Annotated in this window: 119 protein-coding genes, 1 tRNA gene, 1 pseudogene and 1 other annotated feature; of the genes and pseudogenes, 104 read left to right on the top strand and 17 right to left on the bottom strand. The window is 38.3% G+C overall.

Going from position 1 to position 102,769, the window contains the following annotated elements; translation table 11 throughout:
• The 11 genes from CUS89_RS07780 to CUS89_RS07730 all read left to right on the top strand — a co-directional run.
• On the top strand, nucleotides 1-324 hold a 324-nt coding region (locus CUS89_RS07780; protein ID WP_146103410.1), incomplete at its 5' end, for an RNA-guided endonuclease InsQ/TnpB family protein.
• Between the two features lie 184 nt (nucleotides 325-508).
• On the top strand, nucleotides 509-712 hold the full coding sequence (locus tag CUS89_RS07775) for a hypothetical protein (RefSeq protein ID WP_034686920.1): 204 nt from the start codon (nucleotides 509-511) through the stop codon (nucleotides 710-712).
• A gap of 13 nt (nucleotides 713-725) precedes the next feature.
• Nucleotides 726-1,532: a hypothetical protein gene (locus CUS89_RS07770; RefSeq protein WP_104871689.1), complete on the top strand. Its 807-nt coding sequence runs from the start codon at nucleotides 726-728 to the stop codon at nucleotides 1,530-1,532.
• A gap of 48 nt (nucleotides 1,533-1,580) precedes the next feature.
• Entirely contained in the window at nucleotides 1,581-1,964 is a 384-nt protein-coding gene (locus CUS89_RS07765; RefSeq protein ID WP_104775812.1) for a PrgI family protein, read from the top strand.
• Complete coding sequence (locus CUS89_RS07760; RefSeq protein ID WP_374955050.1) at nucleotides 1,948-4,350, top strand: VirB4-like conjugal transfer ATPase, CD1110 family; 2,403 nt, start codon at nucleotides 1,948-1,950, stop codon at nucleotides 4,348-4,350. The genes CUS89_RS07765 and CUS89_RS07760 overlap by 17 nt, the downstream gene beginning before the upstream one ends.
• Nucleotides 4,347-6,269: a peptidoglycan amidohydrolase family protein gene (locus CUS89_RS07755; protein ID WP_104871687.1), complete on the top strand. Its 1,923-nt coding sequence runs from the start codon at nucleotides 4,347-4,349 to the stop codon at nucleotides 6,267-6,269. Before CUS89_RS07760 ends, CUS89_RS07755 begins: the two co-directional genes overlap by 4 nt.
• Nucleotides 6,266-6,805, top strand: coding sequence for a hypothetical protein (locus tag CUS89_RS07750; protein WP_104871686.1), 540 nt, complete (start codon nucleotides 6,266-6,268; stop codon nucleotides 6,803-6,805). The genes CUS89_RS07755 and CUS89_RS07750 overlap by 4 nt, the downstream gene beginning before the upstream one ends.
• A gap of 50 nt (nucleotides 6,806-6,855) precedes the next feature.
• Nucleotides 6,856-7,872, top strand: a complete 1,017-nt coding sequence (locus tag CUS89_RS07745; RefSeq protein WP_104871685.1) for a hypothetical protein — start codon at nucleotides 6,856-6,858, stop codon at nucleotides 7,870-7,872.
• A 256-nt stretch (nucleotides 7,873-8,128) separates the two neighbouring features.
• Complete coding sequence (locus CUS89_RS07740) at nucleotides 8,129-9,901, top strand: PTS mannitol-specific transporter subunit IIBC (RefSeq protein WP_104871684.1); 1,773 nt, start codon at nucleotides 8,129-8,131, stop codon at nucleotides 9,899-9,901.
• A gap of 12 nt (nucleotides 9,902-9,913) precedes the next feature.
• Complete coding sequence (locus tag CUS89_RS07735) at nucleotides 9,914-10,351, top strand: PTS sugar transporter subunit IIA (protein ID WP_019723779.1); 438 nt, start codon at nucleotides 9,914-9,916, stop codon at nucleotides 10,349-10,351.
• Between the two features lie 13 nt (nucleotides 10,352-10,364).
• Nucleotides 10,365-11,516 (top strand): mannitol-1-phosphate 5-dehydrogenase, encoded by a 1,152-nt coding sequence (locus CUS89_RS07730; RefSeq protein WP_104871683.1) that lies wholly within the window; start codon nucleotides 10,365-10,367, stop codon nucleotides 11,514-11,516.
• 86 nt (nucleotides 11,517-11,602) lie between these two features.
• Here CUS89_RS07730 and CUS89_RS07725 read toward each other — a convergent pair whose 3' ends face one another.
• From CUS89_RS07725 to CUS89_RS07715, 3 genes are all read right to left on the bottom strand, one after another.
• Complete coding sequence (locus tag CUS89_RS07725) at nucleotides 11,603-12,304, bottom strand: type 1 glutamine amidotransferase (RefSeq protein ID WP_104871682.1); 702 nt, start codon at nucleotides 12,302-12,304, stop codon at nucleotides 11,603-11,605.
• The gene (locus tag CUS89_RS07720; RefSeq protein ID WP_104871681.1) at nucleotides 12,297-13,649 is read right to left on the bottom strand and encodes a Mur ligase family protein; all 1,353 of its coding nucleotides are present in this window, start codon (nucleotides 13,647-13,649) and stop codon (nucleotides 12,297-12,299) included. Before CUS89_RS07720 ends, CUS89_RS07725 begins: the two co-directional genes overlap by 8 nt.
• Nucleotides 13,650-13,848: 199 nt before the next feature.
• Entirely contained in the window at nucleotides 13,849-15,249 is a 1,401-nt protein-coding gene (locus CUS89_RS07715; protein ID WP_019723470.1) for a TrkH family potassium uptake protein, read from the bottom strand.
• Between the two features lie 359 nt (nucleotides 15,250-15,608).
• Here CUS89_RS07715 and CUS89_RS07710 point away from each other — a divergent pair, with 359 nt between their 5' ends.
• The 4 genes from CUS89_RS07710 (at nucleotide 15,609) to CUS89_RS07695 (ending at nucleotide 18,833) form a co-directional block, all read left to right on the top strand.
• Nucleotides 15,609-16,082 (top strand): hypothetical protein, encoded by a 474-nt coding sequence (locus CUS89_RS07710; protein WP_019723469.1) that lies wholly within the window; start codon nucleotides 15,609-15,611, stop codon nucleotides 16,080-16,082.
• A complete protein-coding gene (locus tag CUS89_RS07705; protein ID WP_019723468.1) occupies nucleotides 16,079-16,858 on the top strand; it encodes a DUF6681 family protein in 780 nt (259 codons plus the stop codon). Before CUS89_RS07710 ends, CUS89_RS07705 begins: the two co-directional genes overlap by 4 nt.
• Nucleotides 16,859-17,062: 204 nt before the next feature.
• Entirely contained in the window at nucleotides 17,063-17,632 is a 570-nt protein-coding gene (gene lepB, locus CUS89_RS07700; RefSeq protein WP_010736630.1) for a signal peptidase I, read from the top strand.
• Nucleotides 17,633-17,867: 235 nt separating this feature from the next.
• Nucleotides 17,868-18,833, top strand: coding sequence for a peptidylprolyl isomerase (locus CUS89_RS07695; protein ID WP_104871680.1), 966 nt, complete (start codon nucleotides 17,868-17,870; stop codon nucleotides 18,831-18,833).
• A 173-nt stretch (nucleotides 18,834-19,006) separates the two neighbouring features.
• Here CUS89_RS07695 and CUS89_RS07690 read toward each other — a convergent pair whose 3' ends face one another.
• Entirely contained in the window at nucleotides 19,007-19,606 is a 600-nt protein-coding gene (locus CUS89_RS07690) for a class I SAM-dependent methyltransferase (RefSeq protein WP_104871679.1), read from the bottom strand.
• A 178-nt stretch (nucleotides 19,607-19,784) separates the two neighbouring features.
• Here CUS89_RS07690 and CUS89_RS07685 point away from each other — a divergent pair, with 178 nt between their 5' ends.
• The 7 genes from CUS89_RS07685 to upp all read left to right on the top strand — a co-directional run bounded on the left by CUS89_RS07685 (nucleotide 19,785) and on the right by upp (nucleotide 27,389).
• Nucleotides 19,785-20,369, top strand: coding sequence for a thymidine kinase (locus CUS89_RS07685; RefSeq protein ID WP_104871678.1), 585 nt, complete (start codon nucleotides 19,785-19,787; stop codon nucleotides 20,367-20,369).
• 2 nt (nucleotides 20,370-20,371) lie between these two features.
• Nucleotides 20,372-21,445 (top strand): peptide chain release factor 1, encoded by a 1,074-nt coding sequence (gene prfA, locus CUS89_RS07680; RefSeq protein ID WP_071866888.1) that lies wholly within the window; start codon nucleotides 20,372-20,374, stop codon nucleotides 21,443-21,445.
• Nucleotides 21,438-22,274 (top strand): peptide chain release factor N(5)-glutamine methyltransferase, encoded by an 837-nt coding sequence (prmC, locus tag CUS89_RS07675; RefSeq protein ID WP_104871677.1) that lies wholly within the window; start codon nucleotides 21,438-21,440, stop codon nucleotides 22,272-22,274. Before prfA ends, prmC begins: the two co-directional genes overlap by 8 nt.
• 192 nt (nucleotides 22,275-22,466) lie before the next feature.
• Nucleotides 22,467-23,492, top strand: coding sequence for an L-threonylcarbamoyladenylate synthase (locus CUS89_RS07670; RefSeq protein WP_104871676.1), 1,026 nt, complete (start codon nucleotides 22,467-22,469; stop codon nucleotides 23,490-23,492).
• A gap of 189 nt (nucleotides 23,493-23,681) precedes the next feature.
• Nucleotides 23,682-24,926: a serine hydroxymethyltransferase gene (glyA, locus tag CUS89_RS07665; protein ID WP_104775824.1), complete on the top strand. Its 1,245-nt coding sequence runs from the start codon at nucleotides 23,682-23,684 to the stop codon at nucleotides 24,924-24,926.
• A 675-nt stretch (nucleotides 24,927-25,601) separates the two neighbouring features.
• Nucleotides 25,602-26,543 (top strand): alpha/beta hydrolase, encoded by a 942-nt coding sequence (locus tag CUS89_RS07660; protein ID WP_104871675.1) that lies wholly within the window; start codon nucleotides 25,602-25,604, stop codon nucleotides 26,541-26,543.
• Nucleotides 26,544-26,759: 216 nt separating this feature from the next.
• A complete protein-coding gene (gene upp, locus CUS89_RS07655; RefSeq protein ID WP_010736621.1) occupies nucleotides 26,760-27,389 on the top strand; it encodes a uracil phosphoribosyltransferase in 630 nt (209 codons plus the stop codon).
• Between the two features lie 99 nt (nucleotides 27,390-27,488).
• Here the strand turns inward: upp and CUS89_RS07650 are convergent, their stop codons facing one another.
• Nucleotides 27,489-27,731, bottom strand: coding sequence for a hypothetical protein (locus CUS89_RS07650; RefSeq protein WP_104871674.1), 243 nt, complete (start codon nucleotides 27,729-27,731; stop codon nucleotides 27,489-27,491).
• 121 nt (nucleotides 27,732-27,852) lie between these two features.
• Between CUS89_RS07650 and CUS89_RS07645 the strand changes: the two genes are divergently transcribed.
• Nucleotides 27,853-27,925, top strand: a tRNA-Thr gene (locus CUS89_RS07645).
• 333 nt (nucleotides 27,926-28,258) lie between these two features.
• On the opposite strand, the gene CUS89_RS07640 is transcribed toward CUS89_RS07645, so the two are convergent.
• Entirely contained in the window at nucleotides 28,259-28,633 is a 375-nt protein-coding gene (locus tag CUS89_RS07640) for a VOC family protein (RefSeq protein ID WP_308726889.1), read from the bottom strand.
• Nucleotides 28,634-29,187: 554 nt separating this feature from the next.
• Between CUS89_RS07640 and CUS89_RS07635 the strand changes: the two genes are divergently transcribed.
• The 4 genes from CUS89_RS07635 to CUS89_RS07620 all read left to right on the top strand — a co-directional run bounded on the left by CUS89_RS07635 (nucleotide 29,188) and on the right by CUS89_RS07620 (nucleotide 33,720).
• Complete coding sequence (locus CUS89_RS07635; RefSeq protein ID WP_104871672.1) at nucleotides 29,188-29,898, top strand: glucosamine-6-phosphate deaminase; 711 nt, start codon at nucleotides 29,188-29,190, stop codon at nucleotides 29,896-29,898.
• A gap of 191 nt (nucleotides 29,899-30,089) precedes the next feature.
• A complete protein-coding gene (locus CUS89_RS07630; protein WP_104871671.1) occupies nucleotides 30,090-30,881 on the top strand; it encodes a MurR/RpiR family transcriptional regulator in 792 nt (263 codons plus the stop codon).
• A 90-nt stretch (nucleotides 30,882-30,971) separates the two neighbouring features.
• Nucleotides 30,972-32,540, top strand: a complete 1,569-nt coding sequence (malX, locus tag CUS89_RS07625; protein WP_104871670.1) for a maltose/glucose-specific PTS transporter subunit IIBC — start codon at nucleotides 30,972-30,974, stop codon at nucleotides 32,538-32,540.
• Between the two features lie 19 nt (nucleotides 32,541-32,559).
• Complete coding sequence (locus CUS89_RS07620; protein ID WP_104871669.1) at nucleotides 32,560-33,720, top strand: MalY/PatB family protein; 1,161 nt, start codon at nucleotides 32,560-32,562, stop codon at nucleotides 33,718-33,720.
• A gap of 564 nt (nucleotides 33,721-34,284) precedes the next feature.
• On the opposite strand, the gene CUS89_RS07615 is transcribed toward CUS89_RS07620, so the two are convergent.
• The gene (locus tag CUS89_RS07615) at nucleotides 34,285-35,193 is read right to left on the bottom strand and encodes an ArsR/SmtB family transcription factor (RefSeq protein ID WP_010734611.1); all 909 of its coding nucleotides are present in this window, start codon (nucleotides 35,191-35,193) and stop codon (nucleotides 34,285-34,287) included.
• 245 nt (nucleotides 35,194-35,438) lie between these two features.
• Between CUS89_RS07615 and CUS89_RS07610 the strand changes: the two genes are divergently transcribed.
• The 7 genes from CUS89_RS07610 (at nucleotide 35,439) to CUS89_RS07580 (ending at nucleotide 44,136) form a co-directional block, all read left to right on the top strand.
• Nucleotides 35,439-36,680 (top strand): ABC transporter substrate-binding protein, encoded by a 1,242-nt coding sequence (locus CUS89_RS07610; protein ID WP_104871668.1) that lies wholly within the window; start codon nucleotides 35,439-35,441, stop codon nucleotides 36,678-36,680.
• 158 nt (nucleotides 36,681-36,838) lie between these two features.
• Nucleotides 36,839-37,714, top strand: a complete 876-nt coding sequence (locus CUS89_RS07605) for a carbohydrate ABC transporter permease (RefSeq protein ID WP_104871667.1) — start codon at nucleotides 36,839-36,841, stop codon at nucleotides 37,712-37,714.
• Nucleotides 37,715-37,725: 11 nt separating this feature from the next.
• Entirely contained in the window at nucleotides 37,726-38,559 is an 834-nt protein-coding gene (locus CUS89_RS07600; RefSeq protein ID WP_104871666.1) for a carbohydrate ABC transporter permease, read from the top strand.
• A 20-nt stretch (nucleotides 38,560-38,579) separates the two neighbouring features.
• Nucleotides 38,580-40,373 (top strand): glycoside hydrolase family 2 protein, encoded by a 1,794-nt coding sequence (locus CUS89_RS07595; RefSeq protein WP_104871665.1) that lies wholly within the window; start codon nucleotides 38,580-38,582, stop codon nucleotides 40,371-40,373.
• A 30-nt stretch (nucleotides 40,374-40,403) separates the two neighbouring features.
• Nucleotides 40,404-41,804, top strand: a complete 1,401-nt coding sequence (locus CUS89_RS07590) for a glycoside hydrolase family 43 protein (protein ID WP_104871664.1) — start codon at nucleotides 40,404-40,406, stop codon at nucleotides 41,802-41,804.
• Between the two features lie 669 nt (nucleotides 41,805-42,473).
• Nucleotides 42,474-43,469: a hypothetical protein gene (locus tag CUS89_RS07585; RefSeq protein WP_104871663.1), complete on the top strand. Its 996-nt coding sequence runs from the start codon at nucleotides 42,474-42,476 to the stop codon at nucleotides 43,467-43,469.
• A 124-nt stretch (nucleotides 43,470-43,593) separates the two neighbouring features.
• Nucleotides 43,594-44,136 carry a hypothetical protein gene (locus CUS89_RS07580; protein WP_104871662.1) on the top strand — a complete coding sequence of 181 codons (543 nt, stop codon included), beginning with the start codon at nucleotides 43,594-43,596 and terminating at the stop codon, nucleotides 44,134-44,136.
• Nucleotides 44,137-45,059: 923 nt separating this feature from the next.
• Here CUS89_RS07580 and CUS89_RS07570 read toward each other — a convergent pair.
• Complete coding sequence (locus CUS89_RS07570; RefSeq protein ID WP_029594155.1) at nucleotides 45,060-46,013, bottom strand: glycosyltransferase family 2 protein; 954 nt, start codon at nucleotides 46,011-46,013, stop codon at nucleotides 45,060-45,062.
• A 205-nt stretch (nucleotides 46,014-46,218) separates the two neighbouring features.
• Here CUS89_RS07570 and CUS89_RS07565 point away from each other — a divergent pair, with 205 nt between their 5' ends.
• Nucleotides 46,219-46,683, top strand: coding sequence for a methylated-DNA--[protein]-cysteine S-methyltransferase (locus CUS89_RS07565; RefSeq protein WP_104871661.1), 465 nt, complete (start codon nucleotides 46,219-46,221; stop codon nucleotides 46,681-46,683).
• A gap of 86 nt (nucleotides 46,684-46,769) precedes the next feature.
• On the opposite strand, the gene CUS89_RS07560 is transcribed toward CUS89_RS07565, so the two are convergent.
• A complete protein-coding gene (locus CUS89_RS07560) occupies nucleotides 46,770-47,813 on the bottom strand; it encodes a YeiH family protein (RefSeq protein WP_104871660.1) in 1,044 nt (347 codons plus the stop codon).
• Nucleotides 47,814-47,935: 122 nt separating this feature from the next.
• A complete protein-coding gene (locus tag CUS89_RS07555; RefSeq protein ID WP_104871659.1) occupies nucleotides 47,936-48,904 on the bottom strand; it encodes a TDT family transporter in 969 nt (322 codons plus the stop codon).
• A gap of 289 nt (nucleotides 48,905-49,193) precedes the next feature.
• Between CUS89_RS07555 and CUS89_RS07545 the strand changes: the two genes are divergently transcribed.
• The 12 genes from CUS89_RS07545 to sufB all read left to right on the top strand — a co-directional run bounded on the left by CUS89_RS07545 (nucleotide 49,194) and on the right by sufB (nucleotide 60,438).
• On the top strand, nucleotides 49,194-50,015 hold the full coding sequence (locus CUS89_RS07545) for a LysR family transcriptional regulator (protein WP_019723783.1): 822 nt from the start codon (nucleotides 49,194-49,196) through the stop codon (nucleotides 50,013-50,015).
• 187 nt (nucleotides 50,016-50,202) lie between these two features.
• Nucleotides 50,203-51,390 (top strand): FtsW/RodA/SpoVE family cell cycle protein, encoded by a 1,188-nt coding sequence (locus CUS89_RS07540; RefSeq protein ID WP_010734630.1) that lies wholly within the window; start codon nucleotides 50,203-50,205, stop codon nucleotides 51,388-51,390.
• Between the two features lie 6 nt (nucleotides 51,391-51,396).
• A complete protein-coding gene (locus tag CUS89_RS07535) occupies nucleotides 51,397-51,753 on the top strand; it encodes an arsenate reductase family protein (RefSeq protein WP_010734631.1) in 357 nt (118 codons plus the stop codon).
• A 1-nt stretch (nucleotide 51,754) separates the two neighbouring features.
• The gene (locus CUS89_RS07530) at nucleotides 51,755-52,093 is read left to right on the top strand and encodes a glycine cleavage system protein H (RefSeq protein WP_010734632.1); all 339 of its coding nucleotides are present in this window, start codon (nucleotides 51,755-51,757) and stop codon (nucleotides 52,091-52,093) included.
• A 67-nt stretch (nucleotides 52,094-52,160) separates the two neighbouring features.
• Nucleotides 52,161-52,410 (top strand) — a binding site (T-box leader).
• A 67-nt stretch (nucleotides 52,411-52,477) separates the two neighbouring features.
• Entirely contained in the window at nucleotides 52,478-53,512 is a 1,035-nt protein-coding gene (locus CUS89_RS07525; RefSeq protein ID WP_019723782.1) for a methionine ABC transporter ATP-binding protein, read from the top strand.
• Complete coding sequence (locus CUS89_RS07520; RefSeq protein WP_104871658.1) at nucleotides 53,505-54,191, top strand: methionine ABC transporter permease; 687 nt, start codon at nucleotides 53,505-53,507, stop codon at nucleotides 54,189-54,191. The genes CUS89_RS07525 and CUS89_RS07520 overlap by 8 nt, the downstream gene beginning before the upstream one ends.
• 23 nt (nucleotides 54,192-54,214) lie before the next feature.
• Nucleotides 54,215-55,063 (top strand): MetQ/NlpA family ABC transporter substrate-binding protein, encoded by an 849-nt coding sequence (locus CUS89_RS07515; protein ID WP_065097060.1) that lies wholly within the window; start codon nucleotides 54,215-54,217, stop codon nucleotides 55,061-55,063.
• Nucleotides 55,064-55,275: 212 nt separating this feature from the next.
• Nucleotides 55,276-56,049 (top strand): Fe-S cluster assembly ATPase SufC, encoded by a 774-nt coding sequence (sufC, locus tag CUS89_RS07510; protein WP_019724376.1) that lies wholly within the window; start codon nucleotides 55,276-55,278, stop codon nucleotides 56,047-56,049.
• 14 nt (nucleotides 56,050-56,063) lie between these two features.
• Entirely contained in the window at nucleotides 56,064-57,353 is a 1,290-nt protein-coding gene (sufD, locus tag CUS89_RS07505; protein WP_019724375.1) for a Fe-S cluster assembly protein SufD, read from the top strand.
• Nucleotides 57,350-58,585: a cysteine desulfurase gene (locus CUS89_RS07500; RefSeq protein ID WP_104871657.1), complete on the top strand. Its 1,236-nt coding sequence runs from the start codon at nucleotides 57,350-57,352 to the stop codon at nucleotides 58,583-58,585. The genes sufD and CUS89_RS07500 overlap by 4 nt, the downstream gene beginning before the upstream one ends.
• Nucleotides 58,572-59,042, top strand: coding sequence for a Fe-S cluster assembly sulfur transfer protein SufU (sufU, locus tag CUS89_RS07495; protein ID WP_104871656.1), 471 nt, complete (start codon nucleotides 58,572-58,574; stop codon nucleotides 59,040-59,042). The genes CUS89_RS07500 and sufU overlap by 14 nt, the downstream gene beginning before the upstream one ends.
• 4 nt (nucleotides 59,043-59,046) lie before the next feature.
• Nucleotides 59,047-60,438 (top strand): Fe-S cluster assembly protein SufB, encoded by a 1,392-nt coding sequence (gene sufB, locus CUS89_RS07490; protein WP_071866913.1) that lies wholly within the window; start codon nucleotides 59,047-59,049, stop codon nucleotides 60,436-60,438.
• An 85-nt stretch (nucleotides 60,439-60,523) separates the two neighbouring features.
• On the opposite strand, the gene CUS89_RS07485 is transcribed toward sufB, so the two are convergent.
• The 3 genes from CUS89_RS07485 to CUS89_RS07475 form a co-directional block, all read right to left on the bottom strand.
• Nucleotides 60,524-61,696, bottom strand: a complete 1,173-nt coding sequence (locus CUS89_RS07485; RefSeq protein ID WP_104871655.1) for a site-specific integrase — start codon at nucleotides 61,694-61,696, stop codon at nucleotides 60,524-60,526.
• 277 nt (nucleotides 61,697-61,973) lie between these two features.
• A complete protein-coding gene (locus CUS89_RS07480; RefSeq protein ID WP_074799437.1) occupies nucleotides 61,974-62,378 on the bottom strand; it encodes an ImmA/IrrE family metallo-endopeptidase in 405 nt (134 codons plus the stop codon).
• Between the two features lie 9 nt (nucleotides 62,379-62,387).
• The gene (locus tag CUS89_RS07475; protein ID WP_074799438.1) at nucleotides 62,388-62,726 is read right to left on the bottom strand and encodes a helix-turn-helix domain-containing protein; all 339 of its coding nucleotides are present in this window, start codon (nucleotides 62,724-62,726) and stop codon (nucleotides 62,388-62,390) included.
• Between the two features lie 303 nt (nucleotides 62,727-63,029).
• Between CUS89_RS07475 and CUS89_RS07470 the strand changes: the two genes are divergently transcribed.
• From CUS89_RS07470 to CUS89_RS07450, 5 genes are all read left to right on the top strand, one after another.
• Nucleotides 63,030-63,233: a hypothetical protein gene (locus CUS89_RS07470; protein WP_104871654.1), complete on the top strand. Its 204-nt coding sequence runs from the start codon at nucleotides 63,030-63,032 to the stop codon at nucleotides 63,231-63,233.
• 3 nt (nucleotides 63,234-63,236) lie between these two features.
• Complete coding sequence (locus tag CUS89_RS07465) at nucleotides 63,237-63,545, top strand: DUF771 domain-containing protein (protein ID WP_104871653.1); 309 nt, start codon at nucleotides 63,237-63,239, stop codon at nucleotides 63,543-63,545.
• Nucleotides 63,546-63,562: 17 nt separating this feature from the next.
• On the top strand, nucleotides 63,563-64,312 hold the full coding sequence (locus CUS89_RS07460; protein WP_104871652.1) for a phage antirepressor KilAC domain-containing protein: 750 nt from the start codon (nucleotides 63,563-63,565) through the stop codon (nucleotides 64,310-64,312).
• Nucleotides 64,313-64,377: 65 nt separating this feature from the next.
• Nucleotides 64,378-64,614 (top strand): helix-turn-helix domain-containing protein, encoded by a 237-nt coding sequence (locus tag CUS89_RS07455; RefSeq protein WP_104871651.1) that lies wholly within the window; start codon nucleotides 64,378-64,380, stop codon nucleotides 64,612-64,614.
• On the top strand, nucleotides 64,611-65,018 hold the full coding sequence (locus CUS89_RS07450) for a hypothetical protein (RefSeq protein WP_104871650.1): 408 nt from the start codon (nucleotides 64,611-64,613) through the stop codon (nucleotides 65,016-65,018). The genes CUS89_RS07455 and CUS89_RS07450 overlap by 4 nt, the downstream gene beginning before the upstream one ends.
• Before the next feature lie 193 nt (nucleotides 65,019-65,211).
• Here the strand turns inward: CUS89_RS07450 and CUS89_RS07445 are convergent, their stop codons facing one another.
• Complete coding sequence (locus tag CUS89_RS07445) at nucleotides 65,212-65,910, bottom strand: hypothetical protein (protein WP_104871649.1); 699 nt, start codon at nucleotides 65,908-65,910, stop codon at nucleotides 65,212-65,214.
• Between the two features lie 51 nt (nucleotides 65,911-65,961).
• Between CUS89_RS07445 and CUS89_RS16085 the strand changes: the two genes are divergently transcribed.
• The 19 genes and pseudogenes from CUS89_RS16085 to CUS89_RS07360 all read left to right on the top strand — a co-directional run bounded on the left by CUS89_RS16085 (nucleotide 65,962) and on the right by CUS89_RS07360 (nucleotide 73,815).
• Nucleotides 65,962-66,114 (top strand): hypothetical protein, encoded by a 153-nt coding sequence (locus tag CUS89_RS16085; RefSeq protein WP_181055334.1) that lies wholly within the window; start codon nucleotides 65,962-65,964, stop codon nucleotides 66,112-66,114.
• A gap of 58 nt (nucleotides 66,115-66,172) precedes the next feature.
• On the top strand, nucleotides 66,173-66,361 hold the full coding sequence (locus tag CUS89_RS07440) for a hypothetical protein (RefSeq protein ID WP_104871648.1): 189 nt from the start codon (nucleotides 66,173-66,175) through the stop codon (nucleotides 66,359-66,361).
• 138 nt (nucleotides 66,362-66,499) lie between these two features.
• Entirely contained in the window at nucleotides 66,500-66,628 is a 129-nt protein-coding gene (locus tag CUS89_RS16375; protein ID WP_258082402.1) for a hypothetical protein, read from the top strand.
• 55 nt (nucleotides 66,629-66,683) lie between these two features.
• Nucleotides 66,684-66,884 carry a hypothetical protein gene (locus CUS89_RS07430; protein ID WP_104871646.1) on the top strand — a complete coding sequence of 67 codons (201 nt, stop codon included), beginning with the start codon at nucleotides 66,684-66,686 and terminating at the stop codon, nucleotides 66,882-66,884.
• Nucleotides 66,881-67,561 carry an ERF family protein gene (locus tag CUS89_RS07425; protein ID WP_034689479.1) on the top strand — a complete coding sequence of 227 codons (681 nt, stop codon included), beginning with the start codon at nucleotides 66,881-66,883 and terminating at the stop codon, nucleotides 67,559-67,561. Before CUS89_RS07430 ends, CUS89_RS07425 begins: the two co-directional genes overlap by 4 nt.
• Nucleotides 67,562-68,446 carry a DUF1351 domain-containing protein gene (locus tag CUS89_RS07420; RefSeq protein WP_104871645.1) on the top strand — a complete coding sequence of 295 codons (885 nt, stop codon included), beginning with the start codon at nucleotides 67,562-67,564 and terminating at the stop codon, nucleotides 68,444-68,446.
• Between the two features lie 32 nt (nucleotides 68,447-68,478).
• Nucleotides 68,479-69,165 (top strand): putative HNHc nuclease, encoded by a 687-nt coding sequence (locus CUS89_RS07415; RefSeq protein WP_104871644.1) that lies wholly within the window; start codon nucleotides 68,479-68,481, stop codon nucleotides 69,163-69,165.
• 3 nt (nucleotides 69,166-69,168) lie between these two features.
• A complete protein-coding gene (locus CUS89_RS07410) occupies nucleotides 69,169-69,891 on the top strand; it encodes a helix-turn-helix domain-containing protein (protein ID WP_104871643.1) in 723 nt (240 codons plus the stop codon).
• Nucleotides 69,892-69,903: 12 nt separating this feature from the next.
• Nucleotides 69,904-70,191 (top strand): hypothetical protein, encoded by a 288-nt coding sequence (locus CUS89_RS07405; protein ID WP_104871642.1) that lies wholly within the window; start codon nucleotides 69,904-69,906, stop codon nucleotides 70,189-70,191.
• Nucleotides 70,181-70,339 carry a hypothetical protein gene (locus CUS89_RS16080; RefSeq protein WP_181055333.1) on the top strand — a complete coding sequence of 53 codons (159 nt, stop codon included), beginning with the start codon at nucleotides 70,181-70,183 and terminating at the stop codon, nucleotides 70,337-70,339. Before CUS89_RS07405 ends, CUS89_RS16080 begins: the two co-directional genes overlap by 11 nt.
• Nucleotides 70,339-70,536, top strand: coding sequence for a hypothetical protein (locus CUS89_RS07400; RefSeq protein ID WP_104871641.1), 198 nt, complete (start codon nucleotides 70,339-70,341; stop codon nucleotides 70,534-70,536). Before CUS89_RS16080 ends, CUS89_RS07400 begins: the two co-directional genes overlap by 1 nt.
• Nucleotides 70,533-71,048, top strand: a complete 516-nt coding sequence (locus CUS89_RS16370; RefSeq protein WP_229078357.1) for a hypothetical protein — start codon at nucleotides 70,533-70,535, stop codon at nucleotides 71,046-71,048. The genes CUS89_RS07400 and CUS89_RS16370 overlap by 4 nt, the downstream gene beginning before the upstream one ends.
• 2 nt (nucleotides 71,049-71,050) lie before the next feature.
• The gene (locus CUS89_RS07390) at nucleotides 71,051-71,350 is read left to right on the top strand and encodes a MazG-like family protein (RefSeq protein WP_104871640.1); all 300 of its coding nucleotides are present in this window, start codon (nucleotides 71,051-71,053) and stop codon (nucleotides 71,348-71,350) included.
• Nucleotides 71,347-71,541: a hypothetical protein gene (locus CUS89_RS07385; protein WP_104871639.1), complete on the top strand. Its 195-nt coding sequence runs from the start codon at nucleotides 71,347-71,349 to the stop codon at nucleotides 71,539-71,541. The genes CUS89_RS07390 and CUS89_RS07385 overlap by 4 nt, the downstream gene beginning before the upstream one ends.
• The gene (locus CUS89_RS07380; RefSeq protein ID WP_104871638.1) at nucleotides 71,538-71,906 is read left to right on the top strand and encodes a hypothetical protein; all 369 of its coding nucleotides are present in this window, start codon (nucleotides 71,538-71,540) and stop codon (nucleotides 71,904-71,906) included. The genes CUS89_RS07385 and CUS89_RS07380 overlap by 4 nt, the downstream gene beginning before the upstream one ends.
• A 35-nt stretch (nucleotides 71,907-71,941) precedes the next feature.
• Nucleotides 71,942-72,073, top strand: a complete 132-nt coding sequence (locus tag CUS89_RS16365; protein ID WP_258082401.1) for a hypothetical protein — start codon at nucleotides 71,942-71,944, stop codon at nucleotides 72,071-72,073.
• A 56-nt stretch (nucleotides 72,074-72,129) separates the two neighbouring features.
• Nucleotides 72,130-72,279: pseudogene (locus tag CUS89_RS07375) on the top strand (YopX family protein); the annotation flags it as partial.
• A gap of 190 nt (nucleotides 72,280-72,469) precedes the next feature.
• Nucleotides 72,470-72,703: a DUF1642 domain-containing protein gene (locus CUS89_RS07370; RefSeq protein WP_229078359.1), complete on the top strand. Its 234-nt coding sequence runs from the start codon at nucleotides 72,470-72,472 to the stop codon at nucleotides 72,701-72,703.
• Between the two features lie 695 nt (nucleotides 72,704-73,398).
• On the top strand, nucleotides 73,399-73,815 hold the full coding sequence (locus CUS89_RS07360) for an ArpU family phage packaging/lysis transcriptional regulator (RefSeq protein WP_104871635.1): 417 nt from the start codon (nucleotides 73,399-73,401) through the stop codon (nucleotides 73,813-73,815).
• 271 nt (nucleotides 73,816-74,086) lie between these two features.
• Here CUS89_RS07360 and CUS89_RS07355 read toward each other — a convergent pair whose 3' ends face one another.
• Nucleotides 74,087-74,581, bottom strand: a complete 495-nt coding sequence (locus CUS89_RS07355; protein ID WP_104871634.1) for a hypothetical protein — start codon at nucleotides 74,579-74,581, stop codon at nucleotides 74,087-74,089.
• Nucleotides 74,582-74,804: 223 nt separating this feature from the next.
• Between CUS89_RS07355 and CUS89_RS07350 the strand changes: the two genes are divergently transcribed.
• The 33 genes from CUS89_RS07350 (at nucleotide 74,805) to CUS89_RS07185 (ending at nucleotide 100,932) form a co-directional block, all read left to right on the top strand.
• A complete protein-coding gene (locus CUS89_RS07350; protein ID WP_181055332.1) occupies nucleotides 74,805-75,233 on the top strand; it encodes a group I intron-associated PD-(D/E)XK endonuclease in 429 nt (142 codons plus the stop codon).
• Between the two features lie 203 nt (nucleotides 75,234-75,436).
• Complete coding sequence (locus CUS89_RS07345; protein WP_104871632.1) at nucleotides 75,437-75,619, top strand: hypothetical protein; 183 nt, start codon at nucleotides 75,437-75,439, stop codon at nucleotides 75,617-75,619.
• A 28-nt stretch (nucleotides 75,620-75,647) separates the two neighbouring features.
• The gene (locus CUS89_RS07340; RefSeq protein WP_104871631.1) at nucleotides 75,648-75,929 is read left to right on the top strand and encodes a hypothetical protein; all 282 of its coding nucleotides are present in this window, start codon (nucleotides 75,648-75,650) and stop codon (nucleotides 75,927-75,929) included.
• A gap of 43 nt (nucleotides 75,930-75,972) precedes the next feature.
• Complete coding sequence (locus tag CUS89_RS07335) at nucleotides 75,973-76,200, top strand: hypothetical protein (RefSeq protein WP_104871630.1); 228 nt, start codon at nucleotides 75,973-75,975, stop codon at nucleotides 76,198-76,200.
• On the top strand, nucleotides 76,197-76,508 hold the full coding sequence (locus tag CUS89_RS07330) for a hypothetical protein (RefSeq protein WP_104871629.1): 312 nt from the start codon (nucleotides 76,197-76,199) through the stop codon (nucleotides 76,506-76,508). Before CUS89_RS07335 ends, CUS89_RS07330 begins: the two co-directional genes overlap by 4 nt.
• Nucleotides 76,509-76,574: 66 nt before the next feature.
• The gene (locus CUS89_RS07325) at nucleotides 76,575-77,036 is read left to right on the top strand and encodes a transposase (protein ID WP_104871628.1); all 462 of its coding nucleotides are present in this window, start codon (nucleotides 76,575-76,577) and stop codon (nucleotides 77,034-77,036) included.
• Nucleotides 77,029-78,441 carry a phage terminase large subunit gene (gene terL, locus CUS89_RS07320; RefSeq protein WP_104871627.1) on the top strand — a complete coding sequence of 471 codons (1,413 nt, stop codon included), beginning with the start codon at nucleotides 77,029-77,031 and terminating at the stop codon, nucleotides 78,439-78,441. The genes CUS89_RS07325 and terL overlap by 8 nt, the downstream gene beginning before the upstream one ends.
• 10 nt (nucleotides 78,442-78,451) lie before the next feature.
• Complete coding sequence (locus CUS89_RS07315; protein ID WP_104871626.1) at nucleotides 78,452-80,068, top strand: phage portal protein; 1,617 nt, start codon at nucleotides 78,452-78,454, stop codon at nucleotides 80,066-80,068.
• Nucleotides 80,040-80,270: a hypothetical protein gene (locus CUS89_RS07310; RefSeq protein WP_034687930.1), complete on the top strand. Its 231-nt coding sequence runs from the start codon at nucleotides 80,040-80,042 to the stop codon at nucleotides 80,268-80,270. The genes CUS89_RS07315 and CUS89_RS07310 overlap by 29 nt, the downstream gene beginning before the upstream one ends.
• A gap of 15 nt (nucleotides 80,271-80,285) precedes the next feature.
• Nucleotides 80,286-81,239 (top strand): minor capsid protein, encoded by a 954-nt coding sequence (locus tag CUS89_RS07305; protein ID WP_104871625.1) that lies wholly within the window; start codon nucleotides 80,286-80,288, stop codon nucleotides 81,237-81,239.
• A 1-nt stretch (nucleotide 81,240) separates the two neighbouring features.
• Complete coding sequence (locus CUS89_RS07300; RefSeq protein ID WP_104871624.1) at nucleotides 81,241-81,510, top strand: hypothetical protein; 270 nt, start codon at nucleotides 81,241-81,243, stop codon at nucleotides 81,508-81,510.
• 283 nt (nucleotides 81,511-81,793) lie between these two features.
• Nucleotides 81,794-82,414, top strand: a complete 621-nt coding sequence (locus tag CUS89_RS07295) for a DUF4355 domain-containing protein (protein WP_104871623.1) — start codon at nucleotides 81,794-81,796, stop codon at nucleotides 82,412-82,414.
• Nucleotides 82,415-82,427: 13 nt separating this feature from the next.
• Entirely contained in the window at nucleotides 82,428-82,820 is a 393-nt protein-coding gene (locus CUS89_RS07290; protein WP_104871622.1) for a hypothetical protein, read from the top strand.
• Nucleotides 82,821-82,834: 14 nt separating this feature from the next.
• On the top strand, nucleotides 82,835-83,941 hold the full coding sequence (locus CUS89_RS07285) for a major capsid protein (RefSeq protein WP_104871621.1): 1,107 nt from the start codon (nucleotides 82,835-82,837) through the stop codon (nucleotides 83,939-83,941).
• Nucleotides 83,942-83,951: 10 nt separating this feature from the next.
• Nucleotides 83,952-84,221 (top strand): hypothetical protein, encoded by a 270-nt coding sequence (locus tag CUS89_RS07280; protein WP_104871620.1) that lies wholly within the window; start codon nucleotides 83,952-83,954, stop codon nucleotides 84,219-84,221.
• A 40-nt stretch (nucleotides 84,222-84,261) separates the two neighbouring features.
• Entirely contained in the window at nucleotides 84,262-84,600 is a 339-nt protein-coding gene (locus CUS89_RS07275) for a phage head-tail connector protein (RefSeq protein WP_104871619.1), read from the top strand.
• Nucleotides 84,597-84,926, top strand: a complete 330-nt coding sequence (locus tag CUS89_RS07270; RefSeq protein WP_104871618.1) for a hypothetical protein — start codon at nucleotides 84,597-84,599, stop codon at nucleotides 84,924-84,926. Before CUS89_RS07275 ends, CUS89_RS07270 begins: the two co-directional genes overlap by 4 nt.
• Nucleotides 84,919-85,260 (top strand): HK97-gp10 family putative phage morphogenesis protein, encoded by a 342-nt coding sequence (locus CUS89_RS07265; protein WP_066025442.1) that lies wholly within the window; start codon nucleotides 84,919-84,921, stop codon nucleotides 85,258-85,260. Before CUS89_RS07270 ends, CUS89_RS07265 begins: the two co-directional genes overlap by 8 nt.
• Before the next feature lie 8 nt (nucleotides 85,261-85,268).
• The gene (locus tag CUS89_RS07260) at nucleotides 85,269-85,667 is read left to right on the top strand and encodes a phage capsid protein (protein WP_104871617.1); all 399 of its coding nucleotides are present in this window, start codon (nucleotides 85,269-85,271) and stop codon (nucleotides 85,665-85,667) included.
• Nucleotides 85,668-86,174 carry a phage major tail protein, TP901-1 family gene (locus CUS89_RS07255; RefSeq protein ID WP_104871616.1) on the top strand — a complete coding sequence of 169 codons (507 nt, stop codon included), beginning with the start codon at nucleotides 85,668-85,670 and terminating at the stop codon, nucleotides 86,172-86,174. It abuts the gene before it with no gap.
• A gap of 42 nt (nucleotides 86,175-86,216) precedes the next feature.
• The gene (locus CUS89_RS07250) at nucleotides 86,217-86,564 is read left to right on the top strand and encodes a tail assembly chaperone (RefSeq protein WP_104871615.1); all 348 of its coding nucleotides are present in this window, start codon (nucleotides 86,217-86,219) and stop codon (nucleotides 86,562-86,564) included.
• 327 nt (nucleotides 86,565-86,891) lie between these two features.
• Nucleotides 86,892-89,834 (top strand): tape measure protein, encoded by a 2,943-nt coding sequence (locus tag CUS89_RS07240; RefSeq protein WP_104871613.1) that lies wholly within the window; start codon nucleotides 86,892-86,894, stop codon nucleotides 89,832-89,834.
• Between the two features lie 9 nt (nucleotides 89,835-89,843).
• Nucleotides 89,844-90,632: a distal tail protein Dit gene (locus tag CUS89_RS07235; RefSeq protein ID WP_104871612.1), complete on the top strand. Its 789-nt coding sequence runs from the start codon at nucleotides 89,844-89,846 to the stop codon at nucleotides 90,630-90,632.
• The gene (locus CUS89_RS07230; protein ID WP_104871611.1) at nucleotides 90,629-93,448 is read left to right on the top strand and encodes a phage tail spike protein; all 2,820 of its coding nucleotides are present in this window, start codon (nucleotides 90,629-90,631) and stop codon (nucleotides 93,446-93,448) included. Before CUS89_RS07235 ends, CUS89_RS07230 begins: the two co-directional genes overlap by 4 nt.
• Nucleotides 93,449-93,459: 11 nt before the next feature.
• A complete protein-coding gene (locus CUS89_RS07225) occupies nucleotides 93,460-94,503 on the top strand; it encodes a BppU family phage baseplate upper protein (protein ID WP_229078362.1) in 1,044 nt (347 codons plus the stop codon).
• A complete protein-coding gene (locus CUS89_RS07220) occupies nucleotides 94,469-95,563 on the top strand; it encodes a metallophosphoesterase (protein ID WP_104871610.1) in 1,095 nt (364 codons plus the stop codon). The genes CUS89_RS07225 and CUS89_RS07220 overlap by 35 nt, the downstream gene beginning before the upstream one ends.
• A 10-nt stretch (nucleotides 95,564-95,573) precedes the next feature.
• On the top strand, nucleotides 95,574-97,793 hold the full coding sequence (locus CUS89_RS07215; RefSeq protein ID WP_104871609.1) for a BppU family phage baseplate upper protein: 2,220 nt from the start codon (nucleotides 95,574-95,576) through the stop codon (nucleotides 97,791-97,793).
• 75 nt (nucleotides 97,794-97,868) lie between these two features.
• Nucleotides 97,869-98,288, top strand: a complete 420-nt coding sequence (locus CUS89_RS07210; RefSeq protein WP_034687909.1) for a phage holin family protein — start codon at nucleotides 97,869-97,871, stop codon at nucleotides 98,286-98,288.
• Nucleotides 98,278-98,532: a DUF5960 family protein gene (locus tag CUS89_RS07205; protein ID WP_104871608.1), complete on the top strand. Its 255-nt coding sequence runs from the start codon at nucleotides 98,278-98,280 to the stop codon at nucleotides 98,530-98,532. The genes CUS89_RS07210 and CUS89_RS07205 overlap by 11 nt, the downstream gene beginning before the upstream one ends.
• On the top strand, nucleotides 98,532-99,524 hold the full coding sequence (locus CUS89_RS07200; protein WP_104871607.1) for an N-acetylmuramoyl-L-alanine amidase: 993 nt from the start codon (nucleotides 98,532-98,534) through the stop codon (nucleotides 99,522-99,524). Before CUS89_RS07205 ends, CUS89_RS07200 begins: the two co-directional genes overlap by 1 nt.
• A gap of 150 nt (nucleotides 99,525-99,674) precedes the next feature.
• Nucleotides 99,675-100,109, top strand: coding sequence for a hypothetical protein (locus tag CUS89_RS07195; protein ID WP_146103409.1), 435 nt, complete (start codon nucleotides 99,675-99,677; stop codon nucleotides 100,107-100,109).
• A gap of 3 nt (nucleotides 100,110-100,112) precedes the next feature.
• Complete coding sequence (locus CUS89_RS07190; RefSeq protein ID WP_104871605.1) at nucleotides 100,113-100,661, top strand: hypothetical protein; 549 nt, start codon at nucleotides 100,113-100,115, stop codon at nucleotides 100,659-100,661.
• Entirely contained in the window at nucleotides 100,654-100,932 is a 279-nt protein-coding gene (locus tag CUS89_RS07185; RefSeq protein WP_104871604.1) for a hypothetical protein, read from the top strand. The genes CUS89_RS07190 and CUS89_RS07185 overlap by 8 nt, the downstream gene beginning before the upstream one ends.
• A gap of 644 nt (nucleotides 100,933-101,576) precedes the next feature.
• Here CUS89_RS07185 and CUS89_RS07180 read toward each other — a convergent pair.
• A complete protein-coding gene (locus tag CUS89_RS07180; protein ID WP_104871603.1) occupies nucleotides 101,577-101,882 on the bottom strand; it encodes a DUF5960 family protein in 306 nt (101 codons plus the stop codon).
• Nucleotides 101,883-101,978: 96 nt separating this feature from the next.
• The coding region (locus tag CUS89_RS07175) for an SHOCT domain-containing protein (protein ID WP_104871602.1) at nucleotides 101,979-102,769 on the bottom strand (791 nt) is incomplete at its 5' end.

Below are 102,769 nucleotides of genomic sequence, written 5' to 3'. Positions count from 1 at the left end.
AAACCAGCTTATATCACAATCGAAGATTTGAATGTCAAGGGGATGATGAAAAACCGGCATCTTTCAAAAGCTGTGGGAGAGCAATCTTTCTATGCTTTTCGTAAAAAATTAGCAGATAAATGTAAAGTCTATCATATTGAGTTAAGACTAGTCGATCGATTCTATCCTAGCTCGAAACGATGTCATGAATGTGGGCATAAGAAAGTGGATTTAAAGCTATCTGAGCGTACCTATCACTGTGAGAAGTGTGGATATGTAGCAGATAGAGATTATAACGCGAGCATGAATTTGAAAGATGTGAAGGAATACAAAGTGATTGCATAAGATCGGAACTTTGCATATGTACCGATGGCTTAGTCGGGAATTAACGACTGTGGAGAATGAGACAAACCGTAGTAGTGTGGAAGTGACGAGGCGGCATTCGATGAAACAGTAATTCTAACTACGTGAAGTAGTAGAGAAATCTCGATATAGATATATTTGTCTATATTTTGAGTAGCAGATGCAAATGGATTATTTCAATCAAGCAATGTCTTTATTTTCCAATGGGATCATCACCGCAGGAAGCTTACTGACCGTATGGGGCATCATCCAATTAGGTGTTGCAATCAAAGAGCATAATGGGCCAGGGATGCAACATGCCATTTTTCAAATCGTTGGCGGTGCAGTGATTTTAGCTGCTGGTGCGTGGATCACGAATATTTCAATGTGAGGAGCGAAAAAGGATGGACGGTGCGATCGAATTTCTACTACAAACGATTGCTGAACAATTAAGTTTATCGACGAATCATAAAAACAGTCTTTTGCAAAACCTCGAACATTATTTGCCGGAAATCTATCGTTATAGTGTGACGATCATGGAAAGTGTCGTCAAACCTATTGCTTATTCACTACTAGGATTTCTATTATTGATCGAATTTCAACAACTCGCACATCGACTATATGGCAAGCAGTCAGAGTTTGGTGGACTGGATTTTTTCTTGCCATTGTTTATCAAAATCGGATTGACCGTACTGCTTTTACGCCACTTGATGGTTTTCCTCAGTGCCATTATGGATGTAGGTATTTTTGTTAGTCAAGGAATCAATCAATTGGAGATTCGAGGTGTGACGGATCAGACAATGGATATCTTCAACGTGATGGAGCAGATCGATCAGTTAGGTTTTTTTGAAAAAATGGTGTTGTTGATGATCTTGCTCGTTCCCTTGATTCTATCGATCATTGTTAGCGTCCTTGCTCAAGTGCTGATCTTTTTACGCTTTTTGGAAATGTATCTTTATTTAAGTATTTCACCTTTACCGATTGTCGCTTTAGTGAATACAGAAATCGGGCATGTCGGAAAGAATTTTTTAAAACTTTTTGGTGCGGCTTCTTTACAAGGTGTATTGCTTTTTATCGTTTTGAACATTTATCCATTATTAGTGAGTACTGTTTTTTCATTTGATGAGAAACAGGGGATGATTGCAGTGATCAGTGCGATTGTCGGTAATTGCTTGGCACTATCCATGTGTTTGTTTTACACCATGAAATGATCGAAAGCGATCATCGTTGCGGCATGAGTGGGAAAAGGAGTGTGAAAAATGGCGATTGAAGTCGTGATCAGAAAAGAAATCAAAGAGTATCAAGAGAAGATCTTTTTTGGCTTCTCTTTAAGACAGGTTATCGTTATTTCATTGGCTTTAATCGTGACTTTGCCGATCGGTCTACTTAATCATTTCATTTGGGGATATTCAATTGATGATCTAGGAATTGTATTGATGTTTTTTACTAGTCCGATTTTATCGGTGGGTTGGATCAAAAAAAATCAGTTACCTTTAGAAAAATATCTCCTTATCCGTTGGCGCCATCTTATCGCAACAAAGTACTATCCATATCAAAATGCTCGTTTGGAGGAAGATCATGAGGGGATTTCAGCGAGGAAAATCAGCAAAACAGAGAAATATCGAAGTGAACAAGGGAACTAAAAAGTCTTCCTTAGCCAAACTATTACACAAGCAAAAGAAAAAAAGAGGAAAAAAAGAACGAAAATCAGCACCAGCTAAACAGGCACAAAGGAAGATTCGTTATGAAAAAATGTATGAAAGTGGAATTTGTGAACTCACTTCTGGACGATATTCTAAAAGTATCCAGTTTTCAGATGTCAATTACCAAATCGCACCTATTGAAGACCAACAAGCCATTTTTCAGGGATATTGTACCTTGTTAGATAGTTGTGACGAACGAACGCATCTAACGATTACCTTGAGAAAAAAGCAAATCGAACAAAAGGAACTTGAAAAGCAATTGTTCTATATAGAAACAGGGGAGAGACAGGACATTTACCGTCGAGAATTGAATGAAATGCTTCGGCGTACCATGACAGAAGGAGGAACGAATTTTAGCAAACAAAATTTATTGACCTTCAGCACGCAAGCCACTGATTATGACCAAGCCAAACATTCCTTGGCGCGCATCGAGCAACAACTTAGTCATAGCCTTTCGGAAATCGAATCAAGTAGTCGATCACTTTCTGGCAAAGATCGGTTGCAACTGCTCCATGAATTGATCAAACCTAATGAATGGTTTCAGTTCAATTATACAGATTTAGTTTATAGTCGATTGTCGACAAAAGCAGTTGTTACCCCATCCAGTTTCAGCTTTAAAGCAAAAGACTATATCGAAATTGGCTCAGACTATGCCCAAGTCCTTTATTTGAAAGATTACCCCACCAAACTTTCAGATAAATTGATCTTAGAATTAATGGATATTGGCGAAGAGTTGTGTTTATCGATCCACATTGAACCAGTGGATTCTGAAAAAGCAAATCAGTTGGTTCAAATTAAAAAAGCTTATATGGAAGGGGACAAAACGACTGCTGAAAGAAAAGCGACACAAAAAGGCTATGATCCTTATTCAAGTATTCCGTATGAATTGACCAATAGTATCAAGGAAGCCGAAGCTTTATTAGACGATCTAGTAAAAACCGGTCAAAAATTGTATTTTGTGACTTTCCTCGTTTATTTTCGTTCCCAGACAAAAGAAAAACTTGCTGATATTGCGGAACAAGTCCAACATGTTGGGCGTAAAAATCGTTGTCATTTCAATGCATTAGACTATCTACAAGATGAAGGATTCAATTCGGTCTTACCTTTAGGCAAAAATTGGATCGAACAACAACGGACGTTGACGACAGAAAGTACAGCGATTTTTATGCCATTTTCAGCGCAAGATCTTGATCATATAGATGGCAAATATTATGGACAAAATGAAATGACCAAAAATAGTGTAAGAATCGATCGCAAGCAACTAAACACGCCCAGTGGGATGATTTTAGGTAGCTCTGGTTCAGGTAAAGGCGTAGCCAAAAAATATGAAGAAATCACGACGTTACTTAAAAATCCAGAAGATGAGGTCATTTCGATCGATCCGGAAGATGAAGATACGATCATCGGCAATGATTTTGATGCTCAGATCATCAATATCGCCCCTAATACCAATACCTTCATCAACTTACTAGATATTTCAGAAGACTTGAGAGGAGAGGCAGATCCAGTAAAATTGAAATCTGACTTTCTCTTGACCGCTTGTGAAGCCTTGATCGGTGGGCCAACTGGTTTAAATTCAGCACAACGATCGATTATTGATCGTGTCACGCGATTGACGTATTTCAATTTTCAAAAAAGCTCAGAAAAATCAGCGCCGACATTGGCGGAAGATTGGTTTCCGCTTTTAAAAGAACAACCAGAAAAAGAGGCTCAGACATTGGCGTTAGATTTAGAGTTATACATTGATGGTTCCCTTTCGATGTTTTCTAAACCAACTAATGTTTCTTTAAATAAACGCTTTGTGATATACAATACGAAACAACTAGGGAACCAATTGAAAACTTTTGGGATGATGGTTGTGTTGGAACAAGTGTGGAATCGGGTCGTTCGCAATCGAGACAGAGGCATCACTACTTGGATCTATATTGATGAAATGCAACTCCTGTTAAATGATCCTTACTGTGAAAATTATTTTTTTGAACTATGGAGCCGAATCCGTAAATGGGGTGCGATTGCCACTGGTATCACTCAAAATGTCGAAACCTTATTATTGTCAGATAAAGCACGTCGGATGTTAAGTAATACGGAATTTATCATTATGTTGAAACAAGCGAAAAGTGATCTAGATGAGCTGTCTTCTTTGTTCAACCTTTCGTATCAGCAACAAAGACAATTACTCAATCCAATCAAAGGAGCAGGATTGATACGGGCAGGAAATGCCATTGTCCCTTTTTCCAACACTGTTGATCCAACAACAAAACTTTATGAATTGATCACCACTGATCCTGTCGAACGTCACAGATTACGACAGGAAGTATCGCCATGAAAAAAAACGATGTAGGCATTGGAGAGACCGCGAAAGCACGAAGTAAACGAAGGAGTAATAGATATTTTCTGCGTAGAAAAACGATAGATCCTCGCAGAGTCATGCTTGAATATCAGACAAAAATAGTTGATTTTTCTGTACTTGAAAATAAAACTTCGATCAGTAGTAAAGTTAGCCTTTACCTATTTGTTGGTGTTAGCATTCTCATATTTTTTCTCTTTTTCAGTATGATCGGCTTCGTTTCGTCTGCTACGATCAAAATCAATGAGCTTGAATTGACGAAGGTCTGGAAATATTTGACCGAATTGGATGCGGAATTGACACTAAAATTAAAGACAACAGAGAACACGATTTTAGTGAATGAACGAGTAGTAGCTGCAAATGAAGTCGTGATCAGGACTGATATTGAAGAGGTGCTGATTTATTTAGATATGGCTTATGATGACCAATTAGAAAAACCAAATGCTCTTAAAGAAACGATCCAAGGATTGCATGAACAGATGTGGCGAGTAGACAGTAACGAAGGTCAAATCAAATTAACATCACGATCATTGTCGCAAGTGATCACTTGGACGCCGGAGTGGAAAGAACGCAGACAGCTGTTAGCAGAAATTGGTCTTTATGCAAGTTTGACTGAATTAAGCAATCCATTGAAAGAAACAGACTCTTTACGCATAAAACAACGCTTTGGTTATTACGTAACAAATCAAGAAAAAAGCTTACTTGAAGGACTGCTCATCCAGACAGAACCGAAAGAAAGCATAGTCGCTGCAATCGCTGGAGAAATTACAAGAGACCAAGAGAACGTAACCATCATAACGAACAACCAAAGCATTACTTATCATGATGTCGATCTAACAGCTACTGAAGGACAGATGGTATCGGTGGGGACAGAGATTGGGCGAGTGAAACAAGATGAACTGTATCTGTCTTACCAGAAAAAAGGGGAAACCGTCAATCCAGCTTTTTATTTTCCAAATGTAGTCGATAACAATGAGACACAGCTTGATCCCATTGAAACAGATACTGCATTCAATGAACAGAAATTTCGAGAAGTGATTTTACTGCATTGTCACGCATTTAGTGATCATGCAGAGACGATCATCCAAGAAGCTAAAAAGAATAATATCTCCCCCATTGTTCTAGCAGCCATCATGATCCACGAAACTGCTTGGGGAACGAGCGAAGGGATTCGAGAAAAGAACAATCCCGGTGGGTTGATGCGAGAGAACGAGTTGCTTTCCTACAGTACACTTGAAGAGGGGATTGCGGCTACCGCACGAACACTGAACCAACTGATCGTGAACCAAAGACTGCTGACAGTCGAGCAACTCGGAAGTGTGTATTGTCCTGTAGGTGCAAGTAATGATCCTCTTGGCTTAAATCAATACTGGGTACCGGCGATCAAAGAATTATTTGTGCAACTAGGTGGCAGTAAAGAGATGAGCTTACTCTGGCAATCGAATCACACAGTGGGTCAAGAGGTGTTGACACAAGCCAGAACATTGTATCGTAAAAACGTTCAATACTCACAAGGCTTTGAACGAGGCACCTTTCCTTACCATGATTGCTCTTCTTTTGTTCTGTGGGCGATGAGAAGTGTCGGTTTGCCTGTTCCATTAGGTAGCACTGAGACATTGTATTCGTTGGAAGGGACTTTCCTGATGCCGATCAGTCGAGAAAATGTCAGAGCCGGCGACTTGTTTGTATGGGGGAAGAAAGGACACTCTTTAGGTAGTTATGGCCATACAGGGCTATTTTTAGACGATGGTGGTAAAACGATCCTTCATTGCACACCTGCTACTGCACGAGGGTATGGTCAAGAAGGCGATATCGTCATCACTCCATTTGAAGGGTATGCAGGTGATTTCCAGCTAGCCCCTGTTTATTTCTATCGATTGTTGGGAGAAAACAAATGAATACAAAATCCCGCTTCCTTTGTCTCATTCTAGCTTTCTTTCTGTTTGGTAGCGTGACTTTTAGTGTTGGCAGGTCTGTTAGCTCTTGTTCACAAGAACAAAGACAAGAGTCTGAACAGAAATCCGGAAAACTTTCGGAAGCCCAAGTCAGAGAATTTTTACAAGCTTATTATACGTTTGAAACAGTCGGCGACAATTACACCGCATATGTTGATGCTCTTTCTAACAAGATGAAAGAAAAAGCAAAAGCAGAACTAGGTAAACAAACGCATAGTCCGCAACGTTTTGGCTTTAGTCGCTGGCTTAAAAGCGAGCATTATTTTAAACAAACGAGTGATGAAACAGTCGAAGTCCTCTGTTTGGTTGATTTTACAACGTCTTTATTGAATGAAGAAGGTGGAGTTGTAAAAAAAGAGATTCGCCATCGTGTGGGCGTCAAACTGACTTATCTCTATGACACTGATAGTCATCGCCATTTATTGGAGGGTCTCGAGCAGTTGATTTCTTTTTATGAAGACACAACGATTGAGCAATGAGGGACCTTACAGAGGGACGCAACAAAAATGAATGAGGGGAGTGACAACGTATGGCGAAAGAAACTGTAATCATCGATCAGATCCATCACTTACAAGTAAAAGAGACTCAGTTGGATTTGTTTCAGGCTTTGGAAGATTTAGAAACTGAAAATCGACGAGTTTTGCTAGCAAACACACAAGGACAATGTCGCATACGTATTTATGATCGTAAGGGAGAAATGATGATAGAAAAAGTGCTTCAATTTCCTTTGACAGAGGAGATTGAAGAGATCTTAAGTCAACACTGGGAGCAAGAAATAGCCAATACAAAAGAGAAGAGTCAGTTCCCTCATTCAAGCAACACGCTGAAAAAAAATCAGTTGTTACAAATCAATTGGAAAAAAATCATCAAGCGATTACTTCTTAGTGGAGTAATCGTTTTTGTTGTGATTCAAGGTGTCGGTTTGTTTGTTGAACAAAGAACAAATAATGAGCAAGCGACAACCGAAGAAAATCAGAAAAGTTCATGGCAATCATTAGTAGAAACAGGTGCGTATGAAGAAGCTGCGGAAGAATATCCTGCTCAGTATCAGCAATTGATCAATCACTTAGTAGAACAAAAGGAATTTTCTTGGATAGAGAAGTTGAATGAGCAAAAGCCAACAGGAAATGCCACCTTTGATCTGGCTTTTTATTATAAAGATTGGAAAAAAGTGATTGCGACCCACGTGGAACAATTGACGGAAAAGCGCCAAGTCAAGTTAGCGATTGCTTATTTGGAGCTGGAACAAGTACAAGAAGCCGTTGTGTTGAATCGCCACTTGAAACATCCGGAGATCACGTTAGCACTGGATCAGTTTTATTTTGAAAAAAGTCTTGATTGGTTGAAAGAAAAAGAAATGAACAAAGCGAAAGAAGCGTTTGAACAAATCCAAACGGAAGAATTAAAAGCGGTGATGGCGGCTTACATAGAGCAAGGAACGATTATCTTAGATTTCATTACGTTCTATGAGGCGTCAGCCGATACGTCTGAAAATCTAGCGCTTTGGGAAGAGCGACTGGCTCGATTAGGAGAATCAACGGAATAAAAAACTCACTTTGCAAAAAAAAGTCCAAAAGATCACGAGGATGCGCCTTTTCGTAGGTATCTACAGATAAAATGCTCCCTTAAATGAAGAAAATAACTGTTTCAGCGTCTCTAATCAGTACCAGAAGTCTTGCATCAAAACGCTTATTTTGATCACTCCATGTTTTGGCACAAATGATCGTGACAAAGTACGACTATTTATCTAATTGGTAAGCGGATACAATTTGGTTAAAGAAAGAGAAAAAGGAGCGATTGAAGTGGAAGAGACGATGCCAAAAAATAAAATTTCATTCAAAGCAAAAGTACAAAAGTTAGGAAGTACCTTATCCAGTATGGTGATGCCAAATATCGGCGCGCTGATTGCTTGGGGCGTTCTTACTGCATTATTTATTCCAGATGGCTATTTACCAAATGAAGCATTCGCTACGATGGTCGGCCCGATGTTGACGTATTTGATTCCTTTATTGATCGGTTACACCGGAGGGAAAGTCATCGGAGGTGATCGCGGTTCAGTTGTCGGGGCAATTGCAACGATGGGTGTGATCGTTGGGACAGATATTCCAATGATGCTAGGTGCCATGATCATGGGTCCGTTAGGTGGCTTTGCCATCAAGAAATTCGACCAAGTGTTTCAAAAACATATCAAATCAGGTTTTGAAATGTTGGTCAATAATTTCTCCGCAGGATTGATCGGTTTTGCGTTAGCATTGATCGGATTTTCTGCAATTGGTCCAGTAGTGGACACACTGACACAAGCGATGGCAACAGGTGTTGAAGCAATTTTAAATGCAAATTTGATTCCATTGACGAGTATCTTTATCGAACCAGCGAAAATCTTGTTTTTGAATAATGCGATCAACCACGGTATTTTGACTCCCTTAGGAACAGAACAAGTGGCTACAGCCGGTCAATCGATCCTGTTCTTATTGGAAGCAAATCCTGGACCAGGTCTAGGTGTATTGTTAGCTTTCACATTATTTGGTAAAGGCGCGGCAAAATCATCTGCACCGGGTGCAATGATCATCCATTTCTTAGGTGGAATCCATGAAATCTATTTCCCATACGTAATGATGAAACCGTTATTATTCTTATCAGTGATTTTTGGTGGGATGACTGGTAGTTTCGTTTTCCAATTGATGGATGCAGGCTTACGTGCCCCAGCTTCACCGGGTTCGATCATTGCCATTTTAGCAATGGCACCATTGAGTGCTTACTTACCAGTTATTCTAGGGATCGTGGCTGCAACAGCCGTTTCTTTCGGGATCTCTGCGGTCATTCTAAAAGCTGATGCGAAAGAAACAAGTGAAGATTTTGAAAAATCAGTAGAAGCGACTCGTCAAGCGAAACAACAAGCGAAAGGAACTGGAACAACTAGTCAAGGACAACCAGCCTTATCAGCAATCAAAAAAATCATTTTCGCCTGTGATGCTGGGATGGGCTCAAGTGCAATGGGTGCTTCCTTGTTAAGAAAAAAAGTCCAAGAGCATAATTTACCTCAAGTCGTGACGAATCAAGCCATCAGTCAATTGTCTGATGAAGCGGACGTATTGATCGTGACCCAAGTCGAGTTACAGGAACGGGCAAAACAAAAAGCGCCACATGCTCATTTCGTTGCAGTAGAAAACTTCTTGAATTCACCAAAGTATGAGGAAATCATCCAAGCATTAGGAAGTAAGGAAGAGACACAACTAAGCCAACCAATCACTTCTGCTTCAACGGATGATTTGGATTTATCTGAATTAAAAGATGTCAAAGAGATCTTACTTGTTCATGACGATCGTGCAGGATCAGCGACAATGGGAATGTCCTTATTGAAAGATATTTTAAAGAAAAACCAACTGGAGATCCCTTTGAAAAAAATCAATATTGAAGAGTTGACGGAGCAACCGAACACCTTGATCGTTTCCAGAGAATCATTGTCTGAGGTAGCACGTTCAGTAGCACCCCATTCACTCCATTTTTCAGTGGCGACGATGGTCAGTCCACAAAAATATGAAACGATTGCTCACTATTTGAAAAAAGTAGCGTAAGGAGGAAATAAAATGTCTGAATTAGCATTTGATATGATCGAGTTGAATAAAGCTTTTGCCACAAAAGAAGAGGCCATCCGATACTGTGGAAGAAAATTGGTGGAAGCAGGTTGTGTCGAAGAACCATACATTGACGCAATGGTGGAACGTGACGCGATGTTGTCCGTCTATATGGGGAATTTTATCGCGATCCCTCATGGAACAGATGAAGCCAAAGCATTCGTAAAAAAATCAGGGATCTGTGTGATCCAAGTACCAGATGGTGTCAATTTCGGAACTGAACAAGAAGAGAAGATTGCGACAGTCTTGTTTGGTATCGCTGGTGTAGGAGAAGAACATTTGCAATTAGTGCAACAAATCGCACTTTACTGTAGCGACATGGACAATGTTGTTCAATTGGCAGATGCACTGAGCAAAGAAGAAGTCACACACAATCTAGCAATTGCTTAAGGAGAGAAGACGAATGAGAGCAGTACACTTTGGTGCCGGAAATATCGGCAGAGGATTTATTGGAGAAATTTTAGCTGACAATGGGTTTGACATCACGTTTGTTGATGTCAACGAACAGATTATCGATTCATTAAATGAAAAAGGACGTTATACGATCGAACTAGCTGACGAATCGAAAAAACAACTTATCGTTGAACGCGTTCGCGGATTGAACAACCAAAAACAGCCTGAACAAGTGATCAAAGAAATAGCACAGGCAGATCTTTTGACCACAGCGATCGGTCCCAATATTTTACCGTTCATTGCTGAACTGATTGCAAAAGGGATCGAGCAAAGAGAACAAGAGGGCAACCAGCAACCATTAGACATCATCGCTTGTGAGAATATGATCGGTGGCTCTGAGCATCTAAAAATGGAAGTCTATAAATACCTGGCAGATACTCGTTTTGCAGATCAATCGATCGGTTTTCCGAATGCCGCAGTGGATCGTATTGTGCCGATGCAAAAACATGAAGATCCTTTATTTGTACAAGTCGAGCCTTTTAAAGAATGGGTCATCGATGATACGCAAAGAAAAAATAAAGAGATTTCGTTAAATGGCGTACTATACGTCAAAGATTTGGAACCATATATTGAACGGAAATTATTTAGTGTGAACACAGGACATGCGACTGTAGCTTACACCGGTGCATTATTAGGATATGCAACGATCGATGAGGCGATGCAAGATTCGTTAGTTGTTGCTCAACTAAAATCAGTGCTACAAGAAACAGGAAGTTTACTGGAAGCAAAATGGGGCTTTGATAATAAACAACATGAAGCCTATATTGAGAAAATCATCCAACGTTTCCAAAATAAATACATCTCAGATGCCATCACTCGAGTAGCTCGAACGCCTTTACGTAAGTTAGGCTATCAAGAACGCTTTACTCGTCCGGTTCGCGAGTTGCAAGAATACAATTTGACTTGTCCTCATTTAACAGCCACGATGGGCATCATTTTCAACTACTACGATCCTGAAGATGAGCAAAGTCGTCAATTGCAGGAGATGAAAGTGCGAGAGAACATGGATCAGTTGATCCAAGAAGTCACAGGTATCCATGATCCGACAACGATCAGTAACATCAAGCAAAATGTGATGCGTTATGCGAAACAAGTGGCTTGATTCTTGATTCAATCAATGGAATAAAAAAGTAGATTGTAAAAAAACCTCTAAAAATATCTTAGATATTTTTAGAGGTTTTTCGCTGTTTACTTGATTGGAGCTGCTGCAACTGTTGGTAGATCAAGTTCTTTTCCATAACGTTTCTCTAATGCTAAGCGAACGAGACGCTCCGCTAAATGTTCATTACGTGCTAAGATCGGACCATGGAAATAGGAGCCGTAAACGTTGCGGTAAATGACACCTTCTGATTGATCTTCCCCATTATTCCCTTGGCCTTTGACGATTTTTCCAAGTGGGCGTTCGCCTTCGCCAAGAAATGTTCGACCATTATGATTTTCAAATCCATAATAGGTTTCGTGGAACTCTTCGTTGTGGATCACGATGTCGCCGATGAAGCGATTATTCTCTTGGCTTAAAGTGTAATGATCCAACGCACCGATTCCTTGGATTTTTTCACCGTTTGCGCCCATATAATAATGACCAAGTAGTTGATAACCGCCACAAATTGCAAGTACGACACCATCATTTTCAATATAATCAGTTAATGCTACTTTCTTTTCTTGAATATCTTTTGAGATGATCATTTGTTCAAAATCTTGACCGCCTCCGAAGAACACTAAGTCGTATTTATCTGCCTCAAAGGGTTCATGGATGCTGACGATCTCTGTATGAGAAGTGATGCCCATTTTTTTTGCGATATATTGGAGCATCAAGAGATTGCCGTTGTCACCATAAGTATTCATCAGATTCCCATAGAGATGGGCAATGCGTAATTCGTAGTTAGCCACGATTCATGCCTCCTTTGATAAAGCCTTGACTCGCTAATTCTTTTCGCAATTGTAGGACAGCTGTATAGGTCGCTAAAATATAGACATGATCCGTCGGTAATTGCTTGATTTTCTCAATGACATCAGTCAATTCTTTTGATTGTGTCAATTTGTCTTCAGCGATACCCGCTACTTTCAAACGTAGTGCCATATCTGTGTGGCGATCGCCTCCAGCAATCACAGCGGGGATCTCCATATCTGCAAAGCGTTCAAATTCTCCGTCCCAGATCCAACTCACATCGATCCCATCTGCGTAGTTCGCATTCAATAGGGCGACTAATGAAAATGGATATGGCGCATGGCCCATCATGTCGATGACTTGGTTGATCCCTACAGGATTTTTGACTAGGACCAAGGTACAGGACTTGCCATCGATCTCGATGACTTCTTGACGACCAAATACTTTTTCGTCATATCCTAAACCTTGTCTGATTTTCTCAGGAACGACACCATAATATTCAGCCACCGCAGTAGCTGCTAAAGCATTATAGACATTGTACATGCCACCAACTTCGATGCCATATTCATTGCCATCAATGACGAAATCAGCTGATTTGTTGTCCATTCGTTTCATTTCTGTCAAACGATAATCCAGTTCTGGACGTTTAAAGTCACAATTTGGACAATAGTATTTACCTAAGTTTGCATAAGTGATCATTTTGTAGTGCAAGATGTGATGACATTTCGGACACAACACGCCATCTGTATTGTAATGCGCCATCTGTTCATGGTCTTCTTCGTGATCAAATCCATAATATTTTCTAGGGTTGACCGTCTCAACTGAATTGAAGATCGGAGAATCGCCATTACTGATGATCGTAGCGTCTGGTGATTTTGCGGCACCGTCAACGATCATTTTGTAAGTGGTATAGATTTCACCGTAACGGTCCATTTGGTCACGGAAAATGTTTGTAAATAAAAATAGCTCAGGTTTGATGTATTCAGTCACTCTACTTAGACTGGCTTCATCGATTTCTAACACCGCAAATTTCTTTTGCCCTTTTCCGGCTTTTGCTTGTAAAAAAGTCGAAACGATTCCTTGGACCATGTTGGCGCCAGTAGGGTTCGTCAAGACTTCATCAAATTGTTGTCGTAAGATATTGACGGTCAAAGCGGTCGTCAATGTTTTGCCATTTGTTCCAGTTACGACGACGACTTGATAGTCTTTTGCTAATGTATCTAAAATATGAGGATCGATCGATAAAGCAAGTTTACCTGGTAAACTTGATCCTCCTTTAAAAAAGGTTTTTAGTCCCCATTGTGCGGTTTTACCAACTGCAATCGCAAATTGACTGCGTATTCCCATTATGTAACCTCCAAAACGTCATAATTACAAATAAATTCAACTAATCATACCATATGTTGAAAAAAAGGTTAAATTGCTTTGTCTTATTTTACAAAAGTTTATACTGTTCGCAAAACAAAAAAGAAAGAAGCGAGAAAACGAATAACTATCGCTTCCTGGCTTCTTACTTATCGGTTTTTTAAAGTAAGGATGGACTTGTTTACCCGATAATGATTTTCTCTGTAGGATATTCATAACCTAAATCTCGTGTTTCTTTTGGCACAAATAACATTAATGTATATAACATTCCGATACGTCCAATAAACATCAAAGCACCGATCGTGATTTTTCCGACGGTTGACAGATCACCAGTGATGCCTAGTGACAGCCCTGTTGTTCCAAAAGCAGAAGTCACTTCCACGATGATTGAGATCAGCGGTTGTTTCTCCGTGGCGGATAGAAAAAGAATACAGAAGAAGCACATCCCTAAGGAGAGCATAAAAACGACCACTGATTTTCGGACATCATCTTCATCGATTCGACGACCAAAAATATTAATGTTATCTTCACTTTTCAAAAACGAGTAAAGATAAAGACCAATGATCGCCACAGTCGTGGTTCGGATACCACCACCGACAGAACTCGGACTACAACCAATGAACATCAATAAGGAAAAGACGATCAAGGTGGTGATTTGAAAATCTCCTAGATCATGGATCTGTAAACCCGCATTACGAGTTGTCATGGAATAAAACATTGAATTGATCCACTGGACACTAGGATGTAGGTCTTTGAACAGGTGATTTTTTTCAAGTAAAAAAATCAAGACAGTCCCGCTTACAAATAAAATGACAAAGGCGAGGACGGCGAGTTTTGTAAACAAAGAGAACCGAAAAGGAATCTTGGCTTTCGTTTTTCGATACAAGCGCCATTCTCGAAACTCCATCAATACCGGAAAACCGATCCCACCAATGAAAATCAGGAACATGATCATAAATAAAAAAGGATAGTCATGTTCAAATGGCTTGATCGACTCACCAGTAATATCGAATCCCGAATTTGTGACCGCGGAAATAGCTTGATAAAATCCATGGAAAACGGCTTCGTGCCAATGATCGAAATAGCCGCGAATATAGAAATAAACGGAGAACAAGGCACCAAATAGCAATTGGAACCAAAGCAATATGACAAAAGTGATCCGAATCAAACGAACGATACCAGATAAACGTGGTTGGTTCATATCTGTCATGATCAATTGTCTTTGACGTAATGTGATCCGTCGTTTAGAAAAGATAATAAATGCCGTTGAGATCATCATGATCCCTAAACCACCCACTTGAAACAACACTTCGAGTAAAATAATGCCATTGTTATTAAAAATCGCATGGATGTCAAATGTCGAAAGACCAGTGACACTGATCGTACTGATCGCCATAAAAAGCATGTCGATAAACGAAGCATGACTACCTGGATTTCGAAAAAATGGGACGTAAAACAAGCCCAAAGAAATCATGGTCATTAAAATATAATAAAATACGATAATTTGAATAGAAGAAAAGTGACTAGAAGCATATCTTGCACTACGTCTTCGCCATTTTCGAAAAAAAAGATTCAATTGCACAAATTCGATCCTCCTTGTTAGGTCTTTCTTTCAGTATACCGACAATAAAATAAATACACAAAGAAATAATAAAACTAAAATTTACCAGAATTTTAGTTATTGGAAAAGTGTCTTATAATAAAGATGACTTTGCTAAAACAATTAGGAGGAAATTAGTGATAGAATGTAACATATTAGTAGGTAAAAGACTGTCTAGTTGCTGGTATAGCAGCATTCGAGTAAATCTACACAAAACTTTCATGAAAAAATAAGAAAAAAATAAGAAATTTATGGTAAAACTAAGAATACGTGTGAGAAAAATCAACTTTTGCCATGCTGATCAAGACTTCAAGCGGCAACAAGGAAAAGGATGAGAGAATATGCGAAAAGTAGCACCTATATTAAAGCCAATCGCTGTATTGACGATTTCGACGATTGTTGCTACCACGACAGGCATTGTTAATAGTTCTAGCTATCGTGCACCAAGTCGTTCGACAGAGACTACGACAACTACTACCAATGAAGGAACAGGACAAACGAATGACACGGCAGAAACAACACCAACGACTGTAGAACAAGACACAACCAATTCTACATACAACCAAAACTCAGTACCAGAAAGTTCAGTGGATGAAGGGAATGCAGGATATACGACCGATTCGACTATTCAAAATCAAGGAGACGACAGCGGTTCAACTACAACGCCAAGTACCACTACACCAAGCAGTACGACGCCTAACACGACGCCAAGTACTTCTACGCCAAGTGAAGGCAATCTAAATGAAAATAATACACCTACAGAGCAATCCGCTGAAACGCAGATGTATAATCAACAGGCAGGTGATGAAGAATGACGTTCATATTAGATATCATCAATGGAATACACAAGTTTTTAGGATATTTAGATATCAGTCCTAAATATTTGAACCGAGGCTATACTATATTAAGTGTGATCCCGACCGTTTACCTTTTACGGATTGTTTATGGGTTATGGCAAAACCAAAACTATTTACAGTTCTTTTTATACGGATTAGGCTTTTTAGTTCTTTTATATTTCATCGTTCTAAATGTGTTTTATTACTTTTTTGATAAAAATTCAAAAGCCGATGTGACCCAAGTGATCGTGAAATATCTACCTGATGAAGCATTCAATATTGAAGGAGAAACGGTTCGCGGGAACAACGGAAATATCGACAAAGTCAATACAGAAAAAGCCAATGTTCTATTCGATGAAGACTACCAATTGAAACTAGCAGAGAATATGCGCTATTTAATTGAAAAAGGTGAAATAAAAGTCAATGAACTTGGTCGGATGGATGGGTTCTTGATTGATCGAAATACACTTTATCCGTACTATTATGTGAAAAAAATCTCCGACAAAACTTATCAATTAAGTATCGGCCGTAATTATTCCAGCATGGAAAAAGTAGGAATCATCAAGGTCGACTCGCCAGAAGATCACATTGAACCCGTAGGCTTATTCCTTGCAGGCGGTGATTTTGTCAAAGATGGTCTTAGATACCATGAACCCTATCGTTTGAAGTTGATCATCAAGAAAAATCAACCAAAAGAACAAGAAGGTGAAGTGACATACAGTCGAAGCCAACGAAGAAAAAAATCAAAAGTGTAGGATAAATCTTCTCCATCGAGTATTTATATAGCTCTAATATTAAAGATATATGAAGTTCAAAAAACATTTCTAAAAAAAACTGATTATTCCCAACACGATCCAACACTTATTCTTTCTTTTAATCGATAAAAAATGTAAAATAAAGAATAGCTAACAAATAAATAAAAAATAACATAAAAATGTTTGGTTAATAGGAGGTATAAAGTGAAAAACTTTTTGAAAAATTGGGGAATCTTGATCGTTGTTTTAGCCGCCATCATTTTGGCAAGAGTCTATGTATTTACACCGGTCACAGTCAGTGGTCATTCCATGGACCCTTCGTTACATGATGGACAACGTTTGATTTCATCTAAAATCTCAGATTTTGATCGCTGGGATATCATTACAACAAAAGAACCTGGGGACGAAGAACGGATGATCGTGAAACGAATCATTGGGATGCCAGGGGATACTGTCAAAATGGAAGATGATCAACTATACATCAATGGGGAAAAGCAAGATGAACCTTACTTAGATGAGTACAAAAAAGAATTTTCAGAAGACAAGCTACAAGAGGAATATTCTTATAATTCAGCCTTCCAATCGCAAGCTGAAAATGCTGAAACGTTCACCAGTGATTTTGAATTCACTGTTCCTGAGGGACAATACTTGGTACTGGGCGACAATCGTTTGATCTCAAAAGACAGCCGCATGTTTGGTTTAGTCGATGAAGATTTGATCCAAGGCAAAGTCGTTTTCCGTTACTGGCCGTTGAATAAGATCAATATCATTTAATCAATGCTAAGTAAAGTGGTAATGATATAACTCTAAAAAGTAAAGATATACCCTAAAAAAACCTCAACATTCGTTTGGAATGTTCGAGGTTTTTTGTTATATAAACTACATCAACAGGTGATCAATTATAATTTTTTTATAAAATTACGTTATTTTCAAAATTTGTTCATAAAGTAACGCTAAAGTGAAAAGCACATAGATATAAATAACTATTAAAATATATAGGAGTGACAGCATGAAAAAATTTATCTCAATATTAGCTGTATCATCAGGACTGGTTTTGTTTTCTGCATGTTCAACAAATCCGTCAGATCAAGCTGCAGTGACGTATAAAGGCGGTACGATCTCAGAGCAGGAACTAGTTGACCACCTGAAAAAAATCAAGGGTGCGGAGACCGCTGTCCAAGATTTGATCATCTTCCAGATTTTTGAAGAAAATTACGGCGACAAAATTACGGCTGAAGATGTAGATAAAGAATACAACGCTAGCAAAGAAGCCCTCGGTGATTCTTTCGATTCGCAATTGAAATTAGCGGGCTATACGACTGAATCCTACAAAGAAGAAATCAAAAAAGGATTAGCTTATAAGGAAGGGTTACGAGCGAATGTCGAATTGACGGACGAGGATCTTAAAACAGCTTGGGAAAACTTCCATCCAGAAGTAGAGGCACAATTGATCAAAGTAAGTAGCGAAGATGAAGCCAAGGAAATCAAAAAGTCACTCAATGAAGGGGGCGACTTTGCTAAAATCGCCAAAGAAAAATCGACCGATGAAGCGACAAAAGAAAAGGGTGGAGAAATCACCTTTGACTCGCAATCTACAAGTGTGCCAGCAGAAGTCAAACAAGCAGCGTTCAAGCTTAAAAATGAGGAAGTATCTGATGTTATCACAGCGACTAATTCCTCTACGAATGCCACGGAATATTATCTTGTAAAAATGGTCAAACAACAAGAAAAAGGCAATGATATGTCGAAATACAAAGATGAATTAGAAAAAATAGCAACAGAGACAAAAATAGCAGATCCAACATTCCAACAAGAAGCTGTGCGTAATGAATTGAAAAAAGCAAATGTAAAAATCAAAGATGAAGATTTCAAAAACGTATTAAGTGGCTTGATGACGGAACCATCCACAAGCGAAAGTTCGACCGATGCTTCAACTGACGCTTCAACAAACACTTCGACAGATAGTTCAAACTAGTTGATCAATGGAGGAACTAAACACAGAAACAATTATATTTTAGCGACTCTAAGTGTAGTGAGCGTTCTAATCAAATTCAAATTCAATTAAAATTAGCAAAAACCCGAGAATAATTATTTTATTTTCGGGTTTTGCGTATTCATGAAAGGTTTTTTTATAGAAATAGAAAATGCTTATTCTTTGCTTGCTATAGCCAAAAACAAAGAAGCATCTTGTTTCATAAACAAGTTTTTTCCGTGATGGAATGTTTCAATTGAAAGTGGTTTAAATCCAGCAAGCTTCAATTGTTCTCTTAGCTCCTCGTGGTCAAAACCATTATGGACTTTTGGATGCTGGATGTTTTCGTTCTTATCGAAGTCAACGATATAAAGTTTTCCACTTGGATGAAGCATTTGCGAAAGTTGTTTTAAAATGACTTTCGTTTCTGGAATATGCAACAAGACTAAAGATAGTAGAATGATATCGGCTTTCTCTTCTGGCAACGCCATTGTGGCATCCACTTCTACCGTTCGTACATTTGTTTGTTTTGCTTCTTTGATTTTTTTATCAGCCATCGCCAGCATTCCTGCGGCTGAATCCATGATGATCACTTCTTTAAAACGTGAGGCAAGGGGTAACGTGACGAGACCAGTTCCTCCACCGTAATCGATCAATTTCTGGTCATAAGTCTGTTCGGACAATTCTTTTTCAACAGCTGAACGAATCGTGGTAGCTAATTGGATTCGCTCGGGGGTGTCATAATGGTTCGCGATTTGGTGGAATATTTCGGACATAAGCGCCCTCCTTTATTTTTCATTCGATTATACCAAAAGAAGCGTGGGTAGTTTATTGTTTTGCAACAAAAATAGCAACATTTTCACTAAGGAAATCTCGCTTCGAAAATTCTCACTGTAAAAATGATTGAAAATCAAGTATAATACCATAGGAACAAACTGGAAGGTGAATGAGGACATGGCACAACTATTTTTTAAGTACGGCGCAATGAACAGCGGCAAGACAATCGAGATTTTAAAAGTCGCACATAATTATGAAGAACAAAACAAACCGGTTGTTTTGATGACCAGCGGAATCGATACAAGAGATGGCGTTGGCGTAGTTTCAAGCAGAATCGGGCTGAAACGTGAAGCAATTCCCATTTTTGAAACGACCGATGTATTTGAAGTCATCCAGCAGATGGAACATCCACCATACTGTGTATTGATCGATGAAGCGCAGTTCTTAACAAAAGAACATGTCTTAGCATTCACGAGAATCGTTGATGAACTCAATATTCCGGTGATGGCATTCGGATTAAAAAATGATTTTAGAAATGAATTATTTGAAGGATCGAAATATTTATTGCTTTATGCAGACAAAATCGAAGAAATGAAAACGATCTGTTGGTTCTGCCATAAGAAAGCAATGATGAATTTACATTATATAGACGGAACACCGGTGTACGAAGGAGATCAAGTCCAAATTGGCGGCAATGAAGCCTATTATCCCGTATGTCGAAAACACTATTTTCATCCATTGATGATCACAGAAGGAGATTAAGCATGTACGATCAATTACAATCAATCGAAGACCGTTACGAAGAGCTTGGGGAACTACTGAGTGACCCAGAAGTGATTTCAGATACGAAACGTTTCATGCAGCTTTCAAAAGAAGAAGCAAGTACACGTGAAACGGTCGAAGTTTATCGTCGTTACAAGGAAGTCGTTCAAGGAATCAAAGATACAGAAGAATTACTCGGCGAAAAGTTAGACGACGAAATGGCAGAGATGGCAAAAGAAGAATTAGCTGATTTGAAAAAAGAAAAAGAAGAACTAGAAGAAAAAATCAAGATTTTATTGCTTCCTAAAGATCCAAACGATGACAAAAACATCATCATGGAAATTCGCGGAGCCGCTGGTGGCGACGAAGCTGCACTATTTGCAGGGGATCTTTTCTCAATGTATCAACGATATGCAGAGGGTCAAGGCTGGAAGACAGAAGTTTTGGAAGCAAGTGTGACAGGGATCGGTGGCTATAAAGAAGTCATCATGATGATCTCAGGTGAAAATGTCTACTCGAAATTAAAATATGAAAGTGGCGCACATCGAGTTCAACGTGTCCCTTCAACAGAATCTCAAGGGCGTATCCATACATCAACGGCAACCGTCGTTGTCATGCCTGAAGCAGAAGAAGTGGAAATCGATCTGGCTGACAAAGATATCCGTGTCGATATCTACCATGCATCTGGAGCCGGCGGACAGCATGTCAATAAGACAGCATCTGCGGTACGTTTGACTCACTTACCCACTGGAATCGTGGTAGCAATGCAAGATGAACGTTCACAATTGAAAAACCGTGAGAAAGCGATGAAAGTCTTACGTGCGCGTGTCTATGACAAGATCCAACAAGAAGCACAAAGCGAATATGATGCGAACCGTAAATCTGCGGTAGGGACTGGGGATCGTTCAGAGCGTATCCGCACATATAACTTCCCTCAAAATCGCGTGACCGACCACCGTATTGGCTTGACGATCCAAAAATTGGACCAGATTCTAGCTGGAAAACTAGATGAGATCGTCGACGCATTGATCGTGTACGACCAAACATCTAAGTTGGAAGAGATGCAAAATGGATAAAACCTATCGAGAAGTCCTCACACGGGCTTCTTCTTTTTTAGAAGAACAAGGAGTAGAAGGGTATAATATCCAGTTTGTCTTTCTTGAACGAAAGCAGTGGACGAAACTGGATTGGCTCATGCGAATGAATGAACCAATCACAACCGAGGATCAAGCCATGATCGATGCAGATATGCAACGACTAGTACAACATTATCCGCCCCATTATTTATTAGGTTATGCTGAATTTTTTGATCACCGCTTGAAAGTCACGGAAGCAACCTTGATTCCTCGGCCAGAAACCGAAGAATTAGTCGCGCTATGTTTGGCAGAAACAAGCGAAGAAACCTTAAATGTCGTGGATATTGGTACAGGAACAGGGGCAATCGCCATCAGCTTGAAAGCCGCTAGAAAAAATTGGCGGGTCTCAGCAATTGATTTATCTTTAGAAGCACTAGCTGTTGCTAAGGAAAATGCAGAACATGAACAAACGACGATCAACTTTTATCATGGCGATACGTTGGAACCTGTCATGGATCAAACCTTTGATGTCATTATTTCTAATCCCCCTTATATCAGTCGAACAGAATGGTCGGTGATGGATCAAAGCGTACAGACCTACGAACCGAAGATGGCATTGTTTGCTGAAGAAGATGGTTTAGCGATCTATCAGAAAATCGCAAAGGAAGCTTCACAACTATTAGCTAGCGATGGACAACTTTTTTTAGAGATCGGTTTCCAACAAGGAGCAACTGTCAAAGCAATCATGGAGCAAGCCTTTCCTACAAAAAAAGTATTGATCAAAAAAGATATGGCAGGCAATGATCGGATGATTTTTGTTACCAATTAGTTTGTGGATGAAAAAATTTTTTTCTGTTTTTTTATAATAAAAAAACATTGATTTGATAAGGATGAAAACGAATATTTGAGTTATCAACACACTTATCCACTATTGACAAACTAGTTATCAACAAATTGTGCATAACTACCGAAAGAAACGGAATAAACCAAGGATTTTGAAAAAAGAGGATGTGGATAGACTGTGGAAACAATTAAATATGATGAAACACAATTGAATGAAGCTGCGAAGGAATTAGCAGTAGGAAATCTAGTGGCTTTTCCAACGGAAACTGTCTATGGATTAGGGGCTAATGCCCTTTTGCCGGAGGCTGTCAAACAGGTCTTTACAGTGAAAGGTCGACCACAAGACAACCCATTGATCGTCCATGTCGCTTCCTTCGAACAAGTAAAAGAGTATGTGGACAACTTTCACCCATTAACAGAACAAATTGTGAAAAACTTCTGGCCAGGACCACTGACTTTGATTTTTCACATCAAAAAAGGTAGCTTACCGGGGATTGTCACCGGAGGTTTATCCACAGCTGCTTTTCGCATGCCAGATAACAAAAAAACGTTAGAATTGATCCAATTAGCAGGTGTACCACTTGTAGGTCCAAGTGCCAACACTTCAGGTAAACCGAGTCCGACAACAGCAGACCATGTCTTTCATGATCTAAATGGAAAAATCACAGGAATCATTGACGATGGGGCGACGAGGATCGGTGTAGAATCAACGGTACTTGATTTGAGTGACCCATCTGCACCACCGATGATCTTACGACCAGGCGCGATCACGAAAGAGCAACTAGAAGCCGTCATTGAAAGTCCAGTGGCGACAGACCGCCATTTGGTCAAAGAATCTGAAACACCGAAATCTCCGGGGATGAAATACAAACATTACTCACCTGATACTCGAGTATTGATGGTTGAAAAAACGGATTGGTTAGAGGCGATCATCTGGACAAAAGAGCAAAAACTACGTACCGGTATTTTAGCTGGACCAACAATTGCTGATCAGGTACGCAAGGATGTCGCAGCTGTGTATATGTATTACGATGATTCAGTAGAGGCAGCAACGAAAGGGTTGTTTGCGGGGTTACGTGGCTTAGATGATGAGCGATTAGCACTTGATCTAATTTTAGTACAAGTTGCACCTGAAGAAGGTCTGGGCATTGCGTATATGAATCGCTTGAAAAAAGCCGCAGGACAAAATTATTATAAAAAATGATCCAGAAGTGATTGCTGCAAAATCATTCTGTGATACAATCTAGGAAACAAACTAAAATAGCTATTTAAGAAATAATGTTCGTATTCTTAGCTAGTAATGTTTGGTCAACATCAAAAAAAGACAGATAAACGGAACAATCATTTGAAATTTAGAGAAGTTGACACATAAATAAATAAGGAGTTGTTGTTTGTGGTAGACTACAAAACGTTTGACCCTGATTTATGGGCAGCAATCGCAAAAGAAGAGGAAAGACAAGAAAACAATCTGGAGCTGATCGCTTCTGAAAACTTTGTCTCTGAAGCTGTGATGGCGGCACAAGGAAGTATTTTGACGAATAAGTACGCAGAAGGGTATCCAGGACGCCGTTATTATGGTGGGTGTGAATTTGTGGATATCGTTGAAAATCTGGCGATCGATCGTGCCAAAGAATTATTTGGTGCCGATTTTGTCAATGTTCAACCACACTCTGGATCACAAGCCAATACAGCTGCTTATCTCGCGTTAGTTGAACCGGGGGATACGATCTTAGGAATGGATCTTTCTGCTGGCGGACATTTGACACATGGCTCTCCAGTCAATTTTAGTGGAAAAACGTATCACTTCGTTGCTTATGGTGTAGATCCGACAACAGAAGTCATTGATTATAATGTCGTACGCATCTTAGCGAGAAAACATCAACCAAAATTGATCGTAGCAGGAGCAAGCGCCTATGGTCGAACGATCGATTTTGCAAAATTCAGAGAAATCGCGGACGAAGTTGGGGCAAAATTGATGGTCGATATGGCACACATTGCTGGATTAGTTGCAGCGGGTGTTCATCCAAGCCCAATCCCTTATGCCGATATCACAACAACTACTACTCACAAAACATTACGAGGACCTCGTGGCGGGATGATCTTAACGAACAATGAAGAGTTGGCGAAAAAAATCAATAGCGCAGTCTTTCCAGGCATCCAAGGTGGCCCTTTGGAGCATGTGATTGCCGGAAAAGCTGCTGCATTTAAAGAAGCATTGACTCCTGAATTTAAGGAATATAGCGAACAAGTCATTGCCAATGCAAAAGCCATGGCAAAAGTATTCAATCAATCGATTGGTACCCGAGTGATTTCAGGTGCCACAGATAACCATTTGATTTTGATCGATGTACGTGACTTAGAATTGAACGGAAAAGAAGCAGAAGCGATTTTGGACAGTGTTCATATCACCGTCAATAAAAACTCGATTCCTTTTGAAACACTAAGCCCATTCAAAACAAGTGGTATCCGTATTGGAACACCAGCAATCACAACTCGTGGCTTCCGCGAAGAAGATGCGGCAAAAGTAGCTGAATTGATCGTCAAAGCTTTACAGGCAAAAGATGATGAAGCACAGTTAGAAGAAGTGCGTGCAGGCGTCCGTGAATTAACAGAGCAATTTCCATTATATAAAAAATAAGCAGTTTATAACTAAGAGTCATCAATAAGAGGCAAGAGAATAGAAAAAGGTGAGACAATCAGGCATGTAGCTGTTTGGTTGTCTCACCTTTTTTCTGGTTGTTACGAAGTGTTAGATGGCTCTCTGGAAACTCAAAAAATATGAAAAGCTATTTTCTGATTTTCTTTCTTACTGCTCAGGTCAGAGCGCTTCTTTCACAACCTAGATAAACGGTATTCGCAAGCCAGATAAACGGTGTTCAAGAAGCAACACTTCGGTCATAAGCCAAAAAAATCAAAAATGAAATAGCCATTTTTTATTTTTTCTGTCTTATGCCTTAGTGCTGAGCGCTTCTTTCACATCCTGAATAAACGGTGTTCGAAAGTCAACTCTTTCAATAATAAGCCAAAACTTGAAAAATATGGGGGAGCTATTTTCTCAAGTTCTGTCTTAATACTTGGAGTTGAACGGCTTGCTCATGACCTAGACAAACGGTGTTCAAGAAGCTGACCTTCAACACTAAGCTGAAAAATCAAAAAATATGGAGAACTATTTTCTGATTTTCCATCTTACTGCTCAGGTCATACCGCTTCTTTCACAACCTCTTTCAATCTGATTTTTTGACTTTTGTCTGGTTGCTCTCTAGTATATGAGGTGTAATTTTATTTGTTGCATTCAATTTAGGGAGGAATACGTATGACTGATCGAATTTCATTAGAAAAAGAAGCAATTGAGTTTAGTGATGCTAATGCACCGCACCCGCGTATCTATGAATTACCTCCGGAAGAAGGGCGTGATCTTCTAGAAGAAGTTCAAAGTTCTTCTGTGGAAAAATTACCTGTGGATATCGAGGATTTGAAAATGGATACCAATGATTGGGGACAAATCAATGTGCGTTTTATCCGTCCTGAAGGAAATGTAGAAAAATTACCTGTCATATTTTATATACATGGTGCTGGTTGGGTATTTGGCAGTGCCAAGACACATGACAAATTGATTCGGGAATTGGCTGTTCGTACAAATTCGATCGTGATTTTTCCTGAGTATAGTCGTTCGCCAGAAGCAAAATATCCTACTGCCATCGAGCAAAACTACGCTATTTTGCAAAAACTTGCGGAGCTTTCTGAGTCGAAAGGCTTGGATCTTGAGAACTTGACAGTCGCTGGGGATTCCGTAGGTGGGAACATGGCAACGGTAATGACGATCCTTACAAAGCAACGTCAAGGATTACCAATCAAAAAACAATTACTATATTATCCTGTAACTGATGCAAATTTCGATACAGATTCTTATAACCAATTTGCAGAGAATTACTTCTTAACAAAAGAAGGGATGCAATGGTTCTGGGATCAGTATACGACAGATGAAAAGAAACGAGCAGAAATCACTGCCTCCCCTTTGCGTGCAAGTGAAGAAGAATTGACAGGTTTACCCCCTGCAATGATCTTAACTGGTGAAGCAGACGTGTTAAGAGATGAAGGAGAAGCATATGCTAGAAAACTTCGTGAAGCTGGTGTGGAAGTTACGCAAGTACGTTTCCAAGGGATCATCCATGATTTTGTCATGGTAAATGTGATGGACCAAACCAATGCGACACGAGCAGCAATGGCTCTTTCCACAGAATGGCTAAAAAACTAGTTGTTTTTTGTCATCTTTATCCATCAATAAAGTAGAAAAATAACAAAAAACGTCTGATTTTCAGGCGTTTTTGTTATTTTTTGCTGATTTTAAAAAGAACACCGCTTTGTTTTTTTATTTCTTTGATTTTCTTTAGGAAAATGACGGGTTAGACTAGTCAAGTCAGTGATTTTGTTTTACAATTAAAAAGAAACGAGAGAAAAAGGAGACAAAAAAATGGGCAAATTTCAAGTAATCGACCATCCATTGATCCAACACAAATTAACGATTATTCGCGACAAAAATTGTGGTACAAAAGTTTTCCGTGAGGTTGTTGATGAAATCGCTATGCTGATGGCATATGAAGTATCACGTGATATGCCACTTGAAGACATTGTCATCGAAACACCGATCACAGAAACAACACAAAAAACATTGTCTGGTAAAAAAGTAGCCATTATCCCAATCTTGCGCGCAGGTATTGGAATGGTTGACGGAATCTTAGAATTGATCCCAGCAGCTAAAGTCGGCCACATCGGATTATACAGAGATGAAGAAACATTGGCACCGCACGAGTATTTCGTTAAATTACCGGAAGATATCGACGCACGTCAATTATTCGTAGTTGATCCAATGTTAGCGACAGGTGGCTCAGCGATCATGGCGATCGATGCTCTGAAAGCACGTGGCGCTTCAAACATTAAATTTGTTTGCCTTGTTGCAGCTCCGGAAGGTGTTAAAGCCTTACAAGAAGCACATCCAGATATTGATATCTATACTGCTTCATTAGATGAAAAATTAAACGACAAAGGCTATATCGTTCCTGGTCTAGGTGATGCCGGCGACCGTTTATTTGGTACTAAATAGGAAAAATGAGCTATACAAAAAAATCTGGGGTCTCCCCAGATTTTTTTTATTTCATTTAGTCAAAATAAAAACCATCCACTTGATGGATGGTTGAAAAAACTAAATCTTACTCATATCTTTGTAATTGATAATGACGACGCCTTTACTTTGGGTCATCAAATCGGCATTCTCATTAGTTTCATCAATTGCAACAACAGCAGAGTTTTTCAATTGCTTGGAAATCGTTCCGGTTTGCGTTTTTCCGTGAAGCATAAAGGTAACATGTGTATCAGTAGTAAATTTTTCTCCAAATTCTGACGGTTCGACCTTTGTCTCAAATTTTCCAAAAGTTGCCATTTTCATAAAACCTGCCTTTCATCTATAATTATAGCACATTTTTTGAAAAAAATCATGAAAGAAGAAAAATCTTCCACATTACCCCTTTACATTTCTTAACATAACGACTATAATTTTTCTTGGAAACGCCAGCTTAGCTCAGTTGGTAGAGCAACGCACTCGTAACGCGTAGGTCGTAGGTTCGATCCCTATAGCTGGCATACTAGATAAACACCGTCATATCAAGGTTTATACCGAGATATTGACGGTGTTTTTTTGCTTTTGTTGGAGTTTGTGGGCAGAGATGTGGGCAGAAACATGAAATAAGTCAATCTTTAATTTACTGTTTTAATCTCAAAGAAAACCATCAATTTGATTTTAAAGAGTAAATTCGTCAAGCGTAGGTCAGAGCTTCGATCCTTACAACTGGCTTGAATATATTAGATTAAGATTCAAAAAGTCTTATAGGTCTAACCGAGGTTAACTTTTTATAAATTTTTGATCAAATAAAGTTTTCTGTTAAAAATGATAGAAGTGATCCACCATTAGAAACATTAGTTTTTTGCTACTATTTCTAGCTTAATACGGTCTGGATCTTCAAAAAAGAAGGCGTAGTGATTGGCTCCGCCGGCATGAGGATATAACTCAGGATACAATTCGGTAACACCTGATTTCAACAATTCACTCCGTAATGAATCTACTTCAGACTCGCTTGAAATAGAGAAGGCAAGATGATTCAATCCAGTTGCCATTCTAGTAAATTGATGATGTTGATATTTTTCACGAGTTTGAACAAATACAATATAGCAATCCCCATAGATATAACTGAAGCCATTTTCCCATTCTTGAAATACTTGATAGCCTAGTTTTGTTAAAAGTAAGTCGTAAAAATCTTTGGATTTCTTTAAGTTGCTAACATTAATTTCTATATGGTGTAAGATACAATCTCCCCCTTTATAGTTTTTATTGTATCAAATAATAAGAGTCCAAGTTCCCGAAAGATGTGCCAAAATATTTTCTGACGTACATAGATATTCATTCTGCTAGGCTTGTTCCTATTTTTTATATAGATTTACTTGCGCAGTAAAACATAAAGAAGAGTCTATTTACTGAAATTGTCATACTAAATAATTCTGGCGATAACAAGGTTTATAATGAGATATTGGCTTTTTTTGTGCAATTTGAATAGAATTATTAATGAACGGCTATTTATTGACAGTCATTTTTTTAGTGCTAAAATTTAGATAATCATTAAGAAGAGCTGCTGTGCGGCTAACCAAAAGAGTCTGTCATTTATCTGATAGACTCTTTTGTGATATATGAGGAAGATAAATCATTGGAGTCACTGAGGATGGTTGAAGAGTAACTAGTATTTTTATTGATTTATTTCAAAATTTTTTTGGCACGTCAGAAAACGCTATCAAAAACACCGCCACACTGTTACACTTTAACTAAATGATTGATTGAAAGGAAGTGGACAGCAATGGATTTAGTGATTGCGAAGGATTATGAAACGCTTAGTAAAGTAACGACAGGGATCGTCTTGGAAAAAATGTTGAAGAAAAAACGAGTGAATTTGTCTTTGACGACAGGAAATTCGCCTAAGATGGCCTACGAGATTTTGGTGGAGACGCTTAGTAAACTACAGACGGATACATCGATGATCCATTATTATAATTTTGATGAAGTGGCATTAAAGGACAAACAGTATGGTCTGACTATGTCAGGACTGAAAGAAGCCCTTTATGATCCTATAGGGGTCGCTGCTGAGAATATCCATGAACTGACTATTGATAATTATCAAGATGTGGATAAACGAATTGCGCAAGCGGGTGGCTTGGATCTAGTCTTGATGGGGCTTGGGGAAGATGGTCATTTTTGTGGAAACATGCCTGGATATACGGATTTTAGTAAGGAGACTTATAGTATTCCAGTCATTCCAGGAGATCAGATGTATGAATCGTTAAAAGAACATCTGGGAGAAGAACCTGGGGATTACTTTGTGACATTTGGACCAAAGACGGTCATGGCAGCGAAACAGTTAGTATTGATCGTTAACGGGGAGCATAAAGCAGAGATCATCAAACAAGTGATCGAAGGACCAGTAACAGAGGAGATTCCTGCATCGATCTTGATGACTCATCCCGATATCACAGTGATTTTAGATGAAGCAGCTGCAAAATTATTAAAATAAATAGTCATATCAATGGATTGTTTCAAAGAACAACACAGAATCCACGAAAATCATATTACCGATTTTTGTGGATTTTTTTGTATGTCTGAATTTATCTGTAGACTCGTTTTCCATCGCGTTCTCCGGTAGAATAGATAAGAAAACAAACCATATCGTTCATTGGCGAAAAATTGCCAGAATAGGAGAAAGAGATGAATCAATTCTATAAGAGAATCCAATATAAATTTTCTGAATTAAATCAAGTGGAAAAAAATATCTTAGATTATTGTTTGCATCAATCAAGAAAAGTTTCCTCCATGACAGCCGAAGAATTAGCGAGTGAAACATTTACCAGCCAATCGACCATCACTCGAATGGCGAAAAAACTCGGCTTCAAAGGATTTCAAGAATTTAAGTTTGCCCTTAAAAGTTATCGGTCGTTAGAAGAAACGAGTGATTCCACTGATGTATCGGATGAATTCAAACCATTGATCAATGAAATCCTTCGTCAGTTTACGGAGACGTTAGAAAAAATCGAGCCGAAACAAATCGATCGCGCAGTCAATATGATTAAAGAAGCACAACGTATTGAACTGTTTGCTGTAGGGCAAAGTATACCGGTCGCGGTTTCTCTCAATCGTAAATTACATTTTCTTGGAAAAAATGTGGGTCATTCGACCGATTGGGATGAGTTGCGGGCAGTGAGTAAACAGCTAAAAAAAGATGACCTCGCTATTTTTATCAGTCACAGTGGGGAAACATTAGGAATGCTCGATTATGCCAAACGATTAAAGGAGCGAAATGTTCCTCTGCTGTCTTTTATTGGTCAACCGACAAGTTCATTAGAAGAATTGTCGACGGTCGCATTTATTGCAGAAATGTTGACGATTTATCATCAGAATATTGATTTGAGTCCAAGAGTTTCAATGGATATCTTGTTAGATATTTTGATGATCCATTATGCGAAACAAGTCACTTCTCAGAATGGAGATTCTAATTTATGAATGCCCATTCTACATGGATAGGAAGTATTGCAACTACCTTTGTTATCGCTTACATTTTAAGGGTAAGAAATAGAGTAAGGGGGAAAAGGAATGCAAAAAGGGAAGAAAGCAAGTTGGATGGAGATCTTCCAAGGGTTAGGCAAAACGTTCATGTTACCAGTCGCACTGTTAGCTTTCATGGGATTGTTTTTAGGAATCGGGAGTGCCTTCTCCGCTGAATCAGCAATTACGGCTTTTCCATTTTTAGGTGCTGCTTGGTTACAGGTGATGTTTCGTTTTATGTCGACGATCGGAGGGTTTGCTTTTAGCTATTTACCTGTGATGTTTGCCATGGCGATACCTTTAGGCTTAGCTCGTAAAGAAAAAGGCGTGGCTGCTTTTTCAGGGTTTGTTGGGTATGTAGTGATGCAATTATCGATCAATTTTTATTTGCAAGAAACGAATCAATTGGCAGCAAGTGAACAATTACGTGAAGCTGGTCAAGAAATGGTTTTTGGTATCCAAACATTATCCATGGGTGTTCTGGGAGGGATCATTGTCGGGCTGATCGTTTATCAGCTCCATACGCGATTCTATCAATTCCAATTACCAGATAGTTTTGCCTTTTTTTCAGGGACACGTTTTGTACCCATCATTACTTCAGTAACTTTAGCAATTGTTGGCGTGTTGATTCCGATGGTTTGGCCGCTTTTTGCCATGTTGATCACTGGGATCGGAAATTTGATCCAACGCTCTGGTGCATTTGGCCCATTCTTATTCGGTTCTGGAGAACGGCTCTTATTGCCATTTGGCTTGCATCATATTTTAGTATCGATGATCCGGTTTACAGAAGCTGGAGGAAGTCAGGTCATCAATGGGCAAGAAGTCTTTGGCGCACTAAATATTTTTTATAATGAATTGCAACAAGGATTGGCGATTTCACCTAGCGCCACTGCTTTTCTTTCACAAGGAAAAATGCCGACATTTATGTTTGGTCTTCCCGCAGCGGCTTTAGCGATGTATCAAACCGCAAAACCAGAGAATCGTGCAAAAATAAAAGGATTATTGATTTCAGGTGTGATTGCGACTTTTGTAACAGGAATCACTGAACCGATCGAATTTCTCTTCTTATTTGTCAGTCCTCTTTTATGGGGGTTCCACGTGTTGATGACTGGTGCCGGATTTATGGTCATGAGTTTGTTGGGCGTAACGATCGGGAATACCGATGGCGGAATCCTAGATTTTATTATTTTCGGGGTCATGCAGGGGACTTATACTAAATGGTGGTTGGTTTTACTTGTGGGGGCTTGTTGGTTTGGTATCTATTACTTTACATTTAAAACAGTGATTTTACGCAAAAACTTAAAGACCCCAGGACGTGAAGAAAAGACTGCTGAGACAGAATATACAGACGAAGAAGTAACATATAAAGGAAAAGGCACAGTTGATGCACGAGGAATCTTGGCTGCTTTAGGCGGTGCTGATAATATCACTTCTTTAGATAATTGTATCACGCGTCTAAGGTTAGTAGTGAATGACGGATCGATCGTTGATGATGACCGACTGAAAAAATTAGGTGCATTAGGCGTGGTCCATTTGGATGATACGAATGTACAAGTCATTATAGGAACAAAAGTGACGACTGTTAGAAATCAACTGGATGACATCTTGTCGTTCTGAAATCGGGAGAGTGTAGAAGATGTCTTTCAATGAACAAATCGATCGTAAAGGGACATATTGTACGCAATGGGATTATATTGAAGACCGCTTTGGTAAAAATGATCTCTTGCCATTTACGATTTCTGATACAGATTTTAAAGTACCAACAGGCGTCGAAGCTGCGCTCCAAGAAAGGTTAAGACATCCAATTTTTGGCTATACTCGTTGGAATCACACAGATTTCAAATCAGCAGTCACCCACTGGTACAAAGAACGTTTTGGACACCAAATCGACGAAGACTGGTTAGTTTACAGCCCTTCCGTCATCTATAGCATCAAGCAACTGATTTGTTTATTAAGCGAACCCGGAGAAGGTGTGATTATCCAGACGCCTGCTTATGATGCCTTTTATAAACTGATTGCTGGAAATGGACGTAAATTGGTAATGAATGAATTGATTTATCAAGAAGGTGCCTATCAATTGGATTTTGAGGATTTGAAGCGACAGTTCGAGCAACCTGAGAATAAAATTTTGTTATTGTGTAGTCCTCATAATCCAACAGGTAGAGTGTGGACGAAAAAGGAATTAGTGAACATCATCGAGCTTGCCCAAAAAAACGAAGTGTTCATCATTTCGGATGAGATCCATATGGATATTCTCAGAAAGGGACAACAGCATCGACCACTGACAGAATTGATCCAAAAAAATGTCGCAGTCGTCACATCAGGAAGTAAAACATTTAATTTTCCTGGGTTGATTTTTTCTTACGGATTGATTCCAGATTCGACCTTGCGCCAGCGGTTTCTACAACAGATGAAAGAAGCTGATGGACTCGGTTCTACGAGTATTTTTGGATTAGTTGCTACGATTTCGGCGTATGAAAAAGAAAGCAACTGGGTCACTGAACTCAACCAGTACATTGATGATAATATTGTTTTTGTCACTGCGTACCTCAAACAACATCATCCAGAAATCATCGTAACAAAAAGCGAAGCCACCTACTTGATGTGGCTCGATTGCGCCCAACTCCCATTCACTATGGAAGAACTTCAGCAACGAATGATCGAACGAGGCAAGGTTGCAATCATGTCAGGTGAAGTGTATGGGAAAACTAGTTGCAATTTTTTGCGATTGAACGTGGGATGCCCACGTAAGAAATTGGAAGAAGGATTGCGGCGATTGACGGAGAGTTTGGGGTAGATAGGATATTAACAAATAAATGGAACTTAGTATAATAAACTAGATAAAAAGTTAAAGGTAAACGAGTATCTGGCTTATGTTAAGAAGTTAACGGGAATAGCTTATATCTATAGATTCAAGAAGTTGAAAAAATACGGAGAAAGTGCGTTTCCTAAAAAAAGGAGCGCACTTTTTGGCATCCATGATGAAATAAAGAAACTAGAACAAGGAAGTCGTTGCTTAACAGAGGAACTAGATTTATAAAAAATTCAGGACTTCTTGAACCCAAACAAGAAGTCCTGTTTCTATTCTTAAAAGAACATAAATGAAGGGCTTGCCAAGCATTGGTCGTTTCAAGCAATAGAATTGGCTAGGAGAGATCATCTACATTCTTCTGAAAGAAGTCCATTCTTTTAATTAACCGTTTATTCGGTTTAGGTGGTGCAAGCGGACTAATGTCCCAGACACGTTTCATCGTTAATATACATTTAATAAGTAGATGTTTTTTTTATTTTATCTCGGCTTATTAGGTCAGTTCTGATCACTTTGCTGAGTCCTTTTTTTGTTGGATAAAGAAAAAATAGGTCATTCAGATACGTAAAAATTAAACAATAAATCTTGAGGATAGTTCCCCCAGCGATCGCCGAAGATAGTCAAACCACCAGCGTTTTCAGCAGTAGCAGGCGCTGCGATTTTAAAGGTGAAGAAGTCACTATGATCTAAGTCGATTTCATTAAGGTTGTGATCTGTTAATTTCTCTCCGTCGAGGGAAGTGTCATAGCGATTGATGCGTAAATGCTTAAGTAATCCATATTGACTAAATTCATCGATCCACCATTTCGGAGTCAAGGAACCTCTAACATCTGAAAAGTTCCCTGGAATGGTGTATTTACCAATGCAGTGGTTGTTTAAGTAAAATGAAAGATCACTTGGCCAATAGTTATTAGAAATTGGGAACTCAGAAGCGATTTCCATGCTGATTTCCAGTAACTCGATTTTTTCACCAGTTTTCAAAGGATTTGGAATTTTGTATTCTAGAAAACCGTTATTTAGCCAAATGATACTCGCATCAACACGATCTTGGTCAAGAAAAGACTTAGGGTCGTCTAATGCGCCAATCAATCGATCTTTCGTCGCCATACCGCAGGAAGGCTTAGCTTCAAAATCGGTAAAGTGGCCTATTTTCACTGATTGGGAGGTTAAATTCATTTGTGGAAACACTTTTGCCGGGAAATTGATATTGATGAAATCAGTTTTTAGAGATAAGTATTTTTTCTTCCAGTCTTGCCCCGATCCTTTTTCTGTTTTGATCAACTGTGCTTGTTCAAGTTTTCGGATGTGCTTTGTCATCAAAGCATTGCTGATCGCTAATTTTTGCCCAATTTCACTGATGCTTTTCTTACTATCTCCTAATTCTCTTAAAATCGCTAAGCGAGTTTCATTTGCGAGTGCTTCGTAGATCGGTAAAGATGCTTTCGTTAAATCCAATTCCATAGCTATCACCTCGTTATACTAATTAGTTTAATGAAAAGATGGATTAATTATATCACATGCTTTTGGATTTACAAAATTGTAAAATGATGGAATTTACCGTAATAAGCTTGTTAAAATAATATTGACAGCGCTTTATTTTTATAGTAACTTTACGGTGTAAACATTGATAGACGATGGTCTAACAATTATGTTTATTGATAATTAGGTATCATTTTACTTTTTAGTTAAATAAAGGAGTGTGGAAATTGAAAGTAAGAAAATTAATTGTTTTAGTTGGAACAAGCTTATTATGTACTGTGTTGTTAGCTGCTTGTGGTGGAAGTAGTAGTTCAAGTAATGATTCGGAAATTTTGCTTTGGTCTTCGACGACGGGACCGGACGGTGAAAAAATCCAAAAAACGGTTGATCAATACAATAAAACAAATCCAGACTTTAAAGTAAAGTTAGTTAGTATGCAAGGTGACACCTTTACTTCGAAGTTGACGACTGCTGGAAAATCTGGCAAAGGCGTCCCAGATTTAGCTTTGATCGCATCGGAAGCTTTACCCACGTATAAGAACCAAGAGATGCTTGAGACTTGGGATGACATGATCGAAGGAACTGAATTGACACGTGGAAATTATGTAGAAGCTGCTTGGGACACTGGTGTGGTGGAGGATAGTCAATACGGGATTCCAGCAACGATGGGTTCGTGGGTGATGTATTACAACCAAGATTTGGTGGATAAATATGTTCCAGAAGCATTAGATGATGGCGTAGTGACATATGAAGAAATCAAACAGGCTGGGGAAAAAGCAAAAGCAGATGGTATTTATAGTTTTGGCTATACATGGGGTATGCAGAATTATTCTAATCTTTACCAGCAAATGGGTGGAGAATGGCAGGATGCACAAGGAAACATCACTATCGATAATGATATTTCTTACAATGCCGTCCAAGAGTTTAAAACGCTATATGATGCGGGCTATATGGTCCCGGATGGCGAAGATGCAAACAAACTTTTTGCAAACCAACAGCTGATTTTTCTTCCAGAAGGAACATGGATGTTAAGCAATATGGAAGGAATAAGTGACTTCACTTGGGGTCAGACATTTACGCCGCAATGGGATGCTGGACATATTGTTCAAGGTTCAGGCGTCGATCAGTTTGCGATGCTTAAAACGAGCGAAGAACGTTCGGATGAAAAGAAAAGTGGTATGATCGACTTTCTCACTTGGTTACAAGCAAACCAACTAGAGTGGGTCAAATCAGGTGCAAATCCAACTTCCTTAGCAATGCTAGACAATGAAGAATATGTGGAGATGCCACAATCATTCTTGTTGAAAACAGAAAAAGGACAAGCGGCAATTTCTGTCAATACGCTTGATGGCTTGTCTTATATCTTTAGTGAATATGATAATCGTTCATGGGATATGATCACAGGAAAAGCAGATATCCAAACAACTTTTGGTGAGATCCAAAAAGTCGTAGAAGAAAAGATGAAATAATATTCTCACTTGGAGACTGTGGCAGAAGGAAGGATGACCGTAAAAAGAATTCAGTCGGTTTTTTTATGGGCTAGGAATTCTGATGGGTAGGCTAAATTGCTGTCACAGTCGTTTCTTGTTGAAGGGTTGACTAGAAATACAGAGAAGGATGTGTATTGATGAAAAAAAGATTAAATGCCTGGCCAGTCGTTTTTATTGGTCCGCATATGCTCCTTTTTCTTTTATTCTTTTTAGTTCCTGCAGTTATTGGGATTTATGTTTCTTTTACTGAATGGGATTTGTTCAGTACGCCGATTTTTATCGGATTTGATAATTTTAAAACGATTTTATTTGATCAAGACTCGTTATATCATACGCAATTTTTTAATGGAATGAAAAATACCCTGTTTTTTGCGGCAATCTCAGTCCCACTATGTATCGCGATCCCTTTATTGTTAGCAGTTGCGTTGTCTACTAAACCAAAATTGATGCGTTTTTTTCAATCGATTCTTTATTTGCCCACATTATTTGCAATCTCTGCGGTCATGATCATTTGGGGATTTCTTTTGAGTAAATCATTTGGACCAATCAAAGAAGTATTTGGCATCGATATCAATTTTGTGGGCAATCAACCATGGGCTTGGATCGCTATTTTGATCGTGACGATTTGGTGGACATTAGGTGGGAATCTGATTATTTATGTGGCTGCATTAAATGGCGTCTCAAAAGAACAGTTAGAAGCAGCGGAATTAGATGGTGCGAATAGTGTTACTAAATTTTTCCGTATTTCTTTGCCTAGTATTCGCAACCAACTCATCTTTACAACGGTCATGACGACCATCGCTCAGTTTAATATCTATGGTCAGCCACTAATGTTGACGGGAGGCGGACCCAATAATTCCACTCGCGTGTTGATGATGTATATCCAAGAAAATGCCTTTGGTAGTAGCACCTCGGTTGCGGGCGTTTCTTCAGCGATGGCCATTCTACTAGGTTTTGTGATCATGGCAGTTTCGATTGTGCAATTTCTGGTCATCAAAAAAATGGAAAGATAGGAGGGAAGAGGATGCGAGAAAACAAACTAGGGAAAAGGATCGCCTTTATTTTGCTAGCGATCGTGTGCGTCATTTGGATCTTTCCTTTGATATGGGCAATTTTCACCTCATTTAAATCAGAGGCAGAGATTCAAAAGGTTGGGTTCAGTTTGATTCCACAAGATTGGACGCTTGCTAACTTTTTGAGCTTGTTACACGGCAATGATTCTTCCCCTGTGTTCCGCTGGTTTGTGAATTCCATGATTATTTCAACTTCACATACCCTATTAGTGATGGTGATCGTCTCGTTTGCGGCCTATGGCTATACACGACTCACTTTTAAGGGAAGAGATTTTATTTTTGCTTTATTGTTAGGAACCATGATGTTTCCCGGGGTGGTCAATTTGATCCCGAACTTCAAAATCGTTGATACTCTAGGATGGACAAATACATTTCTAGCAGTCATCGTACCTGGAGCAGCGGGTGTTTATAACATTTTCCTCGTTCGACAGTTCATTTTAGGAATTCCCAAAGAATTGGATGAATCGGCTGTGATCGATGGGGCAAACGAGTTTCAAATTTTTTATTATATCATTTTACCGCTGATCAAACCTGTATTGACTGTGGTTGCGTTGTTTAGTTTTACTGGCTCATGGAATGACTTCTTGTGGCCATCAATCGTGATCAACGATATTGATAAATTACCGATCACACCAGGGTTGCAATTGCTGCAAGGACAATATATGACCTATCCGGGAATTGGAACTGCTGGCGCAATCTTGGCTTTGATTCCTACCTTTTTATTGTATTTGGTAGCACAAAAGAGCTTTATGGCGTCGATGTCGTTGCAAAGCGGTATAAAATAATTTGTTTTTTTGGAGGAAATATGATTAGAGAAGAATACCCGAGACCGCAATTTGAGAGAGAGAATTGGTTAAGCCTAAATGGTGAATGGCAATTTGCCTTTGATGACCAAAATCTTGGCTTGAAAGAAAAGTGGTACACAAATGAAGCAAATTATGCTTACAAGATCAATGTTCCTTTTGTCTATCAAAGTGCATTAAGTGGCATTGATCAGCGAGAAGTTCATGATATTGTCTGGTATTATCGGACCTTCAATGTACAGGTTCCTGAAGAAAGCCGTGTCCTTTTGCATTTTGGTGCAGTGGACTATGAGGCAGATGTATTTGTCAATGGACATCATGTGAAAAATCATTGCGGAGGGCACACCTCTTTTGATATCGACATTACGGATGCTCTTGTGGCGGGAGAAGAACAGATACTAAGTGTACGAGCATTCGATCCACATTTTGATGAAAGCATCCCACGAGGGAAACAATTTTGGGAAGAAGAATCAGCAGGGATCTGGTACACAAACTCAACGGGAATCTGGCAGCCGGTCTGGATAGAAGTAGTTGCTGCGACCCACTTGCAACATGTGAAATTTACTAGTGATTTTGATGCTGGTGCCGTGATGATCGATGTTGAATTGAACCAGTTAAAGCCACAATTAGTGTTAGAGTATCAAATCTATTTTAAAGGTGATTTAGTCATCAGTGGGGCTGCAGAGTTTGTGACTTCTAAGTTAAGTTTTGCAGTCGATATTTTTCAACAACAAATTTTTCGGACCAATTTTCATCATGAGGGCTGGTCTTGGACGCCCGAAAATCCGCAATTATTCGATGTGGAATTGACTCTTACAGAAGCAGGAAATGCGATCGATCAATTAAAAAGTTATTTTGGTATGCGTAAAATACAGACAGAAAATGGCATGATCTACTTAAATAACAAACCTTATTATCAGAAGTTGGTTCTCGATCAAGGCTATTGGCCTAATGGCTTGTTGACTGCCCCTACGGATGAGGCATTTAAACAAGATATCTTATTAGCAAAAGAAATGGGTTTTAACGGTTGTCGTAAACACCAAAAAACAGAAGATCCGCGCTTTTTATACTGGGCAGATAAATTGGGATTTCTGGTTTGGGGCGAGTGTGCAGCACCGGCGATCTATACCGACCTTTCTGTGACGCGCTTGATGCAGGAGTGGGCAGAAATCATTAGTCGTGACTATAGCCATCCTTCGATCGTCACTTGGGTACCGATCAACGAGAGCTGGGGCGTACCAAAAATCTCTTTTGATCGCCAACAACAGCATTTTTCTCAAGCAATGTATCACTTTATCCATTCACTAGACCAGCAACGATTGGTTATTTCAAATGATGGTTGGGCGATGACAGAGACAGATATTTGTGCGATCCATAATTATGCTCATGGCCAAGAATCCGAACGGCAAAAATATCTGTACTTTAAAGACAGTCTCAGCACGAGAGAAAAATTGGTGAATCGAGTATCAACACCATGGCCGATTTTCGCTGGAGGATTTTCTTATCAGGATCAGCCTATTTTATTAACTGAGTTTGGCGGTATTGGCTTTGATGTTTCTGGGCAACCAGGTTGGGGTTATACCTCAGTGGAGAATAAACAAGATTTCTTGAAGGATTATCAGCGGATAATGACGGCTGTTTATGATTCTGTTGGGCTTTGGGGTTATTGCTATACCCAATTGACAGATGTCGAGCAAGAAATCAATGGGTTACTGACTTATGACCGACAACCGAAAGTTGATTTAGCAGCTATTAAAGAAATCAATGATCAGTTCCATCCAACGCAGGTGGAATAATCCGATTGTTGTGGAAAGGGGCGATGCCCAATGGGGAAATCAGTGGCTTGGCTCAGTAGTGTAAGTGTCCTGTTTGCTGCGTTTGTGATAACAGGTTGTGGAGCTGGAACTGATACGGGGGAAGAAGTGTCCGATTTTACTTCTATTATCGATAATGATGGAGCGGATCCTTGGATCTTGCAAACGGAGTCTTACTTTTATTATACCAAAACGACTGGGAATAATTTAACGCTATGGCGTGCTGAAAACCTCTCTCTCGTGGCAACCGGTGAAAAAAAGATCATCTGGGAAATGCCAGAAGAATTTGAAAGCATCTGGGCACCTGAGTTCCATTACTTAGATGACCGTTGGGTGATGTATTTTGCAGCGAATCGCCCTTCAGAAACTCACCGAATGTTTGCGTTAGTTAATCATCAAACAGACCCATACATGGGGGAGTGGCAACTGGAAGAGATCAAAGGGATGGATGATAAATTTGCGATTGATGGCACCGTCTTAGAGATAAGTGATAAACGCTATTTTCTTTGGTCTGGTTGGGAAGGATATGAAAATATTGCTCAAAATCTTTATTTAGCGGAGATGGTTTCTCCTACGGAAGTAGTTGGTGAAAAACGGCTTATCTCAAAACCAGAATATGAATGGGAAATGCGTCAAACACCATTGATCAATGAAGCTCCTCAAGTAATCATCAAAGATAAAACAGTCAATTTGGTATACTCTGCGAGTGGGAGCTGGGACAACGATTACGCGCTAGGTCTTATGACCCTAGATGTAGCTGATGATCCGCTAGAAAAAGCCAATTGGCAAAAGAAACCAGAGTCAATTTTCCAACAGACAAACACTGTCTATGGACCCGGGCATAATGGATTTGCTAAATCAAAAGATGGCTCTGAAGACTGGTTGATTTATCACGCTGCTCGATGGGATCATTCCGGTTGGAAACGTTCGATCCGCTTGCAAAAGTTTGGTTGGGATCAAGAAGATAAGATCCTGCTGGAACCTCCCTTGGATGAATGGCGCGTTCAATCGTTGCCAAAAGCTGAGCCGAACCGGATGAGATTAACCGCCAGTCGTGCGTTGCTTGAAGGTGATTTAGCGATTGTCGAGGATGATGCGGCACTCTCTAAGAAAGTCGTACAAGGATTTGAGTCAATTACTGACAAAATCATTTTTACCCCGCAGATCGAGAAAGCAACTGAATCTCTAGTGATTGTCTATGTCAAAACGAACGATCCTCTTATCATGAATGAACCGATCCGAATCAAGATCGAAACTAAACAAGCAAGTCAGTTGGTGGATGTGTATCCTTCCGAATATTATCAACCGCTACAAGTCCGCATGAAATTATCAAAGGGAGAGCAGGAAATCATGATTTCGTCCGAAATTGGGGTTGATACCCTGAGTATTGATCGTTTAGAAATCGTAAAATAAAGAATATTGAGGAATTCTTCCAACTAACAACGATTGGTGACACTCATTTGGTTCATACTAATTTGTCTTTATATGATCTAGCATGAGTCTTAGACTGTAGACAAACTCTTAAAGCTAGAGTTTTGTTTATAGTCTTTTTTACGTTAGTTGTATAAATAAGTTGGGTTCTTTGTCAAACGATGTAAAGAGAAATCTTAGAATGATTGGTTGATCTGAAACAAAAGCAAAAATTAACTTTTGTCTTTCACCTTAAAACCGAATAAATGATAGAAACAGAAGTGAGCTCTTTTTCATTTCATTAAAAATCCTTTCCTGTGCCGTATCATGATTCGCAAGTTAAAGTGATAAAAACTTCGAAAACCATTGGCATTTTTTTGATTTAGGAAATATGAGCGAAGAAATTTCTATATCAGTATCAAAAGCCATTATTTTTTATACTGATACTAGGCAGTGTGTTTACATAAAAGTAAAATAAATGAGCAAAAATGAACGGAAAACAGATAAATTTTAAATAACTAACATCACATATTTATATTTATATAAATATGCCCAATAACAAGTTAGATTACATTTGGATACTCTATTCTATTGATGAAGCTATCATTTGAAATAAAAAATATAAACATGCTAGGCAATGCATCATAAGTCTAGATTAAGGAGAAAATCAAAATGAAAAAAATTCTATTATTCGTTGGGGTGTTTGGAATAGTAACATTAGGTGATGCCGTTTCTGCGCAAGAAATCAATCCATTGAGCGAGCGAGAAAGGGAAATTGCTAATAAGGTAGTTAATTCAGTCGATTTTTACGATAAGGTAAGTATATCCTTTCGAGAAAAACATGGGAATTTATCTGACAGGGAGTATCAAGTACAAGCAAAACTAGACTTTTCTAAAGGAATTCTGGATGAAGAATTTGTTGAGGTATTTGAAAATGAAACAACGGGTGAGCAAAAAGCAATCATCTATGATAAGTCTAAGAATAGAAATTTAGTTGATGTGAATTTTAAAGAAAACGATTACTTTGTAAGTCAATATAATGTTGATATTGATCGAGCCAATAAGGGTAAATCAATTGAAAGCCGATTAACAAAAAATGGTTTAGGAGAAACGGTTTTGAATCAACGAGATTCTGTTTTACCGCTATCTATGTCAGCAGATGCTGTCTTTTCACAACTTTATGGTGCCCAACTTTTTTCTCTCTATAATCATTGGGAAATCATTCGGACAGAAAAGCTACTGGGAAGGGACGTTGTTTTGCTTGAAGGAGAGTATCCAGAGGAATTTGGGACAAAAGTAAACGCTCAAACTTTTAAAGCATGGATCGATGAAGCAACAGGAATTATTCTTAAGTTTGAAGGTTTCGCTGATTCCATCATGACCAATTATTTGATCGTGGATACGATCGACTTTGATTCAGAAGTAACAATCAGAAACATAGAGGAAATAAAAAAAGATAATTTAGATGAATATAAATTTCCAATAGAAAAACAGTATTCCGGAGATGGAACTTTAATTAGTGTAAAAAAACCTAATTTAGCGGAGCAACCACTGATTGATTTATTTGTTCTTGATAATGACCACTTAACCGGTCAAGGAACAGTCACTAATGAAGGCTTCAATTGGATTTCAAATGCATCTATATTTTACGGGAAGAAAGATATGTGAGTAGCGATAGTCAAGCTTGGTACTTTTATGAAATGGTGACCATACAAATTATTCGCGCATGTTCAACAAATCATGTGGTAGTCCTTTTTATTTTTTGAAAAGATAGGAGAGTGAATAAACTAGAATGAAGAAACGGATAGTATCTATCTTGTTGTTTGTATTACTAATTACTGGTTGTAGTAACGAATCAAGTACAGGACAATCGCAAACAAGAGACAGCATGGAGGAAACAATAGAAAGTACTTCTTTACAGGAAATAACTGATTCAGACGATTTAACATTCGAGGAATATAAAAAAGCCTTTCCTGGTCCGGGAAAACTCGATGAAGCCTATCAGAAATTAAAAATAAAAAGCGATATCTCCCACGACCAGTTACATGATCTCTTGATTATGTACTCCTGGAAACTGGAGGGTGGAGGTATCTTGATCTTTAATGAATCAGGTGAAGTACAGCGAATCAATCTGTCTGGGCAGATAGAGTATGCTGGAATATATTCAGTTAATCAAGATAACTTCTATTTAGAACCAGATCCAGCAAGTGTGAACTATGCGAATGTGATCAAAGATCATAAGTACAGAATCGAAGCAGATAAATTGTTTTTATTCAGTGAGGAAGTGAAAGAACATCAAGTTATTATGTATCCTATGAAAAAAATAATCCCATAAATAACTGTTTTTTATCTCTGTTTTTTATGGATATAAACCTCAATCGCTTATACTTATTGGTTAGGGTCAAAATACAAAGGAACTATAAGTAAAAAATGGTATAAGGACCAAATATAATTTTTATTCTAAGTTTACGTTTGATATGCTATAAAAAATGATATCTATCGTAAAAAAACGCTAGAACCATCAATAAAAGAAATATAACTAGATTGTTTTCATCAGTAAAGTTGAAATCAAGAGTAACATATAAAAGAATAAAGTGAGATAAAGTGAAGAAATCATTTTATTTTGCCAAGATAAAATGAGGTTTTGCTGTTTTTGATTCTTAAAGTAGTATATCAAATATGATTTATTTTTAGCTATAACCAGATATCCTTGGCTAATGCTCTCTTTAGAGTAGAAACATGTAGTTAAACTCAACAACAAGAAGAAGATTCCTGAAATTAAAAAAAAGTAAGAAAGATTCAAGATGTTCTTTGAAACTAGCACATTTGAAAGGATAAATGAAATTGAAGTCAAAAAAATGTATTGATTACTTTTTTTTAACATACGAATATATATTTCTGTTTCATCAGAAGCTGCAGAGAAAATTTTTTTTGAATATATGTATTGTTTAAATAATTCTATTCGATTACTGATTAATATCAAAGATACAAGTGAGATTAACATAAGACCTAGAATACCGAAGTTAAGTATGTCTAAGTAATGATACATGGTATTGCCCCCTTTAGTATTTATGTAGTTTAAAAATGCTATCAGATATAATTAACAGATAGAAACATTATCATCTATAAGTATACGCAATTAATGGATAGATAAAACGCAATCAGTTAAAATAATTTTTTATAATGAGAGTTATTTTAACTGGCTATCATAAAAGAAAAAGCTACCCTCTAATTTTAAAGGATAGCTTTATTCATTGATTATTTGTCTGTTTGCTCACCAATTTGGTGGGCTTTTAGTTTTTCAGTTTCCCGGACGATATAGACTGGGCGTTTTTTCGTTTCTAGGAAGATTTTCCCAATATATTTCCCAATGATACCAAGAGAAAGAAGTTGGATTCCGCCGATGAATAGGACGATTGAGACGAGTGAAGGCCAGCCGGATGTTGGATCACCAAATAATAACGCACGTAAAATAATAAATAAGATGGCGATTCCTGAACCGATACATGATAATGCGCCAACAAATGAGGCGATGTTCAATGGCGTGTCAGAAAAATTGACGATCCCATCGATTGAATAGTTGAATAATTTCCAAAATGACCAAGACGTCTCACCGGCAACGCGTTCGCGATTTTCAAATGAGAGATACTCTGTTTTGAACCCTACCCAACTGAATAGTCCTTTTGAAAAGCGATTGTATTCCGCTAATTCTAAGACCGCATCCACCATTTGGCGAGTCATCATGCGATAATCTCTTGCACCGTCAACCATTTCAGTATCACTGATTTTATTGATCAATTGGTAAAATTTCTTCGCAAAGAAACTACGGATAGCTGGTTCACCTTCACGAGTAGAACGGCGTGTACCGATACAATCAATATCGGAGTTGATGACTTTATCGATCATCACTGGTAATAATTCAGGTGGATCTTGTAAATCGACGTCCATGACAGTGACTAAGTCTCCTGTAGAAGCTTGCAGACCGGCATATAGTGCGGCTTCTTTACCGAAATTTCGTGAAAAAGCGACAAAACGAACGGATTCATGTACATTCGCTAATTTTTTGATGGCAGCCAATGTACCATCACTTGACCCATCATCGATAAAAAGATACTCGAACTCGTAATCGCCACGAAATTTTTCGACTTCATCAAAAAAAAGTGGGACAGTTTTTTCTTCATTAAAACAAGGGATAACAATTGATATTTTCATGTTTTCGTTCCTTTCAAGCATGTTTTCTCCTATAACTAGTATAAATAAAAGTATGTTTAAATAACAACGATATAAGATAATTATCTTTATTATAAGTGCCGTATACAGTGTACCATCTCTATGTCATTAAATAAACTTTTAGGTTGATTTTTTTCGAAGAATCATAGATGATAAATAAAATAAGTGATGAGGAAGGCGGACAAAAATGAAAATTGAAACACCGATCGGTCCTTTATGGCTTGATGCCGATCAAAAAGGATTAACAGCTGTCTCTTTTGAACGAATTTCTGAAAATGAAGAAGCAAATGCTGAGATTTTATCCTTGGCAAAACAACAGCTGGAAGAATATTTTTCAGGTGAAAGACACGTTTTCGATGTACCTTTATCTTTCCAAAGAGGAACAGCCTTTCAACAAAAGGTTTGGCGAGTGCTCACAAGAATCCCTTATGGACAAAGTCGCACATATAAACAAGTGGCACAGGCAATCGGACAACCAAAGGCAGCTCGTGCGATTGGTCAAGCCAATCGTTTGAATCCTCTGCCAATCGTTATTCCTTGTCACCGAGTGATTGGGCAAAATGGACAATTGACTGGGTATATGGGGAAAGCTGAAAATGGGTTAGTGATCAAACGGCAACTATTAGTGCTTGAAAATATTTTAGCTCATTAGGCTGTACTACTAGCTGACAGTACAGATAAATAAGCACCAACACCTCGAAATAGAAGATCTTTCCGAGATGTTGGTGCTTATTTTACTTATAGTTTGATCAACCAAATAAAGAATAAAGCCATGATCGTTTGTAGAAGTCCCACAGTCAATCCATACGTCAAGAATCGCTTTCCTTCTTTCATGAACTTTGCAAAATCCAAACGTAAGCCAATCGCGGCTAATGCAGTGACCTCAAACCAACCACTAATAAAACTTGCGCTTTGATCGATCACATGGGGAATGGTGAAGAAGCTGTTGATTAAACACACGATCAAGAAGCCTAAAACGTACCAAGGAAGTGGCATTTTTCGTTTGTGGTTTTTTGGCGTATACGTAGACGAGACGGCCGGCTGTTTTTTTGTCATAAATTTTTCAAAGAGGAATACCACGACCACAAGCATCATGATCCGCATGATTTTAAACAGCATTGCAAATTGCACGACTGAAGCATCTAATAGACTTGCTCCAGCAACAACTTGTCCAACGGATTGTAAAGTACCACCTATAAGCGCACTTTTTTCGATCAGTTGATCACCAAATAGTTGGAGACCTAAAAAGGGAAGTGTCAACATCATCACTGTTCCTAAAAGATTGACCAAGGTAATGACTTGGCCCTTTTCTTCTTCATCTGCATGGATCACTGGAGCAATCGAAGCAATGGCTGAAGAACCGCAAATAGCGTTCCCGCCTGCCATCATCAAGGAAAATGTATCGCTGAACAATAGTTTTTTTCCGATGAAATAGGCACCAAGAATCGTGACAGTCATTTGGAGTAACACGAAAGTTACACCTTTGATACCAATCTGTGCAATCGTTTGGATCGTCACAGTTGCACCAAGCAAGAAAACGGAACATTCTAATAGTTTACTTTCGGCAAATTTGGTGCCCACCGCAAGTTCAGGTTGTTTAAACAATGTGTTTCCTAAAACGATGCCAAGTAAAATCGCAATGGTTCCTGCACCGAGTTGTGGGACGAAGGGTGCTAGTAGCCGACTAATGACTGCGACGAAAAAGGCGAGTAGTAGTCCGGGTAAGATTTTTCGGCCACCAAATTTTTTCAACGTTTTTATATAAGTGAATAAAGCATTCATTTGATTCTTTCCTTTCGTGTAAGAAAAAGTTTATCTAAAATATAGTATCATTTAATTGTTTCCTCGTGAATACAAAAAAACCTTCTGCCTTTTTACTAAGTGAAAAAGACAGAAGGTGGAGTCTATTCTATCAATCCCTTTGAAAGGTGATGTTTATGTTGACTATGTTCTTTGATCAAGTAGATGGCATAGTGTCCTAAGACGTAAGCGATCATGCCACAGGCAATCAAACACTCGATGACTTTCAATCCATCTAAGATCCCTGTAGCAAAACCTAATTGATGGAAATAAGCAGTGACAGTAGAGATTGCTGTAGCAGAGATCACCAATGGGAAAGTAAAGGCTGCAAAGCTTGGATAAAAATCAAGCAATAACAGACGTGGTAACATGGCTAAAACGATAAAGTAAAGTACTTGCGAAACAAGGAACAACGTCATGACTAAGGCCAAATTTGGGTCTTCAAAGTTTTTTAAGTACCCTGTTAGGCACAAAGAACCAGGTGCTGCAAGAATCGCAATCAATGGTAAGGTTGGCTGTGCCATATTTTTGACAAAGAAAATTCGATGGATGATGATTGGCAGTAATACTACATAACAAGCTAACGAAAGCCAGAAGAAGATCTTTCCAAGGATCGGAGAAAAGTTTCCGGCAGTTACTGTGATGACACCAAAACCAACATACACGATAAACCAGCTTGGAAAAATTGCTTCTATTGACAAGTCTGCTTTAACTACATGATGGTAATTAAAGTACAGAACCAAGATGATTTGGAAAATCACTGCGGCTAACCAGATCAATTTGACGATTGGCGCAATTGATTTGAAAGAAACAAAATACGTACAGATGACCATCAAAGACATCGTAAAGGTCGGCGAGACGGAAGCGACGATTGGGTCATATAGATGTTGCTTCGTGTGTTCAAATAAAAGGATCAGTTTGCCGATGATCAACAGCATCAAAAGCATACCGATCGCGCCTACAAAATTCCCTAAATGCGTCAAATGATAGTCTTTTAAAAGATTCCCTAAAGAAGTCAATCCAAGGATCAACCCACAAATCGGGATCGGAACAATCTTCAAGAAATGCTTCATACATTACTCTCCTTTTTATTGATAATGAAGGACAGGCTCGTTGCAACGATAAGTAGCCAACGATGAAAACTGCTTGTTACGAAGAATAGTAAAGTTTTTCAATGGGAAAAAACAAATCGCATGGATGCTTCTCCTTATCGTTGCAGTAAGCTGTCTGGAAGGTTGTGAGGTGTGTGTAACTGAAGGTCCACAACCTGTTCCTTACACTTTTCATTATAAAGTCTTTTTGATATATTTAAATCAAATAGTTATTATAGTTACTATAAAAAAAGATAATGGAAGTGGTTAGATGTTTAAGTTATTAACAACCTTTCGTGTCGTTTATGAAACAAGAAATTTTTCGCGAACCGCTGAATTACTCTATTTGTCTCAACCTGCGGTGTCCAATCAAATCAAACAATTGGAGCGGGATCTTGGGGTGGAACTTTTCCAACGCAATGGACGACAAGAGATGAAGCCGACAAAACAAGCGGATTTACTTTATGAACGAACATTGGTTTTATTAGAAGAATGGGAAACAACACAACAACAATTAGCGGATGAAAAAAATGAAGAAGAAGTGTGCCGGATCGTCGCTTCCCATACATTTGCTGTGTATTTATTGCCTCAATTGATGAAAGAGTTGATCGTGCGTTTTCCAAAAATCAAGTTTTCGATTGCTTTTGCGAATTCTCATGAAAGTTTGGAGCAAGTGGCAAAACATGAAGCTGATTTTGGTTTTATCGAAAAACCTTTAGAAACAACCGGCGTACAACGCTTTTCTTTACTTGAAGATGCGTTGGTCGTTGCAGGTGATCCTAAGAGTGAGCTATGGCTAGTCAGGGAATCTTCTTCAGGCGTGTTCCATTACACGCAACGTTATTTTGAAGAAAAGAATATCCAAGGGAAGAAAATGCTTGTAAAAAGTAATGAGGTCATTGTGGCGATGTTGAAAGAAGGAATCGGCCGATCCATATTATCCAAACGTGCAGTACCAAAAGGGATACACGTTGAACCTTTAGCTGAATCTCGTCAGTTCTATTTGATCCAACGGACCCATTTGACCTCTGAACGGTTATTAGAAGTAGGAAATGAGATCTTGGATTTCTATAAAAAGGAAAAGAGAAATTAAAAAATATCAGACAGAATCAATAGAACTTCTCCCTTGAATAAGCGTTTTTTTCGTTTTTATCTTAAGAAAGGATAAAGAGAAATGAATAAGATTAATTTTTCTCAAATCTCATTTGCTTTGGCTTTCATTTATAGAAGGAGACAGCTATAATATAGGGCAGTATGGTTTTTAGGAAAAGGGATGAAAAATGGAAAAAAAAATAAAAACTTCGAATGATAACCGCATCGATTACGGAGTCATTCTACCAGTATTTTTATTATGTTTGATTGGGATTTTATCCTTATATGTTGCATTGACACATGATCCAAACGGTCCTTCTGTGACAAGAGGTGTCGGGATGCAGATCATTTGGTACCTTGTGGGAGCAGTAGCGATTGCAATCGTCATGCGGATCAATTCGAAATGGATCTGGAAATTGACGCCTTATCTCTATGGACTAGGATTACTTGTCATGGGGTTGCTCTTACGATTTTACGACCAGAATCTGGCGGCAAGTACCGGTTCAAAAAACTGGTTCCGCTTTGGAAGTGTCACGTTCCAACCAGCCGAGCTGATGAAGATCGCTTATATTTTGATGCTGGCGTTGATCGTAACGAAGCACAATACGCAAGTCAAAGTTCGAACAATCAAATCTGATTTTTGGCTGATTGCAAAGATGTTGATCATTTCGATTCCTGTGATTGCGTTAGTCATGGCGCAAAAAGACTTTGGGACGATGCTCGTCTTTCTGGCGATCTTTGGTGGCGTCTTTTTGATGTCAGGGATTTCTTGGAAAATCATTGGCCCGATCTTTGCTTTAGCATTTATTGTGGGTGCAGGAACGATTTTCCTTGTGACCACAGAATCAGGAAGAGAATTCCTGTATACTGTTGGTTTCAAATCTTACCAATTTGCCCGAATCGATTCTTGGCTCGATCCATTTCATGATACGTCGGGCTTTAGTTTCCAACCCGCCCAAGGGATTTTAGCAATCGGAACAGGTGGGATGTTCGGAAAAGGCTTTAACGTCAGCAACATTTACGTGCCAGTCCGAGAATCAGATATGATATTCACTGTCATCGGAGAGAATTTTGGCTTTATTGGTGGCGCATTTGTCATTTTCTTGTATTTTGTATTGATTTATCGTATGATACGTGTCTGCTTCGATACGAACAATGAGTTTTATGCCTATATCGCAAGTGGGTTGATCATGATGCTCTTATTCCATGTCTTTGAAAACATTGGCGCAAATATCGGCTTACTTCCATTAACTGGGATTCCATTGCCGTTTATCAGTCAAGGGGGTTCATCGATCTTAGGGAATATGATTGGGATCGGATTGATCTTATCTATGCGTTATCAAAATGAAGCACCGGTAAAAAATTCTAGGAGGTAACGCAAGTTGTTTACTTTTTATGAGTACCCAAAGTGTTCTACTTGTCGAAAAGCCAAGGCTTGGCTCGACAATCATCAAGTAACGTATCAAGCGGTCGATATGGTCAAAGATACGCCTACGGCAGAAACGATCGAATCATGGTTGAAGCATTCCGATGTGCCGCTTCGCCGTGTCTTTAATACAAGCGGGATGAAATATCGTGAACTTGGTCTAAAAGATCAAATCGATGAATTATCCCTCACAGAAGCAAGTCAGCTGTTATCTACGGACGGCATGTTGATCAAACGACCATTGATCGTCAAAGACAATCAACTGGTCACAATCGGTTTTAATGAAAAAATATACGAAGGAGCATTCAATTAAAATGGCTGGGAAACACTTAAAGAAGAAAGATAACCTTTGGATTTTATTTAATGGAAAAGAATACTGTGTAGGTTTGACAAAAGAAGCGCAAGAAGATCTAGGTGAGATCACGTTTGCCAACTTACCAAAAATCGGTAAAGCGTATCAAGCAGGCGATGCACTAGTTGAAGTAGAAGCAGAAAAAGCAGTCACTGAATTTGCAAGCCCATTATCTGGAACAGTCTCATCTGTGAATGAAAAAATCAGTGAGAATATCGCTGTTTTGAACGATGAAGATGAAATGACTGCGTGGTTGTTGAGTTTTAAAGATGTCGATGCTGCAGAATTCGACGCACTTTAAGAAACACCATGTTCAAATAAACGTTTGACACTGATTCTTGTAACTGCTATAATCATAAACAATCATATTGAAAGCTTTGATAAGAAGAGTACATGTCACAGATGTTTCAAGAGAGCCCGGTTTGCTGTGAAAGGGTAACGGAAATGAGATGGAAGATGGTCTTAGAGCAGAGTGAGTGAGCGCAAGCAAACTGACTACGGGAGTGCCCGTTATAGCACAGCAGTATGCGACTAGCGTCAAGTACTGAACGAGGTTGTTATTGTGAAATAGCAGCGAATCAAGGTGGTCACACGGAAGTCTAAACTTTCGTCCTTTTGCTAAACGCAAAGGACGAAAGTTTTTTTGTTGTCTAAGAGAAAATAAGTAAAGAAAGATGTGAACGATATGTCATTGATCCAATTGACGAATGTCAAGAAAACATTTGGCGGAAAACATGGGACGATCCACGCTATCAACGACGTTTCACTACAAGTGGAACAAGGCGACATTTACGGCATCGTCGGTTATTCCGGTGCTGGTAAGAGTACGTTAGTTCGTTTGTTGAACGGCTTGGAGTTACCTACAGATGGTCAAGTAATTGTCAACGACCAAGACATTACTAAATTAAAAAATAAAGAATTACGAGTTTTTCGAAAAAAAATCGGCATGATTTTTCAACATTTCAATCTATTATGGTCACGTACCGTACTAGAAAATATCCAACTACCTTTGGAATTAGCCGGTGTACCGAAACAACAACGTAAAGAAAGAGCAGAAGAATTGCTCCGTTTAGTCGGTTTGGAAGGACGAGGACAAGCTTATCCGTCCCAATTATCTGGTGGACAAAAGCAAAGAGTCGGGATTGCTCGTGCGTTAGCCAATGAGCCAGAAATCCTCCTTTGCGATGAAGCGACAAGTGCATTGGACCCACAAACGACGGAAGAGGTCTTAGATCTATTATTGGCAATCAACAAAAAATTGAACTTGACGATCGTTTTAATCACACATGAAATGAACGTTATCCGTAAAATCTGTAACAAAGTGGCAGTGATGGAACGTGGGCAAGTCGTGGAAGAAGGCGATGCGTTGACCGTTTTTCGCAATCCACAACAAGAAGTCACGAAACGCTTCGTCCAACAAGATATCGAACCAGAAGCTGAATCCACTGAATTATTGGCAGAGTTGATCAAAGAAAATCCAGATGGTCGCTTAGTGACATTGACCTTCAATGAAACGAATGCCAATGAACCAGTGATTTCTCAAGCCATTCGTCGTTACAATGTGGATATCAATGTCGTATATGGGAAAATCAAGCAAACCAAAGAAGGCTCGTTTGGTTCGCTGACTACCTTGATGATCGGAGAGGAAAACGAATTGGACCAAGCAGAAAACTTCATCAAAGAGCAAGGCGTCGGAGTGGAGGTGATCCATCATGGATAAAAGCTTCGCAGAAACCTACCTTGATTTCAGCCAAATCAACATGGAGACGATGCAACAAGCCATCATGGACACGTTATACATGACGTTGATCTCCATGGTCTTAGTAACCATCATCGGTTTGATCCTTGGTTTGATCCTTTACTCGATCGGTCGCAAAAACAAACCGTATGCGCGGATCATTTACGGCATCGTTTCGATCATTAGTAATATTTTCCGATCGACACCATTCATGATCTTGATGGTCTTGATCATTCCCTTTACCAAAGCAATCGTGGGAACGATGTTAGGCGCACAAGCAGCGATTCCAGCTCTCGTGTTGTCCGCTGCTCCTTTTTACGCTCGACTTGTAGAAATCGCGTTTCGCGAAGTCAGCCCTGGGGTCTTAGAAGCCGCAGATGCGATGGGCGCTAGCTATTGGGAAATCATTTGGAAAGTCTTGATCCCTGAAAGTGTCCCAGCTTTGATCTCAGGTTTGACTGTAACAACGATCTCGATGATCGGTTTTACTGCCATGGCAGGAGCAATCGGTGCCGGCGGTCTAGGTGGCTTGGCTTGGCAAGAAGGCTATCAACGTGGTAATTTAACAGTGACTTTTGTCGCTACTTTGATTATTTTAGTCATCGTATTTATTGTTCAAGGAATCGGGGATTTCTTAACGAAGAAAACAGATAAAAGATAGTAGGAAATAGGAGGATATAGGATATGAAAAAGAAAATTTTTGGATTTGCAGCAACGCTTTTACTGACAGTTGGATTAGCCGCATGTGGAAACGGCGGAAGTAGTAGTGACTCATCAAACGCATCAGACGATACAACCTTGAAAATCGGCGCATCACCAACGCCACATGCGGAAATCTTAGAACATGTGAAGCCTCTTTTGAAAGACGAAGGCATTGATTTGGAAATCGTCAAATTTGACGATTATGTCTTGCCAAACCAAGCATTATCAGAAGGCGACATTGATGCGAACTATTTCCAACACATTCCTTACTTGAACAAAGAAATCGACGAAAAAGGCTATGATTTTGTCAATGCCGGTGCTGTCCACATCGAACCAATGGGCTTGTATTCACAAAAAATCAAAGACATCTCTGAATTAGAAGATGGCGCAACGATCATTACTTCAAATTCAGAATCTGACTGGGGACGGATCATCACGATCTTGAAAGACGCTGGATTAGTGACAGTCAAAGACGGTGTGGATTTAGAAACAGCCACATTTGATGATATTGATGAAAATCCTAAAAACTTGAAGTTCAATCACACAATCGATCCAGCATTATTGGCTTCTACTTACCAAAATGACGAAGGCGATCTAGTGGCTATCAATGCCAACTTTGCTTACGGCGCTGGATTGAATCCATTAGAAGATGCGGTATTATTAGAAAAAGACAACTCACCATATGTCAACATCATTGCCACACGTAAAGGTGACGAAGACAGCGACAAGATCAAAAAATTGATCGAAGTCTTGCATCAAGAAGATGTTCGTCAATGGATCGAAGAACAATGGGAAGGCTCCGTGAAATCTGTTGATGCGGATGCAAAATAAAATCTGTAAAGTCTGGGAATCGTTCCCAGACTTTTTTTGAGAAAAAACGAACAAAAATTATTTTATTCAGTTTATAAAGATTATCAATTGAAAATGATGTTTTATTTGAAATAAATCAAAATTATGACATTTTTAACTGGTTGAGGCGTTGCGCTTCATTCTCAATTAGTCTAAAATGAGTGAGAACGAATCAGAATATGGAGGGGAACTACATGTCTGTCTTAGAAATAAAAAACCTACATGTGTCGATTGAGGACAAGAAAATCCTTAAAGGCGTGAATTTAACAATGAAAACAGGAGAAATCCATGCCATCATGGGACCAAACGGAACAGGTAAATCGACCTTGTCTGCTGCAATTATGGGAAATCCGAATTACGAAGTAACTGAAGGAGAAATCCTTTTTGATGGGCAAAATGTGTTAGAGCTAGAAGTAGATGAACGTGCGCGTTTAGGTCTGTTTTTAGCCATGCAATACCCAAGTGAGATTCCAGGAATCACGAATGCCGAATTTATGCGTGCAGCTATCAATGCGACACGTCCGGAAGACGACAAGATTTCTGTCATGTCATTCTTGAAAAAGTTAGATGAAAAGATGGGACTCTTGAATATGCCAGAAGAAATGGCTGAACGTTATTTGAACGAAGGCTTTTCTGGTGGAGAGAAAAAACGTAATGAGATCTTACAACTCTTGATGTTAGAACCAACTTTTGCGATTTTAGATGAAATCGATTCTGGTTTAGATATCGATGCACTGAAAGTCGTGGCAAAAGGCGTGAACGAAATGCGCGGCGACAACTTTGGTGCCTTGATCATCACTCACTACCAACGCTTGTTGAACTACATCACACCTGACGTAGTCCACATCATGATGGAAGGTCGTGTCGTGATGACTGGGAGTGCAGATCTAGCAAAACGCCTAGAAGCCGAAGGATATGCAGGCATCAGTAAAGAATTAGGAATCGACTACAAAGAAGAAGAAGCGTAAGGAGGAGCACATCTATGAAAGACATTAAATGGCTCGATCATCTTGACGCTGTTACAGATTTTTCATTCAGTAAAGGTGAACCGGAATGGATGACGACGCTTCGTCAAGAGGCGCTGAAAAAAGCAGATGAACTACCATTGCCCCATATCGAACGTGTGAAATTCCACCGTTGGCCATTGTTTTCAATCAATGAGTTGACTGATCAGACACCTGAATCTGGAAATGTTGCGGCATTTGATGCGATGAAAGACAATCCATTAGTCGTGCAACAAGGCACCTTGACTGTCTTTGAGCAATTATCCGCAGACCTTGCAGAACAAGGAGTGATCTTTACAGATCTATTTACTGCAATGCAAGAATACCCTGAATTAGTCCAAGAATATTACATGACGAAAGCTGTTGAAATGGACGAAGACCAATTGACTGCGCTTCATGCTGCATTCATGAATAGTGGCTTGTTCTTATACGTACCAAAAAACGTGGTCATCAAAGAACCGATCGAATCCCTGTTTATCCAAGAAGGAGCATTTTCGCAACACTTCTTTAAACACGTCTTGATCGTCGCAGATGAACACAGTGAATTCTCTTACTTGGAACGATTCCAAACAACTGGAGAAGAATTACAGAAAGTCTCTGGGAATATCATTGTTGAAGTCATCGCCAAAGCCGGTGCCAAAGTCAAATATGCAGCAGTCGACCAATTAGGCGAAAATGTCACAGCATACATGAACCGTCGTGGTCACATCTTACGGGATGCTTTTGTGGACTGGGCAATCGGAGTGATGAACGACGGGAATATCGTCGCTGATTTTGATTCAGATCTAGTCGGTGAAGGCGGACATGCGGAAGTCAAGATCGTGGCAATCAGTTCAGGAAAACAAACCCAAGGAATCGATACCCGGGTGACAAATAAAGCTCCACATACGATCGGACATATCTTGCAACATGGCGTGATCCGCGAACGTGGTACGTTGACATTCAACGGTATCGGACACATCTTGAAAAAAGCCAAAGGTGCAGATGCCCAACAAGAAAGTCGTGTCTTGATGCTTTCAGATAAAGCCAGAGGCGATGCCAATCCGATCCTATTGATCGATGAACACGAAGTTACAGCAGGACATGCCGCAAGTGTTGGACGTGTCGATCCGGAAGAAATGTATTATTTGATGAGTCGAGGTTTACGAAAAGAAGAAGCAGAACGTTTAGTCATTCGTGGCTTCTTAGGGTCTGTCTTAACTGCGATTCCAGTAGAAGCGGTGCGCAAAGAACTAGTGGCAGTTATTGAAGGGAAGTTAAATGTATGATTTCTCCAGAAAAAATCCGTCAAGATTTCCCGATCTTATTTCAGGAAGTCAATGACGAACCCCTGGTGTATTTAGACAATGCAGCGACTACGCAAAAACCCAAACAAGTGTTAGCGACTATGACGCATTATTATTCCGCAAACAATGCCAACGTCCATCGAGGCGTGCATACGTTAGCCGAACGAGCAACCCATGATTACGAAGCTTCCAGAGAAAAAGTTCGTCGTTTTTTAAATGCCCAAGAGACTGCCGAGATTATTTTCACACGTGGAACGACCACAAGTTTGAACTGGGTAGCACAAAGCTATGGCGACGCCTTTGTCAAAGCCGGTGATGAGATCGTGATCTCTTATATGGAGCATCATTCGAACATCATCCCTTGGCAACAGTTGGCAAAACGAACCGGCGCTACTTTGAAATACATCGAATTGACCGAAGAAGGATTTCTTGATCTAGAACATGCCACTTCAATCATTTCAGAAAAAACCAAGATCGTGTCGGTCGCCCATGCCTCTAATGTATTAGGTGTCATCAATCCGATCCAAGAATTGGCGACGATCGTTCATGAAAAAGGTGGTATTTTGGTGGTAGATGGTGCACAATCTGCCCCACACATCAAAATCGATGTCCAATCCCTAGATTGTGATTTCTTTGCCTTTAGCGGACATAAGATGTGCGCAACGACCGGAACAGGTGTATTATATGGAAAACGGAAATGGTTGGAACAAATGGAACCCGTTGAATTCGGTGGAGAAATGATCGACTTTGTGGGCCTACAAGACAGCACATGGAAAGAACTTCCCTGGAAATTCGAAGCAGGTACACCAAACATTGCCGGTGTGATCGCACTCGGCGCTGCCATTGATTATCTTGAATCGATTGGTCTAGCAGGCATTCATCAATATGAAGAAGAACTTGTTGGTTATGTCTTACCAAAACTCCAAGCAATCGAAGGCTTGACGATCTATGGACCAAAAGACCCGACCCAACGTACAGGTGTGATTTCCTTCAACTTAGAGAACCTACATCCCCATGATGTAGCGACTGCCCTTGATATGGAAGGCGTCGCCGTTCGTGCCGGTCATCATTGTGCCCAACCATTATTGAAGTATCTAGGGGTTGCTGCGACAGCTCGTGCCAGCTTTTACGTTTATAACACAAAAGCAGATGCCGATCGTCTCGTCCAAGCAATTCTCGCAACAAAGGAGTTTTTCCAACATGGCACTATCTAAATTAGACAATCTTTACCGTCACGTGATCTTGGACCACTCATCACATCCACATCATCGTGGCACGTTGACGGAATCAACGAATAAGATTGAAATGAACAACCCCACCTGTGGGGATGTCATTGAATTACAAGTCGAGATCAGAGACGGCAAAATCAATAATATCGCCTTTGACGGCAGTGGTTGCTCTATCAGTACAGCCAGTGCCTCAATGATGACCGATGCTGTCATCGGCAAAACAATTGCAGAAGCAGAGCAATTGACGGACGACTTTTTACTACTGGTCCAAGGAAAAGAAGTCGCAGATCTTGAACCACTAGGGGACGCTGCCATGTTAAGTGGTGTCGCAAAATTCCCCGCGCGCATCAAATGCGCAACACTAGCCTGGAAAGCACTAGGCAAGGCAATGGAAGAAGACGGTACTGCAACCGTCCATCATGAGCACAAGGAAAAGGAGTGAGCAAATGGGCGTACCAGAATTAGAAGAATATAAATTTGGCTTCCACGACGACGTGGAACCCGTTTTTAGTACAGGAGAAGGCTTGACCGAAGAAGTCGTTCGGGAAATGTCACGAATCAAAGAAGAACCAGAATGGATGTTGGAGTTCCGTTTGAAATCCCTGGAAGCATTCAACAAAATGCCCATGCAAGACTGGGGACCTGACTTATCTGACATTGATTTCAATGCCATCAAATACTACCAAAAACCAAGTGACCGACCTGCTCGCGATTGGGATGACGTACCAGAAAAAATCAAAGAAACCTTTGAACGAATCGGTATTCCAGAAGCCGAACGTGCTTATTTAGCCGGCGCTTCTGCCCAATATGAATCAGAAGTCGTATACCACAATATGAAAGATGAATTCGAAAAACTCGGCATCGTCTTTACCGACACAGATTCTGCATTGAAAGAGTATCCTGAACTATTCAAAGAATACTTTTCAAAACTCGTGCCACCAACAGATAACAAACTAGCCGCACTAAACTCAGCCGTTTGGTCTGGGGGTACATTTATCTATGTACCAAAAGGCGTCAAAGTCGATGTCCCATTACAAACCTACTTCCGAATCAATGCCGAAAACACCGGCCAATTCGAACGTACGTTGATCATCGTGGACGAAGGCGCAAGCATCCACTATGTCGAAGGCTGTACTGCACCAACCTATTCAACCAACAGCCTACACGCAGCAATCGTGGAAATCTTTACCCGCAAAGACGGCTACTGCCGCTATACAACGATCCAAAACTGGTCCGACAACGTCTATAACCTTGTAACCAAACGAGCAAAAGCCTACGAAGGCGCAACCGTTGAATGGATCGACGGCAACTTAGGAGCCAAAACAACCATGAAATACCCAAGTGTCTACTTAGACGGACGAGGCGCACGAGGCACCATGCTATCCATTGCATTTGCCGGAGCCAACCAAATCCAAGACACAGGCGCAAAAATGATCCACAATGCACCAAACACTTCAAGCTCGATCGTCTCAAAATCAATTTCAAAAGACGGCGGCGAAGTAAACTACCGAGGCCAAGTCACCTTTGGAAAAGACAGTGCCGGCTCGATCTCTCACATCGAATGCGATACCATCATCATGGACGAATGGTCCAAATCTGATACCATCCCATTCAACGAGATCCACAACAGCCAAGTCTCGTTGGAACACGAAGCAAAAGTCTCCAAAATCTCAGAAGAACAACTCTACTACCTCATGAGCCGCGGCTTGACCGAATCCGAAGCCACAGAAATGATCGTCATGGGCTTCGTCGAACCATTCACCAAAGAACTACCGATGGAATATGCGGTAGAGTTGAACCGGTTGATTAGTTATGAGATGGAAGGCAGCGTTGGTTAAGGTTAAATTACCAATGATTTAAAGCTTTTCATGGGATAGGTGATTGACATTTGCCACAAATTTGCCACAAAAATAATAAAAAAATTTAGGAGTGCTCTTTGAGTGCTCCTTTTTCGTTCATATAGTTTTGGTAGAGTTTTAAAGAATCATCTTCGATTTTTTCTGTAATGTGCATATAAATGTCAGCAGTCACACTTATAGTGCTGTGTCCAAGTCGAGTACTGACATACTTTATGTTTGCCCCGGATTCTAGTAAATGAACTGCATGGCTATGCCGCAAAGCATGAGGGGAAAGTACAGGGACATTCGCACGTTCACATGTTTTATAGAAAAAATCTCTAACAACTGAATGGCGTAAATAGTTGCCGTTTTCGTTTGAAAATACCATAGATTCATTTATTGGGCTATCGTATGATCGATACCTCAAAATACATTCATTCTTGTTTATTTTATGTTTCTTTAGCAGGTGAACAAGACGATCATCAATTTTGATCGTACGAATACTTGTTTTTGATTTAGGTGGCGTAATTATTGAATTGTTATGATCATCGTAAGATAGTGATTTGTTTACTGTTAATTTATCTCCGTCAATATCTGACCACTCTAACGCTAAAGCTTCGCCTAATCGGAGACCAGTACTCGCTAACAGGTAGAATAAGACGTAATATTGAATGGAATGAGCGTATTTACCTAATTTATAAGAGGATAAGTATTCTAACATTTGAGCAAGCTCATTTTTAGAATAGAATTTCAATTTCTGTTCTTCTTTAGCGGTGGGGAGTTTTATTTTTTTGGCAACATTTTTTTCAAGATAGTTGAGTTCATAGACTGCAGTCTCTAATGCATCGTGTAACACATTTAGATTTGATCGAATTGTGTTTCTTGTTTGTTGCTTTGTGGTATCTAGGTCATTTACCCACTTAACAATATCTGTACGGGTTATTTCCTTTAAACTCATCATTCCAAACGTAGGTAATATATGAAGTCTTATGGAACGTTCTAACCTAAGATAAGTTGATTGTTTGATATTTGGTTTTTTGTAAACTTCGAGCCAGTCCTCCAAATAATCGGCCATCAATATGTTATTAGCTCCAATCTGAACACCGTTATTATATTGTCTTTCAAGTTCATTTGCCGCAGCTTGTGCATCCCTCTTTGTTCTAAACCCGCTTTTCGAAACTTCTCTAAATTTTCCGTTATCTTTATATCGAATACGAAAACGCCACTTTCCGTTTTCTTGTTGTTTGATACTAGCCATGGTAACCAACCCCTTTCTTAGACATACTAAGACTCTAACACGGCTAACTCTCTATCTTGAAAGTCTGTTGTTTTTTTTATAACGCAATATCTCCTTCGGATATTTCTATTGATACAAAACATCATTTTTTAGTATTAAATTTAAGCAGTTATCCATGTTAATATTAAATTTTGCTTCAATCTGTAGTGAAAAACCGTATGATATGGTCAAATTTTTTCGAACATATTGAATTCTTTTTCGAGAATGTATGTTCGTTTTTTAGACAAAAAAATAATAATTAAACGGCAACTTCGTTTCTTACCATTTCTAAAATAAGATTTCTGATAGTAGATTCGCAATTGTAATCTAGTTCATAGTAGTCCATAAATGAAAAAATGTTTATTTGATATGGATCGATATGACATTCAGATAAAAAATCGTAGAGTAAATTCTCAATCATAAATCGATCAGCTTCATATTCCATTTTAGTTCTGAAATAAAATGTCTTGTAGAGCTCAATAAATTCTTTGTGATCTACAACATGCTTTATTTCATGATAAATTGTTTTTCTTCTGTCTTCTTGTGAGAGGCTGCAGTTAACGAAGATAGTATGCTCTTCTTCGATATAGCAGCCATCTGATTCCATTTCAACATAAGCAATACCTACGCCACATTCATCAAGTACCTTTTCTAATAACTGCATACACTCACCTCACTTCGAACTTTGTCTACCTTCTATATAAGCGCGAATTGCCGCTCTGTCTATCTCGGTCAGTGGTTTGCCACCAAAAGTCATAGCGTTGTCGAGCATCTTGTCTAAGTCGTCAGGCACACGCTCCTGTGTCGAATTAGGATTGTCTGTGCGTCCTAGTAAGTAATCAATTGATGTGTCGAAATAATCTGCTATTTTTTTTAACTTATCTGTTCCAGGTACTCTTTTTTTCCATTGATAAATCGTGTTTGTCGGGAGGCCTACTTTGTTTTCAAGTACTGAGACACTAATACTTCTAGACTTGCAGAGCTGCTTAATCCGTTCCACTAAAATTTCCATTATAATCACCTTTAAAGCTCAGATAGAATATCGCTAATATTTTTATTAGCTTTTAGTTGACAACTAACAAAAATATTAGTATACTTCATTCATAAGCTGGTTATTTAGCTAGAAACAAAACTAAAGAGAACCAATAAAATTCAAACTTTCGAGGTCGGCAAACTTAGAAATATTGATTTATGGCTTTTTAAAGTCTTATTTAGCTATATCTATATACTAATACATTTATTAGTTAAATGTCAACGATTAGTTTAATTTCTAGCTATATTCCTAGCTTAAATATATGAGGAATGAGGTGACGTTATGGTCATTGAAGATTTTCATGAAATGGTCCTGATTCAAATGAAACGTCAAGATAAAACCTGGAAATACCTTGGAGAATTAATCGGAACTTCACCGACATACGCCAAGCAAATTGTAGAAGGTGTTCAAAAAGGTCCTAAAGCCCAGGAATACAAACGTATAATTGCCAACGATTTACAGATTGTAATAGTAAAGGGTGTGTAATTGATGTTTCCACAACAAAAACAGTCAGTGACGGTGGATATTCAGGTTGATGACGCTTACTGGAAAGAATATGCAGACTCATACCTCAAAGAATTGTTCGAACACTATTTACGACCACAGTTTTTAACTATTGCTGACATGGAAAAAATTACTCGTCGAAAACGAGCGTGGATAATGGAGTACATTGTCGATGACCCATATGTGCGGAAAAACAAGTTAGCTAAAAAAGATACAGATGGTAAATGGATTTTTGATGCCGAGAATATTCGACCGTTTTTAAAACGATTATTTGATAATTTACCAGATTATTAGAGAATGGAGGCAACATAATGAATCAACCACAAATTTTTAATTTCGAACAAAACGAAGTTCGAACAATCTTAGTAGATGACGAACCATATTTTGTAGGTAAAGACGTTGCAGAAGTCTTAGGATATAGCAACACTCAAAAAGCAATCCTAAATCATGTGGATGAAGAAGACAAGGGGGTAACGAAATGGGACACCCTTGGAGGAAAACAAAACATGACGATCATCAACGAATCAGGGCTATACAGCTTAATACTTAAATCCAAGCTGCCAAATGCTAGAAAGTTCAAACGTTGGGTTACAAGTGAAGTCCTTCCAACAATCAGAAAAACTGGAAGCTACACAAACGTCCCTCAAAGCTTTGCCCAAGCATTGCGACTAGCAGCTGACTTAGAAGAAAAAAATCAACTCCTCGAACAACAAATTGCTGAATACGAACCAAAAATCAGCTATCTGGATACGATTCTTTCATCGACAGACACTGTTGCAACCTCTCAAATTGCAGCTGATTACGGAATGTCAGCAATTGCACTTAATAAATTACTCAACCACTTTGGTGTGCAACACAAAGTTGGTGGTCAGTGGATACTTTACCGCAAACATATGAACCAAAGCTATACGAAATCGCACACAAGCGAGATCTCAAAGGCCGATGGCAGTTTAAAAGTTGTAATGAATACTAAATGGACGCAAAAAGGCAGAATTTTCATTTACAACTTATTAATTGCTGAGGGTTATTATCCTCAAATGGATTTAGAAGAAATTATTTAGGGGGTGTTTTGAATTATCTATTCAATTATTACTATCTATGAACTTTAGAAAGAGGAGGATTTTTTATGATTAATCTAGCTTTAGTCAATTTAGATGATTTGAAGATTTTGTTATCAGAGAATTCCATTCCAAATGAAGTCTGGAATTCCAAACAAGCAGCTGATTACTTAACAGTCAGTGTTCCAACTTTGCATAAAGAAGCTGAACTTGGAAAAGTTCCTGGAGTGCGAATTGGCAAAGATTGGAAGTTTTCTTCAATTGCTTTATATCAATATGTATCTAAAAAGGAGGAATCAAAATGAAAGGCATCATAAAGAAATACGAGGAATTTTTGAAGGAAAAAGGAATACAGGAAGAAAAAAATACACCAGCAATTATGTCTGCCGTGCAACAAGCGATTCGGGAAATTTTAATCGATAGCGAAAAAATGAAAGGAAGAAAAATGATGGATAACGAAAAAGGTATTTTAATCACGATGAAAATTGGAGAGAACGAAATGAGAGGTTTTGTTTCCCAGGTTTCAGATAAAGAAGTTTCAAACGAAGAATCACTTGAATTTTACAACTCAACGTTTGAAGGTTATGAACAGCGATTAAGCCTCGTAGCAAGCCGAGTATATACCAAGTTGGAAAAGATTGTTAAAAAAGAGGAAATCCGCACTGTTGCAGAAATCCTCAAAGCTTTAGCTACAGCCCCAGATTTTTAAAAGTTGCGATAGTTTCTTTGGCAGAAACTTGCTTTATATCATCTTTGTCGTTTGACTTTTTGTTTTCAGCCGGCCACTGACTGATAAGGAAATTATACCAAAAATAATCCCGCACGGAAGGAGTGGCTAGGATGGTTGTACTACAAATAATTGTTTCCGTAGTGTTCATTTGGTCGTGTAACAAACTAAATTTTCACTTGTTTGGCTTGATAAGTATTTTGCAAAGAATCGAAACAACTAGCATAAGTGTCATGGGTGATGTAACACCATTAATTACACCATAAGCCATTGCAAAAATAGCTTGGTAAATAAAGTCAGAAAGTGATCCGTAGAATGTCTGTTTATTTAAAAATACATCTAAGAAAGAAGGATCGACATCTTGATTTATAACTTTTTCTTCGTGTTCGGAATCTTGAGTTTCATTAGATACCAACTCACTTTCATCACTTATTTCTTGATTGTCCTCGAACAGCGAAGTGGGCATAGATTTAAGATAATCTCGAATCTCATTGGATTCTTGAATGTTCTGATTGGCAATAAATTCCGACGCTAATAACAAACTTTCTTTTTCCTGTTTTGTAAAATCTTGTTTTTCTTTCAACTTAACTAATCTGGAGTCCAAATTAGTAAGTTGAATTTCGATCGGAACATCATTTTTGAGTTCAGCGGGAATAGTAATACCGCTATAAAACTTCTTTACATCTGGGATTAAGGAACGAATCTTGTCGTAATGTTCAGTTGCTAATTTCACATTTTCAGTAGCAGCATTCATTATCTCAACCTGTGGAGCAATCACTTCTTCAAATTGTCGAATTTGTTCTAAGGCAGGCTCAATAATTTTCTTTCGTTCTTTTAAGTAAGAATTAAATTGTTCAAGAGTAAATGAATCCATTAATACACCACCAGTTTTTAAATAATTATACCAAAGAAAAGAGGAATTAAAATGGAAATCACAATCAAAGCAATGTCAGAAGAAGTAAAAGAATTGCTACAGACCATTGGAAGTAGTAAGGAACAAATTGAAATCAACGAGCAAACTATCGAAAAAATTAGTTCAGCTTTAGAAGCTAACATTAGTTTAGCGACAGAATTTTGATGACGTGGATAGAATCGTCATTTTCGATAATGAATACGGATATATAGGAGGTAAGTTGATGGCATACACAGTACAACAAGAACACCAAATTCTCAATCTTATCAGGCAACATAGAAAAGAATTACAAGATGATCGTGCAGCGCTTAGAAAAGCCGATGAGCTTTCAGATAGACAAGCAGAGCTGATTGCGATGGAGCTTGAAGATTTACGAATGTTAGAAATTAAAAATAGGGAGATAAGACTATGAAAAAGACAGACACGCTTTTTATCGGAGTCATTTTAGGTTTACTCGTACTAGTAGCACACTACAGCGTAGTGGGAGGAAGTATTTTCGCAAGTCTAATGGTTTTGATAAACCTATTAGATTCGAAAGAAAGGAGAACATATGAATCGAAAAGAAGCTTTGAAGAAAGGAAAAATGATTGCTGATAGATGGTGGTATGACAATAAATCAACTATTTTAAGCAAACAGCTAATCAATAAACAAAAAGCATGGATACAAATAAAAAAGTGACTCCGCCGGCAAGCAATGAGTCACATACAAAACATATCTAAGGAGATTTTAGCATATGAAGAATGAACTTTCCAGTTTAGATCAATATTTGACTAATCACAAAACTGATTGTTCCACAGAAATTAAAGCATTTGATTGGCAAGGAGAACCTCTTTATTCGGGAGAAACAGTTTATTCAATTGATAATGAGTATGTTCGAGAAGATGATTTAAAAGCGTTTATAGAAAGTAGTGTCGGAAAGCCGGTGGAAATATGAAAGAGATGAATGAAATGTCTTTCAACGAGAAAGTGATCTCTGTTCAAAATGAGCTGAAAGCTCCTAAAAGTCAGTATAGTGAGTACGGCAATTATAACTATAGAAATTGCGAGGACATCCTAAAAGCTGTTAAACCATTAAATCAAAAAATGGGATTGTTACTGACACTTACAGATGAACCTGTTGTAATTGGGAATCGTTTCTATATTAAAGCAACCGCACTATTAACAGATGGAAAAGAAGTGCTAAGTATTACTGCATATGCGAGAGAGGCTGAATCAAGAACAAAGATGGACGATAGCCAAGTAACAGGATCTGCTTCTTCATATGCTCGAAAGTATGCTTTAAACGGTCTGTATTTAATTGACGATGCTAAAGATGCGGATGCGTTGCCGCAAGAAAATAAAGAAGCAAAAAATTTGCGTGAAGAATTTTTAAAAACTTTCGACAAATATGTCGAAGAGATAGCGAATGTCACTAATTTACCAAAAGAAGTGGTTGCTGCGAATTCACTAGGAAAGAAAGGATTCGATAGTTTAGAACAAGTAACTGATGAATTTTATTCAGATCTGATAGGCTATTTGAAGCTTTCAGCGAAAAAAGCAGCCCAAAAATTTAATGATGAGCCTAACCGACAGAAACGCACCGTCAAAAAACCATCTTGGGAGGATTTATAAATGAGCAATGAACTATCAACAGAAGTCATCTTTGATGTTAATTATCAACCAAGTGTAATTGAAATTATCAATGAAGATCAACTAGCGAATTTAATTAATGCAACTGTTAAGCGTTTTGAAAATTTGATTTTTAAAGAAGAGGATATTGCAGATGCTAAGAAAGCAAGAGCGGAACTAAATCGAATTTTTGATTTGATCGATTCGAAAAGAAAAGAAGTGAAGAAGGAATTTAGTGAACCTCTCACTACATTTGAAAATCAAATCAAAATCTACAGTGATGAGATCAAACTAGCATCTAAAGGTATTGCTGACCAAATCAAAGAATTTGAAGCTAAAACAAAGGAAGAACGAAAAACAATTGTTTTGGCATTAATCAAAAAACAAGCAAGTAAGGCTGAGATTGAACCTAATGAAATCAGCCTCCAAAGTAATTGGCTGAATGCTTCAAGTTTTACAGCCAAAAACAATTTAACGAAAAAAATTGAAGAAGAAATAATTGCTGAATGCACAGCAATAAAACAAGAAAAAGAAAACTATGAACAGCAAAAATCGTTGGTTGAAAGCTATGTAAAAGCTTATGGTCTTGAGCCAAGGGCTTGGATCTCTTTAATTGATGAAGGACTAACTGCAGCACAGATCTTTCCAAAGATAGATCAAGCTGTCAAAGAATTAAGAGAAAAAGAAGAGAAAGAAATAGAAAAGACAGAAAAACAAATCAAACAAACAGCAACGCCAGAAAGAGCTGTGGGAACACCGCAAGAAATAGACACCGATGAACCGAAGTATTCCTTTGCTCTAAATATTACAGGAACTGCTAAACAACTGTCAGTTATCAAACAAACGATTGAAAGCTTAGGTGTAGAGTACTCCGTTGAGATGAATTGATCAACGAATCAGAAGATAAAGAAGTGATTTAATTGTTTAAACCGCTAATCGATTCATATTCTGCGATATTAAAGCATTTCAAAGGACAAGAAATTAGCGCAACAATCAACGAAGAAGTAAACATCGAACGACTTAAAACGATGTACGAAGGCTATGAAGGTGACCGGATCATTGAAATTCGCTTTATTGATCCACGTCGCTTCACAGCCCAGCAAAGAAATTTCATCTATGCGCTCATAGGGGATATATTCATCGATACAGGCACGCCAACGGACTTCTGGAAGGAATTCTTCTACTTTCGTTTTGAAGGTGTCACAGGGCGAAAAATAAGCCTCAAGGACGAATCGGATACAACTGTAAGTGACGTAAACATCCTAGCAAATATCATCTTAGATTTCATCTTTGAACATCATATTCCTTTTAAAGAAGGGTATGAAATCTTACCAGCGAATCAAGAATACTACTTCTACAAGTGTATTACGAAAAGAGTCTGTTGTATTTGTGGAAGAACAGGAGCTGACATTGATCACTTCGATAAAGCGTTGGGTAGACGGAAACGTAAGAGAATTGATCATTCAGAATACACTTACGCAGGACTTTGCAGAATACACCACACAGAAAAACATCAACTAGGTGTGACTAATTTTAAAAATAAGTATCAAATCAAAGGGATTAAGTTAAATCAGGAAACGATCAAAAAGTTAAATATTGGAGGGTAAAAAGTGGATCACAGAGGATATTACGCTATCATACCTGCAAATGTTAGATATGACGATTCATTGATACCTAGTGCAAAACTTCTTTATGGAGAAATCACAGCTTTGTGTAATGAAAAAGGTTATTGCTGGGCTAGTAATGAATACTTTTCAAATCAGTATGGTGTTGGAAAATCGACAATTCAAAATTGGCTAAAATCTCTCGAAGAGAGAGGTTATATCTACAGAGAAGTAAAGTACAAAGAGGGTAGTAGAGAAATCGAGGCTAGGTATATCAGAATTCTAGGTGAGGGTCACCCAGAAATCTATCAAGATAATAATACATCTATTAATAATACATTTAATAATACAAAAGAATATATAAGAGAGTTACCGCCTTCGAAAAAATCGAAGGCTAAGCCTATCCGTCATAAATACGGAGAGTATAAAAATGTTCTCTTGTCAGATGATCAAATGGAGAAACTCAAAACAGAATTCCCTAATGATTATCAAGAACGGATTGAACGGTTATCCGAGTATTGTGAATCAGCTGGTAAAACTTATAAAAACTACCTGGCCACTATTCGAAGCTGGGCAAGGAAAGAAAAATGTGAGCCTAAGAAAATAAATAATGGCTACAAGCGCACAGGAAGACGAGAGACACTGCCTGAATGGGCAATCGATCAAGAAGCCTATCAAAAGAAAAAAGCGCTAGAACGATCAAATAAGCCCCGATGGGATGAAGCGTAAGGGGGAGAAGAGTTGGATATCAATTTTGACTACTTAGGATTAATCAAAGAAATCGCTAAGTATAAAAAAGACGAAGAGTACGACATTTTAGGGATTGTTCATAGTCAACTGGCAGCAGTCGATCTTGAACAAATAAAGAACGATCGCAGATGTTGGGCGAAATTACGTCACTACTACGCGTTTTATATCGATCGATCAAAACTAAGCCAATCAGCTTATATGAAATTACTTTTCTGGGAATGTATCAAAGGGCTAAAAGCACATTTAAATGAGCTGGAAGGGCAGTCTCATGGAAATTAACGAGTTAAAAGCACAAGTGGAAATGATGCGCAATGAAGCGTTGAGAATGAGTGTTGAGCATAAGGACAAGTGGCTCAACACTTTCCACGCAGGCAGAGAGAACGCACTGGATCAAATACTAAAAATAATCGAAGAGAGGGCGGACTGATGAGGAACTACACGACTATTTACGGCGAAAAGATCAGAGGGACGGTATATGTTGAAAGAACGAACGTACTCATTGTGAAGGATGAAAAAGGCGGAATGAATGTGGTCCGTAAAGCGAAAATCACAAAAGTAAATAAACGAGTAAACAACACTGGATTTGATGACAAGCAAGTAAGACAGAGAGGGCGAACCAGATGAATCTAACCAGACAAGAAAAATGTTTATACCGGAAAAAGATGATGCAGATACTAAGAGGGCGGCCGATTGATGAATTAACAGATGAAGAATTTAAAGAAGTGCAGACAATAAGAAAATTCATTGATTTTACTACGATGGACGATTCACATCCTTTAGAAAAAATGGATTTCGAGAACTTCACTTATGAAAAGTATAAAAAACTGATAGGAGAAGGCTATACGGTAAAAACAATTTGCAAAGCGCTTGGGGTAGGCAGTTCGGTCTGGGCTAAATGGCGTATTCAAAATATCCCAGAGAAAGAAAGAGAGCGAGAGAATAAAAGAGAAAAAGGTGTAATAGGAAAGAAAAGAAGAAAAATAATCGCAGTATATCACGATGGGCAAATAGTGGTTCAAGGTCTATGTGAAGATATTTGTTGGGATCTAGGTCTGAAGCCTAGCACAGTCTATACCTATGCCAACAGACAAGCGACAGACAGTAAGAAACGGACTTTTAAATATTTGGAGGGATAAGAATGAATGAATTGATCACGAAGGTTGAAGAATGGGCAAAAGAAAAAGGATTAGAAAAGGCTGATTCTAGTAAGCAAATGCTTAAAACGGTCGAAGAAGTCGGCGAGGTTGCAGCAGCATTAGCCAGAAAAGACGAAAGTGCATTAAGAGATGGAATCGGGGATGTAGTTGTTACTTTGATCAATCTGGCAATGCAAAATGACATGGATCTATACGAGTGCTTGAACCAAGCTTATGCGGAAATCAAAGGACGTACTGGACGAATGGTTGATGGTGTGTTTGTGAAGAGTGAAGATCTATGAAAACAAAAGAGAAGATTCTAAAAAATAAGATCATAGCTATCGAAACAGCATTAAAAATAAACGACTGGCAATTTATCAAAAAGTGGCATTCAAGCAGAGAATGGGCAGAAAAGGACTTGGCAGACTTAAAAGAGCGATTGAATTGTTTCCAAAATGGAAATAGTTCAAATGAGAAAAGAGGAATCTTATGAGAACGGAACTTGAAATTCAAAACGGAAATGTACAATCGTTGCTTGATTTGATTAAAGAAAATCCAGAATTGAGAATCGTACCAATGGTTGATTCGGAGATCGTAGCAGATGACGGATATTCTTCGTGGATGGGTTCATTTGGAAAATCTGAAATTGATCATGTATGGAATAACGGTGAAAGAATCTTCTTTAAGTCACTTGATGACGAAGAATTAATTGAAAAAGAAATAGAAGCTATCGATGATGAAACTCAAGTATTTCATGAAACTCATCCGTTATGGAAACCAATTGAAGAAAGAGCTGTTGAGCGGGTAGAAGGATATAGATGGGAAAAAGTGATTGTCGTGTGGATTGGGATGCCTTAGCTAGCTATCCATAAAAAACAATTAAGGAGGGCATGATGAAACGAATATCAATCAGTAAAGCGATCCGTCACTTAAAAGGCTATCTAGTAACTTGTGCCACAGAAGAAGAACGGATTGGCATAGATAAAGCAATTACTATATTTGAGAGTATGGAGGAAAGCGAATGATACCGAAATTTTGAGCGTGGGATAAACGTACAGGAACTATACAGGATATAGAATCGATATCTTTTTTAGAAAAAAAGTTGGTTATTAAGCAAAAATCTGTCACTTGGTTTAATTCTGACTATATTAGACGTTTTGATGAAATTGAACTCATGCAATCCACAGGACTGAAAGACAAGAATGGTGTGGAGATTTTTGAGGGGGATATTTTCCAAGAGGGTATGTAGTTTGCTGGAATGATAAAGATGCTTGCTTTAGTTTTAGATGCCCTAGAGAGGAATTTATACTACCTATTAGTATGCGTAGGAGTATGACTTTAGTCGGAAATATATACGAGAACCAGGAATTATTGATTGGATTCAGTGTCCCGAAAACAATCCAATCGAAACCCTCACCCGCATGAAAGACGGCTATGAGGTCGAGAAAGAGCCGTTGTACATGGTTCCATTCCTAAAAGATGAAGAAGGTAACAAAAAGATATTAGTCGAACGTAACAGACAATACGACATCATTTGGGGCTGCGAAAACGATGGCTGGTGTGAGTTATTTACTGAAGAACAGATCAAATCGGTGAATGAAGAGTATTGGAAGTTTGCGGAGCTTTATGAGGTTAGTGAGGATGAAAAGGAATGATCTACTCATATGTCTTTGTAATGCTTTTCGTTTTTAAGCGGGTAATTATTTTAAAGAAAAATAAAAAGCCAATCCAACGATTGGCTAAGATCATTTCTTCTTATCTATAAAGAAGAGAATCAACATATAGAAAATGATAGAACACACCAAACCTTTTAAATAAAAGTCATATTGGTGAACTGATTCTGCGTAGGAATACTCAATAATTCGTGAAATAAAGTAAAACGCAGGAGCAGAGCAAAAAAGTAAAAAAATATCGTATTTGTTCCATTTGGTAAAGAACCATAAAAAGATGAGAACACCGAAAAAAGGAATCCAAAACAATAGTTTGCTTAATAGTATCAAAATACCATCTCCTAGTTCTCCCATATATTTGATATGGTAGCACTTTAGAAAGCAAGGAAAATGAAAGTATAATAATAAAATCGATAGTTATTTGTAATAAAACAGGTAGATAGAATAAATACTGTAGATACTAAAACAGACAGCCGACCACTGGCTGCCCTTAACAGAATATTGAAATAGAGAGCCCTCTGCTTTCCGCCAGACAGCTCAACATGTATATGGGTAACGAGCGTAACCTCGCTACTTGAAAAGCTTAGCATAAGCATGGGTATAAAAAAAGCCGGATCGCTCCGACTGATCTAATAAATCCGACAAGTTTATTATATCACAAAAAGGAGCGGTTTGACTTAATGCAATTACTAAGAGATGTAGACTTTAGGCAGACAAGATGTAATGCGAGAGATGTGTTGAAAAACTTCCGACGGTTGGAACGGATGGCAGGTCGTTCATTAATAGACATTAAGTCGCCGATTATAACTGACATGCCTAGGTCGCCAAAACACGGCAACAAAACAGAAGATGCGCTTATTCAAATGATGGACATAGAAGCTGAAAGAGATGCGATTTTAGTAGCATTGATGAGCTTAAGTCTTATCAGTCGTCAAATACTCTATTATAGTTTTTGCGATGTTAATAAGCACACTAATTATGAAATAGGACAACTAATTCAGGGGTATGGAGAGAAAAACGTAGAAAAGCTAAAATCCAATGCATTGATCGAATTTGCCGAAGCATATAAAAAAGGTTCATTGATTAAGTATCGGTAAATTTTTGTAGGGTTTTTGTAGGGATATTGTAGGGTTTTTGGACGAAAAAGCGTGTTAATATGATATTGTCGATAGATTAGGAAACAGGACTTCGACAAAATAAAAATAATAGAAACATCGTTTGTTATTGTTCCACAATTAAGCTTGAATAGACAGCAATCGAAAAAACTACTCACATGTGTTTTCCTATGCGATCGCTGTCTATTCTAAAATTGTTAATAAACAGACAACAGCTACAAATAAATCAAATCAAAAATAGTTCGTTTTCTCCTTATGGGGTTGTTGTCTGTTCTTTAATTAGACTGACAGGTGAAAGATTTAAATCTATATTTAATATAAATGGTAAATCTATTAGTCCGTCCAATGTTTTAAAATTCCGTATAGTAGAATAATTCGGATATTCTAAATCTTCTATTCCAGAATTATCAACAATGTCTAGTAAAAACAATAAAAGCTGGTCTGGTCTTTTTGTAAAAGTCGAAGCACTTCTATTTTTGAAGTAGTCAAATAATTTAAACCGCACAACTTTGAGTGCATTTTCGCTATCAGAGGAAGGATCAAAAGTTATTTGTCTAAATCGTTCATAACTTAGCTCTTCGGAAAGTACTACATAATTGTAGTCTGTCCATAAAAGGGTTTCGCAGGTTGCAAATCCTTTATCAGTGTTCCAAACAATTTTAAATTTTCCGCTATCAGAATCTTGTGAAATTATCTCATTAAAAACACTAACTGCATACTCTAATGCAAAAATCTTTACTTGTTCCATATTTATCCACTACCTTTATTATAATTTCAACGCTCCCCTTCGTTGATAACTAAAGTATACACTAAGTAATCGTTTTCACAAGTTATTTTTTTGATTGCTGTGGCGGAATAGGTAGATAAAAAATATATTGATTAATACCTGAATTTTATTCAAAAACAAATTTAATTCAACTGTGTGTAGCTTCAACTGTATATGCTATCATACATTTATGAGGAGTGATCTAATGAGCATTTATGAAAAACATATGAATGGAACAGTGAGCGAGTTATTGGCAGAAGCTTTTTTTGTTTCAAAAGGATACATAGTTTCCAAGCCTATAAACGATTTTAATGAGTACGACTTGATAATTGATTGTGGAGATGGCTTAAAAAGGGTTCAAGTTAAAACTATTTATTGGGATAACGCAAAATTAAGAAATTTAGTTAGTTGCGTAACATCACATATCAGAGGTAATAATCAGAGATACAACAAAAAGTACAATAATAAATCGTTTGATATATTATGCGCTGTTCACAAAGACACGAATTCTTTTTATCTGATACCTTTTGAGGATATAGAAGGAAGAAGAAGTATTACATTCTATCCAGAAGGGAAACCTAACACTGTTAATTCTAGATACTCGGATTTCGAGTCTTATAAAGAAATTTTATAGATGTATAATTCAAGGTGCAAATCCTTACCAGCGATTTCACTGAACAATTTTATTTATTATCGGGGGCTTTGGTAGGTGATAGGTGGCACTTAGGTTCGATTCCTAACATTCTCGTCCAAGCACAACTGAGAAAACCGCCTGATTCAATTATTTTAGATCACTCGTTGAGTGGTCTTTTTGTTTTATATAAGGAGGTAAAGCTTATGTTAGCGTCAGTTGATTTGGTACTCAACGGAATCGTGTATTGTAAAAAAGGCATGGTAGTTCAGCTCAAAAATAAAACAGGTAAATACTCTACACTAAGTCGAACCTATCAAGATGGAGAGAAACAAAAAACAATTGAATTCAAAGTAAGCAATGAATTAATGCCGCTTTACTTTGAGTAAGCGTGCTTTTTATATTGAGGAGGAAAACATGCTTAAGAAAATCAAAGTAGGAGCAGTAACCTATGATGTCACAGAAAAGCCGTTTATCGATATAGACGGCAATCGGAATCACGCTGGGTGCTGTGACTATGATCATACAGAAATAGCCATATTAGCAGATCTAAGTTCCGAACGTAAGAAAGCTATCTTCTATCATGAATTAATGCATGCGATCTTTAACGAGGCAGGATTTGACGATCAGGATGAAGATATGGTCAATCGGTTGGGTATAGTGCTTCAACAGGTAATCGAGGAAAACTTTCAAAGATAGTAACAAAATTAAAATAAACTGAATTAGGAAGAAGGGATACATAATGAGAAATTTTTGGTATGTGTCACTATCAAATAGATATCCACGACCAAATGAAGATGATCCATTAAGGGTCGTCCAGTCAGTCCAGATAAAAAAGAACTATTCCATCGTTGAAATGACTAGAGAAGCTGCGCCGGAAGAAATTGATAAGTGCAAACTTGTTTATTGTGGTCATGGTTATTGGAAAGATGATTATATCCAACAAAATATAGGGAGGTATTTATCATGAAGAATTTTTATGAAGCGGTGTTAAAAACCAATGTAAGCAAAGAGCTATCAAAAGCTTATAAGAATGCATTGGAAATTGAGAATGGACGTAAGTGGGTAGAAAATCCAATGACTATAAATGGAGAAACTACCACTAACGTGAAACCAGTTTGGGGTGGCTGTTATGCGAATGTAGATATCACAGAAAGCAAGGAAGAAGGTAAAGCGGAATTGATCCTTACTTTAGTATCAAGGACTTTGCCGAATTTAAAAGAGGCTGTCAAAAGCTATGAGCGAGATGGATTCGAAGTTATTCAGACTAATTACTAATTTGCAAACCACATGAATTTGGAAATAGTCATTAAGAAAAAAGGCTTTTAGAAAGAAGGTGAGGTCATGGCAAAATACACTGAGTGGTTAACTGAAGAAGGATTATTGAAAATTGAAGGTTGGGCTCGTGATGGCCTTACCGATAAACAATTAGCACATAACATGAATATTGCTGAGTCAACGCTTCATGAGTGGAAAAAGAAATATTCGGTGTTATCGGAGTCCTTAAAAAGAGGGAAAGAAGTAGTTGATAGGCAAGTTGAGAATGCATTGCTTAAGCGAGCATTAGGATACGAATTCAAAGAAACTACCCATGAGCTGACCGAAGACGGCATGAGAGTGACAAAAGTTATCACTAAACAGCAAGCTCCAGACACTACAGCTCAAATATTCTGGTTGAAGAATCGTAAGCCTGAGGAATGGCGTGATAAAAAAGAAACCGAGGTATCTGGCAGTATGACGGTGAAAAATCCTTTTGCTAATCTGTCCGAAGAAGAATTGCGGAAGTTGGCGAGTCGGGATGGATAAAATTGCTTTAGGCGCCAAACTTGAGTTAGCAAAACGATATTTCTTTGATTATTGCCACTTGATTATGCCATCGTTTTATAAGCCAGACAGAGATTACCTTGTTTCTATATGTGGAGAGTTTCAGTCATTCCTTAATGACAATGAACACGATGTGCTTGTGCTTAATATGCCGCCTAGACACGGCAAGTCCTTAACACTTGGACGGTTTGTTGAATGGGTATTAGGGAATGATCACAGCAAGAAAATTATGACTGGATCATATAACGAGACACTATCGACCGTATTTTCCAAGAATGTGAGAAACACAATCCAAGAAGTAAAAGCCGATAAAGATATGATAGTCTACTCCGATATTTTTGATGCGAAGATAAAATATGGTGATGGAGCTATGAATCTTTGGAGTTTGGAAGATGGCTATAATAACTACCTGGCTACATCGCCAACTGGTACAGCTACTGGTTTTGGTGCAGATATAATTATCATTGATGACGTAATCAAGAACGCAGATGAAGCAAACAACGCTGCGGTTTTGGATAAGCACTGGGAATGGTTTGTAAACACTATGCTATCCCGTCTTGAGAGCAAAGGTAAAATCATTATTAACATGACTAGATGGCATAGCAATGATTTGGCAGGTAGAGCGTTAAAGGAATTGCCACTTAGCGGGTATAAGGTTAAGCATATTAACTTTCAAGCGTATGATGAAAAAAACGGTCGGATGCTTTGCGAAGATGTTCTTTCTTATGAGGATTACCTGCGTAAAGCTAAAACGATGGGTGCGGACATCGCTAGCGCCAACTACCAACAAGAGCCTATCGACATTAAAGGGAGATTGTACGGTGAGTTCAAGACTTATAGCAATAGATCCGCCTATAAGAAGATTTGGCATTATTGCGATACTGCCGATACTGGTAAGGACTACCTTTGTTCGATCGTTTGGGGAGAAACGCTAGATGGCTATCAGGACGTTTTAGACGTCATCTATACCCAACAGCCAATGGAATACACAGAGAGTGCAGTTGCAAATCAGTTGATTAACTTCAAAGTGAATACATCGCGTATCGAGCGCAACAACGGCGGTCGGTCTTTTGCTCGTTCTGTAAGAGAGAAAGTAAAAGGAAAATGTGCAACTGCTATTTCCGACTTCTTTCAAAGCACCAATAAAGAAGCGAGAATCTATTCCAATAGTCACTGGATTGAACAATATGTACGAATGCCTAGTGACTGGAGAACAAGATTTCCTGATTACTATAAGGCGATGACTACTTATCAGAAAGAAGGAAAGAACAAACATGATGATGCTCCAGATGCAACAACAGGCATCGCCGAAACAATGAACACGAACACAACAGAAAAAATAGATGTCATGAAGACAATCGACACATTTAGAAAACTAGGATTGTAGAGGTGATAAAGTGGAACAGAATATTCAGCTTTTAAGTGGCAAACGATTTGATGATGAAGCCAACCATGTGTATAAAGTGCCGGTTAATCAATTACCGAAAAGAGAGATGCTGAATCAGCGTACTGGCGAAGTCGAACAGGTAATCGACTTTGAACACGAAGACGTTTGGAAGATGATTGTTGAGTTCATCAAACACCATCGAGCCAAGCAAGTGCCAAGGTTGCAGGAACTGAAACGTTATATGTTAGGAGACAACAACATCAATTATCGTCCGAACAAACCAGAAGGTAGATCGGACAATCGTATAGCAAGTGGCTTTGCAGATTTTATCGTCTCATTTAAGTTAGGTGTGTTGCTAGGGAACCCATTGAAATACAGTGGGGATCAGGCGATTGCAGAAAAAATCAACACATTTGCTAGTCAATCGAATGAAGACTACCACAATCAGTTAGTGGGTCGAGATATGATTGGATTAGGTAGAGCGTATGAATGGATTGGACGTGATGAATACGGTAAGGAAACACTAGCTAAGTTTGACGCAGAACAAACATTCGTCATCTATGACAACACCAAAGATCGTAACTCATTATGCGGGGTTCATTACTATAAAGAAAAGTACCTAGATAAGTCGTGGACACGAGTTGAACTATATACAAACAGCGGATTCAATTATTATCTAATCGCAGAAAATGATGATTTAGAGCATGCCAAAATTGAAGATGGCGGAATTGCTGAGAGTTACTTTGATTCGGTTCAGGTTAATGAATGGATCAACAACGAAGAACGTTTGAGCGACTTTGAGCGTGTACTCGATTCCATAGATGCCTATGATCTTTCTCGCTCTGAGATGGCGAACTTCCAACAAGATTCATCAGAAGCTTACTTGGTTATTAAAGGAAACCCTGATACTGCAGACGATGAACAAGGTGACAACAGCAAGTTAGATATACTCCAAGCTATGATGCGAGCGAGAATGCTTGTTTTAGGTGATAAGAAAATATATGACGGCAATATAGCAGGCGCTGAACCGGATGCATATTATCTAAAGAAAGAGTATGACGTTGCAGGAATGGAAGCTAATGACAGTCGAACAGTTGCGGATATCTTACGATTCACATCTCTTATTGATTTTACAGACGAGAACATAGGGTCCAACCAGTCAGGCATCGGATTCCGATTCAAAGGCTGGGGATCAGACAACGATCGCAAGAATAAAGAGCGTATGGTCAAGAAAGCTATTATGCGCCGTCTACGATTGCTCACTCACTCTTGGAGCATCAAAGATGAATTGAATAAACCTCAAGGCTTGATTGATACAGTCAAAGCCTTTTTTGTTTCCGATGAACAGGAACAAGAGCAACTATACAATAAAGTAAACGAAATCCAAATTCAATTTACACCAAATGTCCCGCAATCAGATGAAGAAATCATGAAAGTTATTGCAGGGATGGTTGGCATCGTATCAGATCAAACGTTGTGCGAAATGGCTGAGCGCTTGACTGGTGTTCCGTTTGAAGAAGAACTGAAACGATTGAAGGAACAAGCTGGTTCTGGTGTATTTGATAGTGATAAAGAAACTGATACGGAGGTTGAAGAAGATGAATCTCAAAGAACAGCTGATAAATGAGTATCAAAAAAAAGATATTGAAAAGCTTAAAGAGGCAATCGCTGCAACGATGAAAATGGGAAAAACTGAGATGTATTATAGAGCAGATCAAATCAATGATAAAATTCGAAAAGAATTTCAAGAGGGTGGTTTTACTGTTGAAGACTATTCCGATGTACATTCAGAAAAAGCGGGATTAAAGCTGGTTAGATTTGCTTGGTAAGGAGTGAGTGATTAAGTGAAATCACAAGATTACTTCGTCAAGCGTGAAAAAGCTTGGCAAGAACAGCAGATTAAAGATGATAAGAAACGCATGAACGAGATTAAGAAGCATCTGCAATACGCACAGGATGCGATACAGAAAGAGATAGACGCGCAGTGGGACAGTTTTTCCAACGGGCAGAAAATCACTCGTAGCGAAGCAATGAAGCGTGCTAACGAAATGGATGTAAAAGCATTTGCTCGCAAGGCTAAGAAGTATGTTAAAGAAAAAGACTTCTCTCCGACAGCAAATAAGGAATTAAAGCTATACAATCTTACGATGCGTGTTAATCGATTGGAATTGCTAAAAGCGAATATCGGACTTGAACTGATTGCTATGTTCAACGATATGGATAAGTATTTCTCAGGAGAGCTTACTAGCGCTGGTTTGAAAGAGTTGCAACGTCAAGCAGGAATCTTAGAAATGACGATCGCTAAAAGCGGTTATGCCAAGCTAGTAGAGCAAGTAATCAATAGTTCGTTTCGAGCGGATGGCTTCGCAACGTTTAGCGAACGGCTTTGGATGTACCAAGCAGAGCTGAAAGCTGATTTGGATAAGTTGTTGGTACGTAGTGTGACTTTAGGACGTAATCCTAAACAGTTGGCACCTGAACTAAAGAGATTCCTTACTGAAAAAGGCAGAGAGAATACTCGTTTCAATACTGAGCGTTTGATGGTCACAGAAACGACTAGGGTTCAGATTGGTATCCAAGAGCGAAGCTATCGGGATGCTGATATTACGAAGTACACATTCATTTCTGAACCTACTGCTTGTAAAATATGTTTGCCACTGAACGGAAAAGTATTTGATGTTGATAAAATGGAACCTGGAACAAATGCTGCTCCGATGCATCCATTTTGTAGATGCAGTACAGCACCTTACGTTGATCGTATTGCTTTTGAGAAGATGTTAAAAGAAAGAGGGTTATAAAATGTCTGAACAACTGTTTGTATGCAATAAATGTGGCAATTACACACCGCTAGTACAAAAAAGTGACAGATTACCAGACAATGTAGAGCATCATTACGCTGAATGTCAATCATGTGGGTATCGGTCAACTTTCTTTTATACAAATCCTAAAATCAAAGCTTTGTTGAATAAACAAAAGAACACCCCATTTCTTACGAAGAAGAAAGAACGATTAACCAAGGAAATCAAAAAGCATATGGATGAATTAAGAAATAAAATTGAATCAGAATAAGTATGTGAAAATATTTAAAGCGAAGCCTTAGTCTATTGGGGAAAGGCTTCTTTATTATCGGGGGCTTTGGTAGGTGACAGGCGGCACCTAGGTTCGAATCCTAGCATTCTCGCCCATGTACACCAGAGATAACCGCCTATTTTTAAGCATATAAATTTAGATCGAATAAAGCCTTAGCTTATAAACTAAAGGCTTTTTATTTTTGTCTAAGCATTGAAGACGTTAAAAGCTATGGAAGTGCAAGCATTTATCCACGTTAAAAGATATGGAAGGAGAAACAAACATGAAGAGTAAATACTTTTTACCAATGAACTTACAATTCTTTGCAGAAGACGATACAACTGATGTAACTCCGGATAATACATCAGATACAACTGTGGATGGCGAAGAAAAAGGCGGTTCAGACCCAACAGAAGCTGACAAAAAATACACTGATGCTGAAGTTGACAAAATCATTGCAGCGAAATTCGCTAAATGGGAAGCAAAGCAACAACAGGAAAAAGACGAAGCTGCAAAACTTGCCGAAATGGACGACAAGGAAAAAGCAGATTACGAGAAGCAACAACTTGAAGCAAAGTTGGCTGAGTACGAACGTAAAGAAGTGCTATCCAAGATGTCTGAACAAGCAAGCGAAATGCTGTCTGAGAAAGGCGCTAAGCCTACGAAAGAAATGCTTCGACTGATTGTGTCGGAAGACGCTGAAACTACGTCAAGCAACGTGAAGACGTATTTAGCATCTGTTGAAGCAGAACGTGAAGCAATCAAAGCGGAATACGAGCGCAAACTAGGTGGTCGAGTACCTTTAGATGGCGGAACCGGCGGATCGGTACAAGGTGAATACGGCAAGCAATTGGCGAAAAAAGCGACAGTGGAAACGCCAAAGCAAACTTATTTTAAAAATTAGGAGGAACTAACAAATGGAAAAACGAGTTTTTGGTTCAAAAAATCAAATTTTAGCTGATGTAAGTAATTATAAGAGTTTATCAGTAGTAGTTGGAGCAACAGGGGTCACAGCAACAAACGGACAGGGTAAGAAATATATCCCAGCTGGTACGCCAGTCGGTGGTGGTGATCCTTTCACCAACGAGCAAGCAGTTGTGACTGTAACGAACACCGCAGAAGTAGCTGAAGGCACAAAAGGTGTATTAATGCATGACGTTGTATTCGATACAGGTGCTACGACTGCTAATGGTACATTACTATACTTCGGTGCAGTCAATGAATTCCGTTTAGAAGATACTTTAACAATTGTAGATGAAGCGAAAGAAGCGTTAGACGGCAAAGTTTACTTTGTTAAACGCAATAAATAAGGGGGAAACGAAGAATGAAAGTGAAAATCCATAAAGAAACATTAATGAAAATGAATTTACAGTACTTTGCAACGCTTAATATCTTTGACCTAGTGCAAGCACCAAACATTGCCACTTATTGGGCAGAACGAGCGAATGAGCAACAGCCTTATCTTGGCGAAGAGTTGTTCCCTGCTGATAAACAACTAGGCATGAAGTTGTCTTGGTTGAAAGGAAAGACTGGCTCTCCAGTAGCGTTGCGTCCTTCTGGATTAGACGCTGATGTTATTCCACGTGGGCGTGCCGGATTTGAAGAATTGATCCAAAAAATGATTTTCTTCAAAGAATCTTACTACATTGACGAAGAGTTGCGCCAAGAGTTGAATATGATTAACCAAACAAATAACCCAGCATATCGTGATGTAGTTGTAAATCGTGTATTTGATGATATTACAGACTTGTTGCGTGGTGCTGCAGTACGTCGTGAAATCATGCGTATGGAACTATTAACCACTGGAGCAATCACAATCCAAGAAAATGGACAAGATCATGTAATCAAATATGACTTACCTGAAAACCACATGGGAAATGCTGATGTTGCATGGAGTGATGTGGCGAATGCTGATCCAGTAGAAGATATCGATAAAGCTATTTCTGTATTGAAAGAAGAAGGCGTGAATCCAAGTCGTGCCATTATGAATAGCAAGACTTTCCGCTATTTACGTCAAAATGCAGCGATCAAAGCGACTATTTTAGGAAACAATGCCAATGCTCAAGCGGCTAAATTATCGAAACAAGCTTTGTTGGATTACATTTCAGAAGAGTTTAACCTAGAGATCGTTATTTACGATAAAGTTTACACTGATTCAAATGGTACGAATAAATTTATCCCAGATAATACGTTTGTTTTATTGCCAGCTCAAACATTGGGCAAAACATGGTTTGGTACTACTCCAGAAGAGTCCGACTTGATGTCTAGTCCGAATGTAGCAAATGTATCAGTTGTCGATACTGGTGTTGCTATTACGACTATGAAGAAAGCTGATCCAGTAAATGTTGAGACAAAAGTTTCTATGATCTCGCTTCCTTCTTTTGAGCAAGCAAATGCTGTGTACATTCTTGAAACAATTCCAGAAGGGTAAGGTGATTTAATTGGCTCAATATAAAGTGTTGAAAGAATTCAAAGACATCCACACCAAAGACTTGTACAAAGTCGATAGCACGATTGACATCACAAAAGAACGTGCAGATGAAATCGAAGCTAATCTCGCACGTTTAGGCGGCGAGTTTATCGAACCTGTAAAAGTCAAGCTGACGATCGACGATTTAAAAGCTGAATTGGATGCGCTTGGAGTGGATTACAAAGATGCCAAAGTCAAAGCTGATTATGAAAATTTGTTAGAAACTGCAAAAGAAGGTTAGTCATTCGACTAGCCTTTTTATTTTTTGAAAGGAGGCAGTCATGAACGAAACCTTAGAAGAAGTGAAACGGTCGCTCGAAGTTGATAACGAAGAACTGGATAACCAACTTGCTGACTTTATCAAGCGAATTTCAAACCAGTTATGTGTGCGTTTGGGCTTCTTAGAGAGTGTTCCCGCATCTTTAAACTATATCGTAGTTGAATGTACGATCAAACGATTTAACCGCAAAGGTAACGAGGGGATGAGCTCGTATGGGCAGGAAGGGGAGTCAATCTCCTACGGAAAACTTTTAGATGAGTTTGAAGATGACATATCAGCATATAAAGAGAAGCAAAGAGAAAATAGCATTCCTCGTAGAGGAGTGGCTAGGTTCTTATGAGATATGACACAGAAGTAACTTTCGTTATCGAAAAAGATGGCTATTATGATCCTGAATTGGGCGAACATGTCGAACCAACTTTAGTAAAAACAGTCAAACTAGGTAATGTTACCGATTTAGGAACTGACCGATCAAAGAATTTGTTTGGAGATATCAAACAAGGAGCTAAAGTCATTCGCTTGCTTAGACCTTATACAAAAGAATGGGATTACGTTTTAATTTTTAACAAGTTAAGGAGAAAAAACGAGAAATTTGAGATTATCACTGAGCGTAATCTTCGATTGAAAAATACTTTTATTGTTCAGGAGGTTTTTAAGGATGGTTAGAAGAGGCGTAAGCATTTATGGAATAGATGCCCTTAGTAAAAAGCTAAAGGAAAATGCAACATTAAAGGACATCAAAGAAGTAGTCAAACTAAACACTGCGGAAATGCAAACCGAAGCTGAAATTAATGCTCCTGTCGATACTGGATTTCTTGAGAGGAGTATTCAATTAACGCTTGATCCAAGCGGTCTTGCTGGTAGGATTCGTGCTACAGCAGAATATGCGGGATATGTTGAGTTCGGAACGAGGTTTACTCCACAACAACCTTTTATATATCCAGCATTTACCAAACAGAAAAAAGCTTTCAGAAAAGATCTGAAACGCCTCGTAGAGTAGGGATAACAATGATGAAAACAAGAGACCAGTATATTTTTGATGAAATGTTCAAGCTTGTAACAAGTTTGGGGTATCAAGCCTACGACTTTAAACCTTTGAATGAAGTGGGTTATCCATTTGTTGAATTTGAAGGAACAGATACAGATTATGGAATCAATAAAACGAATGTACTCGGAAATGTAACCCTTGTAATTTCAGTTTGGGGTTTACAAAAGAAGAGGAAAGAAATATCAGACATGGGAGCTAATATTTTTAATGCTGCTATGCAAATAAAAGAAACTGACGGCTATTCTTGGGCCTTAAACATTCAAACAAGCGGAATTCGCATTTTGGATGATGTTTCGACAAATACACCGCTTAAAAGAGCAAGATTATCGCTTGAATTTAAGCAAACAGGAGGAATTTAAATGGCGCTAAAAAAAGGAATTGATGTTGTCCTTTTGTATCGACTTTTGGATAAGCAATCAGAAGAAGATGCAAAAATCGTAACATATCAAACTGAACATACACTTGGAATGTCTCGAAGTACTGATGCAACGGAAACAAAAGATGGAACTGCGCAAAATATTGGAGCAATCGAATATGCTTTTAGTTCGACTGCTTTATATGAACGAGATAGCAAAACAATTAAGATGCTTTATGACGCTTTTATGCAAAATAAAGAAGTTGAAGTTTGGGCTATTGATAAATTAGATCCACAAAAAGGGGACACAGATAAATTCGCAGCTAAATACTTCCAAGTATTTATTTCAAATTATGAAGAATCGGCAGCTGCTGAAGACAATGTTGAAGTAAGTATCGAATACGCTGTTCAAATGGTCCATCAAGATGGATACGCAACACTGACTACTGAACAACAAAATGCAGTGCAATATGCATTTACGGACACAAAAAAACAAACACCAGAAGGCTAGGCACTCTTAATTGGGTGCTTTTATTTTTAGGAGGATGAATAAATGGAATTAACGATTAACGGAAAAGAATACAAGTTTATTTTTGGATTTGGTTTTATCCAAGAAATGAACCGTAGATATTCAGTGGTAGAGCAAGGTATGACAATGAAGCTGGGGCTAGATTCTACTTTAATCAATTTCTTTAATGAGGAAATCGAAACTCTGATTGAAATATTAAAAGTAGCAAACGCAACAGAGTCACCACGAGTTGCTGAAAAAGAATTGATTGCCTTGGTTGGTGAAATGGGCTCAGAAAAATTATTCGATCTAGTTCTTGATGAACTAAAAAAGTCGGAATTTACAAAGAAAAAGACAATAACGTTCGAAAACAAAATCAAAAACAGCAAATAGAAGAAGATTTTTACACAACTGTCCAAATAAATTGTCTGCGTTATCTTGGGATTTCTGACTTTCTAGACATCGATCGAATGACAATGACGGAATATGAAACAAGGCTTATTGCCTATCGTCTCCAAAGGTTAGATGAACAAGAGCTTATACATTACCAGGCATGGGCGAATAGGCAAGTCACAGCTACTAAAAAACGTGGTAAATACGAGGTTCCTTTATTTGATACCTTCGAAAAATTCTTTAACAAAGAAAAACTTGAGAACAAAATCTTGGGCAAGGATGAAAAAATACCTAGATTTGTAAACTCCTGAGGAAAGGAGGAAAACTATGGAATCATTTACAGTCGAAGCAATCCTCTCAGCAGTTGATAGGAATTTCACATCTACAATGAAGGACGCAGACAACTCAATGGGCGGCCTTAACGATAATACCAAGAAAACAAACACTTCTATCCTCGACATCGCAAAAGGTGTCGGGGTTTTTAAGTTGGTTGATTCGGCTATTGGTGTTGTTACAAACTCATTAGGCGGAGCCATTGATCGTTTCGATACATTGAAACAGTACCCAAACATAATGCGGCAACTGGGATATTCAACTGACGAAGTAGACCAATCAATGACTAAATTAACTGAAGGAATCGACGGTTTGCCAACTACGTTAGACGATATTGTAAAAAATGCACAAAGTTTAACGATGACCACTGGAGATTTAGACAAAGGGACAGAATCCGCAATCGCTTTAAACAATGCGTTCTTGGCCAGTGGTGCAAGTTCTGCAGATGCAAGCAGAGGGCTAACTCAATACACCCAAATGTTGGCTAAGGGCAAGGTGGACATGCAATCCTGGAACTCTTTAACCGATACTATGGGGCTGTCCTTAGAACAAGTGGCAAACAGCTTCGGTTTGGCAGGTGCGGCTGCAAAAAATGATTTGTATGATGCGTTAAAAGAAGGAACGATAACATTCGATCAGTTCAACGATAAGATGATTGAAATGTATGGTATTGGGACAGAAGGTGCTGAGTTGGCTAAAGCTAACTCTAAAGGTGTTGCGACTTCAATTGAAAACTTAAAAACAGCGGTAAAAAACGGAATCGCTGGTATCTTAGAAGAAATCAACCTGTTGTTAGGTGGAAGCGAGGATTTCAATGCTATTGCCGCTACAATAGACCAAGCAAAACCAATAATAACTAATGCGTTTAAAGCCATTAGGGATGCCATTCCACCGGTTGTCGAAGTTATAAAACAACTAACCAATATTCTCAAACCCCTTATGCCCTTGATGGTAGCTGTGGGAGCTGGGTTATTAGCGATGAAGGGATACTTTGTAGCTCTTCAAGTTATAGCAACAATAACCAAAATAGTTGGAATGCTTAATACAGCTCTTACTATTCTTTCAACGGTTGGGTTAAAAACAACTATTGCTATGTTAGCAGGTTTTATGGGTCCTGTAGGATGGATAATTGCAGCGATTAGTGCTTTAGTTGCAGCCTTTATTTATCTATGGAGTACGAGTGAAGCGTTCCGAGATTTTTGGATTGGCTTATGGAAAAGTATCCAGGAGATAGTTCACTCCTCAGTAGAAGGGATTAAAAATATTTGGGCTGGCATTTCAGAATGGTTCAAACAAGCTTGGAGCGGGACGAATGAATGGTTTAGTGATCTATGGAATGGGATTAAGGATATTTCAGATAAAGCATGGACAACTATACAAAAAGCACCGGAAAACGCTGCGAGTTTTGTCCGAGAAAAATGGAGTAAGCTAACTTCCTTTTTCACCAATTTATGGTCAGATATTACTCAATCGGCGTCTGAAGCATGGGAAAACATAAAGCAAAGCACCTTAAATATAGTTGATGGGATGATTTCCAGCGTCAATAAACAATGGGATAACTTGAAAAATGTAGCATCAAGTATTTGGAAAGCAATAGCTGATCAAATTAAAAGCTCACTTGATTTTATATTGAAATATATAGGGCCTTTTGTCTCAAACTTTTCTAAGGTATTTTCTAATATCATCGATGCAGTAAAATCAATTTTTGCCGAAGTGAAAAATATTATCTTAAATGCTTTTGAAATTATCAAAGCATTGATTGCTGCGCCATTGCTTTTCATTATCAACTTAATTACTGGCGACTTTCAGCAAATGAAAGATGACTTAGACATGATATGGGGAATACTGGTCGAATCGGTACAAAATATTTGGGTGTCGATAAAAAATATATTCACCGTATATATTAGCACCATTGTAAACAGTGCATTACTGTTGTGGGATGGATTCAAACAATCGGTCATTAACATCTGGACTGAGGTTTCTAATCAAGCGAATATTATCTGGAATCAAGTGAAATCATTCTTCGCTAATTTATGGATAACCATAAAAGACAATGCCGTACAAATGTGGACAGGGCTGAAGCAATCGATTGTTCAAACATGGGAAGATACTAAAAATAGCGCAATTGAGATCTGGACAAATCTAAAGACATGGTTCTTTGAAACGATTGATACCATCGTCCGAACGATTATTGATAGTTGGACAGGATTAAAACAAGGTACGATTGATTTATTCAATAATACAGTCGAAGGATCAAAAAATATTTGGAATACTTTTAAAGAGTGGATAAGTAACTTAGTGACGCAGACAAAGGATGGCGTTGTCCAAGGTTGGGAAAATCTAAAACAAGGGACCATTAACATATTTAATCGTATGGTCAATGGTGTTCAAGAAATCTGGGATAGACTTGTAAATGCCGTTAACGATACCGTTGGAAAAGTTACTGGATTGTTCGACACGCTTAAAGAAATTAATCTGTGGGAAGCTGGGAAAGCAATCATGGATAGCTTTCTAGAAGGGCTACAGAATGCTTGGAAAGCAGTTCAAGATTTTGTTGGCGGAATTGGTGATTGGATTCGAGAAAACAAAGGACCGATACAGTATGATAGAAAACTTTTGATTCCGGCGGGAAATGCGATTATGGAGGGCTTAAACAAAGGTCTCACATCGGGATTTGATGAAGTCCAAAGTACCGTTGAAAGTATGACTAGTATCATTACGGACACTTTTGATAATTCACCGGAGATTGACTTAGCTTCCAATTTGCAAAAAGCCAATAGCAGTATTTCTACTCAGGTCGAACATAATGTGAATATGGGTGGTTCAACTAAACCGGCGATATTTAATGTTAATGTAGGGAAACAATCATTCCGTCATTTTGTCGATGATATCGCGCAAGCGATGGGCGAAGGTGCAGAAATTAATTTAGAATTTTAGGAGGGGAATATGGAGAAATGGGAGAATAAGATGTATGGATTTAATGATACAACGATTAATCGAGAAAATCCTAACCGCTTCCTTCCTACCTCTGCAATGATGTATGACGGAATGTACTTAGAAGATCTTGTGGAAGGGTATCAAACGTTGAAGGTTGAAGGGAGAGAGATGTTGTCTCTGGAAATTGAGCAACAAGGGATCCAAATCGGCTCATTTATAACGAATCAATCATTACCGTCTAGGACAATCTCTGTTACGTATAAGTTAGAAGATAACAATCCAGAAAAGCTTCAATTCAAATTCAAAGATTTATTGAATTTTTTGTATCGAACAGAGGATGTGGAGATCAGATTTCGAGATGAAAGTGATTATTACTATTATGGTCGTTACGCAACGGCAGATAAAGTTGCAGGTGATTCTAATTCCATTATATCTACTTTTACCATCTATTGCGCAGATCCGTTAAAGTACACACGAGAAGTTGTAACGGATGGTTATATTGGAAATACGATGCGATTTCCAATAACGCCAACCAAGATAAAGGTTACTTTAGAAAAGAGTAATGCTATAAGAATTACAAATGGGGAACAAACAATTAGTGTGACTAATGCAGTGATAAAACCAGGAGATCAATTAGTATTTGATTTTGCGGATGAAAAACTAATGGTTAACGATGAAGACTGCACATCTGTCATTGATTTAGAATCTGATTTTGAGAATTTTGTTATGCGACAAGGTCAAAAAGTTGTCTGCAACAATGGAAAACTTAAAGTTTTTTACAGGGGGGCGACAATTTGAACGAAACAGTCTATTTTTTTGATCATCTACAAAAAATGATCAAAAGAAAAAACAAAAATAAACTAATTGAAGTCACTCAAGAAAAGGAAATAACGAAGGATCAAAGTGAGCTAATGAAAGACGTTCTATATGTAACAGTGGCTTACGATAAAGAAATTGAAGATGCTCGTTTTATGGCGGTTCGTGAAAGCGAATCGTCATTTTCGTTGTATCGAATAATTAAAACAAATGATCCGAAGGAAATGTTGGAATTCACGGGGATTGGGTTTGCGCCTGATGAGCTAGATGGCTATATTATCAGAGATATCAGGCCAAGTGGACAGCCAGTGTCCTTGTTGCTAGATCGGTTAATGGAATTTACTGATAATAATTGGCGGGTTGAATATGTAGCCCCCACATTACCAGCAATCACCACCAATTTTTACTACGTTTCTGTGCGAGAGGCTTTGAAAGAACTACAAACATTCGGTATGGAGTTTTCTTTTCGTTGTTCTCTAAGCTCAGACGGAATTAAAGATAAATGGATTGAAGCGCATAAACAAATAGGGAAGCATTCGAATATGCGGTTTACTTATGGGAGTAAAGCACTTTCTGTGGTCAAAGAAGTAGATCGTAGTTCTATCGCGACTTCAATTATTGGTCGTGGTAAAGGAGAAGAAGTCGGCGATGGTTATGGTCGTAGACTGGAATTTGCGGACATAGAATGGAAAAAATCAAATGGCGCTCCTTTAGATAAACCGTTAGGAGAAAATTGGCTTGAAGATCCGGAAGCAACTGCAAAATTTGGTATTCCACAACCTGATGGAACAATGAGGAAACGAGAAACAGTTGTAATTTTCGATGATATTGAAGATCCAACAGAGCTACTTCAAAAAACTTATGAGACATTGGTGGACGCTTCCAGACCTTTGGCCCAGTTTAAAGCTGAGGTGACAGGAAGTGATGTCATTGGAAATACAGTGACGATTCATAGACATGATCGTAATTATCACTATCGTACTAGAATCTTCAAAGTGAGAATTAACCGTTTAACTGGCCAGACTTCAATCGATTTGGGTGACAATTTAACCAAAGATGCACGCAGACAATCAGCGCAGATTTCGAACAGTATTTCTAATCTGGAATCAAATAAGATGACTTTCTACGAATCAACCGAAATTGGTAAATTTCAAGATGACATCATGCGTGGCGCAGGGAAAAATGGTGGTTCGATCCTTTTGATGAATGGTCAAGAAACTGGTATTTCTGACGGCAGAGAGCCGTATCAGATGGTTTTTATGAATGGTAAAAGTATTGATACATCTGACCATTTTTTAGTTATGAACTCAGATGGAATTGGTTTTATCGAAGGTGATTTCTGGACCGATGAATTCAAAACTGCATGGACGATTGCGGGTGTGTTTAATGCCAATTTTATTCAAGCCGGAAAGATTAGGGCAGATATCTTTGAAACTTCGTTCAATGGCGCTGGCGATCAATTGAAAATGGCTAATGGCATTATCCAAGCCATCAACAATGGCGCAAAAATTATGGAGTTGACAAAAAATGGGATGGAATATTTTTATGAAGGTTCGAAAGTTGGTGGCATGACCACTATCGGCAATCCTTTTCCAGAACTTATTCTTCCAGAGGGACAAAAAATTGAAGGAAATTCAATATTTTTGAGAACTGAAGGAAATAACCGGTTTATTGGATTATCTGCGAGGAACGGAACAGGAATCATCGTTGGGATGAATCAACTATTTATGATTCAGAGAAGGCTAGATATGATAATCGATCAAGTTCAAGTGACTGGTAGATTAGATGTGAAAGAATTATATGTGAATGGTGTAAAGATAGACAGTAATGGCGGAGGTGGTAGTGGTGGCGGGAATGGCGGTAGTTGGAATGGTCAGTACCCACCAGAAATTACTTCGGATCGTGATAAACGCTATTGGCAAATTTGGGCAATGGCAATCGGTGCAGGATTCACACAACAAGCCGCTGCAGCTCTTTTAGGAAACGCTCAAGGAGAATCTGATGCAAATCCTACTGCTGATGAAGGAAATGGTGCGCCAGGATTCGGTTATGGCGTATGGCAGTGGACAGATAGTACAGGGGCGAGTAGTGGTCGTGTATATATGATCAATTTAATGACTCAAGCAGGAATCACTGAAAATCCTGATACAATCACTGCACAATTTCAATTGTTGATGTGGCATGCTCCCAATGGTCAATGGATTGCGACCAACGCTTATCCTTATACATGGACACAGTTTATGAACCTTACAGCTATCGCGACCGCAACAAGAGCGTTCGAAAAGAATTTTGAGCGACCATTAAATGATCACCCTGAAAGAGTCGGATGGTCAACTAATTGGTACAACCGATTTAAAGATTTATCTATCCCACAATCAGCTGGATATATTACGCCAATTAGCGCGCCAGTTCGAGTGACTAGTGAATTTGGTTGGCGAGAAAGCCCTATCACCGGTGCTCAAGAATTCCATAATGGCATTGACTTGGTGAATAACAATCCGAATACACCTATCTTTGCTTCGAGTGAGGGAGAGGTCATTGTTGCTGGGGCCGAATATTTTAGTTGGTATGGTAATTATGTAGTCCTCAGACACTCAGACGGTATTTACACGGGGTACGCCCATTTAAGTCGAGTAGACGTTTCTGCAGGGCAAAAAGTCTCACAAGGGCAACAATTAGGATTAATGGGAACAACTGGACCATCTACTGGGGAACATCTTCACTTTCAATTCATGGATGAATTTTATCCCTCATCCAATGCTCGTTTCCATAATCCACGTAATTATATTAATTTTTAGGAGGGAGAGCCATGCCAAAACATAAAATGGTGTTAAGCACGACTGAACCCAATAATAATATTCCATTAGTTCGGATCATTCAAGATGACAAAAATAGTCATACGTTTGAAGCTGAAATTGTCGAAGACGGACAGTTGTTACAGTTTGAAAACGAAGTGGTCTTTTTTAATGCGGAAATCGGGACTTATAAGGTTCGAGATAAAGTAGACACGGTCTTTTATGATAGTAGCCGTGTATCGTATCAGTTGAATGATGCCTTTTTGCAAAAGGTAGGTGAATTTAACGCATGGTTTAGCTTTGCGAATAGTGATGAACCCGAATCAGATTTATTCAGTACCATGCGTTTTACCTATCGGGTCCTTCCAGGCATACGAAAAAACATATGGGAAGGAAACTATTTTTGGGATTTACAAGAACTAGTTGATTACTATAAACGCTACAAACACCTTATTGCAGGTATTGTTGAAAACAAAGACTTTAGTGGGCTAATTGATCAACTATCTGAAATTGACGGGAGAACAAATCAACTTGATAATTTCGCCACTGCTTCAAAAATAGATGCGGAGCAAGGGGTGGTTTCGAATAAGTTTATGACTCCCCAGCGGGTTACTCAACAAACAAGTGCTCGTTTAGCAACCGATGAAGAAGCTAAATTAGGCGTAAACAGTACTAAATTAATGACTCCTCAAGCAACAAAAGAGTTTTATGATGCAAACATGGTGACACGGCATTTCTCAGTCAACGAGTTATCAAGCGTAAAGTGGGGAGATGCGTATGTAACACGTATAGGTGATTCAGTGCAATTTAACGGTTCAGTAGGTACGTTAGACAATGCTATATCTGCAAACAATGCAACATTTTCTCCCTTAAATCTTCCTGAGGGCTTTCGACCTACAACAGAAACAGCTATTGTCAATTATATTCCTGCAAAGTTCGATACAGGTTTTGGTCGAGTGCATACTAACGGAAGAATAGATTTACAAGTTGGTATGGATGGGAGCAGAACGCATTCGTTGACAGGTGCATGGACAACGGCTGACGAATTTCCCAGATGAAGCCGAGAACACGTTGCCTCGGCTTTACTTTGTAGAAGCATTAGAACAGTTACGTGAGAAACTTGATCCTAAATTATTCAATGTAGGTATCGTTACAGACTCACACTTTGATGAAGGAACTTGGCGAACTCAAGCTTATCGATCAATGAAAAATCTGAATAATGTTTTATATATCCAAAATGATTTAGACGCTATTGCCGCTTTAGGCGACAACGTGGATAGCGAACATCGAGACAAATCAATCAATGTCCGGAACTTAGAACGCTACTGTGTACGATATTCGCAAGGAAATAACCCAAATAAGTTTATTATCCGAGGAAATCATGACTCAGGTTCTGCTATTTTAGATTCGAATAATGAAGGAAATAACGTGTTTGAAAAGGATATTATGACTGGTGCAGAGCAGTTGGAAATCTTTAAAAACCATTTAAACCAAGAAGGTAAATTTTATGGGAATGGTCAGTATCATTACAAAGATTTTCATCAGAAAAAAATCAGAATGGTTTTTATTGATATGATCGATAACCCTTTAATTAGAAATCAAAATGGCACACTGAAATATGTCGATCAATGGAGCTATGCCCTTCAAGAAAGACAACTGCAATGGCTTGCAGAAGAAGCTTTAGGAACCTTGCCAGATGACTATCATGTGGCAATTTTTAGTCATGTTCCATTGATGCCAGAAACGGTCACGACAGACCCGATAAAAAATGGCGAACTACTCAAAGCGTTACTCACAGCTTTCATCAACAAAGAAAGTACACAACTACATTCCAATTTAAGTGATTTTGTCGTTGATTTTTCAGTCGATTTTACACAGCGAAAAGAGAGTCATTTAGTTGGTTTATTTGCTGGCCATCGACACGAAGAGTATTTTTATTCTACGAATGAAATGGGTGGATATTATTCAACGGTTTTTGATTGTGCATTTGTTCGAGATGATAGCAAATTAGGTTTGGTAGCAGAAGATGCATTTGCTGTGTTAGAAATCGATACAGCTCACCGAAAAGTTCGCATTCTTGGTTTTGGGCGAGCCACTGATCGAGAATACACGTATTAGGAGGGATAAAATGGCGAGAAAAAAAGGAGAAATTGTTGTACCTACAAAACCAGTCAGTCGAGCAACAGAAATCACTTACTTTACTTTTCAGTCTTATGATAAAAATGCTGGTTTATTACAATTTCAAATCAAAGATCAAGATGGTCGTCCAACTGATTTATTTGGAGCAACGGTTCGTCTGTTGATGTTCATTTATTCTGGGGATGAGAAAAAGGAATTTCCTATTTTTGATCATCAAATCATAACTGAAAGTTATCTAGAAGGAATTGTAAAATATCCAATCCCCGACATGCTACTTTCGTATGAAGGAAAAGTGGATGCGAATATTTATATTGATTTCCCTGATGGTAGCCATACAGATAATTTAGCATTTACATTTACTATAGAAAAGTCAGTAATCGATTGGGATATTCAATTAAACGGCGAATACTATTTCAAGGACTTCCAACAGTTACTTGAACAAGTGAAAGCAGAATCGGCAGGTGTGATTGAAGAACTACTTGGAGACGTGAAAGAAGTTGTTGATCATGCCAATGAACAAATAGTTACTATGAATGAAGAAGTAGAAAAACTTGTCGACAAAGTGAATGAAGCAAGTCAACAAGTCGAGAATCTCGGAAGATTCAAAAGGATGTATTCGAACAGCATTGATTTTTTTATGTATGATTTTAGCGGCAACCCTAACATAGCTATTGCTGACTCAGATACGTTTAAGTGGGGGGAAGGTGGTGCGCTAACATATGAGAATGGTGAATATACCGTTGTAATGGACGGTAGTGGAAGATTAGTCAAATGGAATACTAATCCGGAAACAAGTGTGTACTTAAAGGATAAAACACAATATACGATGAGTTGCGAAATGTATGTGGGGGCTGATTATACAGGAGATGTTACACAAGTTTTTGCTAACTATGCTTATACAGATGGTGGACAAGTTCTTATACAAACTTCACGATTACCACGTGATGTGCCTAGAAATACATGGGTTATGGTAAAAGGGACTTCAACTATAGATTATCAAGGCCGTGAGCCTAAAGTATTATATTTTACTTGGCAAACGGTAAGTAACACGACAATCCCAACAGGAACACTTAAAATAAGAAAGCTAAAAATAGAAGAAGGTGCAGATGCTACACCGTATCAACCGAACCTACTTGTTAAACCTTATCAGATCTCAAAGCTTCCATTGAATGAAAATTTAGCAAATAAAGAACAAGCTTTCCCGATAAGCAGCCGACAGTATTTAGTTTATTCTGCTGAAATGATTGAACCATTTATTGCTAACCAAACATATACCTTAACTTTGAAAGGGAGAAAGCCAGGCACACAATCATTTAGAGTATATACGACTGGTCCGAATAATACCTCTAACATTGGAGATATGGAGATAGTTGAAGGTTTAGCAGATACATGGAGACTCACTTTCACGCCAACATCTGCTAACTTGAATGGGAGTGCTTCACCTAGCACGTTACAAATTTATCAATTTCCTCAAGCAACAATGGGGCAAGTAACGATTGACTCATTAAAAATAGAAAAAGGTGATATAGCCACTCCGAATATTTCTGAGCATAGATACTTTGGTGAGGGGATTAAAGATAGTAATAATCCAAACGATTACAGCTGGGATATCACTGAGGAATACATTGAGAGACGTACGGCAGATCAGATTGAGAAAAGCGAGAAAGAGCAAGAGAAATTATTTCTGACAAAAACTGAAGCATCGACAAGTTTAATGGATTTAACCACTCCTCAAACAGTTTCGGCATTGAAAAAATTTAATGGTGGCTTGCTTTCGAATGGAATCAATGTGGGAGTTGAATATGCAGAGGCAGTAACCACTGACAAATATAATAATCATGGTGCAGTGTATTTAGGCGGTTGCGTATGGCTAACTTGGGAGACGTTGGGCTTTTCAAATCCCTCTGGTTGGGGCAGAGAAAGTACAATTCGCGTTGGAAATGATGGTCATACGGGTTTCACTTATCCAGATGTTCCGAATATTTTCGGCGGATACATTTGGATTGGTGGCTCATGCTTACCGGATTATACAGATGGCGGATTTGGAGCTTATCATATTACAGTGTCGAATAATTTCGATGATGCTCGACAACCAATTGTCCGGTTTATCGATTCACCGACTACACCTGTCAAAAGATTAGCAGTCAGGGGCTTTGCGCTAGTCTTTGCGCCAGCACCAACAACAAATAGTAAGGTAGAGGAAAATTGATTTTATATGATTAACTAGGCGCGCTCAAAAGGGGTGCGCTTTTTGTGTTCAACAAATAGAGAGAAGGGTGGAAACATGGTGATTATTGATAATTTAGTTTTGTTGTCAGAGTTTAAAAATTTAGTCAGCAATGTCTATATTCAAATTTTTGTCTGGATTGTTATTGCAGATATTATTACAGGTATTTGTAAAGGAATTGCCGGAAAAGAAGCGAATAGTACAAAGGGGTTAATGGGGGTAGTGAAACATTTGTTAGTTGTGGCTCTTGTGTTGATTACTTATCCTTATTTAAAAATTATGAATTTTGAAGGTGTCGCCACAGCATTTGTTTTATCCTATATAGCGGTTTATGGGATATCTGTCATTGAAAATTTGGGACAATTAGGCGTTTATGTGCCGGATTTTGTAAAAGATCGATTTAGCAAGTTGAAAGACTCTACAGAAAAGCAAGAAAGTAAAAAACATAATTTAGGGGGAGAAAAGGATGCGGAATAAAGAAAAATTTCTTACTGACTATAACGAAGTAGCTAAACCAGAAATCCAAAATGACGAGACAGTAGTGGAGGATGCAGCGCATACATTAAACCATTCTGCTGAACCAGTATTTATTGTTCCAGCAGAATTTACTAAAACTAATAAAGATGAAAAATTTGTTTTCGAACAAAAGGACCGAGAAAAAACAGACAATCCAAATGAAAGTATGTTGGATTGGTTCTACACAGGAAGAGGTGGCAAATAATGACAATTCGATCAAATGGTGGCGGTCATGGCGGACGGCAAAGCGGGAACAACTGGATGGACCCAGGAGCAGTTGGAAATGGTAGACGTGAAGCGGATGTAGTTCGTACGATTACACAGAAAATGCAGGCTATCGCTTCAGTAGCGAATACAAGCGATCAGTCAGCAACTACAGTAAATCAGAATTTACAGAACCAAGTAAATGCGATGAATTCAGCTGGCGGTGGTTGGGCAATCACGAACCATCTGAATGCATTCAATGGACAAGCGACAGGTGCAGAAGTGTGGTACTGGGCAGGAAATGAAGAAGCCCGCAAGAAAGCCGCAGAAGTATCCGCTGCAATTGCTAAGGCGCTGGGTATTGTGGATAGAGGAGCGAAAGCAACAACTAGCTTATTCGTTCATAGAAACACGAACAGCGGTGTAAATGTGCTATTAATTGAGTGGTGCTTTATCGATAATGCAAATGACATGCGCCGATTAGATCAGAACATGGACCAAGCAATTCATGCGGTGATGAATGTGCTTGGCTACAACACAAGCGGAAGTGGTAGTATTCAAGCGACACCACAGACACATGATCAAATTATCTTAGGGAGCCCACCAAAAACCGTTGGTAATTATGTAGGTAAGCTAGAAGTGTTTAATGAGCTATCTCTTGGTATTTTTCGAATTGGTGCTTGGTTAGTGCCAATCAACGGTGCAGCTCATTTAAATCAAGGATATGTCTTCTGGATGGATGCAGACAATCCGGATGTCGAAATTGGTCGTTGTCGGTCAGCCGGTATTATCAGAGATGATGTGAATGCAGCCTATGGATTACCTAGTGGCCTACGATTTGGTTTGGATGGCACATTGGATATTCGTAAATTTGCAGGGAAAAGAGTCTTTCCGATGTTACGACGCACAAACGATCCGAACGGAAATACGATCAATGGACAAACAGTTGATATTCGTTTTCCTGAGTATGTTTTGACGATTCCTAAGAGATAAAAAAAGCCTCTCATTACGAGAGGAGGTATTAAACAATTTATTATGTAGCTTTTATATTGTAAAACTCTATTTTAGATGATATATTTGTATTACAAGCAAGTTTATGATATGAAAATTTACTCTCTATAAAGTACTTTATAGAGAGTATTATTGAAAGAATGGATGGGCTATATGAATAAAATTGCGCAGATAATTATTTCAGATGAATTTCAAGCTCCAAATGAAAATGAAGGACATCGTGGAGTCCTTATTAATCCGTCATTAGGAGTTGGTGTGCCTGGTATCCCTACACTTTATAGCTTTACAATAACTATATTGCTAACTGGTTATAAAGGCGTAAAAATTAACAAATTAACTGTAAAAATTCTAGATAAATCAGAAAGTGATCCTAATAAAAGAATACTCTTTTATCAAGATATTACAACTGCTATTTCCGAAGAACAAATGATTAATTATAATATGAATCTCAATTTTGATATGAGGAATTTTAGATTTAGGCATGAGGGATTACACAAGATTGAAGTGACACTAAACGATGAAGTAATTTCGCAAGAATTTGCAGTTTATGTTCTAGAGGAAATGTAATTGATGAATACATTGACTAATATTACTAAGTTAGATTATGATGAAAAAAATTCTGAGATTATTAGTCCCAAAATTTCTATTTTTGAAAACAGCAACGAAAAATCAATAAATTATAACAAAAAAAAACATACAGAAATCAGTAAATATGTTGCAGTTGGACTAGTTGTTTTGAGCTTTAATTGTACTTCTAATAATAATCCCAAAGTAGTATCGAATGATTATCAAAAAAAAATTATTTTAAACGAAAGTTACGGCTCTACAAATGTAAATCAAGTAACCAAGATAAATACTAAATCTTTAGCGAATCCGGGATATTTAAATTTCGTTGTTGATAATGTCAAAGAAAATAAGGATGTGAATTCTGAAATGATTACTGAAATAAAAAAAATTCAGCAAATTGAAAATAGTTTATTCTATGTTGGAATAGCTATGGGAGTATTGATACTAATCGCTCCCTTATTTTCAAATATTTCATTTCAGCTTTCTGTACCGGCCTCTTTTTTTGGTTTTTCTACATTAGTGCCTAAGTTAAGAAGGTATGTAAATGGCTGAAGAAAAACAAATTAAAGAAGCAAAAGATACACTGGTTAGGCATGGGATAGAGCAAATCAAAAAATTTAAAAGCACTACTGTATTTGTTGTAGTTATTTTGATTTTAGGAGGAACTTTTCTTCTTCAGTTGTTAAATGATATTGAGAATGGATTCTATAAAAATTTCTTAACAACTGTTATTGTTCTATTTGTATTATATGTCATGTATAAATCGATACAGTATGTTTTTAAAAGTGAAAAAGTTGTCATAGAAGAGGAAACAAAAAAATAATCCTCAGCCAGTTATCCTTAGACGAGGTCTTTTTTGTTTTTCAATTAACTTTGCTAACTCCTCTAGATAATCAAGTGTAATCTTAGAATTGATAAAAGAATGAACATTTTACTGACTACAAAAAAGCTCATGACTTGAACAATAAATAAAATCATAGTAACCTTAAGTTATCCTCAATACTAAGAATTCGTTTTTTAATACCCGCCCACTCTCCGGAGTGGGTCTTTTTTTTTATAGAAAAATCTTAAAAACATAAAAACAAAACGCTTGCATTAACATTAGGTTAACCTTAAACTAATTGTAGGCATAATTATGAAAAGAGAGTATCGATGGCTAAAACTTTTGGGGAAGTCTACAGCGTGCATATCGATACTCTCTTTATTAATTATAACATACGTAATTTAGACAACAAAATGATTATATAAGTTGAATAATTGATTAAAAGATAGTAACCTTATTGTATCAACCTAACAACAATGCTTTTTCACAAACCGCTCTTTGGAGCGGAGTACATAAAAGAAAATTTTATTTGAATCTAAATTAAAATGATAGTAAAGTTTAAGTATCCACATTCAGAACATTCTTTATCCTAAGTTAGCCTGCTCTTTTCGAGTGGGTGTTTTTTTAATTGAACAGGCAGCTACTCATGCCAACTCGACCAGCTCAGGATTTAAAAACAAACGTTTCTTAAAATCATACCTTTGATGCTGCAATTTTGTATTAGGAACATCTGTGACAATATCGAATAAAAAATATACTTTCATATTATTTTTCGTCTTAGAAGCAGGTAGCATAAAATAGTTTTTATTTGATTCGTATAAGTGGATTAACAGCTTATTTTCTACAAGTTTGAAATCAATTTCGGAATTCCAGTATTTATATAGTTCTTTTTCGAATTTTTTCTTTGGATCATGAAAGAACCACAACATTACCTCTTTATGGATTATCATTTCTCTCCCCCTTGTTCGATTTTACGAACTTACGTTCTTTTTGTAAAGCGAACAGAAGGTAAAGAAAAAAGCCTGCTGTGCAGACTTTATCAATTTTTATATACCTAATAATTTCTTTTTCTTCAGATCAAATTCCTCTTGAGTAAGAATTCCATCGTCTAATAACTCTTTGTATTTTCTTATTTCGTCAGTTGATGAAGTAGGTGATACTGTTTCTACATATAATGCTAAATTTTGCTTAATGATAGATTCAATTTTAAGAACAGTTTCACGGAATTGCGGTTCTAAAGTTTTATAGGTAAGAGATTTAACTTTTGATTTTGTAGAAATAAAACTAATTGTTTTTGTTTGACCATTTTTCATTTTTAAAATAACTTGTAACTTTTCAACATATTCTTTTCCTTTTCTACCTTTTCCGATGACAGCGCCAGCAATAGCTCCTGCAGGGCCAAAAATTACTCCTCCGCCTATAGCGGTGCTTAACCCACTCTTTACAACTTGATTATTGTCTTCAATAATTTCAAAATCTACTATATCTTCGTATGCTAAAGCGGAGTTTGGTTTGAGAGACATTCCATTTTGAAACTTTAAGACTTTATTTATATCATCGAAATGTACTAAATTACCTACCTTCTCAGTAGGAGAATAGGCAGAAAATCTCTTTTCTCTATCTGAGGTAGATTTATTTTTTTCCCTAGATCCATCTAGATATTTTTGGTCCAAAGCGTACGCACTAGGTGATGTTCCAACTTCTTTTGTAAAAAATTTAAATTCCTGTTTTGTAAATTCTTCTTTTTGCACTGCTTTTTTTTTCAGAATTTCAATATCGAATTCATTTTTTTTACCAAATAAACCCATATCCGTTCCAGTCAAGTCCATAATCCTGT

The organism is Enterococcus mundtii, assembly GCF_002947535.1.
Taxonomy (GTDB): domain Bacteria; phylum Bacillota; class Bacilli; order Lactobacillales; family Enterococcaceae; genus Enterococcus_B; species Enterococcus_B mundtii_B.
This window is presented reverse-complemented; position numbering and strand designations above follow the sequence as displayed.

Excerpts from the sequence above, each read along its gene's own strand:
- CUS89_RS07545 (WP_019723783.1), top strand. The coding sequence starts at position 49,194 with ATGTTTAAGTTATTAACAACCTTTCGTGTCGTTTATGAAACAAGAAAT.
- sufD (WP_019724375.1), top strand. The coding sequence starts at position 56,064 with ATGAAAGACATTAAATGGCTCGATCATCTTGACGCTGTTACAGATTTT.
- CUS89_RS07595 (WP_104871665.1), top strand. The coding sequence starts at position 38,580 with ATGATTAGAGAAGAATACCCGAGACCGCAATTTGAGAGAGAGAATTGG.
- CUS89_RS07520 (WP_104871658.1), top strand. The coding sequence starts at position 53,505 with ATGGATAAAAGCTTCGCAGAAACCTACCTTGATTTCAGCCAAATCAAC.
- CUS89_RS07255 (WP_104871616.1), top strand. The coding sequence starts at position 85,668 with ATGGCGCTAAAAAAAGGAATTGATGTTGTCCTTTTGTATCGACTTTTG.
- CUS89_RS07340 (WP_104871631.1), top strand. The coding sequence starts at position 75,648 with ATGCTTAAGAAAATCAAAGTAGGAGCAGTAACCTATGATGTCACAGAA.
- CUS89_RS07560 (WP_104871660.1), bottom strand. The coding sequence starts at position 47,813 with ATGAATGCTTTATTCACTTATATAAAAACGTTGAAAAAATTTGGTGGC.
- CUS89_RS07570 (WP_029594155.1), bottom strand. The coding sequence starts at position 46,013 with ATGAAAATATCAATTGTTATCCCTTGTTTTAATGAAGAAAAAACTGTC.
- CUS89_RS07325 (WP_104871628.1), top strand. The coding sequence starts at position 76,575 with ATGGCAAAATACACTGAGTGGTTAACTGAAGAAGGATTATTGAAAATT.
- CUS89_RS07660 (WP_104871675.1), top strand. The coding sequence starts at position 25,602 with ATGACTGATCGAATTTCATTAGAAAAAGAAGCAATTGAGTTTAGTGAT.
- CUS89_RS07565 (WP_104871661.1), top strand. The coding sequence starts at position 46,219 with ATGAAAATTGAAACACCGATCGGTCCTTTATGGCTTGATGCCGATCAA.
- upp (WP_010736621.1), top strand. The coding sequence starts at position 26,760 with ATGGGCAAATTTCAAGTAATCGACCATCCATTGATCCAACACAAATTA.
- sufC (WP_019724376.1), top strand. The coding sequence starts at position 55,276 with ATGTCTGTCTTAGAAATAAAAAACCTACATGTGTCGATTGAGGACAAG.
- CUS89_RS07450 (WP_104871650.1), top strand. The coding sequence starts at position 64,611 with ATGAAAGGCATCATAAAGAAATACGAGGAATTTTTGAAGGAAAAAGGA.
- CUS89_RS16370 (WP_229078357.1), top strand. The coding sequence starts at position 70,533 with ATGAATCTAACCAGACAAGAAAAATGTTTATACCGGAAAAAGATGATG.
- CUS89_RS07635 (WP_104871672.1), top strand. The coding sequence starts at position 29,188 with ATGGATTTAGTGATTGCGAAGGATTATGAAACGCTTAGTAAAGTAACG.
- CUS89_RS07385 (WP_104871639.1), top strand. The coding sequence starts at position 71,347 with ATGAAAACAAAAGAGAAGATTCTAAAAAATAAGATCATAGCTATCGAA.
- CUS89_RS07695 (WP_104871680.1), top strand. The coding sequence starts at position 17,868 with ATGAAAAAATTTATCTCAATATTAGCTGTATCATCAGGACTGGTTTTG.
- CUS89_RS07240 (WP_104871613.1), top strand. The coding sequence starts at position 86,892 with ATGGAATCATTTACAGTCGAAGCAATCCTCTCAGCAGTTGATAGGAAT.
- CUS89_RS07285 (WP_104871621.1), top strand. The coding sequence starts at position 82,835 with ATGAAAGTGAAAATCCATAAAGAAACATTAATGAAAATGAATTTACAG.
- sufB (WP_071866913.1), top strand. The coding sequence starts at position 59,047 with ATGGGCGTACCAGAATTAGAAGAATATAAATTTGGCTTCCACGACGAC.
- CUS89_RS07275 (WP_104871619.1), top strand. The coding sequence starts at position 84,262 with ATGAACGAAACCTTAGAAGAAGTGAAACGGTCGCTCGAAGTTGATAAC.
- CUS89_RS07620 (WP_104871669.1), top strand. The coding sequence starts at position 32,560 with ATGTCTTTCAATGAACAAATCGATCGTAAAGGGACATATTGTACGCAA.
- CUS89_RS07345 (WP_104871632.1), top strand. The coding sequence starts at position 75,437 with ATGTTAGCGTCAGTTGATTTGGTACTCAACGGAATCGTGTATTGTAAA.
- CUS89_RS07455 (WP_104871651.1), top strand. The coding sequence starts at position 64,378 with ATGATTAATCTAGCTTTAGTCAATTTAGATGATTTGAAGATTTTGTTA.
- CUS89_RS07705 (WP_019723468.1), top strand. The coding sequence starts at position 16,079 with ATGACGTTCATATTAGATATCATCAATGGAATACACAAGTTTTTAGGA.
- CUS89_RS16365 (WP_258082401.1), top strand. The coding sequence starts at position 71,942 with ATGAAACGAATATCAATCAGTAAAGCGATCCGTCACTTAAAAGGCTAT.
- CUS89_RS07430 (WP_104871646.1), top strand. The coding sequence starts at position 66,684 with ATGAAGAATGAACTTTCCAGTTTAGATCAATATTTGACTAATCACAAA.
- CUS89_RS07440 (WP_104871648.1), top strand. The coding sequence starts at position 66,173 with ATGGCATACACAGTACAACAAGAACACCAAATTCTCAATCTTATCAGG.
- CUS89_RS16375 (WP_258082402.1), top strand. The coding sequence starts at position 66,500 with ATGAATCGAAAAGAAGCTTTGAAGAAAGGAAAAATGATTGCTGATAGA.
- CUS89_RS07260 (WP_104871617.1), top strand. The coding sequence starts at position 85,269 with ATGATGAAAACAAGAGACCAGTATATTTTTGATGAAATGTTCAAGCTT.
- CUS89_RS07190 (WP_104871605.1), top strand. The coding sequence starts at position 100,113 with ATGAATACATTGACTAATATTACTAAGTTAGATTATGATGAAAAAAAT.
- CUS89_RS07590 (WP_104871664.1), top strand. The coding sequence starts at position 40,404 with ATGGGGAAATCAGTGGCTTGGCTCAGTAGTGTAAGTGTCCTGTTTGCT.
- CUS89_RS07770 (WP_104871689.1), top strand. The coding sequence starts at position 726 with ATGGACGGTGCGATCGAATTTCTACTACAAACGATTGCTGAACAATTA.
- CUS89_RS07420 (WP_104871645.1), top strand. The coding sequence starts at position 67,562 with ATGAGCAATGAACTATCAACAGAAGTCATCTTTGATGTTAATTATCAA.
- CUS89_RS07775 (WP_034686920.1), top strand. The coding sequence starts at position 509 with ATGGATTATTTCAATCAAGCAATGTCTTTATTTTCCAATGGGATCATC.
- CUS89_RS07755 (WP_104871687.1), top strand. The coding sequence starts at position 4,347 with ATGAAAAAAAACGATGTAGGCATTGGAGAGACCGCGAAAGCACGAAGT.
- CUS89_RS07630 (WP_104871671.1), top strand. The coding sequence starts at position 30,090 with ATGAATCAATTCTATAAGAGAATCCAATATAAATTTTCTGAATTAAAT.
- CUS89_RS16085 (WP_181055334.1), top strand. The coding sequence starts at position 65,962 with ATGGAAATCACAATCAAAGCAATGTCAGAAGAAGTAAAAGAATTGCTA.
- CUS89_RS07355 (WP_104871634.1), bottom strand. The coding sequence starts at position 74,581 with ATGGAACAAGTAAAGATTTTTGCATTAGAGTATGCAGTTAGTGTTTTT.
- CUS89_RS07765 (WP_104775812.1), top strand. The coding sequence starts at position 1,581 with ATGGCGATTGAAGTCGTGATCAGAAAAGAAATCAAAGAGTATCAAGAG.
- CUS89_RS07445 (WP_104871649.1), bottom strand. The coding sequence starts at position 65,910 with ATGGATTCATTTACTCTTGAACAATTTAATTCTTACTTAAAAGAACGA.
- CUS89_RS07210 (WP_034687909.1), top strand. The coding sequence starts at position 97,869 with ATGGTGATTATTGATAATTTAGTTTTGTTGTCAGAGTTTAAAAATTTA.
- CUS89_RS07480 (WP_074799437.1), bottom strand. The coding sequence starts at position 62,378 with ATGCAGTTATTAGAAAAGGTACTTGATGAATGTGGCGTAGGTATTGCT.
- CUS89_RS07530 (WP_010734632.1), top strand. The coding sequence starts at position 51,755 with ATGGCTGGGAAACACTTAAAGAAGAAAGATAACCTTTGGATTTTATTT.
- CUS89_RS07470 (WP_104871654.1), top strand. The coding sequence starts at position 63,030 with ATGGTCATTGAAGATTTTCATGAAATGGTCCTGATTCAAATGAAACGT.
- CUS89_RS07615 (WP_010734611.1), bottom strand. The coding sequence starts at position 35,193 with ATGGAATTGGATTTAACGAAAGCATCTTTACCGATCTACGAAGCACTC.
- CUS89_RS07750 (WP_104871686.1), top strand. The coding sequence starts at position 6,266 with ATGAATACAAAATCCCGCTTCCTTTGTCTCATTCTAGCTTTCTTTCTG.
- CUS89_RS07225 (WP_229078362.1), top strand. The coding sequence starts at position 93,460 with ATGCCAAAACATAAAATGGTGTTAAGCACGACTGAACCCAATAATAAT.
- CUS89_RS07360 (WP_104871635.1), top strand. The coding sequence starts at position 73,399 with ATGCAATTACTAAGAGATGTAGACTTTAGGCAGACAAGATGTAATGCG.
- sufU (WP_104871656.1), top strand. The coding sequence starts at position 58,572 with ATGGCACTATCTAAATTAGACAATCTTTACCGTCACGTGATCTTGGAC.
- CUS89_RS07605 (WP_104871667.1), top strand. The coding sequence starts at position 36,839 with ATGAAAAAAAGATTAAATGCCTGGCCAGTCGTTTTTATTGGTCCGCAT.
- CUS89_RS07330 (WP_104871629.1), top strand. The coding sequence starts at position 76,197 with ATGAAGAATTTTTATGAAGCGGTGTTAAAAACCAATGTAAGCAAAGAG.
- CUS89_RS07370 (WP_229078359.1), top strand. The coding sequence starts at position 72,470 with ATGAAAGACGGCTATGAGGTCGAGAAAGAGCCGTTGTACATGGTTCCA.
- CUS89_RS07290 (WP_104871622.1), top strand. The coding sequence starts at position 82,428 with ATGGAAAAACGAGTTTTTGGTTCAAAAAATCAAATTTTAGCTGATGTA.
- CUS89_RS07710 (WP_019723469.1), top strand. The coding sequence starts at position 15,609 with ATGCGAAAAGTAGCACCTATATTAAAGCCAATCGCTGTATTGACGATT.
- CUS89_RS07730 (WP_104871683.1), top strand. The coding sequence starts at position 10,365 with ATGAGAGCAGTACACTTTGGTGCCGGAAATATCGGCAGAGGATTTATT.
- CUS89_RS07205 (WP_104871608.1), top strand. The coding sequence starts at position 98,278 with ATGCGGAATAAAGAAAAATTTCTTACTGACTATAACGAAGTAGCTAAA.
- CUS89_RS07650 (WP_104871674.1), bottom strand. The coding sequence starts at position 27,731 with ATGAAAATGGCAACTTTTGGAAAATTTGAGACAAAGGTCGAACCGTCA.
- prmC (WP_104871677.1), top strand. The coding sequence starts at position 21,438 with ATGGATAAAACCTATCGAGAAGTCCTCACACGGGCTTCTTCTTTTTTA.
- CUS89_RS07235 (WP_104871612.1), top strand. The coding sequence starts at position 89,844 with ATGGAGAAATGGGAGAATAAGATGTATGGATTTAATGATACAACGATT.
- malX (WP_104871670.1), top strand. The coding sequence starts at position 30,972 with ATGCAAAAAGGGAAGAAAGCAAGTTGGATGGAGATCTTCCAAGGGTTA.
- CUS89_RS07180 (WP_104871603.1), bottom strand. The coding sequence starts at position 101,882 with ATGATAATCCATAAAGAGGTAATGTTGTGGTTCTTTCATGATCCAAAG.
- CUS89_RS07690 (WP_104871679.1), bottom strand. The coding sequence starts at position 19,606 with ATGTCCGAAATATTCCACCAAATCGCGAACCATTATGACACCCCCGAG.
- CUS89_RS07720 (WP_104871681.1), bottom strand. The coding sequence starts at position 13,649 with ATGGGAATACGCAGTCAATTTGCGATTGCAGTTGGTAAAACCGCACAA.
- CUS89_RS07500 (WP_104871657.1), top strand. The coding sequence starts at position 57,350 with ATGATTTCTCCAGAAAAAATCCGTCAAGATTTCCCGATCTTATTTCAG.
- CUS89_RS07745 (WP_104871685.1), top strand. The coding sequence starts at position 6,856 with ATGGCGAAAGAAACTGTAATCATCGATCAGATCCATCACTTACAAGTA.
- CUS89_RS07295 (WP_104871623.1), top strand. The coding sequence starts at position 81,794 with ATGAAGAGTAAATACTTTTTACCAATGAACTTACAATTCTTTGCAGAA.
- CUS89_RS07460 (WP_104871652.1), top strand. The coding sequence starts at position 63,563 with ATGAATCAACCACAAATTTTTAATTTCGAACAAAACGAAGTTCGAACA.
- CUS89_RS07300 (WP_104871624.1), top strand. The coding sequence starts at position 81,241 with ATGTCTGAACAACTGTTTGTATGCAATAAATGTGGCAATTACACACCG.
- CUS89_RS07215 (WP_104871609.1), top strand. The coding sequence starts at position 95,574 with ATGGCGAGAAAAAAAGGAGAAATTGTTGTACCTACAAAACCAGTCAGT.
- CUS89_RS07185 (WP_104871604.1), top strand. The coding sequence starts at position 100,654 with ATGGCTGAAGAAAAACAAATTAAAGAAGCAAAAGATACACTGGTTAGG.
- CUS89_RS07585 (WP_104871663.1), top strand. The coding sequence starts at position 42,474 with ATGAAAAAAATTCTATTATTCGTTGGGGTGTTTGGAATAGTAACATTA.
- CUS89_RS07335 (WP_104871630.1), top strand. The coding sequence starts at position 75,973 with ATGAGAAATTTTTGGTATGTGTCACTATCAAATAGATATCCACGACCA.
- CUS89_RS07270 (WP_104871618.1), top strand. The coding sequence starts at position 84,597 with ATGAGATATGACACAGAAGTAACTTTCGTTATCGAAAAAGATGGCTAT.
- CUS89_RS07600 (WP_104871666.1), top strand. The coding sequence starts at position 37,726 with ATGCGAGAAAACAAACTAGGGAAAAGGATCGCCTTTATTTTGCTAGCG.
- CUS89_RS07525 (WP_019723782.1), top strand. The coding sequence starts at position 52,478 with ATGTCATTGATCCAATTGACGAATGTCAAGAAAACATTTGGCGGAAAA.
- CUS89_RS07485 (WP_104871655.1), bottom strand. The coding sequence starts at position 61,696 with ATGGCTAGTATCAAACAACAAGAAAACGGAAAGTGGCGTTTTCGTATT.
- CUS89_RS07200 (WP_104871607.1), top strand. The coding sequence starts at position 98,532 with ATGACAATTCGATCAAATGGTGGCGGTCATGGCGGACGGCAAAGCGGG.
- CUS89_RS07350 (WP_181055332.1), top strand. The coding sequence starts at position 74,805 with ATGAGCATTTATGAAAAACATATGAATGGAACAGTGAGCGAGTTATTG.
- CUS89_RS07555 (WP_104871659.1), bottom strand. The coding sequence starts at position 48,904 with ATGAAGCATTTCTTGAAGATTGTTCCGATCCCGATTTGTGGGTTGATC.
- CUS89_RS07540 (WP_010734630.1), top strand. The coding sequence starts at position 50,203 with ATGGAAAAAAAAATAAAAACTTCGAATGATAACCGCATCGATTACGGA.
- CUS89_RS07685 (WP_104871678.1), top strand. The coding sequence starts at position 19,785 with ATGGCACAACTATTTTTTAAGTACGGCGCAATGAACAGCGGCAAGACA.
- CUS89_RS07465 (WP_104871653.1), top strand. The coding sequence starts at position 63,237 with ATGTTTCCACAACAAAAACAGTCAGTGACGGTGGATATTCAGGTTGAT.
- CUS89_RS07390 (WP_104871640.1), top strand. The coding sequence starts at position 71,051 with ATGAATGAATTGATCACGAAGGTTGAAGAATGGGCAAAAGAAAAAGGA.
- prfA (WP_071866888.1), top strand. The coding sequence starts at position 20,372 with ATGTACGATCAATTACAATCAATCGAAGACCGTTACGAAGAGCTTGGG.
- CUS89_RS07310 (WP_034687930.1), top strand. The coding sequence starts at position 80,040 with ATGAATCTCAAAGAACAGCTGATAAATGAGTATCAAAAAAAAGATATT.
- CUS89_RS16080 (WP_181055333.1), top strand. The coding sequence starts at position 70,181 with ATGGAAATTAACGAGTTAAAAGCACAAGTGGAAATGATGCGCAATGAA.
- terL (WP_104871627.1), top strand. The coding sequence starts at position 77,029 with ATGGATAAAATTGCTTTAGGCGCCAAACTTGAGTTAGCAAAACGATAT.
- CUS89_RS07250 (WP_104871615.1), top strand. The coding sequence starts at position 86,217 with ATGGAATTAACGATTAACGGAAAAGAATACAAGTTTATTTTTGGATTT.
- CUS89_RS07735 (WP_019723779.1), top strand. The coding sequence starts at position 9,914 with ATGTCTGAATTAGCATTTGATATGATCGAGTTGAATAAAGCTTTTGCC.
- CUS89_RS07400 (WP_104871641.1), top strand. The coding sequence starts at position 70,339 with ATGAGGAACTACACGACTATTTACGGCGAAAAGATCAGAGGGACGGTA.
- CUS89_RS07580 (WP_104871662.1), top strand. The coding sequence starts at position 43,594 with ATGAAGAAACGGATAGTATCTATCTTGTTGTTTGTATTACTAATTACT.
- CUS89_RS07425 (WP_034689479.1), top strand. The coding sequence starts at position 66,881 with ATGAAAGAGATGAATGAAATGTCTTTCAACGAGAAAGTGATCTCTGTT.
- CUS89_RS07515 (WP_065097060.1), top strand. The coding sequence starts at position 54,215 with ATGAAAAAGAAAATTTTTGGATTTGCAGCAACGCTTTTACTGACAGTT.
- CUS89_RS07380 (WP_104871638.1), top strand. The coding sequence starts at position 71,538 with ATGAGAACGGAACTTGAAATTCAAAACGGAAATGTACAATCGTTGCTT.
- CUS89_RS07265 (WP_066025442.1), top strand. The coding sequence starts at position 84,919 with ATGGTTAGAAGAGGCGTAAGCATTTATGGAATAGATGCCCTTAGTAAA.
- CUS89_RS07475 (WP_074799438.1), bottom strand. The coding sequence starts at position 62,726 with ATGGAAATTTTAGTGGAACGGATTAAGCAGCTCTGCAAGTCTAGAAGT.